The organism is Streptomyces sp. RKND-216 (assembly GCF_004795255.1).
Taxonomy (GTDB): Bacteria; Actinomycetota; Actinomycetes; order Streptomycetales; family Streptomycetaceae; genus Streptomyces; species Streptomyces hazeniae.
This window is the reverse complement of the sequence record NZ_SSBQ01000002.1, coordinates 2266680-2380860: the sequence shown is the minus strand read 5'-3', so window position 1 is coordinate 2380860 and position 114181 is coordinate 2266680. Positions and strand designations below refer to the sequence as shown.

The window sequence follows — 114181 nt, the reverse complement described above, 5'->3', positions numbered from 1 at the left end:
ACGCGGGACCAGACCCTCCCGCCCGACCAGCAGCTGTGGAACGGGCTCTGCGCGTTCTTCGCGCACACCGCGGCACACCCGGACGGGTGGACGGTGCTGCACCAGCAGGCGCCGGGGGAGGGGGAGACCTTCGCCGGTGTGGTCGCCGGGATGCGGGCCGAGATCGTCGCACTGGTGACCGCTCTGCTGGGCCGGGTGGCTCAGGACGCTGGCTGCGACGAGGGCCTGATGGACCGCGAGGTGTCCGGGCTGGCCCACGCGCTGGTCGGCTCCGCCGAGTCCCTCGCCGTCTGGGCCAACTCCCGTGAGGAGGACCGTCCGTCGGCGAAGGAGACCGCCGCGACTCTGATGAACTTCTGCTGGGCGGGTCTGGAGGGCCTCATGAAGGGGGCCCGCTGGACACCTTCCCGCTGACGTGCAGCCGGGCACGGTCCCGGCTGTCCCGCAGTGCGAAGGGGCCCTCCGCTCCGTCCCCGGCGAGCAGCACCACCTCGCCAGGCAGCAGCACGGGCGCGGCGAAGCGTGCGTGCGCCGTGAGGCGTTCCCGGTGACCGGTGCCGGTGGTCGCGCCCGTGCCCGTGCCTGCGCCCGTTCCGGACGTCTCGGCGAGGCAGCGGGCGAACGTCCACATGCCGTGGGCGAGCGCGCGCGGGAAGCCGAACGCCCGCGCGGTGAGCGGGTGCAGGTGGATGGGGTTGCGGTCGCCGGAGACGGCGCCGTAGCGCCGTCCCAGGTCGCCGGGCAGGCGCCACTCGGCGCGCACCGGCAGTGGTGCGGTGTCCCCGGCCCGGTCCGTGCGGTCGGCCGTGTCCGTGCGGTCCGTGCGGGCCGCCCCGCCCGTCCCCGGCGCGGCGTCCGGTCGCCGGTGCCGGCACAGATAGGTGCTGCGCGAGAACCAGACCTCCGCGCCGTCCAGCCGCGCCGAGGTGACGACGCGGAAGGCGGTGCCGCGTCGGTGCGGCGCGAGACCCTCGGTGTGCACGCGGATCTCCGGCCGGTCGTCCGGCCGCAGCGCCCGCCGCTGGGCGACCTCGATGCCGGTGTGGACCAGCCCGAGCACCGGGAACGGGAAGTCGGCGCCGGCCAGCAGCCGCATCGCCAGCGGGAACCCGAGCAGGTGCGGGTAGGTGGGCGGCAGCGGCCCGGTGCCGCCGGTGGGCGGGAAGCCGCACACCTCGGCGTACGCGGCCACGTGCCGGACGTCGATTCGCACCGAGGGCGCCGTCAGGACGCGGGCGGGCAGCGCAGCGCCTTCGTACGGCGGTCGCTTGCGCAGCGACCCGAGCGCGCCCCGGAGCAGGGTGGGGGTCAGCGCCATCGTCATGCCCCCAGCAGACTCTGGCCGCAGACCCGGACGACCTGTCCGTTGACCGCGCCGGACTCCGGGTGGGCGAGCCAGGCGGTGGTCTCCGCGACGTCGTCCGGAAGGCCGCCCTGCGCCAGGGAGTTCATCCGCCGCCCGGCCTCCCGGATCAGGAGTGGCACGGCGGCCGTCATCCGCGTCTCGATGAAGCCGGGCGCGACGGCGTTCACCGTGACGCCGTGCCGTTCGGCGGCGGTCGGCGCGAGGGTGCGGACCAGCCCGACGATGCCCGCCTTGCTCGCCGCGTAGTTGGTCTGCCCGGCGTTCCCGGCGAGGCCCGCGATGGACGCGGTGGCAACGATCCGGCCGCCGTCGGGCAGGGCCTTCGCCTGCAGCAGGTGGTCGGTGGTGCGCAGCACGCTGGCCAGGTTGACCTCCAGGACGGCGTCCCAGCGGTCGGCGGCCATGTTGGCGAGGCGGTGGTCGCGCGTGATGCCCGCGTTGTGCACCAGCACGTCCAGGCCGCCGGGAGGCAGGGACTCCTCGATGCGGGCGCCCGCGTCCTCGGCGGTGATGTCGAGGGGAAGCGGTGTGCCGCCCAGACGTTCGGCGACGGCGGCCAGATCCTGTTCGGCCTGTGGAACGTCGAGGCACAGCACGTGCGCGCCGTCCCGGGCCAGGGTGGCGGCCACCGCCTCCCCGATGCCGCGTCCCGCTCCGGTCACCAGCGCCGTACGGCCGGCCAGCGGACGCCCTGGGTCGCCGGGAGCGGTCCCGGGGAGCCCGGCCGCGACCTCCACCACCTGGCCGCTGACGTACGCCGACTTCGGGGAGAGCAGGAAGCGCAGCGTGGACGCGGCGCCCGCCGCCGACGCCCCCGGCGCGAGGCGCAGGAGCTGCGCCGTACGGCCGCCCCCGACCTCCTTGCCCAGGGACCGTACGAACCCCTCCAGCGCCTGCTGTGCGGCGGCCTGGTGGTGGTCGGCGGGGTCCACAGCGGCGCCCAGGACGACGACGCGGCCGCCGTCGGCGATGCGCCGGGCGACCGGGTGGAGCGCCCGGTACACCTCCCGGAGTTCCGCAACCGCGCGGATACCCGTAGCGTCCAGGACGACGGCGGAGAACCGGTCGCCCCCACCGGCTCCGGTTCGCGGCTCCACGCCGGAGGGGGTGCCGGCCTCGGCACCCGTTCCGGTACGCACCTCGAGTCCGCATCCGCCGAGCGCCGCTGCCAGTTCCGTCCCGTCGCACGCCGTGCGTCCGGCGGTGAGGTGCAGCAGCGGGCCGCCCTCGAGCACCGGCCGCCGCTCCGACCAGCGGTGCAGCGGCGCGGGCCGGGGGAGGCCGAGGCGACGGGAGAGGAAGCGGCCGGGGCCGGAACGGGTCCACTGCAGGTAACGGTCCGCCATTCCGCTTCTCCTCGCCTCCGCGTGAATTTACTTTGGAGTAAGGTTACTCAATGGTCAGGAGTTTGGTCGAGTATGAGTTCCAGCGGCCTCATCAGTTCCTCGGTCCGCCGGGTGGCGGTCGTCGGCGGCAGCCGCATCCCGTTTGCCCGCTCCGACGGCCCGTACGCCACCTGCTCGAACCAGGACATGCTCACCGCCGCGCTCGGCGGACTCGTCGAGCGCTTCTCCCTGCACGACGAGCTGATCGGTGAGTTTGTCGCCGGGGCCGTGCTCAAGCACAGCCGCGACTTCAACCTCGCCCGCGAGACCGTGCTCGGCTCCGGACTCGACCCGCGCACCCCGGCGTACGACGTCCAGCAGGCGTGCGGCACCGGCATGCAGGCCGTCATGGCCGTCGCCAACAAGATCGCCCTCGGCCAGATCGACGTGGGCGTGGCGGGCGGCGCCGACACCGCCAGCGACGCCCCGCTCGGCGTCAACGACCGGCTCCGCCGCATCCTGCTCGCCACCCGCCGCGCCAAGACCCTGCCCGACCGGCTCAAGGAACTCGCCCGCATACGCCCGGGCCACCTGGTGCCCGAGATCCCCCGCAACGCCGAACCCCGCACCGGCCTCTCCATGGGCGACCACGCCGCCCGCACCGCCCGCGAATGGGGCATCAGCCGCGAGGCCCAGGACGAACTCGCCGCCCGCAGCCACCACCGCCTCGCCACCGCCTACGACGACGGCTTCCTGCACGACCTCGTCGTGCCCTACCAGGGCCTGGCCCGCGACCAGAACCTGCGGCCCGGCACCTCCCCGCACAAACTCGCCGAACTCGCCCCGGTCTTCGGTCTCTCCGAAGCCGTCGGCGGCCCCGACGGCGCCACCATGACCGCCGGCAACTCCACGCCCCTCACCGACGGCGCCGCCACCGTGCTGCTCGCCTCCGAGGGGTGGGCCGAGGACCGCGGCCTCCGGCCGCTCGCCTACCTCACCGCCTACGAGACCGGCGCCGTCGACTTCACCGAAGAGGTCGGCGAGGGCCTGCTGATGGCCCCCGCGTTCGCTGTGCCGCGCATGCTGCGCCGACTCGGCCTGGACACCGGCGACTTCGCACTCGTCGAGATCCACGAGGCGTTCGCCTCCCAGGTGCTCGCCACCCTCGCCGCCTGGGAGAAGCAGGGCCTGGCCCCCGTCGACCGGGACCGCCTCAACGTCGCCGGCTCCTCGCTCGCCACCGGCCACCCGTTCGCCGCCACCGGCGCCCGCATCGTCGCCACCCTCGCCAAGCTGCTCGCCGAACGGGGCGCCGAGCCCGGCACCCGCGGCCTGATCTCGATCTGCGCGGCCGGCGGCCAGGGCGTCACCGCCGTTCTCGAACGCGCCTGAACCTCTTCGCGTACACACCCGGGCCGCCCCCCAGGGGCGGCCCGGGCGGCCCGACCCCGCACCGCCGCCCGTACCGGCAGCCCTCCACGTGTGACCGCAGCACGCCCGGACCCCAGGAGCCGCGAGATGCCGCAGCAGATCCCCCCGGCCGGACGCCCCGCACCGCCGCCGCTCGTCGAACCCACCACCGAGACCGTCGACGGCGTGGTCCGTGAGGCGCACGTCCCCCCGCTCGTCCCGCCGCTCACGCGCGGGTCGCTCGCCGACCTGCCCTTCCACAACGCCGCGGAGGACCCCGACGCCGTCGTCCTCGCCCGCGAACAGCCGGACGGCACCTGGACGGACGTCACCGCACGGCAGTTCGCCGACGAGGTGCACGCCGTCGCCAAGGGGCTCGTCGCCCACGGCCTGGAGGTCGGCGACCGGTTCGCCATCATGGCCCGCACCACCTACGAGTGGACCCTGCTGGACTTCGCCGGCTGGGCCGCCGGCCTGATCACCGTCCCCGTCTACCCCACCTCCTCCCCCGCACAGGCCCGCGTCGTCCTCCAGGACGCGGGCGTGCGCGCCTGCGCCGTCGAGAACGTCGACCACGCCCGCCTCGTCACCTCCGTCCGCGGCGGCCTGCCCGACCTCGACCACCTCTGGCAGATCGACGCCGGTGCGGTTCCCCAACTCGTCGCCGCCGGACGCGACGTGCCCGACGAACACGTCACCACCCGCCGCGCCCGCCTCGGCCCGCAGACCGTCGCCACCGTCATCCACACCTCCGGAACCACCGGGCGCCCCAAGGGCTGCGTCCTCACCCACGGCAACTTCTTCGCCGAGGTCGACAACTGCGTCGAACTGCTGCACCCCGTCTTCACGTCCCTGAACCGCCACCCCCCGTCGACCGTGCTCTTCCTCCCCCTGGCGCACGTCTTCGGCCGCATGGTCGCCGTCGGCTGCCTCCGCGCCCGCGTCCGCCTCGGCCACGCGCCCAGCATCCAGACCGACGAACTCCTCGCCGACTTCGCCGGCTTCAAGCCGTCCTTCCTCCTCGCCATCCCCTACGTGCTGGAGAAGGTCCACAACAGCGCCCGCGCCACGGCCGAGAAGATGCGCCGCGGCTCCTCCTTCGACCGTGCCTCACGCGTCGCCGTGGCGTGGGGCGGCGCCTCCTGGGCCGACCGCCACGGCAGCGGCCCCGGCCCGGGCTTCCTGGTCCGCGCGGCCCGCGGCCTCTACGACCCGCTGGTCTACCGCCGCATCCGCGACGCCCTCGGCGGCCACGTCCGCCACGTCATCTGCGGCGGCTCCCCCCTCGGCGAACGCCTCTGCGCGTTCTTCGCGGGCGCGGGCATCGAGGTCTACGAGGGCTACGGCCTCACCGAGACCACCGCCGCCGTCACCGTCACCCCGCCGCTCCGCCCACGCCTGGGCACCGTGGGCTGGCCCGTGCCCGGCACCACCGTCCGCATCGCCGACGACGGCGAGGTGCTGCTGCGCGGCGACCAGGTCTTCGCCGGCTACTGGGACGCGTCCGCCCAGGCCGTCATCCCCGCCGTCTACGCCGACGGCTGGCTGCCCACCGGCGACCTCGGCGCCCTCGACGACCAGGGCTACCTCCGCATCACCGGCCGCAAGAAGGACCTGCTCATCACCTCCAGCGGCAAGAACATCGCCCCCGCCCCCCTGGAGGACTGGATCCGCGCCCACCCCCTCGTCGACCAGTGCCTCGTCGTCGGCGACAACCGGCCCCACCTCACCGCACTGATCACCCTCGAGCCCGAAGGGCTCGCCCACTGGCAGCACATGCACCACAAGCGGCACCTCTCCCGCGCCGAACTCGTCCACGACGAGCACCTGCGCCGCAACCTCCAGCAGGCGGTCGACGACGCCAACCGCCTCGTCTCCCAGGCCGAGTCCATCCGCGCCTTCACCGTCCTCCCCACGTCCTTCACCGAGGACTCCGGCCACCTCACCCCCTCCCTCAAACTCCGCCGCGCCGCCATCACCCACGACTTCGCCCCCGACATCGACGCCCTCTACGACGACCAGCGGTGACGCACCTCACGCCAGGTCAAGCCGCTCCGTGTGCAACCATTCGGCGTTTACCGATTCGTGACACCTGAAGTCTGACTTGTCGGACTGATATCACTGGCATATCTGTGGTGCTTCGGTGAAGATCGGCGGTCGAGTGTTCGCGTACAGAGGGTGGGGGCATGGCTGCAGGCAGTGGGTTCCGGGGAATCCTGAGACGGTCGATCGCAGTGGGAGCGGTTCTGTTCGCGGGGCTGTTGGCGACCCCGGCCGCTACAGGCAGCGCGACGGGCGCGCCACAGGCGGGTTGTGAAGGGGGGACCGAGTCGGACTTCAACGGTGACGGACTGCGCGACCTGGCAGTCGGCGATCCGGAGGCGACGGTCGACGGCGAGTCGAAAGCCGGGCTGGTGCGCGTCTTCTTCGGCGGCGGCAAGGGCGTCGCCGAGATCAGCCAGGAACTGACGAACGATCGGGCGGCACCGGAAGCGAATGACGGGTACGGCCACGCCATCGCCACCTACGACGCAGACCAGGACGGGTGCTCCGACCTGGTCGTCGGAGTGCCCTACGAGGACGTCACCAAAGACGGAGCAGCCCTTCCCGATGCCGGGGCGATCTACATCGTGCACGGCTCGCCGTCGGGATTCAGCGCCGACTCGGCCGTGGAGACCTACACGCAGAAGAGCCTCGCCTCCTGGGTGTCCACCGAGGCCGGCGACCTCTTCGGGTACGCGCTGGCGGCCGGTGAAACCGATGCGGGCGAGCCGTTCCTGACGGTCGGTGTCCCCGGCGAGGCCGTGGGCGCGCTCGACGACGCCGGATGCATCCACTACGTGCTGGGCGGCACCAGTGCGACCGCGAATCAGGACGATCCCGGCGTGCCGGGGGTCGCCGAGGCCAACGACCGCTTCGGCGCCTCGCTCGCCGCGACACCCGACTACTTCGCTGCCGGATCGCCCGGAGAGGCACTCGGTAACGAGTCCTTCGCCGGAAGCGTCGCGGTCTTCGGTCAGGAGGTCGACGGTCGTACGCCGGTCGCGATGACGGGTGTGTCCGAGGACCATCCGGCGCTGACCTCGGGAACCGCCGAAGGCCAGGACCGCTTCGGCACCGCCCTCTCCATGCTGCCCTACCGGCCCGAGGGCGCTGCTTCCGAGACCGACGCGCTGCTCGCGGTCGGAACGCCGGGTGAGGACGTCGGTACGGTCGCCGACGCCGGAGCCGTGACCGTCATCCGCATTCAGCCTTCTGCCGCGGTCACCGAAAAGGGACTCGTCGACCGCTTCTCGCCGGGGGTGGAAGGGGATCCGGTCGTCGGCGACTTCTTCGGCCACTCCGTTGCGCTGGCCAACACCGCCCCTGGCGCGGTCGGTTCCTCCTCGACCGTCAAGCTGGCCGTGGGCGTCCCGCACCAGGAGGTAGGGCCCGCCGAGATGGCGGGAGCCGTGCACGTCATGCCGGGTTTGGGCGACCCGGGGCAGGGCGACCGTGTCCTGACGCGCGGCGACGGTCTGCTGCCCGGAGTGGCCGGCGCGCGTGAGCGCACCGGCTGGGGCCTGCACGCCGACGCCGGGAGTCTGTACGTCGGCATCCCCTACAGCAGGGGTGACGAGGCGCCCCACGGAGTGGTCTACGGGCTGCCCTGGGAGGCCGTGGCCGCCGGATCCGGCGGTGTCGCGACCTACCGTCCTGGAGCAGGCGGTGCTCCGGACGAGGGCGCGGCCTTCGGCTGGGTGATCCGATGACCCGCAGGACCCGCCCGTGCCTTCGCGCGGTGACGATCGGGACGCTCACCGCGCTGCTTGCCGCCGGGCTGACCGGCACGTCGACGGCCGCCGCGCACCACAGCCCGGATGCCGGCCGCGCCGCGCAGACCGGAAAGGACGGGGAAGCCTCCACCGCCCCGACCGAGGCAATCGCCCGGGCGGCCGCCGCACGCAGCGAGGAACCGGTAGAGGTGCTGTCCCTGCGAGGGCCGCGCAGCGAGACCTACGCGAACCCGAACGGCACGTTCACCCTCAAGGAGTACGTACGGCCGATCCGCGTCCGTCAGGACGGGGCCTGGAAGTCTGTCGACCCCGCACTGCGGGAACGACCGAACGGCCGCCTCACGCCGGAGGCGACGCTCGCCGACATGTCCTTCTCCGGCGGCGGGGACCAGACCTTCGCCACTCTTGCGAAGAACGGCAAGGTGCTGTCCTACGAGTGGCCGGCCGAGCTTCCCGCCCCCGTCGTGGAGGGGGGCGACGGCGACCTACCCGGCGGTATTCGACGGCGTCGATCTCGTCGTCACGGCGGAGAGCGACGGTTTCTCGCACGTGCTGGTCGTCAAGTCGGCGGAAGCGGCGTCCAACCCGCAGCTGGCTTCCATAGACCTCGGGGTGACGACCGAAGGGCTCGACCTCGGCATCGACGCGAGCGGAGGTCTGGCCGCCACGGACGCGTCTGTCGGCGGAAAGGTGTTCGAAGCCCCGCAGCCGGTCATGTGGGACTCGTCCGGTGCCGCACAACCCGCAGCGCGCAAGTCGGCGGCCGCAGCCGCCGTCAACGGGCCGGGAGAGGGGTCCAACGTCGGCGACGTCGATCTGGATCTCGCCGACGGAAAGCTGACCCTGACGCCGGACGCCGACCTGCTCAAGGGCCCGGACACCACCTATCCCGTGGTGATCGACCCGGTCAACAAGACGTACACGCGGACAGGCTGGACCTGGGTCTCCTCCCATCACTCCGGGCTGGAGGGCTGGAAGTTCTCGAACGACGAGTCCGAGGGGCTGCCCGGCAAAGGGCTGGGGCGTTGTCCGGCCGACGTGTCCGCCCGGTGCGCGAGCAGTAACGACGTGCAGCGCCAGTTTTACGCCCTCCCGACGGGCGCGCTCGAGGGCAAGAACATCGTCAAGGCGGAGTTCACGATCACCCTCGTGCACACCTACAACTCCACCGCTCGGGGCGTGCAGTTGCACCGCGTGAACAGCTCGGGCGGCAGCGCGATCAGTTCGCGCACCAACTGGTCGAACCAGCCCTCCAGCAAAGACTACCTCACGACGAAGGAACCGACGAACACGACCGGTTCCTGCACGTCGAAGAACCAGAACGTCCGCTTCGGCGTGACGGGAACGATCCGCACGGCGGCCTCCAAGGGGTGGGACCGCACCACGTTCGGGCTACGGGCGTCCTCCGAGGGCTCGTACGCCTCCTGGAAGCGCTTCTGCAACAACGCCGCACTGGAGGTGGAGTACAACCGGCCGCCCTACCAGCCCAAGATGTCGGAGCTGACCATGTCGCCGGGCGGCGAATGCACCTACGGCGAGGCCGAGGAGCACTACGCCGACGAGGTGCCGACCCTGAGCGCGGTCGTGTGGGACCCCGACCACGGGGACGCGGGCGGCAGCACGGAGCAACTGCGCGCACAGTTCGAAGTCTTCTGGACGAACACGGACGGCACCGAGGAGAGCCACACGGTCACCACCGACTACAAGCAGTCGAACTCCTCCTCCGACCGCCCCCACAGCGGCTACGAGCGCTTCCGCTGGACCGTCGGAGACGACATACCGGGCGACGGCACTGGCAGCTTCACCATCCCCGAGAACGTGGTCATCGGCTGGTGGGTGCGAGGCGGGGACAAGAACGCGTGGGGACCGTGGAGTCATGCCGGCAGCGCCACCCGCTGCCAGTTCCTCTACGACGCAACGGCCCCCGAGGCGCCGGCGGTCACTTCGACCGAGTACCCCGACGACGACACCTGGCATCGCGGGGTGGGCGACTACGGCACCTTCTCGTTCCACACGCCGGGCACAGACATCGCCTCGTACCGCTACCAGTTCACGGGTGAGTCCTGGAAGACGGCGACACCGCCGGAGCCCGGCCGCCCGGCCACCGTCCGCTGGATGCCGCGGACGGACGCCGCCTACCACCTGATCGTGCAGGCGGTGGACACCGCCGGTAACACCCGCCAGACGCCGAACGCCCACACCTTCCTCGTCGATGCGGGGCGCCCCCCGGTGGGTTCGTGGGCCCTCGCCGACGCTGAAGGCTCCACCCAGGCTGCGGGGGAGGACGGTGCCGAGCCGGCGGAAGCCGGGACCGGAGTGACGTTCGGCGTGGACGGCCCGCACGGCAGCGTGCGTACGGCTGCCCGACTGGACGGAACCGCTGAGGGATACCTGGACACCGGCCAGCACCTGGTCGACACGGACCAGACCTTCAGCGTCGGCGCCTGGGTCAAGCTGCCCGAAGTGCCCACGTCCTCCATGGCGCTGGTCAGCCAGGACGGGTCTGCCTACTCGGGCTTCACCCTCGGCTTCGACGGCGACTCCGGCCGCTGGTCCTTCCTGGCACCCGACCTCGAGATCGGCACCATGATCTCCTGGGAGGTTCTCGGGCCTCGCCCGGTGGCCGGCGAGTGGACGCACCTGGTCGGCGTCTACGACCGGGACGACGGCGCAGACCCGGGCAGCATGCGGATGTACGTCAACGGTCATCTCGTCGAGGGCGACATCCAGGAGCGGGCCACCACCTGGAACGCCACCGGCGATCTGCAGATCGGCCGGGCGCTCGAACCCCGCGGGTACACCGACCACCTCAAGGGCACCGTCGCGGACGTCGCCGTCTTCGACCGGGTCCTGACCGAGGCCGAGACGGCCGGCCTCGGCGGCCTGCCCCCGGGGCAGCTGGCCTACTGGAACATGGACCAGGCGGCGGACACGGTGATCCCCGAACTCGGCGGCGGCACCGGCCTCGACCTGCACGGTGACGCGTCGGTGTACCTTCCTGATGAAACCTGCGACCCGGGAACCGACCCCACTTGCCAACCGGTGGCCCAGCCGCTCTGGGGCGATGGCCACCTGGACCTGTCCGGGGCGGACGGTTACGTCAGCCGGGGACCTGGGCTCCTGGCGAGCAAGGCCAGTTTCACGATCACGGCACGAGCGCGTCTGACCTCTCCCGATGCGACAGAGGACCAGACGGTGCTGGCACTCCCCGGCAGCAGCCGGGCAGCCGCCCTGGTCCGCTACGACGCGGACCGTGCGATCTGGGAACTCGAAGTCACGGAAAGCGACACGGCTGGGGCACCGAGCGCCTCGGTACCGGCGACCGGATCCGAGCCCAGCGCAGTGGAAGCGGGCGATCACCTCGCACTCGTTCACGACGCCCTCTTCGCGCGCGTACAGCTGTACGTCAACGGTGAGCTCGCCGCTGAAGTCAGCGATTGGCGCTATGACTGGGACTTCTCGGCCGCGGCCCTCCACATCGGACGCGCGGGGGTAGGGCCGACGGGAACCGAGCACTTCTCGGGAGCCCTCGACGAAGTACGGGTCTTCGAAGGGGCGTTCGACCAGCACTTGGCCGCTGCCGTCTCGATGCTGCAGTCCGGGGAGAACCTCGGCACCGAGGTGACGTAGGCGCTACCCGCCGACTGCGTCGGAGAAGTCTCACCCTTCAGGCTCACCCCCACGAACATGATGGAGAGAATCGTGGCCAGACCTGCCTGGCTCAGGTCCCGCACCATCCGGAACACCCACCGCTTCCGCCGACACACGATCGTCGGGCTCGGGCTCGCCCTGTCGGTCGGCCTGCTGCCCGGTTTCGTGCCGCAGGCTGCCGCATCGGGACCGCCGAAGCCCGAGATCCAGGACCTCGACGATCCGGTCCCCGGCAAGCCGGCGCGAAACCAGCCTCATCCGGCCAATCCGGTCCTGAAGGCCAAGGTCAAGGCGCCGCCGCGCGTCGTCTGGCCTGAGGCGGGTACCGAGACCCTGCGCCCGGTCAGCAAGTCGGACAAGGGGAAGGGCGGCCCGCTGAGGCTCGCCGGCCCCAGCCAGGCTTCGCGCTCAGGGGCGGCCTCTCCCGCCGCGGTGGATGTCACGGTGCTCAGCCGCAAGAAGACGCTGAAGGCCGGAGTGGACGGCGTCCTGCTGGACGTCCGCCGCAGTGACGGCGCGAAACGCGCGGCTCCTGTGGACATCTCGCTCGACTATTCCGGCTTCGCCGAAGCCTATGGCGGTGACTACGGAGCCCGCCTGCGCCTGGTGCAGTACCCGGCCTGCCTGGTGGACAGCCCGCAGAAGCCCGAATGCCGAGAGGCAGAGGAACTCGGCAGCGTCAACGACACCGCCCAGCAGCGGCTGACGGCGCGTGTCGAAGCGGCCGGTGACGGATCCGACGGTGCGGCACCCCTGGTGGCAGCCCTCGCCGGCGAGGGGTCCGACCAGGGGAGCTACGGTGCGACGCCGCTCCAGCCCTCGGCGCAGTGGAGCGTCTCCAACTCCTCCGGAGCCTTCAACTGGTCCTACCCGCTGCGCACCCCACCCGTGCCGGGCGGGCTTTCGCCGGCTATCGGCCTGGGATACGGATCCCAGTCCATCGACGGCCAGACGGCGGTGACGAACAACCAGGGCTCCTGGGTGGGCCTCGGCTTCTCCTACGAACCGGGGTTCATCGAACGCCGCTACAAGGGTTGTGCCAAGGACGGCCACAAGGAGACCAACGGCGACCTGTGCTGGGCGTACGACAACGCCACCGTGCAGATCGCAGGAGGTACCGCGGGTCGCCTCGTCAAGGACGACGACACGGGACAGTGGCGCGTCAGCGCGGACGACAACACCAGAGTCGAGAAGAAGACCGGCGCTCCCAACGGCGACGACAACGGTGAGTACTGGGTCCTGACGTCCGCTGACGGCACGGAGTACTACTTCGGCCTGGACAACCTTCCCGGCTGGTCGAGCGGCGACGAACAGACCGAGTCCACCTGGACCGTTCCCGTGTACGGCGACGACACCGGAGAACCCTGCTACGACGCGACCCTCGCCGACGCACACTGCCGGCAGGCGTGGCGCTGGAACCTGGACTACGTCAAGGACACCCACGGCAACGTGATGTCGTTCTTCTACGACAAGGAGACGAATCACTACACGCAGGGCCTCAGGACGGAGGAGGACGGCAAGCCTTACACCCGCGGCGGATACCTCGCCCGCATCGAGTACGGGCAGCGCCACAACGAGGTCTACGAGCAGCCTGCCGCGGCGCGTGTGGTGCTCGACGTGACCGAGCGCTGCATCGGAGAATCCTCCGAGTGCGAGCCCGGCGATCTCACCGATGCCACGGCGTCCCGGTGGCCGGACGTTCCGTGGGACCGCCACTGCAAGGCGGCCACCAAGTGCGAGGGGCAGAACTCGCCCACCTTCTGGACGCGCAAGAAGCTGTCGAAGATCACGACGCAGATCCGTTCCGGCAGTGACTACTCCGACGTCGAGTCGTGGAAGCTGCGGCACATCTTCACCGACAACGGCGACTCGTCCAAGTCGCTGTGGCTCAAGAACATCGACCACACCGGTCACGTGGGCGGCACGGCCACCATGCCGTCGGTGGAACTCCTCGGGGAGCAACTGCCCAACCGCGTGGATGTGCCGGGGGACGACATCCAGGCCATGCACCGCCACCGGCTGTCCGGAGTGGACAACGACACCGGTGGCCTCCTCGACATCGTCTACGAGGCCGCCGATTGCGCCTCCGATGATCTGCCTGCCCCCGATTCGTCCACCGAGCGCTGCTTCCCCGTGAAGTGGAACCCGCCGGGTGCCGAGGACCCGATCACTGACTGGTTCCACAAGTACGTCGTCCGCAAGACGGTCGAGGACGACCTCTCCGGCGGCGCCCCCAGCATGGTCACCGAGTACGACTACGTCGGTGGCGCGGGCTGGAAGGAGCCCAAGCCCGACGGCATCTCCGACGCGGCGTACCGGACGAAGAGTGACTGGCGGGGTTACGCGAAGGTCCGGGTGACGAAGTCCGACGGCACAGCCGCGCCGGAGAACACCCGGACCGAGCACACCTTCCTCCGCGGCATGGGCGGCGAGGTCACGGACTCCGAGGGGGCGAAGCACCAGGACAGCGACCACCTGTCCGGCCACGAACTCGAGACCGCCACGTACAACGGCGGATTCGCTGCGAACGCCCTCGTCCGCAAATCCATCAACACCGTGTGGACCCACCGCACCGCGCAACGCGCGGAGAGCTGGGGCACGCAGAAGGCGTGGTACACCGCGCCGCAGACGACCACCACCTTCACCCCTCTGGAGGGTGGCGGGCGCCGGGTCACGAAGGCGACCACCCGCTACGACGACAAGACCGGACGCCCGGTACAGACGGACGACTACGGGCAGACCGGCGACGCCTCCGACAACACCTGCACGAAAACGTCGTACGCCGACAACCCGGACGCCCACATCCTCTCGATGGTCTCCCGTGTCGAGAAGCTCGCGGTCTCCTGCGGCGACCCGTACAACCACGAGACGCAGGTCCTTGCGGACACCCTCACCCACTACGACGGCAAGGCCCACGGTGAAGGCCCCACGAAGGGCGACACCACCAAGGTGCGGCGCCTCGCCTTCTACGAGGGGTCCACGCCGACGTATCAGACGGTGACCTCGGCGGCACCGGCGGACTTCGACCGCTTCGGGCGCCCGCTCAAGGTCACGGACGCCGCCGGTGAGTCCACCTCCATCGCCTACACCGACAGCGACGGACTGGCGACGAAGAAGACCGAGACGAATCCGCTCGGCTGGGTGACCTCCACCGAGTACGAGCCCGCGTGGGGGCAGCCCGCCGCACAGGTGGACCCCAACGGGTACCGCACCGAACTCGGCCACGACCCGCTGGGCCGGCTCACCGGCGTGTGGCTGGAGGGGCGCGGCAAGGACACCCACTCGCCCTCGATCAGATACACCTACCTCATCCGCAAGGGCGAGCCCACCGCCGTCAAAACGGAGAAGCTCGGAAAGGACCTCAACACCTACAGCACGGAGTACACGCTGTACGACGGTCTCCTCAGGCCGCGGCAGGTGCAGACCGAGGGTGAGGACGGTGACCGTCTCGTCGCCGACACCTATTACAACGGGCTCGGCGAGATCCGCAGGACGCACGCCACCTATGCTGCGACCGGTGCCCCGCAGGACCAGCTCTTCCTTCCCGAAGTGGACAGTGTCGACAGCGCCACCGTCACCGCGTACGACGGGGCCGGGCGGAAGACGGCCGACATCCTCGAGGTCGAGGGCAGCGAGAAGTGGCGCACGACCTACGCCTACGGCGGCGACAGGACCCATGTCGACCCGCCCGTCGGCACGGCCCCCGTCACCACGATCACGGACGCGCAGGGGCGCACCACGGAGATCCGTCGCTACAAGGGCGAGGAGCCGCAGCCGTCCGGGACGTCCGCCGACTACGAGGCGATGCGCTACGACTACGACGCGGCGGGACGGCTGACCGAGGTCACCGACCAGGCGGCCAACTCGTGGACGTACGGCTACGACCAGCGCGGACGCAAGATCTGGTCCGACGACCCGGACGCCGGACGCACGACCTACGCGTACGACTCCATGGACCGTGCGGTCGCCACGACCGACGCCCGCGGTGTGAAGGTCTCCACGGAGTACGACGAGATCGGACGAACACTCGGCACGTGGGAGGGTGAGCCCGGCACAGGTGAACGGCTCACGCTCAACCTGTACGACGGGCTGAAGAAGAACACGCTGTTCGGCGCCTACCGTTACCAGGACGGCGAGGTCCTCACCAGCACTCTCACCACGAGAGTCGACGACTTCTACCGGCCGGTGGAAAAAAGGTACTCGGTAGGCCCCGCAGCACCCCACGCGCTCCAGGGTGCCTACGAGTTCACGACTCTCTACAACAAAGACGGCACGATCGCAGGGACGACCCTCCCCAAGGCAGCGGGGCTTCCGTCGGAGTCCCTGCTGTACGAGTACGACGAACTGCAGCGTCCCACGGTGCTGCGCACCACCAGCACGGGCTCCTACGTCGGCGCCGCGCGCTACTCGCCCACCAGTCTGCTCCAGAGCCTGGAGCTCACCCGAGGCGGAGACTCCAAGCGCACGACCCTGTCCTACACGTACGAACGGGGCACCGACCGTCTGACGGGCTCGCAGGTCTACGTCTCCGGAACCGACGTTCCGTACGACGCCCACTACTCCTACGACCAGTCCGGCAACGTCCAGTCGATCACCGACACCCCGAACGGCGGTTCCGCGGACGTCCAGTGCTTCACGCACGACTGGCAGAGCCGCCTCACCGAGGCATGGACGAGCTCGAAGCCTTCGGACGGCGCCCTGGGCACGGGTGCCCCTGACGCCGCGTGCTCCGCCGGCCCGTCGTCCTCGGCCATCGGCGGACCGGCACCGTACTGGCAGTCGTTCGCCTACGACGCCTCGGGCAACCGTTCCGAGCAGGTCCGGCACGGAGTGGGTTCGGCGCCGGACGTCACCCGTACCTACACCTACGGGGAAGGCGACGCCGGCCCGCACCAGCTCACCAAGGTGGTCCAGCAGACGCCCGCGCACGGCGGCGACCCCGCGGTGACGTCCCAGGACACCTTCACCTACGACGCCGCAGGCAACACCGAGCAGCGCGTTCTGTCGGGAAACACGCAGACGCTGGAGTGGAACGCGGAGGGCAGGCTCGCCGCCTCCACCGACGCGGCGGGACAGAAGTCGACGTTCGGTTACGACGCGGGCGGCAGCCGCCTGCTGCGCGACGAGCCGGACGCCACGACCCTCTACCTGCCCGGTATGGAGCTGCGCCTGGACAAGAGCACGGGAGAGATCGAGGGCACGCGGTACTACTCATTCGCGGGGCAGACCGTTGCGCTCCGCACCTCCGAAGGTGTCACCTTCCTGGCGGGTGACCGCCACGGCACGGCTCAGGTCGCCGTCGACCCGCAGAGCGGTGAGGTCACGCGCCGCCGGATGGACCCGTTCGGCATGCAGCGGGGCACTCCGGAGAAGGACTGGGTCGACGACAAGGGGTTCCTCGGCAAGCCGATGGACTCCTCCACCGGTCTGACGCACGTGGGGGCACGGGAGTACGAACCGGAGAACGGCCGCTTCGTCTCCGCCGACCCGGTGATCGATTTCACCGACCCGCAGCAGATCAACGGCTACGCCTACGCCAACAACAGCCCGGTCACCTCCAGCGATCCGTCCGGCCTGATGCTGCACGATTCGGTGACCGGTCTGGGCTTCGGCAACCAACAGGTGCTGCACAACTACATCCACAACCACATCGGCGTGGAGCGGTACCGCTGGATGGCGCAGCGGAACACGGTTGCCGCGAACCAGGCCGCAGCGGCGTCGGCGGAGGCGAACGCTGCGAAGCAGCAGGCGATCGCGGCGGCGAAGGAACTGGCCGCGGTCGTCGCGGACGAGCTGGGAATCACGGCGGCGTTGGACTGCTTCACGACCGGCAGTCTGGGGTCGTGCGGTGAGACGGCGGTGAACATCGCGACGAGCTTCGCCGGAGGCGTGGTCGGGAAACTCGCGGCCAAGTACGGCTTGCCGTGGAAGTGGAAGAAGGCTGTCGCGCTCGGGAAGAGAATCGCCGGGCTGGTCGGCAAGCTCGTCTCCGGCTTCAAGACCTACTGGAAGCAGTCCAAGGCTGCGGCGAAATGGTCGAAGATCGCGGCGAAGGTGGCCAAGAAGCAGGGCGACGACGCCATGCCGGCGGCGTGTCCGGTGAGCAACAGCTTCACTCCGGACACCAGAGTGCTGATGGCGGACGGGTCGACGAAACCGATCAGCGAGGTCCGGATCGGGGACGAGGTCCGTGCCACCGACCCGGAGACGGGCGAGACCACGGTGGAGACGGTCACCGCCGAGATCCTCGGCAAGGGGCTGAAGCGCCTGGTCCGTGTCACCGTTGACGTGGACGGCGACAAGGGTGACGAGACCGCCTCGGTCACGGCCACCGACGGCCACCCGTTCTGGGTTCCGGAACTCGACGCCTGGATCGACGCCACCGACCTGAAGGCCGGCCAGTGGCTCCGCACCAGCGTCGGCACCCACGTCCAGATCACCGCCGTCGCCCGCTACACCCAACCCACCACCGTCCACAACCTCACCGTCACCGACACCCACACGTACTATGTGCTGGCGGGGGCCACGCCGGTCCTCGTTCACAACTGCGACGGCGACGTTCATTGGGCTAACGAGAACGCCAATATGAGTTCCACGGCGCGGGCTTATGATGCGGGAGCGGCGGGTTCCAGAGCTGGTGTGGCTCCGGCGCTGCAGTACTACAAGGCTGGCGGGAAGAGCTTGTCGCAAATCAAGTTCGATGGGTTCGATGCGGCCAATGGAGTGATGATCGACCGAAAGGTGAGCGTCACGACTTTCAATAAGACATACCGGCAGGCTATGAATCAATCTCTAGCGCTTGAGCAGAACGGTTACAGCGGTCGGTGGGAAGTTCCCACTGCGGCTGAGGCCGCGCGGGCTCGAAAAGTCCTCGGCGGCCTTCTGATCACCAACATTCGAGTGAGAGTCGCACCCTGATGGATGTCAATAAAGTCCTAGTTCGCGCATTCGTAAGCGTCGTCGTCTCGATCGACTTGACGGACGATGAAGATATTGACCCGGATGTTGCAACGGACATTCTTGAACCTGCTGCCGCCCTGTTTCGTGATCTCTCGGAAGAGGGGCGTAGGGAAGCTACTTCCCTGATTCTGGAGTGCGCTGAACTGGAAGAGAATCCGGAGCGCAGGGCGGCAATTCTGGAGTTTCCGCAAGCTATTGGCCTTCTCGGCGATGACTGATAATTGGGTGGTGAGGCGTAACCTCTTCACGCGGTCGCGCAACCCTCCCGCTCGATTTCGGTAGCAAAAATTGTAGCCCCGTCAGGCGAGTCCTGGCGGGGCTACTGGGCGTTTGACGGCAACGCTGACGGCAACGTCAGCTGACGACGGCTGCGGTGGGAGGGTCGTCGGGGTCGTCGTCGTTCGGGCTGAGGGCCTTGCCGATGGTGTCGATGGCGTCTCGTTGGAGGCGGAGTCGTACGTGGGCGTAGACGCCGGCGGTGACGCCGATGTGGGCGTGGCCGAGGAGTTCCTTGATGACGACGAGGTCGACGCCTTGTTCCAGGAGCAGGGTCGCGGTGGAGTGGCGGAGGTCGTGGAAGCGGATTCGCCGTAGCTCGGCTCGGTCGAGGAAGCTCTGGAAGCGTCGGGTGAGGTTGGCGGGGTCGAGGGGACGACCGGTCGGTGTTGCGAAGACGAGGCCGTTCTCTTCCCAGTGTGGCCCCGCCGTCTCGCGCTCTCGGTGCTGTCGGTCCTTGTGCTCCTTGAGTGAGTGGATGCAGCCGGAGGGGAGCGCGATGCGGCGTTCGGACGCCCGGGTCTTGGTGGGCAGGGGTGTGAGGCCGCCTGTGCGGGTGCGCTGGAGTGACCGCCGGATGGTGGCAGTGCCGCTGTCGAGGTCGAGGTCTTCCCAGCGCAGTCCGAGAAGTTCGCCTTTGCGGAGGCCGGTGCGCAGGGCGAGTTCGTACAGCGCATGCAGCCGGTCGTTGCGGGCTGCGGTGAGGAACTGGCGGGCCTCGGTCGTGGTGAGGGGCCGGAAGCGTGTCGGCCGGGGTGCGGTGGTCTTGACGTTCCGGGCCACGTTGCGGGGCAGTTCGTCTTCGCGGACGGCGTGCTCCAGTGCGGCCTTGAGGACGGAGTGCACGTAGGTCACGGTCAGTGGCGAGAGCGTCTTGCGGCAGCATTGTCCGATGGCGCAGCAGTGCTTCCGTTCAGCGTCCAGCCCGTGACTGCAGCATTGGCATGTGGAGCGGAGCCGGTCGAGGAAGGTACGCACGTCCCGTGCGGTGAGCCGGGCGAGCTTCTTCGTGCCGAGCCCAGGTGCGAGGTGGAGCCGGATGCATGCGGCGTAGCGGGTGTGGGTGGTCTCGCGGAGTCGGTGGATGGCGACGTTGTCGAGCCAGTACGCGAGGTATGTGCCCACGGTGCTGTCGGCGGAGGCGTGGGGAAGCCCGCGGTTGCTGTCGGCGAGCTTCTCCGTGAGCTTGTCGGTCGCCTTCTTGCGGGTGTTGCCGTAGACGCGGACTCGTTTGCGGGTGCCGTCGGCGGTGAGGACGTACCCGGCAGCTTCCCAGCGCCCGTCCTTGCGCTGATAGACGGTGCCCTCACCGTTCGCACGGTTCTTCCTCGGGGTGGGCATCAGGCGGCTTCCTCCCGTTCGTGTGCGATGAAGTCGCGGACGGCTGAGTCCGGGATGCGGCGGGAGCGGCCGATGGTGATGGAGACCAGGCGGCGGGAGCGGATGAGGTCGTAGACGGTGGAGCGGCCGAGCTTGAGCCGTCGCATGACCTCGGGCACGGTCAGTAGTTCCTCAGTTGCGGTGGTCACTGGTGGTCTCCTTCCTGTGCGCGGAGGTCTTGCAGGGCTTCGCGGGCTGTCTCGCGGTGGGTTCGGATGTCGTTGGCGATGCCGGCGGCGAGTACGGATTCGCCGGGGGTGTGGCCGTGTCCGGCGTATTGCCAGTCGGCGAGGACGAGGACGGTGCCCGGCTCCTGGTCCTCGATGCCGAGGGCGGCGGCTTGCTCGGCGGCGCGGTAGTCGGCGCGTGTCTGGCGGAGTGCGCCGAGGGTGGTGGAGTAGCGGCGGGATTTGGTGGAGAAGTGGCCGCGGAAGCCGAGCATGTGCGCCCAGGCCCACAGCCGCCGGTCCGGGTACACGGGGTCGAGGTCTTTGCAGGCCTGGATGAGGCGGCGGGTGTGCTCGGGCACCTGGTGGTGTTCGATTTCGGCGAGTTCGCCGATGCGGCGGTCGAGGGTGCCGGTGGTCTCGGCGGCTTTGGTGGCGTACTTGGCGACGTAGGAGGCGACCGCCTGCTCGGTCAGTTCCGAGCCGTCCCCGAACGCCTTGACGGGCCGTACGTCGAGCTGGGTCCCCCAGCGCAGGTTGCGGGCGGGCTGACCGTTGGCAGACGGGACGGTGACCGAGGTGTAGCCGTGCCGCACGGCGGCGCGGATGGCGTCGGTCAGCAGCGCGACCGTGGCCCAGGACGGCGGCGGGTCTTCCGGGCCGTCGGGTCCGTCGAGGCGGATCACGGCGTGGAAGTGGATCGCGCCGCGCTTCTGGAACTCTGCGACCTTGCCGAAGGACACCCGCGCCGTGTTGGACAGTTCCCGCTGCGTGATCCCGGCGCGGCGGGCGATCTCGCGGCGGAGCCGGGTGGTGAAGCGCTGCCAGAGCTGTCCGGCGTGGTTGTTGAAGAGCACGGCCCCGGCGTAGTCGTACGACTCGCGGTCGAGCGGCGTGCCCAGCTCCTCAGCGTTTGATGCGTGGCGGGTGCCGCAGCGACAGCGGCCGGAGTCGGGCCGGTTGTGCACCGGGCCGAAGCTCGGTGCGGTCAGGGTGGCGAAGACGCGCGGGTGGTCCCGCACAGCGGCGGGGATGTCGCGGCGGTCGTCTCCGGCGAGTCCGGCACGGATCAGGTGCCAGGTGTCTCCGGCGTAGGTGTGGGCGCAGGACGGGCAGCGCGAAGCGCGACGGTTGCCGCAAGCGACGCGGAGACGCCCGCCGGGCTCGTCCTCGGTCGAGTACCGGTGCAGCGTCTCCCCGGTCGTCCGGTCCTTGGTGAGGGTCCAGCCGGTGAGGTGGACGGGGTTGGCGCAGCCGCCTGTGCGGCGGATCTGGTCTTGCCAGCGGTCGAAGCCGGGGGACCCGGCCACCCTCAGCGCGTCGGCGAGGGCGACCGAATCCAGGGCTGCCGCCTCGGTGGCGGTCTTGGTCATGCGCGCACCTCAGCGGCGACGCGGAGCGGGGTGAGGCCGGTGCCGTGGCAGGTCTTGCAGACCACGCGGAGGGTGCGGCGGGTGCCGTCCGGGTGGAGCTGACCGGTGTCGATGGCGACGACGGGGAAGCCGTCGCAGTCGCGGCAGTGCCGCATCCGGCGGGCGGGGATGGTGTGGGCCATGATGGGTGTCCCTTCTGGTTGGTTGGGGGCTGGAGTCCTGCCGGGGCGGCGGATGCTTGGCGGTATCGGTGCCGCCCCGGAGGGCCGGTCAGCGCTGGTGCTGGCCGTGAAGCAGGGAGCGGATGACCAGCGCGGTGACCGCGAGCGAGGCGGCGGTGATGGCGACGGCCAGCAGCATGGAGACCAGGACCGTGCCGACGACGAGGACGGCCGCGGTTCCACCGGCCACGAGTGCGGCGGCCGTGCCCGGGGTGATCCGGGCCGGAGCAGCGGGGGCCGGGTTGGCCGGCGGATTGGTCGGAGCCGGGGAGTCGCAGCCGGTCGGCTCGATGGGGGCGCCGGGTCGGACGGTGGTCGGGGCGACGACGCGGGTGGCGTTGCCGGTCGGGGCCGGGGTGGTGGGGTACTTGGGTCGGAACATGGCAGGTCCCTTCGTTCAGTCGTTGGTGTTGTTGACGATCTGTGTGCCGGTCTCGGCGCCGCCCTCGATGACGGGGGCGATGAATGTGTCGGCCAGGAGGAAGCCGCCGAGAAGGAGGGTCACGACGAGCCAGGTCGGCGGGCGGAAGAGCTTGATGCCGAAGTAGCCGAAGACGGCCAGGAGGGCGACGAGCGGGATCTCTACGGACATGGGTCGGTCTCCCCTTCTCAGCGGATGCGGCAGCGGTGGGTGCGGGCGGCGAGCTGTGCGGCGGAGCGTGTGCCGTAGTCGGCGGACCAGCCGCAGCGCTCGGCGCCGCAGACGGCGGCGTGGCGGGTCTGTCCGGTGCGGCGGTCGCGGTGGGTGCCGATCTGCACCGGGCCGATGCGCTCGACGGAGTGGAAGAAGTCACGGGCAGGCACGATCAGTTCTCCTTATCGGTGTCGCGGGCTTCGCGTTCGTCGGCTTCCGCGCGCAGTTCGCGGGCGAGGAAGTGGTGCCCGGTGGCGTCCATCTCGTCGGCGGCGTCGCGGAACTCAGCGGAGGTCGGCTCTCGTCCGGCCATGGCGTTTCCTCCTCTTGGTCAGGTGAGTTGGGCGGCGATGGCGTCGGCCATCGGCGCGGGGACGCCCAGGCGGGCGCGAAGGGTGTCGGTGTCCATGGGCGAGCCGGTACGAGCGCGGTGGGCGTCGGCGAGCTTCCGGGCGTGGTCGACCAGCGCGGAGGGGACCGACGCCGCTGCCGGAGCCTGTCGGGGCTTCTCGACCGGCTGGACGGGAGCGGGTTCGGGCTCGGGCTCGGGTCGGGTGGCCGGGGGTGCCGGCGCTTCGGTCGGCTCCAGCGCGGCCGGGGCCGGGTCGGTTGCGGGTACGGGCTCGGTCGATTCGACGCGGTCGACGTAGAGCGCCTGGTCCTCGGTCTCGTCGGCTGTGTGCTCGGCCGTGTTGTTCGGGGAGTGGACGAGGAGGGTTCCGCCGAGGAAGGCCAGTGCGGGCCATCCGGCGACGAGGATGCGCAGCCAGTCGGGCACGTCGCCCAGGTCGAGCAGTCCGGCGGTGGCCACGTTGGCGCCGAGGGATGCGGCCAGGGCGATGAGGAACCAGGTCCACGCGGCCGCGGCCGGGGAGCCGTCGGCTTGCAGGGCCCGCAGTCGGCGCCAGGCGGCGACGAGCAGAAGGTCCACGGAGATGGGGTACGCCCAGGCTTTCCAGCCGTCTTGTCCGGCGGCTTCGGCGATGTCGTGGAGGTGAGCGAAGGACAGGGCACCGGCAATCACGGCTTGCACGAGCACGGCGTCCACGCGAAGCGAGCGCATCGGGGTCCTCCTTCCGGTCTTCGGGCATGGGTGGGGTAGGGACGTGGCGCGAGGCGGTCACGCCAACCGGTGTGCGGGGAGCGTTTAGGCAGCCTTGGTCAGGTCCACGCCGGGCCGAGCGTCGGCGTCATCGAGGGCGGGGCGCCAGGCGGCCAGTTCGGTGACCTCGGGGGTGAGGTCGGCGTGGCGGTTGCAGGCGTTGACGGCCTGCCGCAGCGTCGTGAACGGCGTACGGGTCAGCACCCAGCCGCCGGAGGAGTCACCGACCACGGCCGTGCCGGGACGCTCGTTCGGGATCTGCACGGCCGCGAGTACGGCGTCGGGGGCGATGTCGGCGAACGCCATCTTCGCCGAGGCCTCGTCGTTGACCCGGTGCGCGGTGCGGCCGGTGAGCTGGGAGCGCAGGAGGGTGATGCCGCCTCCGAGGTCGGAGCCGAAGCGCTGCCCGCAGATCTCGACGTAGATCCCGGCGGCGCGGCCGAGCTGGGCCAGCCGGACCAGGGCGGTGATGATGGCGTCGCGGCGCTTCTCTTCCGCCTTGCTGGCGAACAGGGCGAGTTCGGCGACCTCGTCCACCAGCAGCACCACCGGGGTCGGCCGCAGCGTCTCGGGCAGGCCCCAGATGTCGGCGGTGATCTCCTCGTCCGGGGTGTCGGCGCTGATGCGCTGCTCACGCCGGATCACCTCATATGTGGCCTCCATCCGGTCGAGGAGGGCTTCCAGTAGGCCGAGGGCATCGTCGGGGTTGTCGGCCAGGGCGGAGAACCGGCGGGCGAGCGGGCCGAGTTCCACGCCGTTCTTGCAGTCGATGCCGACCAGGGCGACCTGCTGCGGGGCGAGGGCGGCGACCAGGCGCCGCTGGTAGACGGACTTGCCCGACTGCGTGGCGCCGATGTTCAGCGCGTGCGGGGTGGTGCGGTAGTCGCGGTAGTGCACGCTGCCGTCTTCCCGCAGCGCGACCGGAACCCGCAACGTGCCCGCGTCGGCCTTGGCTGGCATCTGCACGCGCTTGAGCACGTCGTAGCCGGTCATCCGCAGCTCGACCACTCCGGCCTTGACCTCCCGTGAGGTGACGCCCTGCATGCCGAAGGAGTGCCGCAAACGGTCCGAGGCGGCGGCGAAGTCGAAGGCGTCCTGACCCGGCCGCATCTTGAGCCGCAGCACGAGCCCGGTGCGGGTGACCTTGAGTGAGCGGATGCGGGGGACCCGAGAGGCCGGCACCTCGCTCCGGGTGGCCTTGGCCAGCAGCAGCCGCAACCGGGACGGTGGGACCGTCAGGCCGCAGGCTTCCATGACCGAGGCGTACCGGATGCGGAGCCAGAGCACGGCGACCAGGGCGCCGAAGGTGAGCCAGTACCAGGCCGGGCGGCGCCACCGCAGCAGCGCCGCCGTGCCCAGGATGACCACCGCAGCGGCGATCGTCAGCGCGTCCATGGTCAGGCCGCCTCAGCGTTCGCACCGGTCAGCGGGGTGACGGCGACGGCGCGGAAGGCGATGCCGTGCCGCTTCTGGCCGTTGAACTCGTTCTCCCACGGCCGGGCGATCAGGCCGGTCAGCGCCAGCGGCGTGCCCATGGTCAGCTCACCGGAGATGCCGGTCTCGGGAACGGTGACGGTCAGGATCTCGGCGTTGCCGTCCATGACGAACATGACATCGACGGTCATCAGCTTGGCGCCGGTCTCGCGGTCGGTGGCGATCTCGCCGGTCTGCCGGTTGATGACCTTGGCCTGTGCGGGCTGGGCGGCCATGACCGAGGCGGTGGAGGTGTCGACGGGGATCTGACGCATGAGGAGGCTCCTCTAGATGTGATCGACTCAGTCACTCATGTATATGAGTGACGGTTAGAAGAGTCGCGCACTCATGTGTATGAGTCAAGTCCCTTCGGAAAGTCTCTTGTTCGCGACGCTCTGACCTGCCGGAGCGTCAGTCCCCGGCGGTGATCCGGTAGTCGAGGACGAACTTGTCGGCGGCCATCACGGTGTCGCACACCTCGACCACGCGACCGGTGTCCGTGATCGCTTCGCGCACCAGGTGGATGACGGGCGAGCCGGGGCTCAGGCTGAGGCCGGACGTCTCCTGCTTGGTCGCCAGCCGGGCCCGGACGGTCTCGACGTACTCGGCCAGGGTGTTGCCGTGCTCCTCCAGGCGGGCGTAGATGCCACCGCCACCGGGGTTCTCAGCGAACATCTCCGGGATGTCCTTGACCACGTCCCACGGCAGGTACGAGGTGGCCTCCTCGGTCGGGATGCCGTCACTGAAGTACAGCCGCCGCCGAGCGAGCACCTTCGTGCCAGGCTCGACGGCCAGGCGCTCGGCGATCTCCTCGGGCGCATCCATCGGCCCGACGTAGAGCACGTTCACCGACGGAGTGGACCCCGCCTGCTCGCTCTCGGCCAGGTACGCGGCCTTCCCGGCCTTACGGTGCGAGCGGCGGAACCGGTCGGAGGACTTCCGGCGCACCGGAGGCCGGCGCTTCACGAAGGAACCGCGACCGTGGTGGGTCTCGACCAGTCCGGCCGTGCGCAGCTCGGCGATGGCCTTCCGGACGGTGCCGACAGAGCCGCCGTACTGCTTGATCACCTCGGACTCGCTGGGCACCTGCTCCCCAGGGGTGAGCACTCCCTCGCGGATCTGCTGGGCCAGGCCGTCAGCGATCTGGAGATACTTCGGGGCGGCCGAGTCGCGTGCCGCAGGTGTACCCATGTCCTTGCTTCCTCCTATGCTCCTATACATGAGTATCGGTACTTCTCCAGCCCGGTCAACGCCGCTGCACTCCGTGTCAGTGGCAGGAGCGGTCATCCGCGAGGACGGCAGGTTCCTCGCGATCCAGCGCGCGGACAACGGCAAGTGGGAGCTTCCCGGAGGCGTACTCGAACTCGACGAGTCCCCGGAGGAGGGTGTCCGGCGCGAGGTCTACGAGGAGACCGGCATCCGGGTCGAGGTGGACCAGCTCAGCGGCATCTACAAGAACCTGGCGCGCGGCATCGTCGCCCTCGTCTTCCGCTGCAAGCCGTCCGGCGGAGCCGAGCGAACCTCTGACGAGTCGACTGCCGTCGCATGGCTCACGCCCGAAGAGGTGACGGAGCGGATGAGCGAGGTCTACGCAGTACGCCTACTGGACGCAACTGCCAGCGATGGCCCGCATGTTCGGAACCATGATGGCCGCCAGCTCATCGAGACGCGGTAAGAGTTTCTCTACTTCATCAAGGGCTCGCTCCGCTCGCCGCGCGGCCCGGCTCGCCGCCGGGCCGACGCTCCTGTCTCCGCCCCGCTCCGGCCCGGCCGCCGGCCCGCGCGCGGAGGCGAGCACCGAAGAGGGCGCCATCGTGGCTGGGGCGGTCGGCTCCACGGCTTTAGGCAGCCACCTTGGGGCGAGCCTCCAAGATCGGGGCCCACATCGGGCTATTGCGGGCAGGCTAGGAGCTGCCCGAGTCGCGGCAAGCTTACGGGCCCCGATCTCTCGCCCCAAGGCAGCTCCCGCCCAAAGCCGCTCCACCGACCTTCGTCGACGACTGTGCCGAGTCGGAGGGTTCTGACGGCAACGCTGACGGCAACCGAGGCGGACGCCAGCGCACTTCCACGAACACCAGCGGACCGGCAAAGCAGCCCTGTCCTGCGAATATGCAGGTGACGCCCTTCCGGCGCGCACACGTACTATGTGCTGGCGGGGGCCACGCCGGTACTGGTGCATAACTGTGGTGAAGGGGATGGGTACCTTTATCGCGGAGTTCCGAACGGGCATCCTAAGTATGGCGATGCATTGGAGGGGCGTGCTGTCCCGCACGGTGGGCATAGCGATCCGGGACGTCACGCAGGCGGCAATACGGATAGTGAATTCACTTCCTGGACTCACGACTATGAAGACGTGGCTCTTGATGCTGCCGACGAGCTTGGTCCAGGAGGGATCGTGATGCGAATTCCGCATTCAAGTGTTCCGGCCGGGAGGGACGTGCAGATTCACGGAACTGCGCATGAGGTGTATGAGGAATCCGAGCACGCATTGCGTGGCGTGATTGAGGGTGCGGAGATCAGTATAGATAGGGGGCCGTGGCGCAGGCCTGGTGGCTGACGGGCGGCGCGGGGTCAGGGTATTGCGAGGGCGTCGGCTCGCAGGCAGGAAAGTCTACGATTCAGTGGAGGGCATCGTGGAAAGAAGTCGTCTCATTCAACTCCTAGCGGGAGAGGGTGAAGTACGTCTTCTTTCGCGATCAGCTCTAAGCTCTGGCGCTCCGTACGAGGTCTGGCCTGAAGCTGTTGCGACTCAGCGCCTACTCGCCGTGTACGAGAGGAGGCAGCGTGGCACCCGACGCTCCGGACAATCTTCCATCGGATTCACTGATGCTCTTGATGCTCTCCGCTCATACGGTGGCGCTGATCTATTCATAGGGTTCATCGATGATCGAAACCGGGACGGATACTACTTCCAGCTCTTTATGGATCCCGATCTGAATACCGTTGTTGCCTGTCTGGGAGTTGAGTCCCCTGGTGGCGGATCAACTTCGTGAGGTATCTCAAGGTCGCCTGGATTCACGACTCTGTCGACGATCCCATGGTGTATCTCGGCGAACTCGGCGACGACGGATATGAGACTCGGAAGGTGCAGCTCTATCGGGACGGTCGATCCGAATGGGCGGACGAGAGTTTCGAAACTGCAACTGTCGGCCTCTCGGAAATCCCCTTCCCGCCTCTGGAGGAAATCTCCAGTCAGCCAGAATTCACTGCTCAAGTGATTACGTCGGAAGAGTTCGAGCGTGAATGGAACGAGGTGCACATGAACTTCTGGCGTGCCGCTGAATTCGTCTTGCGGTGTGCCAGAGCGCAAGGATCGCTTCTATCCTGGCGGTGAAAGAAGCTCGAGTCCCTGCTGACTTACAGCAGGGGTTCGAGTCGTTTGACGGCAACGTTTGACAGCAAACGAGGCGTACGCCAGCGCACTTCCGCGAACACCAACGGACCTGCAAAGCCGCACTCTCCCGCGAATACGCAGGTGACGCCCTTCTGGCGAGCACACGTACTATGTGCTGGCGGGGGCTACCCCGGTCCTCGTTCACAACTGTAATGGTGTCTCTATTTATAGGACGCCGAAGGTTGATGACATGGCGCATGAGTTGGAGCGTGGCCCCAACGCGGCATCGCATCAAGATGGCGATGCTTCGGTCTATCTCGGAGAGAAGAGCGTGGCGAAAGAATACCAGAATCGCGGCTCATATGCGAATGGGTCAATTCGCTACGACATGCACGAGGATTTTCTCAAGGAATTCTCGGACGCCGCATTCCGGTATGACCGTAAGGGGCCTGGAGGTGCCGCGAGAATCGAGTTCGTGATCCCAGTTGGGCGACTTGATCGATTCAACGAGCTCACTCTGCGCAGAGTGTGGGAGCCTGGGAATGGGTGACGGCATGGTGCGGGTTGACGAAGAGCTGGAAGTGGTCGTGTCTGCTACTACGGCATGGGGGGTCAAAGTGACCACTCGGGATGGAGTGGAGGGGTTCATCGACAACTTTAAAATTCCGTCATGGCTAGCTCGGGAGCAACTGCCAGTGAGCGGCACATCTCTGCTCGTTGTGGTTCTTGATGATGTCCGTAGCCCGTTTAGGGGCAGCTTGCTCGATGAGGACATCGAACTCGCTCGCAACGCGCGCAGGCGAACGTAAGCGGCTTTGGTTGCAAATTCCTAGCGCAAACCTGAACCCCCGTTGGATGGGTCCCGACGGGGGTTCAGGGCGCTGTGGCGGCGGTAGTTGACGGACGGTGGTGCGGTACGACGCCGAAAGGTGCGTATGGTCCTTCGAGGTCAGAGATGCGGACGAGGACGCAAGTCCGTCCACGCGTGTCGTTGCTGCCGGCAGCGTCCCCGCAAAGGAGGGTTTCGGCGATCACCTGGCTCTCGCCTACGACCCCGTCCTCGGGGAGGTCGCCTTGTATCTGAACGGTGAGAAGGCGACGGAATCCGTGGAATGGCACCCGGAATGGGACTTCTCGACGGTCGGAGTGGACGTCGGAAGGACCGGTGGTGCGTCGACGGCCGCCGACTTCTTCTCCGGCGAAGTCGACGAAGTACGTGTCTTCGACGGAGCCCTGGACCAGGACGCGATCTCCTTCCTCCCCATCCTGCATTCGGGTGCCGAGCTCGACCCTGACGGCCCCGACATCGGCTGACCTTCGTCAGTAACGAGTTCAACTCCGACAGGGCGTGCTGCTCCGCCGGGCGACGCCCGGCGGGGCAGCACGCGCCAGGAGGCCGTGGCGCGTGGACGGCGTGCAGATCGTGGAGGGCCGACGACGGCGTGACGAGCACGCTGCGTGCATTGGTAACTTTGCTGCGCTTGCCAGTCACCGTCGCCGGGGGGACCCATGAACCAGCCACCGCAGCCGCCGTCTCAGCCGCCGCAGCCCGCACGCGGGTACGGCTACCCGCAGCAGCCGCCCGCCCCACCGCAGCCGCAGGCCGGCGTCGGGGGGCCGCAGCCCGTGCCGGGCCACGTTCCTCCGGGGCAGCCGCCGATGGGCGGCCAGCCCATGTACCCCGGCGGTGGCTGGCAGGGCGCGCCCGGCCAGATGCCCTTTCCGGGCGGCCCGATGCAGCAGTCGCAGAGGGGCAGTTCGGCCGGGGCCTTCTTCCTCGGCCTCCTGACCTCCTTCGTCGTCGCGACGCTCTACACGCTGCTCTTCGCGTTCACGCACGCCGACGCGTCCCGAGCGGTGGTCAACGGCTTCTTCTTCGCCCACGCCGTGGTGAACGGTGCGGTCGTCGGCTGGCTCGTCGGCCTGGTCGGCCGTCGCCGTACGGCTGCCCACGTGTGCGGCGCCGTCGTGGCGGCCCTCGGTTCCTTCTTCGGCTTCGCCAACGCCATGCCGGTCATCATCTGGAAGGTGGCCGGGTTCGAGGCGGTCTTCGACATGCTGAAGATGAACCCGAACTACCCGCTCGAGGCATGGTGGGGGCCGGACGGCACCGGCCACTTCGTGGCGTTGCTCGGCCTCGTCGTCGCGGCCGCCGCCGCGTGGGGCGTCGCCTTCGCGGTCGGCCGCAAGCGCGGCTGACCGCCGGCGGCGGGCCGTCACACGTAGCGCGGCAGATCCTCCGTGGAGATCGTCCACTCGGCGATCGTGACGTCCTCGCCGTACACGAATTCCTTGCGCGTCGCGTAACGCGGACCCGCCGGGGTGGGATGGATGTCCGAGAGCACGGCACCCTCCCCGGTCCTCGGATCGAAGATCACATACACCGGGATACCGAGCATCGGGTAGTCACGCATCTTGCCCGACCAGTCGTTGCCCGGGTTGGAACGGGAGACGATCTCGATCGCTGCGAGAAGGCTCTGCGGGGCGAACGGCCCTTCCACTTCCATGTCCGCTTCGGCGATGACCATCACGTCCGGATGCCGGAGTACGCCCTCGTGCACATCCTCGACATCCGGCGTGCCGGTATGAGCCAGCAGGCCCTCTGGCATCACCTTCTCCAGTCGACGGCTGACCCGCGCTGCGGTCAGCTCGTGCGGTCCCCCGGGCGACATCATGTCGTGGACGATCCCTTCCTTGGTGATCTCGAGCTTGCCGGGAACGGAGTCCTGCATGCGCTCCACGATGTCTCGCATCGCTTGGTACTGCAGAGCGTCATGTGCGGCGTGGTCCGGGGCGATCGTCACGGCGCTCGCTCCTTCCTCTGGGACCCTGCGACGGCTGGAGACCTCGTCGCCATGCTAGCTGTGTTGTTCGGTGAGGTTGGTGACGCGGCTGGCTGGCACGTTGCCGCTGATGCCGGTGTGGGGTCGGTGGTAGTTGTACCAGTCGAGCCAGTGGGGGAAGGCGGCTTGGCGTTCGGCTTCTGAGGTGTAGGGCTGGTGGTAGGCCCATTCTTCCAGCAGGGTGCGGTGGAAGCGTTCGACCTTTCCGTTGGTCTGGGGTCGCCAGGGCCGCGTCCAGCGGGGGCTGATGCCCAGGTCACGGCAGGTGTCGCGCCAGGTGTTCTTGGTGTAGGACCAGGCGTTGTCGGTCAGCACCCGCTCAACGGTGATGCCCCGCGCTGCGAACCAGGCCGTAGCGCGGGTGAGGAAGCCGGCGCAGGTGTTGGCCCTCTCATCGGGCAGGTCCTCGGTGTAGGCGAGTCGTGTGTGGTCGTCCAGCGCCGTGTGCAGGAAGGCGTAGCCGGTCTGGGTGCGGTTCTTGCGTCCGGCTGCCCGGCCCAGGACCTTGTGGCCGCCGCCGTCGGGGATACGGCCGAGTTTCTTGACATCGATGTGGATCAGTTCACCGGGTCGCTCGTGTTCGTAGCGGCGTATCGGCTCGCCGGTGGCGCGGTCCAGCGTCGCGAGTGCGGGCATGTGGTGGCGGTGCAGGATGCGGTGGCAGGTGGAAGGCGCCAGGCCCGTGCGGACGGCCAGTCGCAGAGGGCCGATGCGGTGCTCGCGCCGCAGTTGCAGCACGCGGTTCTCCAGCTCGGGAACGGTCTGCCGTGGGCAGTGGTGGGGGCGGCTGGAGCGGTCACACATTCCGGCTTCGCCGTGCCGGCGGTAGCGGCCTGCCCAGCGGGCGGCGGTGGTGTGAGCGACCTGGAACCGCTCGGCTGCCCGCCGCAGCGGCCACCCGTCGTCCACGACACAACGGGCCAGACGCAGGCGACCGGTCGGAGTCAACGGGGCGTTACGGTGGGACACGAGGGCCTCCTGGCGTTCGGCGTAGATGTCGCAATCCACACCGGAACCAGAAGGCCCTCACCTCATGCAAGGACCACAAGCAGCGTGTCGCCTGTCACCAACGTGCCGGGACAACACAGCTAGCGCCGATGGTCGCCTCACCGCGGGAACGTGAACTCCGCCCAGACGGTCTTGCGGGGGAGGGGTCCGGTCTCGACGCCCCAGGTGTCGGCGAGGGCTTGGACGATCAGCATGCCGCGGCCCGTCTCGGAGTCGTCGTCGGGCGCCCGGCGTCCGCCGGTGGGCAGGCGCTCGCCCCGGGTGTCGGCCACCTCGACGCGAAGTCGGCCGTCGGCTCCCGCGGTGAGGGTGAGGCGGAAGTCACGGCCGGGCACGCGTCCGTGGAGAGCTGCGTTGGCGGCCAGTTCGGCGACGACGTGCGCGGCCGCGTCCGACGGCAGCCCCCACGAGGCGAGGTGCGCGACGGTGAGCAGTCGTGCGAGCCGTGCGCCGCGGCGAGTGGGGGAGAGCAGCACGGAGAACTGCCGCTCGGGGTGGGTCTTCTCTGCGCTCACGTCACCGAGCGTGGCCGAGTGCATGCGTGTTGAACAGGGCTGGCGGTCGGACGGCGAGGTGTGTCCGGCTCCCCGTCCGGGCCGGTACGGGGTCGTCCGGGAGCCGGAGTCGGGCGCTCCGGTTCGTTACTTCGTTCGAGGGACTTCGGGGGCGATTCTCACCGAGAGTGCCCGTTCTGCGTCACGCTGAGGAATGTCAGAGCCCGTACGCGGCGTCCCTGTACGGATGCCGTCGGGTTCTGTACGGGGGCTGTGCCGTGACGCGCGAGCGCGGGGACGGTTGGCCACGGCACGACGGAGGTGGGGCGTATGGACGTGGAGCACGGTCAGGGCGAAGAACTGGACGACGAGTCGGCGGCGGTGCTGAAAGTCGTGGGCCGGCAGATCAAGTTGTGGCGCAGGGAAGCGGGTCTCACGCAGGCGGAGTTGGGTGCGGAGATCGGGTACGGCGAGGAGATGGTCTCCAGTGTCGAGCGGGGCATCCGCGCCCCGAAGCCGGAGTTCCTGGACGGAGCGGACCGCGTACTGGAGGCCGACGGCAAGCTGTCCGCGTTTCGCGGAGACGTGGCCGAGGCCCGCTACCCGAGAAAGGTCCGCGATCTGGCCAAGCTGGAGGCCGAGGCCGTGGAGATCGGCGCCTACGGCACGCACAACATCCACGGCCTGCTCCAGACCGAGGAGTACGCGAGAGCGCTGTTCGACGTGCGTCGGCCTGCCTACTCGCGCGAGGAAGTCGACCGCAACGTGGAAGCCCGCATGGCTCGACGGACGATCTTCGAGAGAGTACCGGCGCCGACACTGATGTTCGTGCAGGAGGAAGTGACGCTGCGGCGCCCCATCGGGGGGCGTGAGGTGATGCGTGGGCAGCTCGAACACCTGCTGAAAATCGGCCGTTTGCGGCACGTGGAACTGCAAGTGATGCCGACCGACCGGCAGGAGCACGCGGGAATGGCCGGGCAGCTCCAAGTGATGAAGTTTGCGGACGGCGCCGCGCTCGGCTACTTGGAGGCTCAGTTGATGACTCGCTTGGTCTCGCGGCCGAAGGACGTCCAGGTGATGGAGCTCCGGTGTGGCATCATCCGCGCGCAGGCTCTCAGTCCGCGGGAGTCGCTGGCGTTCATCGAAAAGCTATTGGGGGAGACATGACACGAAGGTTGGTTAGTGACGACGCCGCTCTGAGCTGGTTCAAGAGCAGCTACAGCGCAAGCGACAGCAACGACTGCGTCGAGGTAGCTGCAGCCCAAGAGGCGGTCCGGGTGCGGGACTCCAAGCGGAGGGGAGGGCCACAGCTCGCCGTAGGCGAAGCCGCGTGGCGGGGGTTCGTCGCGTACGTGACGGGTGAAGGGGCGCGCCCGTAGAACGCGCGGGTTCGCCGGGAATGTCGGCTCGCCCCGCGCGAGCGGACCCGCGCTACGCGGGTTGACTGTCACGGGATGGACTTGTCATGTTCACATGATCTCCTGATCTGGCGGGGACACTGCTCTCAACGAGACGTCGATGGGAGAGGACAGCCCCACATGCCCGCCCCACACTTCACCCACCGCCGCAAGGCGGTCATGCTCGCCGCAGCAGGTGCGCTGCTCGCCGGGATGACCGTGCAGAGCGCGGCCATCGCCGCGCCCGCCCCCGCCCCAGGAGCACCGGCGGCCGACTACTACCAGGACGCGCTGGGCAAGGAGGGCGACGCCCTCAAGTCCGCGCTGCACACCATCATCAGCGACCAGCAGGTCCTCAGCTACGACGACGTGTGGGACGCGCTCCAGGTCACCGACGCCGCGCCGTCCGACTCCGGGAGCGTCGTCCTGCTCTACAGCGGCCAGACCCGCAGCGGCTCCCAGCACGGCGGCGACCAGGACGACTGGAACCGTGAGCACGTCTGGGCCAAGTCGCACGGTGACTTCGGCACCAGCCCGGGCCCGGGCACGGACATCCACCACCTGCGTCCCACCGACGTGTCGGTGAACGGCGTCCGGGGCAACAAGGACTTCGACAACGGCGGTTCGCCCGTCGACGAGGCGCCGGACAGCTCCACGGACTCCGACTCCTTCGAGCCCCGCGACGCGGTCAAGGGCGACGTGGCCCGCATGATCTTCTACATGGCCACCCGCTACGAGGGCTCGGACGGCCCGGACCTGGAGCTCAACGACCAGGTCGACAACGGCTCCGCGCCCTACATGGGCCGCCTGTCGGTGCTGAAGCAGTGGCACGCCCAGGACCCCGTGGACTCCTTCGAGGAGAACCGCAACCAGGCGATATTCGACCAGTTCCAGGGCAACCGGAACCCGTTCATCGACCACCCGGAGTGGGTCGAGTCCATCTGGTGACGGCACGCCGTTCTTGCTCCGGTGCCGTCGCGAGGGCGGTACCGGAGCACGCGTCGTGTCCGCTCAGCCGGTGACCAGGGCCCGCAGGTCGATCTCGACGGGGAACGGCCTCTCCGTCACCAGCTTGCCCGTGTGTACCGGACGCTCCGGAGCGGGCACGTACATGCCCATGTCGTGGTGGAACCAGAGCTCGTGGACGACGGGGAAGTCGTCGTCCCCCCGCTCGACCCGCCAGAAGTACGGCACCCGTGCGTCCGCGAACATCGCCGGTTTCCGCACGCGGTCCTCCCGGCGTGAGCCGGGCGAGACGACCTCCAGCACGACGGTCGCCTTCTCCACCGGAATGCACTCCAGGGCGAAGACGTCGAGATCCCGCTCGTCGTAGACGAGCACATCCGGCTTCGGGGGGTTGAAGTCGTCCACCAGCACGCACTGCTCGGAAGCCACCGCGTACGGCGTCCGGCGTGCGCTCTCCAGCGCGAAGTAGAGGCGATCGCGCACGCGGTTGTGCCAGACGTTCGTCATCCCGCGTACCACGATCGCTCCGTCCACCAGCTCCCAGTCGAACGGGAGATCCAGGTCCTTCACCTGGTCGTACGTCCACCCGGCGGGGGGCGGGTACATCCACGTGTCCGGGGTGGCCTGGTCCAGCCGGTCCCTGGTCATCGGTACTCCCATACGTCCGAGCGCGGAGGAGAGCGTGGCGTGCGGTCCCATATATGACCGTACCTTCGCCCGAAGGGAGGGCGGGCCGCCACGCCGTTGACGGCGCGGCGGCCGGAACCGGGACGGTGTCAGAACGGGCGGTCGCCGGCGATGGCGACGCGTTCGGCGAGGCGGCGGTGCGGGAAGTAGTCGTCGACCGCGTAGTGCTGGGTGGACCGGTTGTCCCAGAACGCGACGTCGCCCGGCTGCCAGCGGTACCGCACCTGGTACTCCGGCACGTGCGCCTGCCGCACGAGAAACGCGAGCAGCCGGTCGCTCTCCTCCCGCGGCATGCCGGTGAGGTGCGTGGTGAAGGAGGTGTTGACGAACAGCATCCTCCGTCCGGTCTCCGGATGGGTGCGCACCACCGGGTGCTCGACGGGCGGGAACGCGTCCTGGAGCGGGGCGAGGCGTTCCGGTCCGTAGAAGCGGGCGAAGCCCGGGAGGAAGTCGTGCACGGCCGTCGCGCCGTCGATGCGCGCCTTCACCTCGTCCGGAAGGTTGTCGTACGCGGCGGCCATGTCGGCCCACATCGTGTCGCCGCCGACCGGCGGCACCTCGCGGAGCTGGAGGACGGCGCCCAGCGCGGGCCGTTCGCGGAAGGTGACGTCCGCGTGCCAGACGTTCTCGAAGGTGGGGACGGCGCTGTCGCCCTTGTCGAAGCGGACCACCTCGTCGGAGGAGCCGCGGGCGAGCAGCGGGTTGGTCTCCAGCTCGCCCCAGTGGCGGGCGAAGGCGGCCTGCTGCCCGGGGGTGAGGTGGGCGCCGCGGAAGAACAGCACCTTCCACTCCAGCAGCGCACGGTTCAGCTCCTCGCGCAGGGCGGGGGCGAGGGGGCGGGTCAGGTCCACGTCGCGTATCTCGGCGCCGATCAGGCGGCCTTGCGGGACGAGGGTGAACAGCTCGTACGGGCGGTCCTGCCACCCGTCGGGCACGCGGCGCAGGGTGCGCCGGCCCTCGTACAAGCCGTCGGCGGGCACGCGGGCCTCGCGCAGGGCGGGGGCGGCGGGGGTGGTCGCGGGTGCGGTGGATGCGGTGACGGTCACGGTCGGTTCTCCTCCGGGAGCGGTGCGGAGCGGATCACGGGCGTGCGTGCGCTGGGGTCGCCCTCGCACCGTGCCGGGGGGCGCGGTGGGAGAAGAAGGAACGCGGTGACGCGTGGCTCGACCGGCCGTGTAGGCCGGACGGTGGCGCCGCGGGGCGGTGCGGGGCGGCTTCGGGTGGCCGCCGTGCTATCGGCCGGAGCGCTCGCACCCGTCGCGCTCGGGGATGCGGAGAGCTCCCGTGGCGCCGGACGTGTGCGTGAAGGTCATGCAGCGCATCGTAGCGCTCCCCTGCCGTGAAGGGGCGTGGGGGCGGGCTGCCCCCGGCAGGGGCATGCGGGGAAAGGGCAGGGAGGCTGTCGTGCCCCGCGGGCGACGCGAGAACGCGAGACGCCCGCGCGTGCAAAGGCAGGAGCCCCCCGCCCGGAGAGGGCGAGGGGCTCCTTGGGTACTGCGAAACAGGGCGATCAGCCGGCGACGACGTTCTCCGCCTGCGGGCCCTTCGGGCCCTGGGTGACGTCGAAGGTCACGGCCTGGTTCTCCTCGAGGGAGCGGAAGCCCGTGGCGTTGATCGCGGAGTAGTGGACGAAGACATCGGGACCGCCGCCGTCCTGGGCGATGAAGCCGAAGCCCTTTTCAGCGTTGAACCACTTGACGGTTCCGGTAGCCATAAGCCCTCCTTGGGCCTATAAGGGTCGCCCTGTTCCAGAACCTCGAGAAGCCTGAAAACGACGAGAGCCCGCGGTCACATGCTCCGCAGGCTCTGGTACTGCAAGGGAAACCTAACTGCAACTTGCTTGGAGCCTAGCACGCTGTCGGTCCCCCGGGGAAGTGACTTCTGCCGCGTTCACCCGAGCAGGTCCGCCGGGGGTGCGTCACGGCGTCCGTGCAGGTCGACGCCCGGCCCGGCGGGCGACGGGGGAGGGGTGACGGAGCGCCGTCGGGCCGGGCGTACCCTCCGGAGGGTGACAGCACAGCCGACGTCCCGCCCGCGCGTGGGGCACATCCAGTTCCTCAACTGCCTGCCGCTCTATTGGGGTCTGGCCCGGACGGGCACGCTGCTGGATCTCGAGCTCACCAAGGACACCCCCGAAAAGCTGAGCGAACAGCTGGTGAACGGGGATCTCGATATCGGCCCGGTCACCCTCGTGGAATTCCTCCGCAATGCGGAGGACCTCGTCGCCCTCCCGGATATCGCCGTGGGGTGCGACGGCAGTGTCATGTCCTGCGAGATCGTGTCGCGGGTCCCGCTCGAGGAGCTGGACGGCCGGCCGGTCGCCCTCGGCTCCACGTCGCGGACGTCCGTACGGCTGGCGCAGCTGCTGCTCGCCGAGCGGTACGGGGTGCGGCCGGAGTACTTCACCTGCCCGCCCGACCTCCCGGCGATGCTGCGGGAGGCGGACGCGGCCGTCGTGATCGGCGATGTCGGCCTGCGTGCCTTCCTCCGCGCGATGCCCGAACCGGAGCTGGACGTGCACGACCTCGGCACGCTGTGGAAGGACTGGACCGGGCTGCCGTTCGTGTTCGCCCTGTGGGCCGTGCGGCGCGACTACCTGGCCCGCGAACCGGAGATCGTGCACGCCGTGCACGAGGCGTTCCTCGCCTCGCGCGACCTGTCGCTGGAGGAGGTCGGCAAGGTCGCCGAACAGGCCGCGCGCTGGGAGCCGTTCGACGCCCCGGTGCTGGAACGCTACTTCACCACCCTCGACTTCCGGCTGGGTACCGAACAGCTCGCCGGAATCGCCGAGTTCGCCCGCCGCACCGGAGACACCACCGGGTTCCCCGCCGATGTGAAGGTGGATCTGCTGACCCGGTGAAGCCCGAGGTCGTCCACCCGCACTGCGCTGCCGACCCCGAATTCCGCGTCCGCTTCCGCCGCGAGGTCGCCTCCGCCCGGCGCGTGGGGGACACCTGGACGGCGCCCGTGCTGGACGCCGACCCGGACGCCCCGGTGCCCTGGGTGGCCACCGGATACGTCGCCGGACCCTCCCTCCAGCAGGCGGTGACCGCACACGGCACGCTGCCGGAGACCGCCGTGCGGGCGCTGGGCGCCGGACGGGCGGAGGCGCTCGGCGCGGTACACGCCCTGGGGCTGGTGCACCGGGACGTGAAGCCGTCGAACGTGCTGCTCACCCTGGACGGACCGCGGCTCATCGACTGCGGCATCGCACGGGCCACCGACGGCACCTCCGCGCTGACCTCCACGGGCGCCCCCATCGGCTCGCCCGGCTACATGGCGCCCGAGCAGGTGCTCGGACGCGGCGGCGTCGGACCGGCCTCGGACGTGTTCTCGCTGGGCGCGGTCCTGGCGTACGCGGCGACGGGCAGCGCCGCCGTTCCCCGGGGACAGTTCTGCGGCGCTGCTCTACCACGTGGTGCACGAGGACCCGGATCTCGACGGACTGCCGGACGGTGCGCTGCGGCACCCGATCGCGGCGCGTCTGGCGAAGGCGCCCGCGGACCGGCCGGAGCCGGCGGCGGTGGCCCATGCACTCGCGGGCGAGGAGGGTGCCGCCGCGCTCACGGCCGACGGGTGGCTCCCCGCCCCGCTGGTGGAGGCCGTCGCCCTCCTCGACCTGGACGCGGAACCTGGCGTTCCGGCTCCGCGCCGACGGGCGGCTGCGCTACGAGTCGCACGACGAGGCGGGCGGCAACGCGGCCGGGACGCTGGAGGAGCGCCGCTGACGGCCCGGGGGCGGCCTCGGGGCGGCCTCGGGGCGGCCCCCGGGAGGCCGGGAGCGCTGACGTACGCTGGAGCGGCCGTATCCGCGTGAGGTGAAGGGATGCCCCGGTGCCCGAGAACGCCGACCTCCAGTCCGTACTCGACCGCGCCGCCGAGGGCGGTCGCGTCACGCCCGAGGAGGCGCTCGACCTCTACCGGCACGCCCCGCTGCACGCGCTCGGGCAGGCCGCCGACGCGGTGCGCCGCCGCCGGTACGCGGGCACGGAGCACATCGCCACGTACATCATCGAGCGGAACATCAACTACACCAACGCCTGCGTGACGGCGTGCAAGTTCTGCGCGTTCTACGCCGCGCCGAAGAGTGACAAGGTGTGGACCCGCGACCTCGACGACATCCTGCGGCGCTGCGCCGAGACCGTCGAGCTGGGCGGCACGCAGATCATGTTCCAGGGCGGCCACCACCCGGACTACGGCGTGGAGTACTACGAGAAGCACTTCGCCGCCATCAAGGAGGCGTTCCCGCAGCTCGTCATCCACTCGCTCGGCGCGTCCGAGGTGGAGCACATGGCCCGCATCTCCGGCGTCACGCCCGAGGAGGCCATCCGCCGCATCCACGAGGCGGGTCTGGACTCGTTCGCGGGGGCGGGCGCGGAGCTGCTGCCGGAACGGCCGCGGAAGGCGATCGCGCCGCTGAAGGAGTCCGGCGAACGCTGGCTGGAGATCATGGAGATCGCGCACGGCCTCGGCGTCGAGTCCACCTCCACCATGCTGATGGGCACGGGCGAGACGAACGCGGAGCGGATCGAGCACCTGCGCATGATCCGCGACGTGCAGGACCGCACCGGCGGCTTCCGCGCGTTCATCCCGTACACCTACCAGCCGGAGAACAACACGCTGAAGGGGCAGACGCAGGCCACCCTCTTCGAGTACCTGCGGCTCATCGCCCTCGCGCGGATCTTCCTTGACAACGTCGCCCACATCCAGGGCTCCTGGCTGACCACCGGCAAGGACGTCGGCCAGCTCACCCTGCACTACGGCGCCGACGACCTCGGCTCGGTGATGCTGGAGGAGAACGTCGTCTCCTCCGCGGGAGCCAAGCACCGCTCCAACCTGCACGAGATCATCGGTCTCATCCGCGGGGCCGGGCGCGTACCGGCGCAGCGCGCCACGACCTACGAGCACCTGCGCGTGCACGACGACCCGGCGAACGACCCGGTCGACGACAAGGTCGTGTCGCACCTCTCCTCCACTGCGATCGCGGGCGGCAGCGCGCACCCCGAGCTGACGCTCGTGCAGGCCGACTGAGCGCCGGTCCGCCGTTGCTCACGCTGCACTCCGCGGACCTCGTCGTGCCCGGCGCGGGCACGGAGCCGATCGCGGACGGGGCCGTCGCCGTCGAGGGCGGGACGGTCGCGGCCGTCGGGCCGTACGACGAGGTGTCCGCCGCGTACCCGGGGGCGCGTACCCGGCGCTGGGCGTGCGTGCTCACGCCGGGGCTCGTGCACCGGGGCGCGGGCCCGCTGCTGGATCGCGCCTACCACCCCGATCCGCGCGAGGCGGACGAACTGGGCACCGAGCCGCTGACCGGCGCCGCCCTCGACGCCCTCGCGATGGACGACGCCCGCTGGGGCGGCAGTGCCCGGCGCGGGCTGCAACGCCTGCTGCGGCACGGCGTGACGGCGGTGGCCGGGCCGTTCCCGCGCCCCGCGGTCCGTACGGCGGTCGCCCGCGCGGGCCTGGCCACGGTCGCCGGCGGCGACCCGGACGCGCCGGTTCCGCCGCTGGACCCGCTCGACCCGCCGGCCGGCACCGATCCGCAGCGCGCCTTCGCGGGTGCGCTCGTCCCGGGCGCGCGCGCCGACCTTGCCGCATTCGCCGTCCCGGACCTCGCCGCCCTCGCCGCGACGGGCGCCGCCGCCTGCCGCGCCACCGTCCTCGCAGGCCGCCTGGCCTACCGCGGCCGCTGACCGTCAACGGCGTGGCGGCCGTGCCTCACTTCGGGTGACGGTAACGTCGGTCCCAGGACACCGGCACGTTTCCCGTTCACTCTGGCGCGCATGGGAGCAACGATGACCGCCCACCGGCTCGCCCGGGCCACACCGGACAACTGGATGTTCCCGCCCGACGGCGGCTGGACCTACGACCAGGTCAAGGACCTCGAGCTGCCGTACGACTGGGAGCTGGTGGACGGAGCGATCGTGGTTCGGGGCATGACCCACTTCTGGCACGACCAGGTGCGCGACGGGCTGCTCGTCGCGCTGCGCCAGGCCAGGCCGCAGGCGTTCGGCGTCAATGTCGAGCGCTGTGTGCTGGTCGACGAGCATGCGGTGCTCAAGCCTGACCTCGTCGTCTATGAGCGGACCGGCCTCGATCTTCTCTCTCTCGAGTGCCTGCCTGCCAGTGCGGTGAGACTCGCGGTGGAGGTGGTCTCCCCCGGCTCTCGCGGCGACGACCGCTTCCGTAAACCGGGGCTGCTTGCGGAACGGGGTGTTCCGCACTACTGGCGCATCGAGCGATCCGTGGGCGACGCACCCGTCGTGCACGAGTTCTGGCGCCACCACGAGATGCGGACCTTTGCCCCTTCCCCGAACCGGCCGGTTCACGAGGGAAAGCTGACGACGGACGTTCCGTTTCCCGTGGACATCGATCTCCTGACGTTGCTCGAGTCCTGACGGCCGGGTGTCCGCGAGCCCCCGCCGCCCGTCCGTCGAGGGCGCGGTGAACAATGGGGGCGTGACTCGCGCATCCCTGGAGAAGCAGCCGCACGAAGTCGCCGCGATGTTCGACGACGTCGCCGCGCGCTACGACCTGACCAACGACGTGCTGTCCCTGGGGCAGACCCGGCTGTGGCGGCGTGCCGTCGCCCGTGCCGTGGACGCGCAGCCGGGCGACCGGGTGCTCGACCTGGCCGCCGGTACGGGCACCTCGTCGCTGCCGTTCGCCGACGCGGGCGCGTACACCGTGCCGTGCGACTTCTCGACGGGGATGCTCGGCGAGGGACGGCGACGGCACCCCTGGATGCCGTTCACCGCGGGGGACGCGACGAGACTGCCGTTCCGGGACGGCGCCTTCGACGCCGTCACCATCTCCTTCGGGCTGCGGAACGTGCAGGACACGGACGCCGCGCTGCGCGAGATGCTGCGCGTGACCCGGCCCGGCGGCAAGGTCGTGATCTGCGAGTTCAGCCATCCGACGTGGGCGCCGTTCCGCACGGTCTACACCGAGTACCTGATGCGTGCGCTGCCTCCGGTCGCCGAGGCGGTCTCCAGCAACCCGGACGCCTACGTGTACCTGGCCGAGTCCATCCGCTCCTGGCCGGACCAGCCGGGGCTGGCCGCCCGGCTCCAGGGCGCGGGCTGGAAGCGGGTCGCCTGGCGCAACCTCTCCGGCGGGATCGTCGCGCTGCACCGCGGGTTCCGCACCGAGGCCGGCTGACCGCACTCCGCAGCGGGCAGGCCCCCGCCCCCGGCCCGCCGCTCGCGGGCCGAGGGCGCGTACCCGCCCAGGGCGGAGCGGGAGCGCCTCCTAGACTGGTCGCGATCCGCGCCCGGCACGCATGGCCGGCCCAACGCGCGGCCAACCGAACTCGCGGGAGACCGTCGTGACCGAGCCCCTGACGAAGGCCGCGCCAGCGCAGGCCCCTTCCGAGCACCGTGCCGACGTGATCGTGGTGGGTGCCGGACCGGCCGGTTCCGCCACCGCCTACCACCTGGCCCGCAGCGGCCTCGACGTCCTCCTCCTGGAGAAGACCGCCTTCCCGCGCGAGAAGGTGTGCGGCGACGGGCTGACGCCGCGCGCGACCAAGCAGCTCGTCGCGATGGGCATCGACATCTCCGAGGAGGCCGGCTGGCTGCGCAACAAGGGGCTGCGCATCATCGGCGGCGGCCAGCGCCTCCAGCTCGACTGGCCCGAGCTGGCCAGCTACCCGGACTACGGACTGGTCCGCAAGCGCGACGACTTCGACGACCAGCTCGCCCGCCAGGCCCAGAAGGCCGGCGCCCGGCTGTACGAGCGGTGCAACGTGGGCGAGCCGATCCTCGACGCCCGCACCGGACGCATCACCGGCGTGCACGCCAAGCTGGGCGAGGAGAAGAAGCCGGTCACCTTCCACGCGCCGATCGTGGTCGCCGCGGACGGCAACTCCACGCGGCTGTCGCTGAAGATGGGTCTGCACCGCCGCGAGGACCGTCCGATGGGCGTCGCCGTGCGCACGTACTTCACCTCGCCCCGCCACGACGACGACTACCTGGAGTCGTGGCTGGAGCTGTGGGACCGGCGCGGCGAACAGGACCGGCTGCTGCCCGGCTACGGCTGGATCTTCGGCATGGGCGACGGCACCTCCAACGTGGGCCTCGGCGTGCTCAACACCTCGGAGTCCTTCCAGGACCTGGACTGGCGTGAGGTGCTCAAGGCCTGGTGCGCGTCGATGCCCCAGGAGTGGGGCTACACCCCGGACAACATGACCGGCCCCATCCGTGGCGCCGCGCTGCCGATGGCGTTCAACCGGCAGCCGCACTACACCAAGGGCCTGCTGCTCGTGGGCGACGCCGGCGGCCTGGTGAACCCGTTCAACGGCGAGGGCATCGCCTACGCGATGGAGTCCGGCGCGATCGCCGCCGAGGTCATCGTGCAGGCGCAGGCACGCGCCACCGAACGGCAGCGGGAGCTGGCGCTGCGGTCGTACCCGAAGGTGCTCAAGGACACCTACGGAGGCTACTACACGCTGGGCCGTGCCTTCGTGAAGCTCATCGGCAACCCGAAGGTCATGAAGCTGGCCACCGAACGCGGCCTGAGCCACCCGCTGCTGATGCGCTTCACCCTCAAGATGCTGGCCAACCTCACCGACCCCAACGGCGGCGACGCCATGGACCGGATCATCAACGGCCTCTCCAAGGTCGCGCCGAAGGCGTGACGGCCACCGAGCCCCGGCCGGGCACGGCTCAGGGGCCGATCGTCCGGCGGTGCAGGAGCGTCGAGTAGACGACGTTCGTGGTGAGGGAGCCGAGCCGGGCCAGTGCGTCGACGACCTCCTCGAGATGCTGCATGTCGCGGGTCGCCAGCCGGATGACGTAGCACTCCTCCCCGGTGACCCGGTCGCACTGCAGGATCTCGGGACGGTCGGCGATCAGCCGGCGCAGCGGCTGATGCGCCGTGCCCGGGTACTTCAGGCGGACGACCGCCTGCACGCCCCGCCCGACACGGGCCGGATCGACCACGGCGTGGTAGCCGGTGATCACCCCCAGGCTCTCCAGCCGCCTCACCCGCTCGGTGACGGCGGACGGGCTGAGCGCGACCCGGCGGGCGAGTTCGGCGTACGAGATGCGGGCGTCGTTCTGCAGCTCGGCGAGGACGGCCCAGTCCTGGTCGTCCAGGGACGCCGTGGATCGGTCGGTCATCGTGGCAACCTACCGCCCGATCCACGGTGATCGGGGCTCGCAGCGGCAGGTTTCCGCTGGGAGGCGGGGGTGCGCGGATCGTAGCCTCGGGGTCGTTCCAGCCCGGCGCCCACTCGACAAGGAGTCGACCATGGCCGTTCGACGCCGCGTGCCCTTCGTCCTCGTGGACGTCTTCACCGACCGTCCACTCGACGGCAATCCGCTCGCCCTCCTCCCCGACGCCGATGACATCCCCGAGGCGCTGCTGCCACGCATCGCGCGGGAGTTCAACCAGGCGGAGACGACGTTCCTGCTGCGGCCGACCCTGCCGGGGGCGGACCACCGGCTGCGTTCCTTCACGCCCGAGGGCACCGAGGTCTTCGGCGCCGGCCACAACGCGCTCGGCGCGTGGTGGTGGCTGGCGGCCTGCACGGACCGGCTGCACGGTCGCGGGGGACGCACCGGCGCGGCGGGTCGTCGCCACCAGCAGCTCGGGGACGAGGTCCTGCCCGTCACCCTGGGCACGGACGCCGACGACCGGAGCGAGGTCACGATGCGGCAGCAGGCGCCCCGCTTCGGCGCCGAGCCCGCCCGCCCGGCCGAACTCGCGGGCGCACTGGGCGTGGACCCGTCCCAGCTGGGGGCGGGCTCCGGACTGCCCGTCGCACAGGTGGTGTTCACCGGTGCGGCCCACCTGATGGTGGGGCTGCGGGACCGTGCCGCGGTCGACGCCGCCCGGCCGGACGCCGCCCTTTTGCGGGCCGTGCTGCCCGGACTCGGCGGCGAGGGCGTCTACCTCTACGCCCTCGACCCCCGGGAGGCGGACGCCGACGCGCACGCCCGGTTCTTCAACCCCGTCGCGGGCATCACCGAGGATCCGGCCACCGGAACGGCCGCCGGGCCGCTGGCCTGTCTGCTGAGGCGCCACGGGCTGCTGCGCACAGACCGGGCGGTCGTCGCTCAGGGGCACGCGCTCGGCCGTCCTTCGCGGCTGCGTCTCGACTTCGACGGCGACACCCCGCAGCTCACCGGTCGCGCCGCACTCGCCGCCTCCGGCGAGCTCACGCTTCCGGAGTGAGCACACCGCGAGGGAGAGAACGAGAGAAGGGGCCCCACCGCGAGCGCAGTGTCGCGGTGGGGCCCCTTCCGCAGGGTGCCCGGTGGCCGGGAGGCCGCGGGGGCGGGTGCCGGAGCCCGCGGGGCGCGGTCAGAGCACGCGGGTCGCGCCGTCCGGCGGCCAGTCGGAGACGTTCTGCACGACGACGCCCTTCTCCGGGTTCGCCGCGTCGATGTACTGCCCGCCGCCGACGTACACGGCGACGTGGTGGGCGCTGCCCGCGCCGCCCCAGTACAGGATGTCGCCCGGCTGGAGGGCGCTCACCGACACCTGGGTGCCGGCGGTGGACTGGGACTGCGAGACGCGCGGCAGGCTGACGCCGATCTGCCCGAACGCGGTCTGCACCAGGCCGGAGCAGTCGTACGAGCTGGGGCCGGACGCGCCCATCACGTACGCCTTGCCGACCTGCCCGCGCAGGAACGAGACCAGCTCCCCGACCGTGCCGGAGGCCGGAGCCGCGGCAAGAGCGGTGCGTTCGGACGAGCGGGAGGCACGCTCCTCGGCGGCCTGGGCGGCGGCCGCACGGCGGGCCTCCTCGGCCCGGCGGCGCTCCTCGGCCTTCGCCTTCTTCTCCGCCTCGTCGGCGGCGTGTTCGGCCGCCTTCTTCGCGGCGGCCTGCTGTGCGGCTTCCAGCTCGTACTGGGCGGCGGAGTTCTCCAGGGACGTCGCGGTCCGCTCGCTCGTCGTGGCGATGTCGCCGGTGATGACGGGGAGCTGGGCGGTGGTGGTGCCGGCAGCCGAGTCTGCCGCCTCCTCGCCGACGGCGGAGGCGGAGCCCGCGGTCAGGGCGAGGGTGCCGAGGACGCCACCGGCCACACCGGCGCGCACAGCCAGGTTTCTGGCGCGCGACCGGGGCTTCCGGTGGCTGGGTATGTGAGCGTTCGAGGCCATGGCGCCAGTGGAGCAGGGCCGCCGGGTTGCCTTCAAATGCGGTGGGATGCGCCACACTCGCCTTCTTCGGGGCCTGTTGGGCACCTTCCGTCGCTTGCGGGGCGGTGCCCCGGAGCGTCGGATTCGCTCTAATAGCCGTCTCTGTCCTGCGAGTTGGCCGTCGCGGAGGAGTCGCCGCCGGTGCATATCACGCGCCCGCAACGAGGCGCAAAGGTGGCAGTCCCTGTTGGATGCGGTGCGTGGCGCACTTCACGTGCGAGAGGTGAACTACCCTCGCCAAACGGACAATTCGCAGGTAAGGCTGCCGATACCGCCCCAAGCCGTCGCTCCGTCGCCCGGCGGAACCCGTGCGCTCCTATACTGGGAACCGGCGCCGCCTGTGCGCCGGACCTCCAGACCGGGTGCTCACGCCGCCCGGCCCCGCGGGGGCGAAGGTGACCGCTGTCGTCACAGGACGGCAGGATCTGTCGCGTCGCAGCCCGTACGTCCTCGCGGGTGACCGCGCCGCTTCGCGTGAGGAACGGCGTCGGGCATCCGGAAGAGACGGATCATGACGGAGCACCGACGACTGAAGCAGCGCGTGCGCGCCCGCATGGCGCGCACCGGCGAGTCGTACACCACCGCCCGCCGGCACGTCCTGGCCCGGTCCGCACGGGAAGACGCCCCGGCACCGCCCCCCGGGCTGCTGTACGACCGGTTCGGCACCGACCAGCACCACGACGCGTCCCTGATCCGCAACGCCCTCGGCGCCGAGGCGCCGGACGAGGCGGTCGTCGCGGGGCTGGCCGGCGGCATCGGCTTCATGTACTTCGTGTTCGCGTACGAGGGCACCCCGCCGCTCCTCACCCTCGTCGCCCAGCACCACCCGGAGCCGTGGGCGCCCGCCGCGCTGACCCGGCTCGGCGTCCCCTTCACCGAGGAGCACTCCGCGCGGCCGCGCTGGGACCGGGTGCGGGCCGCCCTGGACGCCGGGTATCCGGTGCTGTGCACGGTGGACCGGTCGCGCCTGCCGTGGCACGGGCTGGAGCCGGGGCCCGGCGCGGACCCGTACACGGTCGCCGTGGCCGGGTACGACAAAGACACCCTCTACGTCGACGACGAGTCGGCGGTACCGCACCGCATCGGCACGGAGGAGTTCGGCGCGGCATGGTCCGCGCACCGCAAGGGCCGGCACGCCATGCTCGTGCCCACCGGGCCGCCCGCGGGTGTGCCCGACGTGGACGGCGCGCTCGCCACGACCGCCGCGCACCTGACCGGGCCGGTGCTGGGCAACCGGTTCGACGTCAACTTCGGCCTGTCCGGCATGGCGAGGCTCGCGGCACAGCTCCGCGACACCCGCACGAAGACGGGCTGGGAGCGCCGGTTCGGTGCACCGGTGCCGTTCTTCCACGGCATGCGCCGGCTGTACGAGTGCCTGGAGGTGGAGTACACCGCGCCGGGTGCGACGCGTCCGCTGTACGCCGACTTCCTGGCCGCGCAGGGCCGTTCCGAGGCCGCGGAGCTGGTCGCGGAGTCGGGTCGCGGCTGGGAACGCCTGGCGGCGCTGGCCGCACGGACGGCTGCGGGTCTGGGGGAGTACACCGAGGTGTGCGAGCGGCGGATGGCGCTGCTCATGGTGGGCGGAGACGCCGCCGGGGAAGAGATCCGGGCGCTGGGCGCGGAGGCCGAGCGGCTGGCGGCGGGGTCCGAGGTGCCCGGCCGGGAGGGGCGCAGGGCGTTGTTCGACGAGATGGCGGCGCTCGTGGAGGAGTGCGCGGATCGGGAACGGCGGGCCGTGGCCGCGTTCTGACCTTCGTGGGAACGCGACGGGTCGCCCCCGCCGTGCGGGAGGGCGGCCCGTCGCCGCGGTGTCATCGCCCGGCCTGCAGGGCACGCCGCGGTGCTCGGCCGGAAGATGCCGTCCGCGTCGGAGTTGCGGCCCAGGGCCCCGGGCGGGGACGGGAGCGAACGATCGGTGACGAGCCCGTGACCAAGGGGTCCGGTCGTGATGCCCGTGGACGACCGGCGCGGAGCAGATGCGCGCCCCGGGCTTGTGCCGGTTTTCACGACCGCGCGCTCGCGCCGCACGGCGGCCCGCGGAGTGCGGCCCTCGCGCGGCCGGAGCCGTGTAGCAGCCATCGATGTCCCGCGCGAATTTGCTTTCGCACTATCGTGGCGTTAAGGGAACCCTAAGTTCAGCAGGTCGGAATCCGGTCGAGGCTCACGAAACGTGAACAGTCGGAAGCTTCGCGTATGAAGATCGTCGAGCCTGCGATTCCATGATCACTCGTCAGGTGGTGAAGATCACAAAGTAGCTTGCGTACCCCGTGTCGCAGATCACAGAGCGGCGGGCATAGGATGCCTCCCACTAGGGCTTGTGAACTGCCTCACATAGAAGTGATCTTCGACTGTGGGGGCGACCGAAAGGAGCGAGGAGCGGTGAACGCGTACGCGCCCATCCTTGTGCTAGCGGGCCTGGGAGCGGCCTTTGCGATCTTCTCCGTGGTCATGGCCTCGATCATCGGTCCCAAGCGCTACAACCGGGCCAAGCTCGAGGCGTACGAGTGCGGGATCGAGCCGACTCCGCAGGCGGCGGGCGGCGGACGCTTCCCGATCAAGTACTACCTGACGGCGATGCTGTTCATCGTCTTCGACATCGAAATCGTCTTCCTCTACCCCTGGGCGGTCTCCTTCGACGCCCTCGGGATTTTCGGGCTCGTGGAGATGCTGCTCTTCGTGCTGACGGTCTTCGTCGCCTACGCCTACGTGTGGCGTCGTGGCGGCCTGGAATGGGACTAGGGGCATAGGTAAATGGGACTCGAAGAGAAACTGCCGAGCGGCTTCCTGCTCTCCACCGTCGAGCAGGCCGCCGGGTGGGTCCGCAAGTCGTCGATGTTCCCGGCGACGTTCGGACTCGCCTGCTGCGCCATCGAGATGATGACAACGGGTGCGGGCCGCTACGACCTCGCCCGGTTCGGCATGGAGGTCTTCCGCGGCTCACCGCGCCAGGCGGACCTCATGATCGTGGCCGGACGGGTCAGTCAGAAGATGGCCCCGGTGCTGCGGCAGGTGTACGACCAGATGCCCAACCCCAAGTGGGTCATCTCCATGGGCGTCTGCGCCTCCTCCGGCGGCATGTTCAACAACTACGCGATCGTGCAGGGCGTGGACCACGTCGTCCCGGTCGACATCTACCTGCCCGGCTGCCCGCCGCGGCCCGAGATGCTGATGGACGCGATCCTCAAGCTCCACGAGCACGTGCAGAACGAGAAGCTCGGCGTCAATCGCGAGCAGGCGGCCCGTGAGGCCGAGGAAGCGGCGCGCAAGGCCCTGCCGACGATCGAGATGAAGGGGCTCCTGCGATGACCGCCAACGGCAACTCGGCCAACGGCACGCCCGCCGGCGACCATGGCCCGAACCCGGACCAGGACGTGAACGCGCACAACCTGCCCGGACACCGCGGCGACTCCGGCGAGGTCATCGGCGTCCGCCGCGGCATGTTCGGCCCCCGCCAGGGCGGCGACACCTCCGGCTACGGCGGCCTGGTGCGCACCGTGCGGCTCCCCGGCGCGAGCGCGCGCCCCTACGGCGGCTGGTTCGACGAGGTCGCCGACGAACTCGAAGGCGCCCTGGAGGAGCAGGACCTGCTCCCCGAGAACGCCATCGAGAAGACCGTCGTAGACCGCGGCGAGATCACCTTCCACATCGCACGCGAGCATCTGCTGCGCGTCGCCCGCACCCTGCGGGACGACCCCGCGCTGCGCTTCGAGTACTGCACCGGCGTCTCCGGCGTGCACTTCCCCGAGGACAAGGGCCGCGAGCTGCACGCCGTGTACCACCTGCGTTCGCTGACGCACAACCGGATCATCCGGCTGGAGGTCACCGCACCCGACGCCGATCCGCACGTCCCCTCGATCGTCGAGGTCTACCCGACGAACGACTGGCACGAGCGCGAGACGTACGACTTCTTCGGCCTGGTCTTCGACGGCCACCCGGCGCTGACGCGGATCATGATGCCCGACGACTGGCAGGGCTTCCCGCAGCGCAAGGACTACCCCCTGGGCGGCATCCCCGTGGAGTACAAGGGCGCCCAGATTCCCGCTCCCGACCAGCGGAGGTCGTACAGCTGATGAGCACCACACATTCCACGGCGGGAATCCGCGAGACCACCGAGGGCACCGTCTACGACGTCACCGGCGGCGACTGGGACGAGCTCGCCGCCGCCGCGGCAGCGAGCGACGACGAGCGGATCATCGTCAACATGGGCCCGCAGCACCCCTCCACGCACGGCGTGCTCCGGCTCATCCTGGAGATCGACGGCGAGACCGTGACCGAGGCCCGCTGCGGCATCGGCTACCTGCACACCGGCATCGAGAAGAACCTCGAGTACCGGACCTGGACGCAGGGCACCACGTTCGTGACGCGCATGGACTACCTGACGCCGTTCTTCAACGAGACGGCGTACTGCATGGCGGTCGAGAGGCTGCTCGGCATCACCGACGACATCCCGGACCGCGCCAACGTCATCCGCGTGCTGATGATGGAGCTGAACCGTCTCTCCTCCCACCTGGTGTGCATCGCCACCGGCGGCATGGAGCTCGGCGCCACCACCGTCATGATCTTCGGCTTCCGCGACCGCGAACTGGTCCTGGACCTCTACGAGCTGATCACCGGCCTGCGCATGAACCACGCGTACATCCGGCCCGGCGGGCTCTCCCAGGACCTGCCCCCTGGCAGCATCGACGCGCTGCGCGAGTTCGTGAAGAAGATGAAGAAGAACCTGCCGGAGTACGACAAGCTCTGCACCGGCAACCCGGTCTTCAAGGGTCGTCTGAAGGACATCGGCTACCTGGACCTCGCCGGCTGCATGGCGCTCGGCGCCACCGGCCCGATCCTCCGCTCCGCCGGCCTCCCGCACGACCTGCGCAAGACCGACCCCTACTGCGGCTACGAGACTTACGACTTCGACGTCCCGACCGTCGACACCTGCGACTCCTACGGCCGCTTCCTGCTGCGCGTCGAGGAGATGCGGCAGTCGCTGCGCATCATCGAGCAGTGCATCGACCGGCTGGAGCCCGGCCCGGTCATGGTCGGCGACAAGAAGATCGCCTGGCCCGCGCAGCTGGCGCTCGGCCCCGACGGCCTGGGCAACAGCCTGGACCACATCCGGAACATCATGGGCACCTCCATGGAGGCCCTCATCCACCACTTCAAGCTGGTGACCGAGGGATTCCGGGTACCGCCCGGCCAGGCGTACGCGGCAGTCGAGTCCCCCAAGGGCGAACTCGGAGTGCACGCGGTGAGCGACGGCGGAACCCGGCCCTACCGGGTGCACTTCCGCGACCCGTCCTTCACCAACCTCCAGTCGATGGCGGCGATGTGCGAGGGCGGCCAGGTCGCCGACGTCATCGTGGCCGTCGCGTCCCTCGACCCCGTGATGGGAGGCGTCGACCGATGACCGACGTGCAACTGGGCATCCCCGCGATGCCCGCCCCCGACTACCCGGCGGACGTCCGGGCACGGCTGGAGAAGGACGCGAAGGACGTCATCGCCCGCTACCCCGACAGCCGGTCCGCGCTGCTGCCGCTGCTGCACCTGGTGCAGTCCGAAGAGGGCCACGTCACCCGCACCGGACAGCGCTTCTGCGCCGAGATGCTCGACCTCACCACCGCCGAGGTCGCCGCGGTCGCGACCTTCTACAGCATGTACCGGCGCAAGCCCAGCGGCGACTACCAGGTCGGCGTCTGCACCAACACGCTGTGCGCGGTGATGGGCGGCGACGCCATCTTCGAGGAGCTCCAGGAGCACCTGGAGATCGGCAACAACGAGACCACCGACGACGGCAAGGTCACCCTCGAACACATCGAGTGCAACGCGGCCTGCGACTTCGCGCCCGTGGTGATGGTCAACTGGGAGTTCTTCGACGACCAGACGCCCGAGTCCGCCAAGCGCCTGGTCGACGACCTGCGCGCCGGCCGCGACGTGCACCCCACCCGCGGCGCGAAGCTGTGCACCTTCAAGGAGACCGCGCGCATCCTGGCGGGCTTCCCCGACGAGCGCGAGGGCGCCGTCGCGGAGTCCGGCGGCGCCGGCCCCGCCTCGCTCGCCGGTCTCCGGCTCGCCAAGGGCGAGTCCGAGGCCCCAGCCCGCGTCGTCTCCCCGCGGAACGGCGGCGGCAAGGCGGCCGGCCGCGACGCAGGCACCGAGGCATCCGGTCCCGGCGGCACCAGGCCGCGCAGCGCCGAACCTCCCGCCGGCCACGAAAGCTCGCACGACGCCCCGCAGCCGAGTGCCGAGTCCGACCCCGACAACCCGACCGGGCCGGTCGCCGAGGAGGGCAAGTGATGACCACCGAGTCCCCCGAGAAGCTCCTCTCCCCGGTGCTCTCGGCCTTCTGGGACCAGCCCGACGCCTGGACGCTGGAGACCTACAAGCGGCACGACGGGTACGAGGGTCTGCGCAAGGCGCTGGCCATGGACCCCGACGACCTCATCGCCTTCGTCAAGGACTCCGGCCTCCGCGGCCGCGGCGGCGCGGGCTTCCCCACGGGCATGAAGTGGCAGTTCATCCCGCAGGGCGACGACAAGCCGCACTACCTGGTCGTCAACGCCGACGAGTCGGAGCCGGGCACCTGCAAGGACATCCCGCTGCTCTTCGCCAACCCGCACTCCCTCATCGAGGGCATGATCATCGCCTGCCACGCGATCCGGTCCCACCACGCCTTCATCTACCTGCGCGGTGAGGTCGTCCCCGTCCTCCGCCGCCTGCACGAGGCGGTACGCGAGGCGTACGCGGCTGGCTACCTCGGCAAGGACGCCCTCGGCAAGGGCAAGCCGCTGGACATCACCGTCCACGCCGGCGCCGGCGCGTACATCTGCGGCGAGGAGACCGCGCTGCTCGACTCGCTGGAGGGGCGCCGCGGCCAGCCCCGGCTGCGCCCGCCCTTCCCCGCGGTCGCCGGCCTGTACGCCTGCCCCACCGTGGTGAACAACGTGGAGTCCATCGCCTCCGTTCCCGCCCTGCTGCACAAGGGCAAGGAGTGGTTCCGCTCGATGGGCAGCGAGAAGTCCCCCGGCTTCACGCTCTACTCGCTCAGCGGCCACGTCGCCCGCCCCGGCCAGTACGAGGCGCCGCTCGGCATCACACTGCGGCAGCTCCTCGACATGAGCGGCGGCATGCGGCCCGGTCACCGGCTGAAGTTCTGGACGCCCGGCGGGTCCTCCACCCCGATCCTCACCGACGAGCACCTGGACGTGCCGCTGGACTACGAGGGCGTCGGAGCGGCCGGATCGATGCTGGGCACCAAGGCGCTCCAGTGCTTCGACGAGACCACCTGCGTCGTACGGGCGGTCACCCGCTGGACCGAGTTCTACGCCCACGAGTCGTGCGGCAAGTGCACGCCCTGCCGCGAGGGCACCTACTGGCTCGTCCAGCTGCTCCGCGACTTCGAGGCCGGCAAGGCGTCGATGGGCGACATCGACAAGATCGACGACATCGCCGACAACATCAACGGCAAGTCGTTCTGCGCCCTCGGCGACGGCGCCGCCTCGCCGATCTTCTCCTCGCTGCAGTACTTCCGCGAGGAGTACGAGCAGCACGTCACCGGTGGCGGCTGCCCCTTCGACCCGGCCAAGTCGACCCTCTGGGCCGACGGCTCCACCGGCAAGACCGCTCACCTGGAGGTGAACGCGTGACCGTCACCAGCAACGCTCCCGCCTCCGGGGGCGGCCAGGCCCCTCCCCCCGAGGACCTGATCTCGCTGACCATCGACGGCGTCGAGATCAGCGTGCCCAAGGGCACCCTGGTCATCCGCGCCGCCGAACAGCTCGGCATCGAGATCCCCCGCTTCTGCGACCACCCGCTGCTCGACCCGGTCGGCGCCTGCCGGCAGTGCATCGTCGAGGTGGAGGGCCAGCGCAAGCCGATGGCGTCCTGCACCATCACGTGCACCGACGGCATGGTGGTGAAGACGCAGCTCACCTCCCCGGTCGCCGACAAGGCGCAGCGCGGGGTGATGGAGCTGCTGCTCATCAACCACCCGCTGGACTGCCCGGTCTGCGACAAGGGCGGCGAGTGCCCCCTGCAGAACCAGGCGATGTCCGCGGGCTCCGCCGAGTCCCGCTTCGAGGGCAGGAAGCGCACCTTCGAGAAGCCGGTGCCGATCTCGAAGCAGGTCCTGCTGGACCGCGAGCGCTGCGTGCTGTGCGCCCGCTGCACCCGCTTCTCCAACCAGGTCGCCGGCGACCCGATGATCGAGCTGCTGGAACGCGGCGCGCTCCAGCAGGTGGGCACCGGCGAGGGCGACCCCTTCGAGTCGTACTTCTCCGGCAACACCATCCAGATCTGCCCGGTCGGCGCCCTCACCTCGGCCGCCTACCGGTTCCGCTCCCGCCCGTTCGACCTGGTCTCCACCCCCAGCGTCTGCGAACACTGCGCTGGCGGCTGCGCCACCCGCACCGACCACCGGCGCGGCAAGGTCATGCGCCGGATGGCCGCGGAGGACGCCGAGGTCAACGAGGAGTGGATCTGCGACAAGGGCCGGTTCGGCTTCCGCTACGGCCAGCGCCACGACCGGCTCACCGCGCCGCTGGTGCGCGACGCCGAGACCGGTGAACTGGAGGCCACCAGCTGGCCCGAGGCACTGGAGGCGGCGGCGAAGGGCCTGGCCGCGGCGCAGGGCCGGGTCGGCGTGCTGACCGGCGGACGCGTCACCGTCGAGGACGCCTACGCGTACGCCAAGTTCGCCCGCGCCGTGCTCGGCACCAACGACGTGGACTTCCGGGCCCGCGTCCACTCCGCCGAGGAGGCCGACTTCCTCGCCGCCCACGTCGCCGGCCACGGCCGCGACCTGGACGGCCTCGGGGTCACCTACACCGCGCTGGAGAAGGCCCCCGTCGTCCTGCTGGCCGGGCTGGAGGCCGAGGAGGAGGCGCCCGGCGTCTTCCTCCGGCTGCGCAAGGCCCACCGCAAGCACGGCCAGCGCACCTTCGCGCTCGCCACCCACGCCACCCGCGGCCTGGAGAAGGCGGGCGGCACGCTGCTGGCCGCCGCGCCCGGCACCGAGACCGAGTGGCTGGACGGCCTGGCCGGCGGAGTCGGACTGGAGAGCGCCGGCAAGCAGGCCGCCGAGGCGCTCCGCACCGAGGGCGCGGTCATCCTGGTCGGCGAACGGCTCGCCGCCGTGCCCGGCGCCCTGACCGCCGCCCTGCGTACCGCCACGGCCACCGGCGCCGCCCTGATGTGGATCCCGCGCCGGGCCGGTGAACGCGGCGCGGTCGAGGCCGGCGCCATCCCGTCGCTGCTGCCCGGCGGCCGCCCCGCCACCGACCCGCGCGCCCGCCAGGAGGTCGCCCGCGCCTGGGGCGTGGACGACCTGCCCAGCGCGTACGGGCGGGACACCGGGGCCATCGTGGAGGCCGCCGCGTCCGGCGAACTGTCCGCGCTGGTCGTGGGCGGCGTCGAGGTCGCCGACCTGCCCGACCCGTCCCGTGCCGCCGACGCGCTGCACGAGGTCGGCTTCCTGGTCAGTCTGGAGCTGCGGCCGTCGCACGTCACCGCGCACGCCGACGTGGTGCTGCCGGTGGCGGCGGTCGTCGAGAAGTCCGGCACCTTCCTCAACTGGGAGGGCCGGGCCCGGATGTTCGAGGCGGCCATCAAGCCCGACCAGATGACCCGCCGCCACGTGACGCCGGACGGCCGGGTGCTGCACATGCTCGCCGACGCGCTCGGCAAGCCGCTCGGCCTGCCCGACGTACGGGCCGCGCGCCGCGAACTCGACCGCCTCGGCGGTGCGTCGGGCGACGCGCAGGCCACCGCGCCGAACGAACGGTCCGCATCCGCGCCGCAGCCCGGCAAGGGCGAGGCGGTGCTCGCCGGCCACCGGCTGCTGCTCGACCAGGGCCGGCTCCAGGAGGGCGACGAGGCGCTGGCCGGTACCCGGCACGCGGCGCTCGCCCGGCTCTCGGCCCCCACGGCCGAGGCCACCGGCGTGAAGGACGGCGACGTCCTCGCCGTCACCGGGCCGACCGGAACGGTGGAGTTCCCGCTCCGGGTCACCCCGGACATGCCGGACCACGTGGTGTGGCTCCCGATGAACTCCGCCGGCCGCGGCGTGACGCCCGACACCGGCGCCCGCCCGGGCGACCTCGTCAAGATCGGTGCCGCCGGCGGCACCGGCCGCCAGGAGGTGGACGCGTGAACACCCTCGCCCACATCGCGTCGGGCCCGGAGGGGAGCGTCGTGCTCGCCGCCGAGGACCTGTCGACCTTCGGCACGGACCCGTGGTGGCTGATCGGCCTCAAGGCGGTCTTCTGCTTCGCCTTCCTGATGCTGACCGTGCTGATCTCCATCGTCATGGAGCGCAAGGTCGTCGCCTGGATGCAGCTGCGCATCGGCCCCAACCGGCACGGCCCCTGGGGCATGCTCCAGTCGCTGGCCGACGGCATCAAGCTGATGCTCAAGGAAGACGTCGTCGTCAAGCGCGCCGACAAGGCCGTCTTCATCCTGGCCCCGATCATCGGCGCGATCCCGGCCTTCATGGCCATCGCCGTCATCCCGTTCGGCCCGCCCGGCAACGAGGTGTCGATCTTCGGCACGCGCACCGCGATGCAGCTCACCGACATGCCGGTGGCCGTGCTCTACATCCTGGCCACCGCCTCCATCGCGGCCTACGGAACGGTGCTGGCCGGCTGGTCCTCCGGCTCGACCTACCCCCTGCTCGGCGGCGTCCGCGCCACCGCCCAGGTGATCTCCTACGAGGTCGCCATGGGCCTGAGCTTCGCCGCCGTCTTCCTGCACTCCGGCTCGATGTCCACCTCGGCCATCGTGGACGCGCAGGACGACCGCTGGTTCGCGGTGCTGCTGCCCGTGTCGTTCCTCATCTACATGGTGGCGATGGTCGGCGAGGCGCACCGTGCGCCGTTCGACATGCCGGAGTCCGAGGGCGACCTGGTCGGCGGCTTCAACACCGAGTACTCGTCGATCAAGTTCGCGATGTTCATGCTCGGCGAGTACATCCACATGGTCACCGTCTCCGCTCTCGCGGTCACCCTCTTCCTGGGCGGCTGGCGGGCCCCGGCGCCGATCTCCACGGTGTGGGAGGGCGCCAACCACGGCTGGTGGCCGCTGCTCTGGTTCACCGGGAAGCTCGTACTGATGCTGTTCGGCTTCGTGTGGCTCCGCGGCACCCTGCCGCGCGTCCGCTACGACCAGTTCATGAAGCTGGGCTGGAAGGTCCTCATCCCGGTCTCCATGGCCTGGCTGATGCTGGTCGCCGCGGTCCGCGCGATGCGGAACGAGAACTACGCCTTCACCGACATCGTGTACTGGGTCGGCGGCGGCGTCCTGGTCCTGCTGCTGCTCTCCTTCGTCGTCGACGTCTTCCGCGACCGCGCCGACAAGCAGGCGGAGGAGCAGGAGGAACTCGCTGCCGAGGAGGCCGGCTTCGACCCGATGGCCGGCGGCTACCCCGTGCCGCCGCTGCCCGGCCAGACCCTCCCGCCCGTGCCCCGGCGCAGGTCCCGCGCGGACCGCGAACTGGTCGGCACGGCTGCGGAGTCCGGCGACGCCCAGGACGGGAATCACGATGGAAGGGAGGCCGACGGTGCCTGAGAACCCCGTGGCCGGCTTCGGCGTGACCTTCAAGGCCATGTTCAAGAAGCGGCTGACCGAGCAGTACCCCGAGTACAAGAAGCCCACGGCGCCCCGCTTCCACGGCCGGCACCAGCTCAACCGCCACCCGGACGGGCTGGAGAAGTGCGTCGGCTGCGAGCTCTGCGCCTGGGCCTGCCCGGCCGACGCGATCTACGTGGAGGGCGCGGACAACACCGACGAGGAGCGCTACTCCCCGGGCGAGCGGTACGGCCGCGTCTACCAGATCAACTACCTGCGCTGCATCCTGTGCGGCCTGTGCGTCGAGGCGTGCCCCACCCGCGCGCTGACCATGACCAACGACTACGAACTCGCCGACTCCTCCCGCGAATCGCTCATCTACACCAAGGAGGAGCTGCTCGCCGGACTCCAGGAGGGCATGGTCGACTCGCCGCACGCGATCTACCCCGGCATGACGGAGAAGGACTACTACAGCGGCCTCGTCACCGAGGCCGCCCCGGGCACCGTGCCGCAGGAGGTGCACGCGGGCGACGCACCCCAGGCGTCCGCCGACACCTTCGGGCCGATGGAGCCCGCCGCCTCCGCCCCCGTCTCCGACGCGGACCGCCCCGAGGGCGACCCGACGGACACGGCGCCGGCGCAGACGGCCTCCACCTCCGGCGGTCAGGCAGCCGGCCCGCAGGGCGCGGAGGGCGCGCGATGAACGAGCTGGCACTCACCACCACCTCCACCGGCGAGGCCGCGCAGTTCTGGGTGCTCGGCACGGTCGCGGTACTCGGCGCGCTGGGCACCGTGCTGATGAAGCGCGCGGTGCACTCCGCGCTGTGCCTCGCCGGCACGATGATCGTCCTCGCGGTGTTCTACCTGTCCAACGGCGCGTACTTCCTGGGCGTCGTGCAGGTCGTCGTCTACACCGGCGCCGTGATGATGCTCTTCCTCTTCGTGCTGATGCTCGTCGGCGTCACCGCCGCCGACTCGCTGAAGGAGACCATCAAGGGCCAGCGCTGGATGGCCGCGCTCTGCGGCCTCGGCTTCGGCGTCCTGCTGATCGGGGGACTCGGCAACGCGTCGGTCACCAGCTTCAACGGCCTGGCGCAGGCCAACGAGGGCGGCAACGTGCAGGGCCTGGCCGCCCTGCTCTTCACCAAGTACGTGTTCGCCTTCGAGATCACCGGTGCCTTGCTGGTCACCGCCGCCGTCGCCGCGATGGTGCTCACACACCGGGAGCGCACCGAGCGCCGCCTGACGCAGCGCGAACTCGCCGAGAAGCGCGTGCGGGAGAACAAGCACGTGCCGCCGCTGCCGGCCCCGGGCGTGTACGCACGGCACAACGCAGTGGACATCCCCGGCCTGCTGCCCGACGGCACCCCGTCCGCGCTCACGGTCAGCGACACCCTGCACAGCCGCGGCCAGGTCCGCGACGTGTCCGGCGAGGCGCTCCGCGACCTGGCGGAGCTGGAACAGCGCACCGACGCGTACCTGGGCCGGGACAACGACGCCTCCCGCGAGGCGGGCCGCCAGGCCCGGCGCGCGGACGACGGCGACGGCGACCGAGACAGCGAGCGTGACGGCGACCGCGACGGCGAGAAGGAGGAGGCGAAGTGAACCCGGTCAACTACCTCTACCTCGCCGCGCTGCTGTTCACCATCGGCGCGTCGGGCGTACTCATCCGGCGCAACGCCATCGTGGTGTTCATGTGCGTGGAGCTGATGCTCAACGCCGCGAACCTCGCGCTGATCGCGTTCTCCCGGATCCACGGCAACCTCGACGGTCAGATCATCGCCTTCTTCACCATGGTCGTCGCCGCCGCGGAGGTGGTCGTCGGCCTGGCGATCATCGTCACGCTCTACCGCTCCCGCCACTCGGCCTCGGTCGACGACGCCAGCCTGATGAAGCTGTAAGGAGTTCAGTAAGTGGAATCACTCATCGGGCTGCTCGTCGGAGCTCCGCTCCTCGGCGCGGCCGTCCTGCTCTGCGGAGGACGCAGGCTCGACCGGACGGGACACTGGCTGGGCACCGCCCTGGCCGGTGCCTCGTTCATGCTCGGGCTGGTGCTCTTCGCCGACATGCTCGGCCGGGACGCCGAGGACCGCACCCTGACCTCGCACCTGTTCAGCTGGATTCCGGTGAACGGCTTCCAGGCCGACGTCGCCTTCCAGCTCGACCAGCTGTCCATGACGTTCGTCCTTCTCATCACCGGCGTCGGCTCGCTGATCCACCTGTACTCGGTGGGCTACATGGAGCACGACGAGCGCAGGCGCCGGTTCTTCGGCTACCTGAACCTGTTCCTCGCGGCGATGCTGCTGCTGGTGCTCGCCGACAACTACCTGCTGCTGTACGTCGGCTGGGAGGGCGTGGGCCTGGCCTCGTACCTGCTGATCGGCTTCTGGCAGCACAAGCCCAGCGCGGCGACCGCGGCGAAGAAGGCGTTCCTCGTCAACCGCGTCGGTGACGTCGGCCTGTCCATCGCGATCATGCTGATGTTCACCACCTTCGGCACCTTCGCCTTCGGGCCGGTGCTGGGCAGCGTGGACGGGGCGAGCGAGGGCACGCTCACGGCCATCGGCCTGATGCTGCTGCTCGCGGCCTGCGGCAAGTCCGCGCAGGTGCCGCTGCAGTCCTGGCTCGGCGACGCGATGGAGGGCCCGACCCCGGTCTCGGCCCTCATCCACGCCGCCACCATGGTCACCGCCGGCGTGTACCTGATCGCCCGCTCCGGGGTGCTCTTCGACGCCACTCCCTCGGCGCAGACCGCCGTGGTGACCGTCGGCGCGGTGACGCTGCTGTTCGGTGCGATCGTCGGGTGCGCCAAGGACGACATCAAGAAGGCCCTGGCCGGGTCGACCATGTCGCAGATCGGCTACATGATGCTGGCGGTCGGGCTCGGCCCGATCGGCTACGCGTTCGCCATCATGCACCTGGTGACGCACGGCTTCTTCAAGGCCGGGCTGTTCCTCGGCGCCGGCTCGGTGATGCACGGCATGAACGACGAGGTCGACATGCGGCGTTACGGCGGCCTGCGGACGTACATGCCGATCACCTTCATCACCTTCGGTCTCGGCTACCTGGCCATCATCGGCTTCCCCGGCCTGTCCGGCTTCTTCTCGAAGGACCTCATCATCGAGGCGGCCTTCGGCAAGGGCGGCGCGCAGGGCTGGATCCTCGGCTCGGTGACCTTGCTGGGCGCGGCCCTCACGGCGTACTACATGACCCGCGTCATGCTGCTCACCTTCTTCGGCGAGAAGCGCTGGAGCGAGGAGGGCGAGAACGCCGTCCACCCGCACGAGTCGCCGAAGACGATGACCATCCCGATGATCGTGCTGGCCGTCGGGTCGGTGTTCGGCGGCGCGTTCTTCGCCATCGGCGAGCGCTTCGTGCACTGGCTGGAGCCGGTGACCGGCTTCGAGCACCCGCACCCGCCGATCCCGATCTGGTCGATCACCGCGGCCACCGTCGCCTGCATGGTGATCGGAGTCGCCGTGGCGTGGTTCCAGTACGGTCGCCGCCCGGTGCCCGTCACGGCGCCGCGCGGCAGCCTGCTCACCCGCGCGGCCCGCCGGGACCTGCTCCAGGACGACTTCAACCACGTCGCCCTGGTCAAGCCCGGCGAGTACCTGACGCGCGGCCTGGTCTACCTCGACCACTCGGTGGTCGACGGGGCCGTCAACGGCACCGCCGCCACGTTCGGCGGTCTCTCCGGCCGGCTGCGCCGCGTCCAGAACGGGTTCGCGCGCAGCTACGCGGTCTCGATGTTCGGCGGTGCGGCGGTGCTCGTCGCCGCCACCCTGCTGATGAGGGCGGTCTGAGATGTCATTTCCCCTGCTGACGGCCACGGCCGCGGTCCCGGCGATCGGTGCGATCGCCACCGCCGCCGTGCCCGCCGCGAAGAGGACGGCCGCCAAGTGGCTGGCGCTGCTGTTCTCGCTCGCCACGGTCGTGCTCGCAGCCGTGGTCCTGGTCCGCTTCGACCCCGGCGGCGACCGGTACCAGCTCACGGAGAGCCACGCCTGGATCGCCGACTTCGGCGTCCGCTACGAGCTGGGCGTGGACGGCATCGGCGCCGTGCTGGTCGCCCTGACCGCCCTGCTGATCCCGTTCGTGATCCTCGCCGGCTGGCACGACGCGGACGCTCTGGAGGGCGAGCAGGCAAACCGCCGCTGGCGGCCCACCCAGGGCTTCTTCGCGCTGATCCTGGCCGTCGAGGCGATGGTGATCGTCTCCTTCCTGGCCACGGACGTCTTCCTCTTCTACCTGTTCTTCGAAGCCATGCTGATCCCGATGTACTTCCTCATCGGCGGCTTCGGCGACCGTGCCCACGCGGCGGGCGAGGAGGAGGCGTCACGGCAGCGGTCGTACGCCGCGGTCAAGTTCCTGCTCTACAACCTGGCCGGCGGTCTGATCATGCTGGCCGCGGTGATCGGCCTGTACGCGGTCACCGCCGACCAGCTCGGCGAGGGCACCTTCTCACTCCAGGCGATCATCGAGGCCCGGGCGAACGGCAAGCTGGAGATGTCGGCCGGCACCGAACGGCTGCTGTTCCTCGGCTTCTTCTTCGCCTTCGCGGTGAAGGCACCGCTGTGGCCGCTGCACACCTGGCTCCCCAACGCGATGGGGGAGTCCACCGCACCGGTGGCCGTCCTCATCACCGCCGTGGTCGACAAGGTCGGCACTTTCGCGATGCTCCGCTTCTGCCTCGGGCTGTTCCCCAACGCCAGCGAGTGGGCCACGCCGGTGGTGCTGGTGCTGGCCCTGGTCAGCATCATCTACGGCGCGCTGCTCGCCGTCGGCCAGCGCGACATGAAGCGGCTGATCGCGTACGCGTCCATCTCGCACTTCGGGTTCATCATCATGGGCGTCTTCGCCATGACGACCCAGGGGCAGAGCGGCGCGACGCTGTACATGGTCAACCACGGCATCTCCACGGCCGCGCTGCTGCTGGTCGCCGGCTTCCTCATCACCCGCCGCGGCTCGCGCCTGATCGCGGACTACGGCGGTGTGCAGAAGGTCGCGCCCGTACTGGCGGGCACGTTCCTGATCGGCGGTCTGGCGACGTTGTCGCTCCCCGGACTGGCCCCGTTCGTCAGCGAGTTCCTGGTGCTGGTCGGCACCTTCAGCCGCTACCCGGTCATCGGGATCATCGCGACCGCAGGCATCGTGCTCGCCGCGCTGTACGTGCTGGTGCTGTATCAGCGCACCATGACCGGGCCGGTGAAGCCGGAGGTCAGCGGCATGAAGGACCTCAAGGTCCGGGAACTCGTGGTCGCCGCGCCGCTGATCGCGCTGCTGGTCTTCCTCGGTGTCTTCCCGAAGCCGCTGACCGAGATCGTCAACCCCGCGGTCGAGCACACCATGTCCGACGTGCAGAAGAAGGACCCTGCTCCTGAGGTGGAGGCCGCCAAGTGAGCGCTCTGAGTACGACGCACGCCGTCCACAGCCTGTGGACACAGGCGGCCGAACCCGGGAGCATCCCGACACCGAAGATCGAGTACGCCCAGCTCTCCCCGACGCTGATCGTGCTCGGCGCGGCAATCGTCGGCATCCTCATCGAGGCGTTCCTGCCCCGCAGGTTCCGGTACGGCGCACAGGCGCTGCTGACCGTGGCCGCGCTGGCCTCCGCCTTCGCGGCGGTGCTGGCGCTGGGGCTGAACGGCTTCGCCACCGACCAGGCCCAGCTCGCCGCGATGGGCGCCATCGCGGTGGACGGCCCGGCGCTGTTCCTCCAGGGCACGGTGCTGCTTGTCGGTCTGGTCGCGGTCTTCACCTTCGCCGAACGGCGGCTGGATCCGTCCGCCCACGGTCGGCCGGTGGACTCGTTCGCCGCGCAGGCCGCCGCCGTTCCGGGCGGGCAGGGCGAACGGGACGCGGTGAAGGCCGGGTTCACCACCACCGAGGTGTTCCCGATCGCGCTGTTCGCGATCGGCGGCATGCTGGTCTTCCCGGCCGCCAACGATCTGCTGACGCTCTTCATCGCGCTGGAGGTCTTCTCCCTCCCGCTGTACATCCTTTGCGCGCTGGCCCGCCGCAACCGCCTGATGTCGCAGGAGGCGGCGGTGAAGTACTTCCTGCTGGGAGCCTTCTCGTCCGCCTTCATGCTCTTCGGCATCGCGCTGCTGTACGGCTACGCGGGCGCCGTGGACTACGCGAGCATCGCGCGGGTCGTCGGCAACGCGAACCCGACCACCGACCCCGCGCTGGCGGGCACCATGGGCAACGACGTGCTGCTGCTGATCGGCGGGGCGATGGTGCTGATGGGCCTGCTCTTCAAGGTCGGCGCGGTGCCGTTCCACATGTGGACCCCGGACGTCTACCAGGGCGCCCCGACCCCGGTCACCGGCTTCATGGCCGCCGCCACCAAGGTCGCCGCCTTCGGCGCCCTGCTGCGGCTGCTGTACGTGGTGCTGCCGGGTCTGCGCTGGGACTGGGAGCCGGTGCTGTGGGGCGTGGCCGTCGTCACCATGCTGGGCGGCGCGGTCGTCGCCATCACCCAGACCGACATCAAGCGGCTGCTGGCGTACTCCTCCATCGCGCACGCGGGCTTCATCCTCGCCGGTGTGATCGCCACCTCGGAGGACGGCGTCTCCTCGGTGCTCTTCTACCTGCTGGCGTACTCCTTCGTCACGCTCGGCGCGTTCGCCGTCGTGACGCTGGTGCGCGACGCGGGCGGCGAGGCCACGCACCTGTCCAAGTGGGCCGGGCTGGGCCGCCGTTCGCCGCTGGTTGCGGCCGTGTTCGCGGTGTTCCTGCTGGCGTTCGCGGGCATTCCGTTGACCTCCGGCTTCACCGGCAAGTTCGCAGTGTTCAAGGCCGCGGCGGAGAGCGGCGCGGGCGCGCTCGTGGTGGTCGGCGTCATCTCCTCGGCCATCGCGGCGTTCTTCTACATCCGCGTGATCGTGCTGATGTTCTTCCAGGAGCCCAAGGCGGACGGGCCGAGCGTCGCCGTTCCGAGCCCGCTGACGATGTCGGCCATCGGCCTCGGGGTCGCGGTGACCGTGGTGCTCGGTGTGGCGCCGCAGTACTTCCTGGACCTGGCCGGTCAGGCGAGCGTCTTCGTCCGGTAGTGCCGGTAGCCCCAGGAGCCCCGTAGCGCTCTTGCGACGTGAACGCCGGACGGCCCGCCACCCCCGAAGGGTGGCGGGCCGTCCGGCGTTCACGCGGGTCGACCGCTACTCCGGCAGGCCGCTGGGCAGGTCCGACGGGAGGTCCGGGATCTCCGCCGTGGGGAGGTCCGACGGCATCCCGGTCGGCAGGTCCTCCAGGGAACTCTCCGCGCGGGTGAAGGTGTCGCTCCCGCCGGACTCCCAGGCGAGGGTGAGGGTGTCGCCGTCGACACTCTCGACGGTGCCCTCCTCGAAGCCGGAGCCCTTCGCGCACACCATCTCCAGCGTCACCGGGTCGGCGTCCGCGGCGTAGGTGCCCGTGCAGTTGGCGTCCTCGGTGGAGATGTTGACGTTGCCGCCCTTCTCGACGAACACGAGGATCTTGTGGTCCCGGTCGGTGAGTTCGCCGGAGAGCCAGGCGCCCTTCAGCGCGGACGCGCCGCCCTCGCCGGATGACTGCTCCGCGCCGCCCTTGTCGCTGTTCTCCCCGCCGCCGTCGCTGCCGCAGCCGGTCATCAACAGGGCGGCCGCGACGACCGCGGCCGCCCCCGACACGCGTGCCGTTGTGCGCACGTGGTTCCCCTCCGTAGTGATCAGGTGACGGATCAACCTAACAGGCGGGGGTGACGGATCGGCGCCGCGTCGTCACTCGGGGGGACCGACCGGTGCGGCGCCCTTCACGAACTCCGCGGTCCTGCCCGACGCCCACTTCACGGAGAGGCCCTTGTCGTCGATCTCGGTGACGGTGCCCGAGGCGTAGCCGTCGTTCGCGTCGCGGCACTTCAGGTCCAGCTTCGCCGGGCCGTCGCCGGCCTTCAGCGTGCCCTGACAGGCCACGTCGGGCCCTGCCAGCGAGACCTCGGTGCCGTTGAAGATGAGGACCAGCAGTTCGCCCTCGGCGCCCTTCATGCCGGAGGCCCAGGGGCCCTGGAAGGGCGTTGCCGCGTCGTCGCCGCCCCCGGAGCCGCCGCCCCCGGAGCCGCCGTCCTCGGAGCCGCCGTCCCCGCCGGTGTCGGCACCGCCACCCGAGGATTCGCCCTGGGTGGTGCCGCCGTCGGAGCCGCCGTCGTCCTTGCCGCCGTCGCCGCCCCCGGAGCCGCCGCCGGTGGACGTGGAGCCCTGGTCCTTGTCCTTGCCGCCGTCGGAGCTGTCGCCGCCGTCGCTGCCGCAGCCGCCGATCAGCAGTGCCAGCGCCGCGGTGCCCGTGGCCGCGCCGAGGCCGAGCCGTGTTCTGCGCACGCGCGCCCCTCCCATTCGAATGCCGTACCCCGGTGTGCAGGGTCACGACAAACTAGCAGGGGCGCGCGTCCGCAGTTGTGACGACGAACGCTCTCCCGGGGGCTGGACAGCGGGCCGGACGGGCTACTCCGCGGGGGCCGCAGCGATCGTTCCGGAGACCTCGCCCAGGCCGATGCGGGTGCCGTTCGGTCCCGGCGCCCAGGCCGTGAGGACGACCTCGTCACCGTCGGAGAGGAAGGGGCCCTTGCCGGCGGTGAGCTCCAGCAGGCAGCCGAGCTGGTCCGGCTCCGGGCCGCTGACCGTGCCGGAGGCGAAGAGGTCCCCGGTGCGCAGCGAGGCGCCGTTCACCGTCATGTGCGCGAGCTGCTGCGCGGCCGTCCAGTACATCGCGGAGAACGGCGGCTCGGAGACCTGCTCGCCGTTCAGCGTCACGGTGATCCGGATGTCCAGGCCGTCCTTCTCCCCGCTGTCGTCCAGGTAGGGGAGCGGCGGGACGTCGCGGGCCGGCGGCTCGGTGCGGGCCTGCTCCAGCGCCTCCAGCGGCGTGATCCAGGCGGAGACGGAGGTGGCGAAGGACTTGCCGAGGAACGGCCCCAGCGGCACGTACTCCCACGCCTGCAGGTCGCGCGCGGACCAGTCGTTGAGCAGGCACACGCCGAAGACGTGCTCGCGGAAGTCCTCCCGGCCCACGCGCGTCGTCATCGCCGAGGGGGTGCCGACGACGAAACCGACCTCGGCCTCGATGTCCAGCCGCTGCGAAGGGCCGAAGGAGGGTGCGGGCGCGTCCTTGGGCTTGCGCTGCCCCAGCGGTCGCACCACAGGCGTACCGGACACCACGACGGTGCCGGACCGGCCGTGGTACCCGATCGGCAGGTGCTTCCAGTTCGGGGTGAGCGGGTCGCCGTCGGGCCGGAAGATCCTCCCGACGTTGGTGGCGTGGTGCTCGCTGGCGTAGAAGTCGACGTAGTCGGCGACCTCGAACGGCAGGTGCAGTGTGACGTCGGCCAGCGGAACGAGGTGGCCGCCGACCGTGGCGCGGTGCCCGGGGTCGCCCAGCCAGTTCTGCAGGTCCGCGCGGACCGCCTGCCAGGTCGGCCGTCCGGCCGCCATCAGCGGGTTCAGGGTGGGCCGCTTCAGCAGCTCGGCGTGCGCCGAGCCGATCGCCTCGGCGGCGGCGCCGGCGTCCAGCACGTGCGAGCCGAAGCGCACCCCGATGCGGCGCCGGTCCGGGGCGTCGGAGGTGGTGAAGACGCCGTACGGCAGGTTGTCGAGGCCGAAGAGGTCGTCTCCGGGCAGGTCGAACGGGATGGCTTCGGTCATCGTCTCAGGTGCCTCGCCTTCGAGGTTCGTCGCCGGTCAGGGCTCGGGCACGTCCGGGGAGGCGCCCACCGGCAGCGTATCGACCGGGCGGGCGCAGCCGTCCGCCCGGCCGGGTGCGCGGGGGGTACGCGCCGGTCGTGATCGTTCCGCGACCGGCTACGCTGCCCGTGACGGCGGCAACTGCCGCCGCGCCGGTGCGGATGATGCGAACAAGCCGCGTAGACAGGAGTAGCCCTCGTGACCGTCGTCGGGCCCTTCGGGCTGAGCGTGCGGGACACGGCCCTCGAAGCCGATGTCCAGGCGGGGTTGGCGGCCGTCGAAGAGGGCCTCTTCGAGGCCACCAAGAGCGACGTGCCGTTCATAACGGGTGCTGCCCAGCACCTCGTGCGGGCCGGCGGCAAGCGGTTCCGGCCGCTGCTGGTGATGCTCGGGGCGCAGTTCGGCGACCCGCACGCGCCGGGCGTGGTCCCGTCCGCGGTGGTGGTCGAGCTGACCCACCTCGCGACCCTCTACCACGACGACGTGATGGATGAGGCCGCCGTGCGCCGCGGCGTGGCCAGCGCCAACGCGAACTGGGACAACTCCGTCGCCGTGCTCACCGGCGACTTCCTCTTCGCCCGCGCCTCCCAGGTCCTCGCCGACCTCGGCCCGGAGGCCGTACGCATCCAGGCCCAGGCGTTCGAGCGGCTGGTCACCGGCCAGATCCTGGAGACCGCCGGCCCGTCTGCCGGCCAGAACGCCATCGACCACTACCTCGACGTCCTCTCCGGGAAGACGGGTTCGCTGATCGCCGTGGCCTGCCGGTTCGGCGCCATGATGGCCGGGGCCGACGAGCGGACGATCTCCGTCCTCACCCAGTACGGCGAGCGCATCGGCACCGCGTTCCAGCTGGCGGACGACGTGCTGGACATCGCCAGCGACTCCCACGAGTCCGGCAAGACGCCCGGGACGGACCTGCGCGAGGGCATCGCCACGCTGCCCGTGCTGCATCTGCGGGCACTCGCCGAGGGGGGCGGCTCGCCGGAGGACCGTGCCCTGCTGGCGCTGCTCGAGGGCGACCTCGATGACGACGCCCGTCTCGCGGACGCCCTGGCGGGGCTGCGGTCGCACCCGGCGATGGTGCAGGCCCGGCGGGACACCGTGCGGTACGCGGACGAGGCGCGGGCCATGCTGGAGCCCCTGGCGGAGGGACCGGCCAAGGCGGCCCTGTCCGACCTCTGCGCCGCGGTCGTCCACCGCGCGGGCTGAGCGCATCCGCCTGGGGGCCCGCCGTCTCCAAAGCCCTCGCCCTCCGTCGCACGGTCGTGACCGGGACCGGGGTCGGCCCCACCTCCCGCCCGGCGGGGTCGGCGGGACGGCGACCTTCACCACCCCCGGCTGCTCCCTACGCCTCCGCAGCCCTCCTCCGGGCGCGGACGCCCCTGGCGCGGGAGGACCGGTGCCCGTGCTCAGGCCGGAAGGGCGGGGCCCCGGAAACCCGTGGCCCGCACACGCACACGGGACAAGCCGCCCCGTGGGGGTACCCGTCTCCTCCCGTGGGCGTACGGGAACTTGCTCCCCTCGGCGGACGTCCCACCCTCAGTGGATCTGGTCGTATGGAGTGACCATCCCGCACCGACTCGGGTGACAATGGCGGCTGGGATGGACCCGTGCGACCGGGCGCGACCCGCATGACCCGCACGACCGCCGCCGACGACGGAGGTAGGGCTCACATGGCACAGATCCAACCGCACAACCCGGCCGACGACGGCAATGGGGAGGACTCCGTACCGGGCGTCCCGGGCACGCGGGGACCACGCCGCAAGGCCGTCCGCTACGGCGTACCGGTCGCCGTCGCGGGCCTCGCCGCGGCGACGATCGGCCTGGTGCCGGCCCTCGCGGACAGCGGCGCCCCCGACCTGCCGAAGATCACCGCCGAGGAGCTGGTGGCCAAGATGGCCGCCTCCGACGTGGACCAGCTGTCCGGGACCGTACGGGTCCAGACCGACCTCGGCCTGCCGGAGCTGCCGGGCGGTCTCGGCGGCGGTGGCGGCGACCAGGGCGGGAGCCCGTTCGGCGGCGGTGACCGCTCCTCGGAGGGCGGCGCCGGACCGCAGCAGGGCGAGGGGGCGGAGGAGAGCCCCGCGGCGCCGACCGCCAAGCTGATGGAGCTGGCCTCCGGCGAGCACACGCTGCGGGTGGCCGCCGACGGCCCCGAGAAGCAGCGCGTCTCCCTCGTGGAGGACGCCGCCGAGTACAGCCTGATCCGCAACGGCGACCAACTGTGGGCCTACGACAGTGCGTCGAACTCCGCGTTCCACGCCGTCGCCCCCGAGGGCGCCGGCGACCACGGAAAGGCCGGCGGGAAGCACGAGCTGCCCGACGGTCTCGCCGACCTCACCCCGAAGGAGGCCGCACAGAAGGCCCTCGACCTCGCGGACGAGTCGACGTCGGTGACCGTGGACGGCACCGCCAAGGTGGCCGGCCGGGACGCGTACCAGCTGGTCGTCGCGCCGAAGGACGCCGCACACTCCACGGTCGGCTCGCTGCGCATCGGCGTGGACGCCGACAACGGCGCGCCGCTCAGCGTCCGGCTGATGCCGGACGAGGGCGGCAAGGCGATCGTCGACGTCGCCTACACCGAGGTCGACTTCGCCCGGCCGGACGCCGGCACCTTCACGTTCGAACCCCCGAAGGGCGCGGACGTCACGGAGGAGAAACTCGACCACGGCGCGAAGGGTTCGCAGAAGCCGAAGGACCTCGACGGGCCGATGAACGGCGCCCGGCCCGAGTTCGGAGGCGGCCTGGAGATGCTGGGCGACGGCTGGGGCACGGTGGCCCGCATCGAAGCGCCCGAGGTGAAGGGCGAGGGCAAGGGCGGCAAGGCTCTGTCCGGCCTCGACGACTTGGGCGACCCGCGCGCGCAGCGGATGCTGGACGGCTTCACCGACAAGGTGAACGGCGACTTCGGGACCGGCCGGGTCTTCGAGACGCGCCTGTTGAACGTCCTGATCACGGACGACGGCACGGTCTACGCCGGTGCCGTCACCAAGGAGGGCCTCGTCGAGGCCGCGAACGAGGCGAAGTAGCACCGGCCCGCGTGCCGCCGCCGGCCCGGCACTCCACGGCCGGCCGGCGGCGGCACGCGGGGCCGACTCACCACACCACTCTCGGGGAAGCGGGCGGAGGCGGGATGGCAGACGCGGCGGGAGCGGCGGAAGCCGCCACGGTCGTCGAGACGACCGGGCTGACCAAGCGTTACCGCGGTGGTCAGCTCGCCGTCGACGGCCTGGACCTCGCCGTGCCGCGCGGGAGCGTCTTCGGCTTCCTGGGGCCGAACGGCTCGGGCAAGACCACGACCATCCGCATGCTGCTCGGCCTCATCGAGCCGACGCGCGGCACCGCACGGCTGCTGGGCGAGCCGATGCCGTCGGCCGCCCGCCGGGTGCTGCCGCGTGTCGGCGCCCTGATCGAGGGCCCGGCGCTGTACGGGTTCCTCTCCGGCCGGGACAACCTGCTGCGGTACGACGCCGCCGACCCGGACGCCGACCCCCGTACGCGGTCCGTGCGGGTGGGGGAGGCGCTGGAGCGCGTCGGTCTCGCCGCGGCGGCCGGCAAGAAGGCGCGGGCGTACTCGTTGGGGATGAAGCAGCGGCTCGGCCTCGCCGCCGCCCTGCTCCAGCCGCGCGAGCTGCTGGTGCTGGACGAGCCGACCAACGGCCTGGACCCGCAGGGCATGCGGGAGATCCGTGCCCTGGTCCGCGAACTGGCCGCCGACGGCATCACCGTCTTCCTCTCCTCCCATCTGCTGGACGAGATCGAGCAGGTGTGCACGCACACCGCCGTGATGCACCGGGGCCGGCTCGTCACGCAGGGCACGGTCGCCGAGATGTCGGCAGGCGTACGCGGCCGGCTGGCCGTCGGCACCCCGGACACCGCGGAGGCCGCCCGTCTCCTGAAGGAGCACGGGGTCACGGACGTCACGGTCGAGGAGAACCGGGTCACCGGTGAACTGCCGGTATCGGCACCGGCGCACGGCGACGCCGGAGCCGACGGGGCCGCGCCCGGCGCGGGCGCGGGAGCCCGGGAAGGGGACCCGCTCGACCTCGCCGCCCTCAACGCGGCACTGGTCCGTGCGGGCGTACGCGTCCGGGCCTTCGGTCAGGAGAACGCCTCGCTGGAGGACGCGTTCGTCGCACTCACCGGGGAGGGCTTCGATGTCGCAGACTGAACTCACCCGGGGAGGCGGGCCGAGGTCGGCCGCCCCGACGCCCGGCCGGCGGCTGCTGCGGCCGTCCGGTCTGCTCCGCAGCGAGATCGTCCTCACCTTCCGCCGCTGGCGGACCCTGGCCCTGCTCGGCGTGCTCGTCGCCGTACCCGCGCTGGTGGGTATCGCGGTGAAGATCGAGACGGGCGACGACGGTTCGGGCGGCGGAAGCGGCGGGGGCGGACCGGCGTTCATCACCCAGGTCACCAACAACGGCCTCTTCCTGGTCTTCACGGCGCTGGCAGCCACCCTGCCGTTCTTCCTGCCGATGGCGGTCGGCGTGATCGCCGGCGACTCCGTCGCGGGTGAGGCCGGCGCGGGGACGCTGCGGTACCTGCTCGTCGCCCCGGCGGGCCGTACCCGTTTGCTGCTGGCCAAGTTCGTCTCGGTGGCGGTGTTCTGCATCGCGGCGACACTCGTGGTGGCGCTCTCCGCGCTGGCGGTGGGCGCGCTGCTGTTCCCGCTCGGCGATGTGACGCTGCTGTCCGGCACCTCCGTACCGCTGGCCCAGGGACTGCTGCGGGCGCTGGCCATCGCGCTCGTGGTCGCGGCGTCGCTGCTCGGCCTGGCGGCGATCGGCCTGTTCGTCTCGACCCTGACCAACAGCGGCATCGCGGCGATGGCGACGACCGTGGGTCTGCTGATCACCGTGCAGATCCTGGACCAGATCCCGCAGTTGGACGCCGTGCACCCCTACCTCTTCCCGCACCACTGGCTGTCCTTCGCGGACCTCCTGCGCGACCCCGTCCTGTGGGAGCCGGTGTGGCGGAACCTCGGCCTCCAGGCCCTGTACGTCGCGGTGTTCGGCTCCGCGGCGTGGGCCCGTTTCACCGCGCGCGACGTCACCGCCTGAGCTCCCGGCGGAACGCGGCGGATCGCGGGGGAGTGGCCTGCGTCACCCATCCGACCTGCGGTGTCAGTGTGTTGACGGCGATGTGACAGTGCGGCCGTGGACACTGGCCGGGCTTCTCCGCACACCGGGAGAAGCGTGACTCCCTTCGTCCGCGGTCTCATCGGGCCGCCTTCCCCCCTCGGAGGAACGGATGCGTCGTCGGTCCATCTTTGGCATGTCCGTGGCAACGAGTGCTGCCGCCGTGCTCGCTCTCGCCGCGCCCGCCAATGCGGCCACCAAGCTCCAGCTCATGTCGGACTGGAGCCAGACCAGCTCGTCCAGCTCGTCCGCGTTCCACAGCGCCCGGGCGAACCAGGGCTCGTACGCCCAGTACGGCTTCGACTGGGGCACCGACAAGTGCAGCAGCTCGCCGGACAACCCGTTCGGCTTCCCGTTCGAGAACTCGTGCATCCGTCATGACTTCGGCTACCGCAACTACAAGGCCGAGGGCCAGTTCGACGCCAACAAGTCGCGTATCGACAGCGCCTTCTACGAGGACCTGAAGCGCGTCTGCAACGGCTACTCCGGGGCTACGAAGGCTTCCTGCAACGCCACCGCGTGGACCTACTACCAGGCCGTGTCGATCTTCGGCATCTCCGCCGCCGACGCCCCGCAGTACGCCGACAAGGTGCCCGCCGCGGTCGCCGAGGCCCACTGACGCCGCACGCGTCCCGAAGCCCGGCCCGCCGCACCCCCACACGGCGCGCCGGGCTTCGGCGTGCCCCGGCCGCATCCGGCCCGCCGCCACCGTCCGCGCCACCTTTCGTCTCCGACCGTCTGCCGAATCGCCTGTCGGACCCGCCTGACAAACAGAGCGGCATTCGCCACGGGGTACGAATGGAGACACGAGCGCGCCCACTGGCGCTCCGTGATGGATGCCGTCACCGGCGCCCTCACTGGCTGAACCGTTCCCCGGAACGGCGACGGCCCGCCGCGCGGATGCACGCGGGCGGGCCGTTCAGGAGCCGTGCGGTGTCACTCGTACTGCCACAGCGGCCCGTACGAGGTACCGGACAGCCGCAGGCCGAGCCCCGCCTCCGGCACCGAGCCGCCGAGCACCGCCGGGCCGAACGACCGCACCCCGTCGGTCGTCACACCCGCCGGGCTGCCGGGGAAGGACCAGACGGCGCCGCTGCCGTCGTTCTCGTCCGGCGCGGTGACGGCCAGGTCCGCGAAGCCGTCGCCGTCGAAGTCCCGCAGCCGCACCGCACCCCCGAACCGGTCGTCGGCCTCCGCCGCGCCGGGCACACCGGCGAAGCTCTGGCTCATCGCCTGTGCCCCTTTGCCGCTCAAACCCTCCGGTCCGCCCTTGAGCACAACGAACGAGCCTGCGGAGCCCAGGTTGCCGATGTCCTCGTAGGGCACCCCCGCCGCGAGGTCGGCGAAGCCGTCGCCGTCCACGTCGCCGGCGGTCAGGGTGCCGCCGAACTGGTCCCCCTCCTCGTCCGCGCCGGGCACGCCCGGGGTCGCCTGGGTGAAGGACGCGGTGCGCGCGCCCGGCCCGTCGGGGCCGCCGTACATCACCTTCACGGTGCCGGCGTCCCAGGGCAGGTTCTCCACCACACCGCCCGGCACCTCGCGGTAGGCCAGGTCGCCGTAGCCGTCACCGTCGAAGTCGGCGACGTCGCCGGTCGCTCCCTTGGGGAGCCGACGCTCGTACGTCAGCCCGTCCGGGCCGCCCGAAAAGAGCTCGCCCGGTTCGGCCATCTCCTCGAACGAACGGAAGGCTGCCACGTCGTCGGCGCCGTCGCCGTTCATGTCCCCCGCGACGATGCTGAGCGCGCCCTCCAGCTCCACCTGCTGCTCGCGCGCCCACCGCCCGTCCCGGCCGAACGGCCCGTGCAGCACGCTGTAGCCGTCCCCGGCGCGGTAGGTCAGCAGGTCGGCGTGGCCGTCGCCGTCGAAGTCGCCGCCCGTCAGGTGGGTGCCGACGCCCCAGTCGCCCTCCTCCGCGGCGATCAGCACCGCGCCCTCGCCGGTGACACCGTCCGAAGACCCCCAGAGCAGGGTCACGGAGCCGCCCCCGCGCGGGTCCACGCTGGTCTCCCCCGTGCTCGAAACGGCGAGGTCGGTGTACCCGTCGCCGTCCAGGTCGCGCGCTTTGAGGGCCGCGCCGAACCAGTCACCCGTCTCCGGTTCGCCGGGGACACCGGGCGTGGCCTGGTCGATCACCGTCGCCGTGGCCGGGTCCGGGCCCGTGGCCGACCCGTACACCACGGCGACGTACCCGGTGTTCTCCGCGTGACGAAGGGCCGCCACGGCGAGGTCCTCGAAGCCGTCCCCGTTGAAGTCCTCGCGCACGTCCCGGGACGGTGCGGACCCCGTCGCGGGAACCGAGGGGCCCGGATCGGCCGCAGGACCCCCGGGCCGGGCGGGCGCGGCCTGCACCGGCTGGAAGCCGGCTGTGGCGGCCAGTACCGCGACGGCGCACGCGAGGCCGCGCGCGGCGGTGTGACGACGGGACATGCGTTCTCCTCGGAGTCGGGGCCCGGCTGGTCAGTCCGGGCGTGTGCCCATCCGTAACCACCTGGACCCACGGCGGCCCGCCCCGGTTGTACGCCGCCCGCCCCGCCCGAAGCGTCATACCCCCTTCGCGCCTCCACCCCTGGGGTGGCCGCACGCTAGTGGTGCCAAGCGTGTCCGCCCGTGTTGCGGATGAACCGCTGCAACACCTTGAGGGTGGTCAGGTACTCCTCGTCGGAGATCCCCGCGTGCCGTTCCGCCCAGAGTTCGCCCTGCAGGGCGGCGGCCTCGTCGAAGAACGTCCGGCCCTCAGCCGTGATGCCCAGCCGCCCCTCCGCATCCTCCGTGATCCAGCCCTGGGTGATGATCGTGTCGATCTCCGAGTCCATGGCCTCCCGGCCGGTGTCGAGGTACCCCCGGAGGAGGCTGGACACCTCGTCACGAGTCTTTGCGGCTTCGGCGTTCGCCACCTGCGCGAGGGCCCACCACTGCGGCTGGGTGATACCGATCCCGGCCAGAGCGGCCCGGGTGCGCGCGATGACGGCCTTGTGGGCCGCCCAACTCCAGTAGCCGATGGGCTGCTTGATCAGGTCGGTGTCGCTGTGTGAGTACTCCATGAGATCGACCGTAGAAGTTCAATATGACTTCAAGTCAAGCCTCACTTCCCCACCCTTCCCAGCGACGAGGTCGGGGCCTGGCCACGCCCAGCCCCCCGTCCCCTCCCTCTCAAGGGCGCGGGGTGGGCGGGGAGCCGTGACGGACATGAGGGGGCGTGGGCGGAGGGCAGGGCCGATGCGCCCGGAAACACTTGCCCGTGATGTGTGGGCCGCGAAGTAAGAGTCGTGCCCAACGTTCGCCGAGAACGCGGCCCGTAAATCATGGGTTTCCGGGTCGTCGGCCCGGACCGCAGCCCACGCCCCCGACCCACACCCACACACACCAGCCACCGGGAACAACCCCACCCGGCCCCGGCGTCAGCCCCGCCCCGGGCCCCGCCCCTCGCCGCAGGCCGCAAGCGGCTCCGCCCCCGCCGCCTGCCGCGCGGCCCTCGCACCCGCACCCGCACCCGCACCCGCGCCGCGCACCTCGCGCAGCGCCCGCCGCCCCCGGCGGGCGGCCCGCAGCGCGTCCCAGGTGAGCAGGGCGAGCGCGGCCCACACCAGCAGGAAGCCGGTCAGCCGCTCCGGCGGCATCGGCTCGTGGAACAGGGTCACCCCGAGCACGAACATGAACGCCGGCGCCATGTACTGCAGCAGCCCGATCGTGGACAGCGGCAGGCGAACGGCCGCGTTGCCGAAGAGGATCAGGGGCACGGCGGTGGCCAGTCCGGAGAGCGCGAGGAGCGCGGCGTGGCCGGGGCCCTCCGTGGTGAAGCTGGCCTGGCCCTGGGCGGCGAGGTAGATCAGGAAGCCGAGGGCGGGCAGGAACTGCAGGGCCGTCTCGGCGCTGAAGCTCTCCACTCCCTCCAGTTTCACGTGCTTCTTGACCAGCCCGTAGGTGGCGAAGCTGAATGCCATGGCGATGGACAGCCACGGCACCTGGCCGTAGCCGACGGAGAGCGCGCCCACGGCGATCGCGCCGATGCCGACGGCCGTCCACTGGGCGGGACGCAGGCGTTCACGGAGCAGGAGGACGCCGAAGGCGATGGAGACCAGCGGGTTGATGAAGTAGCCCAGCGAGGCCTCCAGGACGCGCTCCTGGGTGACCGACCAGATGAACATGCCCCAGTTCAGGGAGATGAAGATCGCGGCGAGCAGCAGCAGTCCCAGCGTGCGGGGCTGCCGCACCAGGGCGCGTATCCACGTCCAGCGGCGCAGCGCGGCGAGCAGCAGCAGCGCGGTGGGCAGCGACCACACCATGCGGTGCGCGAGCACTTCCGTCGCGCCGGTGGACTTGAGGAGGTGCCAGTAGAGCGGAAGGAGCCCCCACAGGCCGTACGCGGCGATTCCGTAGACCAGACCGCCGCGGGTCTCGCTCGACGACGACATGGGCACACCTCCGGAAGAAACGATTCGTCGAAGGTAACGCCGAGGGACCCCGCCTGTCATTCCCGTTTTCGCTTAACGGTCATGACGTGCGAGGTCCCGTCGAGACTGCGGAACCGTGCGGCCCGTCGGCCCGTTCAGCCGACGACCGTCCAGGTGTCCCTGCCGGCGAGCAGTGCACCGAGGTCGCCCTTGCCGTTCTGTTCCACGGCGGCCTCCAACTGCTCCTCCATCTCCTGTTCGTAGACCGGCCGGCGCACGTTGCGGAGCACGCCGATCGGCGTGTGGTGCAGCGTGTCCGGGTCGGCCAGCCGGGAGAGGGCGAAGGCCGTGGTGGGCGATTCGGCGTGTGCGTCGTGCACCAGCACGCCGTCGGTGCCCGCCTCGGTGACGTCCACGATCTGCAGGTCGCCGGTCGCAGGGTCGCGCACGACGCCCTTCGCGCCCAGGCCGTCCTCCGCCGGGGCGCCGAACCGGATCGGCTGTCCGTGCTCGAGCCGGATCACCGCCTCCAGCGCCTGCTTCTTGTCCTTCAGCACCTCGAAGGCGCCGTCGTTGAAGATGTTGCAGTTCTGGTAGATCTCCACCAGGGCGGTGCCCGGGTGGTCGGCGGCCTGCCGCAGCACCTCGGTGAGGTGCTTGCGGTCGGAGTCGACCGTGCGGGCCACGAACGACGCCTCGGCGCCGATCGCCAGCGACACCGGGTTGAACGGCGCCTCCAGCGAGCCCATCGGGGTCGACTTGGTGATCTTCCCGGCCTCGGAGGTCGGGCTGTACTGCCCCTTGGTCAGACCGTAGATGCGGTTGTTGAACAGCAGGATCTTGAGGTTCACGTTGCGGCGCAGCGCGTGGATGAGGTGGTTGCCGCCGATGGACAGCGCGTCGCCGTCACCGGTGACGACCCATACCGACAGGTCGCGCCGCGCGGCCGCGAGACCCGTGGCGATGGCCGGAGCGCGGCCGTGGATGGAGTGCATCCCGTAGGTGTTCATGTAGTACGGGAAGCGCGAGGAGCAGCCGATGCCGGAGACGAAGCAGATGTTCTCCTTCGCCAGCCCCAGCTCCGGCATGAATCCCTGCACGGCGGCGAGCACGGCGTAGTCACCGCAGCCGGGGCACCAGCGGACCTCCTGGTCGGACTTGAAGTCCTTCATGGACTGCTTGCCCTCGGCCTTCGGCACCAGGGAGAGCAGGGGGTTACCGGGGTGGCTCCCCTGGTGGTTCTCCCCCGCCTCCGGGACCGCGGTGAGCTGCTGCTCAGGCATTTCCGATGGCCTCCTTGAAGAAGTCCGCCAGCTGTTCGGCCTTGAACGGCAGGCCGCGGACCTGGGTGTAGGACTGCGCGTCGACCAGGTACTTCGCGCGGAGCAGGGCGGTGAGCTGTCCGAGGTTCATCTCGGGGACGATCACCTTGTCGTACCGCCGCAAGACCTCGCCGAGGTTCTTCGGGAAGGGGTTGAGGTACCGCAGGTGGGCCTGCGCGATCCGGCCCTCGTCCCGCCGCACGCGCCGCACGCCGGCGGTGATGGGGCCGTACGTCGAGCCCCAGCCGAGCACCAGCACGCGCGCCGGACCGTCGGTGGCGTCGGTCGTCGGGTCGTCCACGACCAGGTCGGGGACCTCGACGCCGTCCACCTTGGCCTGGCGGGTGCGCACCATGCGGTCGTGGTTCTCGGGGTCGTAGGAGATGTTGCCGGAGCCGTCGGCCTTCTCGATGCCGCCGATCCGGTGCTCCAGACCGGGCGTTCCGGGCACCGCCCACGGGCGGGCGAGCGTGTGCGGGTCGCGCTTGTATGGCCAGAACACCTCAGTGCCGTCCGCCAGCTCGTGGTTCGGCGTGGTGGCGAACTGGGTGCGCAGGTCCGGGAGCTCGTCCGGCTCCGGCACCCGCCACGGCTCGGAGCCGTTGGCGAGGTAGCCGTCGGACAGCAGGAAGACCGGGGTCCGGTAGGTCAGCGCGATGCGCGCCGCGTCCAGCGCCGCGGTGAAGCAGTCGGCCGGCGTCGCGGGGGCGACGATCGGCACCGGCGCCTCGCCGTTCCGCCCGTACATGGCCTGGAGCAGGTCGGCCTGCTCGGTCTTGGTCGGCAGACCCGTCGAGGGCCCGCCACGCTGCACGTCCACGATCAGCAGCGGCAGCTCCAGCGACACCGCGAGGCCGATCGTCTCGGACTTCAGTGCCACACCGGGGCCGGAGGTGGTGGTCACGCCCAGCGAACCGCCGAACGCCGCACCCAGGGCCGCGCCGATCGCGGCGATCTCGTCCTCGGCCTGGAAGGTGCGCACGCCGAAGTTCTTGTGCTTGGACAGCTCGTGCAGAAGGTCCGAGGCCGGGGTGATCGGGTATGAGCCCAGGAACAGCGGAAGGTCCGCCTGCTGAGACGCGGCGACCAGTCCGTAGGACAGTGCCAGGTTCCCGGAGATGTTCCGGTAGGTGCCCGCCGGGAACGCCGAGGTCGCCGGGGCCACCTCGTAGGAGACCGCGAAGTCCTCGGTGGTCTCGCCGAAGTTCCAGCCCGCGCGGAACGCGGCGACGTTCGCCTCTGCCAGATCCGGCCGCTTGGCGAACTTGGTGCGCAGGAACTTCTCGGTCGACTCCGTCGGCCGGTGGTACATCCAGGACAGCAGCCCGAGCGCGAACATGTTCTTCGAGCGACCGGCGTCCTTGCGCGACAGGTCGTAGCTCTTCAGCGCCTCGACGGTGAGCGTGGTCAGCGGCACCGGGTGCACGCTGTACCCGTCCATCGAGCCGTCCTCCAGCGGCGAGGCCTCGTAGCCGACCTTCGCCATCGCGCGCTTGGTGAACTCGTCGGTGTTGACGATCACCTCCGCACCGCGCGGCACGTCGCCGAGGTTTGCCTTCAGTGCCGCCGGGTTCATCGCGACCAGCACGTTCGGCGCATCGCCCGGGGTGAGGATGTCGTGGTCCGCGAAGTGCAGCTGGAAGCTGGAGACGCCCGGCAGGGTGCCGGCGGGGGCGCGGATCTCGGCGGGGAAGTTCGGGAGCGTGGAGAGGTCGTTGCCGAACGAGGCGGTCTCCGAGGTGAACCGGTCACCCGTGAGCTGCATGCCGTCGCCGGAGTCACCCGCGAACCGGATGATCACCCGGTCCAGTCGGCGGACCTCCTTCACGGTCTCCGCCCCGGCCGGGGACGGCTGTCCGGCGCCGGTCTCTGCGCCGGCTGGACTGTTGACCTGACTGGTCACGGATTCGGACCTCCCTCGAGGCTGCGGCTCGTCGACATCGTACGTGGGTAAGGTTCGCCTTCCTTGCCCCGGCCACATAGTGGAACGGATTCTGAGACAAACAACAGATTTACCGGGAACGGGATTCCCCAGCGCCCTTTCTGACCTAGGAATTCAGGTAACGGAGAACCGCCAGCACCCTCCGGTGATCTCCGTCACTCGGGGAGAGCCCGAGCTTCATGAAGATGTTGCTGACGTGCTTCTCCACCGCGCCGTGGCTGACGACGAGCTGCGCGGCGACCGCCGAGTTCGTCCGCCCCTCCGCCATCAGGCCCAGCACCTCGCGCTCCCGCGGCGTCAGCCCGGCAAGCGCGTCCTGCTTGCGGCTGCGGCCCAGGAGCTGCGCCACCACCTCCGGGTCCAGCGCCGTGCCGCCCCGCGCCACCCGCACGACCGCGTCGACGAACTCGCGGACGTCCGCCACCCGGTCCTTCAGGAGATAGCCCACCCCGTGACTGGAGCCGGCCAGCAGCTCGGTCGCGTACTGCTCCTCCACGTACTGCGACAGCACCAGCACCCCCAGATCCGGGTACGCCCGGCGCAGCGCCACCGCCGCCCGCACACCCTCGTCGGTATGCGTCGGCGGCATCCGCACGTCCGCCACCACCACGTCCGGCAGCCCGCCGGACCCGCTCCCGCCCCCGGAACCGTCGGAGGCCAGCTCGTCGATCGTCTTGACCAGCGCTTCCGCGTCGCCGACGCCCGCGACCACCTCGTGGCCACGGTCGGTGAGCAGTCGGGTCAGCCCCTCCCGCAGCAGCACCGAGTCCTCGGCGATGACGACACGCACCCTGTCCTCCATGTGGCTCCCCGGCCCCCACCCGCGCCGGGCGCATCCCGGCGCTCCCAGTATCCCAGCGGGCCTCCTCGCCGGGGGGACGCCGCCGTGCTCCGGAAGGGTTGCGCGGCGGCGCACGCGGCGCACGAGGGAGCGGGCCGCGCGCTACGGCACCACACGTGGCCGCACGGGGCGCGGGCAACGTGCCCCGCAGAGCGCCTCAGCGGGGCGCCGGGTCCGGGTCCCGCCACGGCAGCTCGGCGGTGATGGTGGTCGGTCCGCCCGTGGGGGAGTCGACGACGAGCAGTCCGTCGACGGCGTCCAGCCGTTCCGCCAGCCCCGCCAGCCCGGACCCGGGGGACGCCTGTGCGCCGCCCCTGCCGTCGTCGGTCACCTGGAGCAGCAGCCGGTCCGCCGTGCACCACACGTCGACGACCGCGTGCTCGGCGCCAGCGTGCTTTCCGATGTTCTGCAGGAGTTCCGACACTGTGAAGTAGGTGATCCCCTCGATCGCCGGTGCGGGGCGGGCCGCACCGAGGTCCACCGTGAGGGTGACGGGGACGGTGCAGCGTCGGGAGAGGGTGGTGAGGGCGGGGCCGAGGCCGCGGTCGGTGAGGATGGCGGGGTGGATGCCGCGGGCGAGGTCGCGGAGTTCGGTGAGGGCGAGTTTCACCTCTCCGTGGGCGTCGTCGACCATGCGGGCGGCGGCTTCGGGGTCTTCGAGGAGTTTCTCCTTGGCGAGGCCGAGTTCCATGGCGAGGGAGACCAGGCGGGCCTGGGCGCCGTCGTGCAGGTCGCGTTCGATGCGGCGCAGGTCGGCGGCGGCGGTGTCGACCACCACCCCCCGGTCCGACTCCAGCTCCCGCACCCGGGTCGTCAGCCGGGAGGGTCCCAGGAGCCCGTGCACGGCGAGCCGGTCGACCGTCGTCAGCCCCCGGACCAGCCACGGCGTGGCCAGTACCACGAGCAGACCGGCCGTGCATGCCATCACCAGATCGGTCGGCGTCTCCACGTACCCGTTCTCGCCGGGGCGGGCCTCCCACATCTGGAGGCCCGGCTGGTCGGTGAAGGTGGGGAACACCCAGTGCCAGGCCGGATAGAGGAACGCCGTCCAGCCGGTGGCGAGGAGACTCACCGTCAGGGAGAAGGTGAACACCGCCCACGGGAAGTGCAGCAGTGCGTACAGCATGCTCCGCCACGACACCCCGCTCCGCAGCACCGCACCCATCAGCGCCACCGCGCCCGGTTTGCGCTGCGCAGTCCGCACGGGTTCCGGCTCGTCGACCCTTATGCCCAGCAGCGCCCGGGCGCGGGCCCGCTCCAGCCGCCCCAGCGCCCGGCAGCCGGCCAGGCCCGCGGCCAGCACCGGCACACCGAGGAACGTGACCAGCAGCCCCGCGCCGGCGGACAGCATCGCCACGGCGAACGCGAAGGCGAACGGCGCCACGACCATGCCGGTCGCGACGTACCCGTACTCCCGCCATGCACGGCCGGAGACCGGTGCGAGCAGCAGCCGGGCCAGCGGCCCGCGACGGGCTGCGGCGGCGCCGCGGCCGGCGGCCGACGGAACAGCGGTGTACGTCATGGTCGTCGCCCTCTCCTCGGACTCCTCGGACCGGGTCGTCATCGACCCGCGCGCTCCCGTGCGCGCCACGGCAGCTCGGCGGTGACGGTGGTCGGCCCGCCCGTGGGGGAGTCGACGACGAGCAGTCCGTCGACGGCGTTCAGCCGTTCCGCCAGCCCGTCCAGCCCGGACCCGGGCCGGGCGCCCGCGCCGCCCTTCCCGTCGTCGGTGACCTGGAGCATCAGCCGCCCGGCCGACCGCCACACCTCCACCGCGGCCTTCCGGGCGCCGCTGTGCTTGCTGACGTTCTGGAGCAGCTCGGAGACGGTGAAGTACGCGATGCCCTCGATCGCGGGCGCGGGCCGTTCGCTCAGGTCGGCGGTCACGGTGACAGGGACGGTGCAGCGTCGGGAGAGGGTGGTGAGGGCGGGGCCGAGGCCGCGGTCGGTGAGGATGGCGGGGTGGATGCCGCGGGCGAGGTCGCGCAGCTCCTGGAGGGCCAGCTTCACCTCGCCGTGAGCCTCGCCGACCATTTTCGCTGCCGCCTCGGGGTCCTCCAGAAGCTTCTCCCTGGCGAGGCCGAGTTCCATGGCGAGGGAGACCAGGCGGGCCTGGGCGCCGTCGTGCAGGTCGCGTTCGATGCGGCGCAGGTCGGCGGCGGCGGTGTCGACCACCACCCCCCGGTCCGACTCGAGTTCGGCGATCCGCCGCTCCAGCTCGTCCGACGGCGACAGCAGTGCCCGCGCCATCGCCCGGTCCACGTTCGTCAGCCCCCGCGCCACCCACGGCAGCGCAGGCCACGCCACGAACAGGCTCACCAACGCCACCGTGAAGGTGAGAATCCCCCACGGCAGACGGATCAGGCCGTACAGCGAACCGCGCCACGCCACCGGGTCCTTGAGCCGTGCCCACAGCCACGCGAAGAAGCCCTTCTCGCGGGTGCGCAACGGACTCGGCTCGTCGATCCGCACGCGCAGCAGCGCGCGCACCCTCCGCCGCTCGATCCTTCCCAGCCCCCGGCACCCCAGCAGCCCCAGAGCCAGCAGTGGCAGGCCGACGACGGTGAACGACAGCACGGCGCTGACGTACAGCGCGGCCGCCACGTACACGAAGCCGACGACGTCCACCGGCATGTTGCTCAGCAGGTGGGCGATCTCCCGCCACGTCTGCGCGCTCAGCGGCGCGCGCGGTGCGGGCAGGGGCGCGTCGGCCGCTCTGGCCGGCTGCTCGCCCGGCTGCGGATCCCTCACGGTCATGCGCCCAGCCTGCCCGGCGCCGGACCCGACCGCCATGGGGCTCCTCGGCGCCCCGGGGTGGGGTTTCCCCCACCCCGGGGCCCGCGGGCGGGGGTATGGGTGGCATGCAGAACGCGTTCTGAGGAAGCGCCGAGCGGCGCGCTCCGGCGGCTGAGTCGAGCCCCGTCGGAGCACAAAGCAGTCCCCGGGGGTCCGCTGCTGGCACCCTCCGCCTCAGTCGTCGCCGAGGTTCCGGTGTCCACGGGCTCCCGGGGCCCTGAGCCAGAGCCTGCCGAGTGTCTCCTGCCGACGGACGTCTCCGCCGACGGTGCGGCTCTCCGACTTCCTGACCTGTGTCCAGTTTCCTCCTGATTCGTTCCCTCGGTCAAGGGTGATGCCGGACCGACCTGCGGCAGGATGCGGTTCATGCCCTCCCTCGTTCCGCCCGTCCTTCCGCCCGGCACCCTCGCGAAGACCGCGCAGCCCGTGCTCCCCGCTGACGGCGGGCTGACGCTCCGCCCCTGGCAGCCCTCCGATGCCCCCGCGGTGGTGGCGGCGTTCCGGGACCCGGCGATCCAGCAGTGGCACCGCCGCCGTGCCGACTCCGAGGACGAGGCCCGCGACTGGATCGCTCGCTGGCGCGCCACCTGGCATGCGGAGACCGACGCCCACTGGGCCGTCGTCGACACCGCGACCGACGCCCTCGTCGGCCGTGCCGCCCTGCGCTGCCTCGCGCTGAGCGAGGGGCAGGCCGACGCCGGCTACTGGACGCTCCCCGCCGCCCGTGGCCGGGGCGTCGCAGCCCACGCGGTCGCCGCGATGGCCGCCTGGGCCCTCCACGCGGTGGGCTTCCACCGCCTCGAACTCCAGCACTCCGTCGCCAACCTTGCCTCCTGCCGTGTCGCGGCGAAGACGGGCTTCGCCCTCGAAGGCACCCGCCGCTCCGCCCTCCGCCACCCCGACGCCTGGCACGACATGCACCTCCACGCCCGCCTCGCCCCCAACGCCTGAACGCGATGCCGACCGCCGTGCCCGCGCCCGTCCGGATGCGTGCCCGAGCGAGGGGTCACAGCGAGAGCCGGTAGGCGCGCCACCGGCCCCTGGCCGGCGGGCAGTCGAAGGGCAGTTCGTCGTGGACCTCGGGTCCGCCGGCGGAACCCCAGGGGCTAGACTCCCCGCCACGGAACGCCGGACGGAGCGGGCAGAACGAGCAGCAGAGGACGGGCAGCGGACGTGCCGGACTACTTCCACGGCTACGCGGTCGTCGGGCTGGTCGCGGTCGTCGGCGTGCTGTTCGTCGCCGTCGCCTTCACCGCCGGCCGGCTGCTGCGGCCCGTCGTGCCCACGCCGGAGAAGCTGCTGACCTACGAGTGCGGCGTCGACCCGGTCGGCGAGGGCTGGGCGCACACTCAGGTCCGGTACTACGTGTACGCGTTCCTGTACGTGATCTTCGCGGTCGACTCGATCTTCCTCTTCCCCTGGGCGACGGTCTTCGCCGATCCCGGGTACGGGGGAGTCACACTGGTGGAGATGTTCGTCTTCCTCGGGTTCCTGACCGTGGGCCTGCTCTACGCGTGGAAGAAGGGCGTCCTGGAATGGACGTGACGCCATGGACGTGACGCCGACGACGACCGACCTGCCCGAGCCGCGCCGGCTCGGCGCGCTGGCGCGGCTGGCACCGGAGCCGATGAAGGTGGTCCTCAACTGGGGCCGCCGCTACAGCCTCTGGGTCTTCAACTTCGGCCTCGCCTGCTGCGCGATCGAGTTCATCGCCGCGTCGATGGCCCGGCACGACTTCATCCGGCTCGGCGTCATCCCGTTCGCGCCGGGCCCGCGACAGGCCGACCTCATGGTCGTGTCCGGCACGGTCACGGACAAGATGGCGCCCGCGGTGAAGCGGCTCTACGAGCAGATGCCGGAGCCGAAGTACGTGATCTCCTTCGGCGCCTGCTCCAATTGCGGCGGGCCGTACTGGGACTCGTACTCGGTGACGAAGGGCGTCGACCAGATCATCCCGGTCGACGTGTACGTGCCCGGCTGCCCACCGCGCCCCGAGGCGCTCCTCCAGGGCATCCTCAAGCTCCAGGAGAAGATCGCGAACGAGTCGGTGGCCGAACGGTACGCCGCCCCGGCAGCCGGGGCGGTGCAGCAGCCGACGCCCGGCGAGCTGACCAGCGGCCTGGTGGAACCCCCGCGCCGCGAGGGGGAGCGGTGAGCACGCCCGACGGGTCCCCCGAGCCGACCGACCGTCCCGAATCCACGGGACCGGCCGAGCCGTCGGCGTCCGCAGGGCCCGGCGAGCCGGCCGAGCCTTCGGGCGCACAGGGGACCGGCGGCTCCGGGCAGCCGGTGTCCGAGGTCCCCGGCGAGGCGATGCCCAAGCCGACGGAGGACCCCGGTGCCGTGCGCCGCGCCGAAGTGGAGGACGAGCCGGTGGCCGAGGCGCCGGCCGAGTCCGACGAGGCGCCGGTGGGGTGGCTGCCGCGCGGAGCCGCGGCACTTTTCGGCGAGGGCGCGAGCGCCGAGGAGGCGTACTCCCTGCTCACCGTCGACGTCCCGGCGGAGCGCTGGATCGCTTCCCTCGAAACCGCCCGCGACGCACTGGGGTGCACGTACTTCGACTGGCTGAGCGCCGTCGACGAGCCGGGCACCGGATTCCGCGTCTGCGCCCACCTCGTCGCCCTGCCGCACGAGCCGGGCAGTGACCACCGCGGGGGACCGGGCGACGGTGTGCGACGGCTCGTGCTGCGGACCACCGTGCCGCACGAGGCGCCCGTCCTGCCGACGGCGACCCCCGTGTACGCGGGCGCCGCGTGGCACGAACGGGAGACCCACGAGATGTTCGGCGTCGACTTCACGGGCCATCCGCATCTCGCGCCGCTGTTGCTGCCCGACGAATTCGAGGGGCACCCACTGCGCAAGGACTTCGTCCTGGCGGCACGGGTGGCCAAGGCGTGGCCGGGGGCGAAGGAGCCCGGCGAGTCGGAGCACGGCGGGCCCAAGCGGCGGCAGATGTTGCCACCGGGCGTGCCGGACCCGAACGAGTGGGGCCCGCTGAAGGGACAGCTTCCGCCCGCGCCGGCCCGTCCGGCGCGCGGCCGTGCGGGGGCGGGCGGCGACCGGCCGCCCCGGCGCACCCGCTCCGCGTCGGCGGGCTCCGCGAGCCAGAACCCTGCGAGCCAGAGCCCCGCGACCGGCGGGGCCACGGGGACGCCTGAGGTGTCCCGCCCGCCGTCCCGCCCGCCGCGCCGCTCGCGGAGCGCGAGCGAGGGCTCGGCGACTCAGCGCGCGGCACGCCCCGCAGACGAAACGGGCGAGACCCCCGGTGAGACGCCGAGCCCCGCGGACGCGCCGTGGCACCACGCCCGCCCCGCCTTCGAGGAGCCGGAGCGGGAACCGGACCCGGGCGCCGACCGACGTGAGGACGAAGCGGCCGGCCCCACCACCGGCGAACCGCGCGACGAGCGTGGAGCGCAGGACGACGAGAAGGGCGGTGAGCGGTAGATGGACGTGCTGGACGTGACCCTGCGGCTGCTCGCCGTGCTCGCCGTCTTCCTCACCTTCCCCCTGCTGATCGGGCAGACGGAGCACAAGGTCATGGCCCACATGCAGGGCCGCGTCGGCCCGATGCATGCCGGCGGTTTCCACGGCTGGGCCCAACTCGTCGCCGACGGCGTCAAGTTCGCGCAGAAGGAGGACGTCGTCCCGGCGGGCGCCGACCGACGGGTGTTCCAGCTCGCACCCGCCGTCGCGCTGCTGCCCTACCTCCTGGTCCTCATCGCCATCCCCTTCGCTCCGGACGGGGGCGTGGGGCAGGTGATCGACGCCGGGGTGTTCTTCGTCCTCGCCGTGATGGGGGTCGGCGTGCTCGGCTCGGTCATGGGCGGCTGGGCGTCGGCCAACAAGTTCTCCCTGCTCGGCGGCCTGAGGACGGCCGCGCAGCTGATGGCGTACGAGCTGCCGATGCTGCTGGCCGCGGCGTCCGTCGCGATGGCTGCGGGCAGCGTCTCGCTGACCGGCATCCTGGACGGCTTCCAGTGGTGGTGGGTGCCGTGGCAGCTGATCGGCGCCTTCGTGTTCTTCACGGCCGGGCTCGCCGAGCTGCAGCGGCCGCCGTTCGACGCGCCGGTCGCCGACTCGGAGATCATCTTCGGCGCCTACACCGAGTACACGGGCCTGCGCTTCGCGTTGTTCCTGCTCGCCGAGTACGCCGGGATCGTCGTGCTGTGCGGGCTGACCACGGTGCTCTTCCTCGGCGGCTGGCACGGTCCCGCGTCGGGGGACCTCGGCTGGGTGTGGACGCTGCTCAAGACCGCCGTCCTCGCCTTCCTCGTCATCTGGCTGCGGGTCAGCTATCCGCGGCTGCGGGAGGACCAGCTGCAACGGTTCGCCTGGACGATGCTGGTGCCGCTCGCCCTGTTCCAGATCGCCCTCACCGGCGTCGTCAAAGTGGTGATCAACTGATGCCCGTGCCCGGCTCCGGCCTCGCCAAGGGGCTCGCCGTCACCCTGCGCACGATGACCCGGCGCGCGGTCACCGCGCACTACCCGGACACGCAGCCCGAACTCGCCCCCCGCACCCGGGGCGTGATCGGGCTGTTCGAGGAGAACTGCACGGTCTGCATGCTGTGCGCCCGCGAGTGCCCCGACTGGTGCATCTACATCGACTCGCACAAGGAGACCGTGCCGGCCGCCGCTCCGGGAGGGCGCGAGCGCAGCCGCAACGTGCTGGACCGGTTCGCCATCGACTTCGCCCTGTGCATGTACTGCGGCATCTGCATCGAGGTCTGCCCGTTCGACGCCCTTTTCTGGTCCCCGGAGTTCGAGTACGCGGAGACCGATATCCATGAGCTGACGCACGAGCGGGACAAGCTGCGCGAGTGGATGTGGACGGTGCCCGAACCGCCCCCGCTCGACCCGGCGGCCGAGGAGCCGAAGGAGATCGCCGCTGCACGCAAGGCCGCCGAGAAGGCCGCCCAGAAGGCCGAGGCACGCCGCGCGCAGGCCGAGGCCGAAGGAGGCGACGCCGAGTGAGCCCGTTGGCGTCCGCCACCGCCGCGCTCGCGGCGGACCACCCCGGATTCCTCTCGCCCACCGGCGTGGAGATCGTCTTCCTCCTCGTCGGCGTCGTCACCCTCGCCGCTGCGATCGTCACCGTCACCACCCGGCAGCTCGTGCACGCCGCGCTCTGGCTGGTCGTCGCGCTCGGCGGCATCGCCGTCGAGTACCTGCTGCTCACCGCCGAGTTCATCGCCTGGGTGCAGGTACTGATCTACGTGGGATCGGTTGTCGTGCTGGTGCTCTTCGGGCTGATGCTCACACGGGCGCCGATCGGACGCTCTCCCGACGCGGACTCCCGCAACCGGCCGGTCGCCCTGCTGGTGGCCGTCACCGCGGCCGCGCTGCTGGTCACCCTCGTTGTCGACGCGTTCCGCACCACACGGATCGACCTCGACGGCCCCGTGCAGGGCTCCACCCGGGTCGCGGGCGCGATGCTCTTCCGGCACTGGGTCCTGCCGTTCGAGGCCCTCTCGGTGCTGCTGCTGGCGGCGCTCGTCGGCGCCATCGTGCTCTCCCGCCGCCGCGGGGACACGGCCGCGGCGCGAGGGGGCAAGCGCTGATGCACCTCGCCTATCCGGCGGTTCTCGCCGCCCTCCTCTTCTGCACCGGCCTGTACGGCGTCCTCGCCCGGCGCAACGCGATCCTCGTACTGATGTCGGTCGAGCTGATGCTCAACGCCGTCAACCTCAACCTCGTCGCCTTCGACGTGTGGCTGCGCGATGCCCTGCACGCAGGACAGGCGCTCACCCTCTTCACCATCGCCATCGCCGCCGCCGAGATCGGCATCGGCCTCGCCATCGTGCTGCTGGTGTACCGCAACCGGGGCAGCGCGGACATCGACCGCCTGCGCGCCCTGCGCGAGGACGACGGCGACGAGCCCGACGAACGGCAGGGCGGCGCACCGGAGGGCGCACCACCCGACCTCGCGCCCGACGGGCCAGCCCACGACGCCGTTCCAGGGAAGACCGCCGCCGGGAGGCAGACCGCGTGACCACCACGACCCTGGCCGTTCTCGTCCCCCTCCTGCCGTTCCTCGGCGCCGTCTCCGGCCTGCTGCTGGGCCGCCGCGCACCCGGCTTCGTCCGCCCCCTCGCACTGCTGCCCACCCTGGCCTCGGCGGTGCTCGCCGTCATGGTCGCGGCGCGGCAGGCTGGCGGCACCCCGCTCAGCGCCGCCACCGAACTGACCCCGACCGGCGCCCCGGATCTCCCCGTACAGCTCGCCCTGCACATCGACGGCTACGCCGCGCTCGTCGCCGTCCTGGTCGGTGTCGTCGCCACCTGTGTGCAGCTGTACTCCACCGGCTACCTGCGCGACGACCCGCGCTACTCCTCCTACGCCGCGCTGGTCTCCCTCTTCACCGCCGCGATGCTGCTCGTCGTCTACAGCGACGACCTCATCGTGCTCCTCGTCGGCTGGGAGGTGATGGGCATCTGCTCCTACTTCCTCGTCGGCCACTACTGGGAGACGCGCGCCGCCCGCGACGCCTCCCTCAAGGCGTTCCTGGTCACCAAGCTCGGCGACGTGCCGTTCCTCGTCGGCATCTTCGCCCTCGCCACCGACCTGGACACCTTCCGCATCAGCACCCTGGTCATACGGGTCAGCTCCACCCTCTCCGACTACGAACTGCAGCACCCCACCCTCGTCGCCCTGCTCCTGCTGGCCGGCGTCGCGGGCAAGTCCGCACAGTTCCCCCTGCACACCTGGCTGCCCGACGCCATGGCCGGCCCCACCCCCGTCTCGGCGCTCATCCACGCGGCCACCATGGTCGCCGCGGGCGTGTACGTCGTCGGACGGCTGCTGCCGGTCTTCGCCGCCTCCACCGCGGCGCTCGCCGTGCTCGCAGCCATGGCCGCCGTCACCATGGTCGGCTCGGCGCTCGCCGCGCTCGCACAGGACGACGTCAAACGCGTCCTCGCCTGGTCGACCGTCGGCCAGCTCGCCTACATGGCCGGAGCCCTCGCCGTCCTCGACCGCGGTGCGGCCGTCTTCCACCTCCTCACGCACGGCGCCTTCAAGGCGCTGCTCTTCCTCGGCGCCGGCGTGCTCATCCACGCCGCCGGCACCAACTCCCTCGCAGCCATGTCCCGGATGCGCGGCATCGCCAAGCGCGCCCCGGACGCGGCCTGGACCATGGCCGTCGCACTCCTCGCCCTCGCCGCCATCCCGCCGTTCTCCGGCTTCTTCTCCAAGGAGGCCGTGCTCGGCGCCGCGGAGCACGCCGCGTTCGGCGACACCGACGGCGTGCCCGCCGCGGTCGGCTGGATCGTCCTCGCCGCCGGGCTGCTCACCGCGCTCCTCACCGCCGCCTACGCCGGCCGCCTGTGGCTGCTGGCCCTGCGCGGCGACGGCCCCGAGGAGGCCCCCGACCACGGCCGCGAGCCCGTCGTCATGAACGCTGTGCTGTGGGTGCTGGCCGTCCCCTCCCTCGCGCTCGGCCTCGCCTACGGCGTGCTGCCCGAATGGTTCGACGGCACCTCCCTCGCGCCGACCCTCGTCACCTCCGTCCTCGCCACCGGCCTCGCCCTCGTCGGCGGCATCACCGTCTACGCCGCCTGGCGGCACACCGCCGCCCGCCGCCGCGTCCCGCTCGGCGCCGTCGCCGCACACCCCAGGGACGACGCGGCCACCTCCGAGGCCGAGGCCATCGCGACCCACGAGCCCGCCTACGGCGACATCGCCACCGCCCCGGACCCCGCCGACCCCGGCCGCGTACTCCTCGGGCCGCTTCACCGGCATGCCGCCCACGGCTTCCACCTCGACGCCGTGTACGCCGCCCTGTTCGTCCGCCCCACCCGCGCCGCAGCCCGACTGGTCCGTTTCCTCGACCACGCCGTCGTCGACACCTACGTCCGCGGCGCCGGTCTCGGCCCGCGCATGCTCGGCGGCGCCGTCCGCCGCGCCCAGACCGGCAACGTGCAGACCTACCTCAGCGCACTGCTCGCCGGCTCCCTCGTGCTCGCCGTGGCAGCCGTGGTAGCCGCCACCAGAAACGGAGGCTCTTGAGCCGTGCTGCCGCTGAACGACACCGCCATGCGACTGCTGCTCGCCTCCGCCGTCGTGCTGCCCCTACTCGGGGCGGGCGCCGCCCTGCTGCCCGCACCGCCAGGCCTGCGCGGGCGCAGCCCCGAACAGGCCGTCCTGCGGCACGGCGTGACCGTCACCGGCGCCGTCCTCGCCGTCACGCTCGTGCTCACCGCCGGCTTCGACCACGACCAGCCGGCCGCCGTCCAGGCCGAGACCGACCTCAGCTGGATCCCCGCCCTCGGCGTACGGCTCCACCTGGGCATCGACGGAATCTCGCTCCCCCTCCTCGTCCTGACCGCGCTGCTGACCTTCCTCTGCGCGGTCTACTCCTACTTCCGCATGCCGGCGGGCCCGTCTCCCACCGGCTTCGTCGCGCTCCTCCTCGTCCTCGAGGCCGGCACCCTCGCCACCTTCGCCGTCCTCGACCTCGTGCTCTTCTTCCTCGCCTTCGAGATGGTCCTCATCCCGATGTACTTCCTCATCAACCGCTGGGGTGGCGACGGACGCGGCCCCGCCGCCTGGAAGTTCATCCTCTACACGCTGCTCGGCTCCGTCGTGATGCTGCTCGGCCTCCTCCTCGTCGGCATCCAGGGCGGCACGTTCGACATGCTCGCACTCGCCACTGACAACGGCTCGGAACTCAGCCGCGCCACGCAGATCACCGCCGTCCTCGCCATCGGCGTCGGCCTCGCCGTGAAGACCCCGATGTGGCCGCTGCACACCTGGCTCCCCGACGCGCACACCGCCGCCCCGACGATCGGGTCCGTCCTCCTCGCGGGTGTCCTGCTGAAGATGGGCACCTACGGGTTCGTCCGGATCGTGCTGCCCGTCGCCCCGGACGGCTTCCGGACCTTCGCCCCCTACCTGGCCGCGTTCGCCGCCGCCGGCATCGTCTACGGCTCCCTCGCCTGCCTCGCGCTCGCCCGTCGCGGCGCCGGGGGCGACCTCAAGCGGCTGATCGCCTACTCCTCCGTCGGCCACATGGGCTTCGTGCTGCTCGGCATCGCCACCATGACGCCGACCGGCGTCAACGGCGCCCTGTTCGCCAACGTCGCCCACGGCCTCATCACGGGCCTGCTGTTCTTCCTCGTCGGCGCGCTCAAGGACCGCACCGGCACCACCGACCTCGACGCCCTGGCCGGCCGCAGCGGAGCCGCCCTCTACGGCCGGATGCCGCGTTTCGGCGGCCTCCTCGCGTTCGGGGCCGTCGCCTCTCTCGGCCTGCCCGGCCTGGCCGGCTTCTGGGGCGAGATGCTGGCCCTCCTCGGGGCCTTCGACCCGGCCCCCGGCCTCGACCGCGCTGCGTTCCTGGTCTGCTTGGCAGTCGGCGCCTTCGGCACCCTGCTCACCGCCGCCTACCTGCTGATCGTCGTCCGCCGGGTGTGCATGGGCGACCCCGCGGAACGGCGCGCCCCCACGCCCGGGGCCGCCCCCACGCCCGGGGCCGAACCCGTACCCGACGACCGCACCGGCACCGGCACCCACGGGGGCACCACGACCCTCCCCGCCACCCGCGAGGCCGCGGCACCGCTGCCCGACGTGCACGGCCACGAGTACGCGGCCTGGGCCCCGCTCGTCGCCCTCACCGTCCTCGCCGGACTCTGGCCCGCGCTCCTCCTCGGCCTGACCGACCCCGCCGTCCAGCACCTCCTGCCGGGAGCCACCCCATGACCCCGCTCGCCGGAGCCGCAGCGGCACCGAGCCTCGTGCAGTCCGTCGACTGGCTCGCCATCGCGCCGCCCACCGTCGCCGCCCTGGCCGCCCTCGCCGTCCTCGTCGCCGACCTCTTCCTCCCCGAGCACCGCAAGCACCTGCTCGGCGCCCTGGCTCTCGGCGGACTGGCCGCCGCGGCGCTCACGATCGTCCCGCTCGTCGGCGCCGACCTCAGCACCTTCTGCCTCACCACCGCCGCCGCCGAGCCCACCGCCGCCGCCTGCAGCTACGTCGCGGACCCCTTCACCCTGGTCACCCAGTTCCTGGTGCTCGGCGGCGCGCTCCTCGCCGCGCTGCTCTCCGTTCCCGCCGTACGCGACGAACGCCTTCCCGCCGGCGAGTACTGGTTCCTCCTGCTGACCTCCGCAGCCGGAGCCGCCCTGCTCCCCGCCTCCCGCGACCTGGCCACCCTGGTCATCGCCCTGGAGGTCGCCTCCCTGCCCGCGTTCGCGCTGGTCGGCCTGCGCCGCGGCGAACGCCGCTCCTCCGAAGCCGCGCTCACCTTCTTCCTCTCGTCCGTCACCGCCACCGCCGTGATGCTGCTCGGCGTCAGCTTCGTGTACGCCGCCACCGGCTCCCTCCACCTCACCGTCGTTGCCGAAGAGCTCACCTCCGTCGACCCCCGCCTCGGCACGCTGGCCGCTGCGGGCGTGGCCCTCACCCTGGTCGGCTTCGCCTTCAAGACCGCCGCCGCGCCCTTCCACTTCTGGGTCCCGGACGCCTACGCCGGCGCCCCGCTCCCCGTCGCCGCATACCTCTCGGTGATCGGCAAGGTGGTGGGCTTCTCCGGTATCGCCCTGGTCACCCTGGTCGGGTTCCCGTCCTACGCCGACGTCTGGGGCCCGGCCCTCGCCGTACTCGCCGGCCTCACCATGACCGTCGGAAACCTGGGGGCGCTGCGCCAGCGCGCCGACCGCTCGCGCGGCGCCGTACGGCTGCTCGCCTGGTCCTCTGTCGGGCAGGCCGGCTACCTGCTCGTTCCCCTCGCGGCCGCCGGCCGCACCTCGGAGTCCGGCACCGCCGACGCCCTCGGCTCCACCGTCGCCTACGCGCTCATGTACGCCGTGGTGAACCTCGGCGCCTTCGCCGTCGCCGCACACGTCGGCGGCAAAGGCCGGCTCCGGGACTACCGCGGCCTGTACGCCCGCAACCCGCTCGCCGCGCTCGCCCTCGGCTTCTTCCTGCTGTGCCTGGCCGGCCTGCCGCCCGGTGTGATCGGCCTCTTCGCCAAGGTCGTCGTCTTCCGCTCCGCCGTCGACGCCGGCCTGGGCTGGCTCGCCGTGATCATGGCAGTGAACGTCGTGCTCGCCCTCTACTACTACCTGCGCTGGACGGCGCTCCTCTTCCGCCGCCCGGAGCCCGCCGAGGCGGCCACCGCCCCCGCGGGCCGGCGGCCGGAGCTGGGCGCTCCCCTCGCCGCCACCCTCGCCGTCACCGGGCTCGTCGGCGTCACCCTGTCGGGCGCCCCGCAGCTCGTCCTCCGCTTCGCAGCGACGACCCTGCTCTGACCCGCCCGCCCCTCCACCCTGCCGAAGCTACCGGCCGGGAACCGGCGTCCCCCGTCTCGCGTTGACCCGTACGTGAGGGTCCACTGGGAGGTGGAACGACCACCTGCCTCAAGGGTTCTCCTGCGGCACCATCTGGAGGGCGTACCGTGCACCGCCGGCACAACGGGCTGAGGACAGCTCTGCTCCTCGGAGGGCTGTCCGCCCTGATCATCCTGATCGGCAGCTTCTTCGGCCGTACCGGCCTGGTCGTCGCACTCGTCGTCGCGCTGGGCACCAACGCCTACGCGTACTGGAACAGCGACAAGCTGGCGCTGCGCGCCATGCGAGCCCGTCCGGTGAGCGAGTTCGAGGCCCCGCAGCTCTACCGCATCGTGCGGGACCTCTCGACCGCCGCCCGGCAGCCCATGCCCCGCCTCTACATCTCCCCGACCCGCGCCCCCAACGCCTTCGCCACCGGACGCAACCCGCGCAACGCCGCCGTCTGCTGCACCGACGGCATCCTCCGCCTCCTCGACGAACGCGAGTTGCGCGGTGTCCTCGGGCACGAGCTGAGCCACGTCCACAACCGCGACATCCTCATCTCGTCCGTCGCGGGGGCCATGGCCTCCGTGGTGCTCTTCCTGGTCAACTTCGCCTGGCTCATCCCCCTCGGCCGCTCCGACGACGACGAGGGCCCCGGCCTGGCCGGAATGCTGCTGATCATCATCCTCGGTCCGCTCGCCGCGACCCTCATCCAGCTTGCCGTCAGCCGCTCCCGCGAGTACGAGGCCGACGCAGCCGGCGCCCAGCTCACCGGCGACCCGCTGGCGCTCGCCTCGGCTCTGCGCAAACTGGAAGCAGGAACGAAACAGCTGCCGCTCCCGCCCGAACCACGGCTCGAGACGGCGAGCCACATGATGATCGCCAACCCGTTCCGCGGCGGCGGGATGTCCCGGCTGTTCTCCACCCACCCGCCGATGGCGGAACGCATCGCCCGGCTCGAAAAGATGGGAGGCGGGCCCCGATGAGGACCTTCCTGAACGTCGTCTGGCTGATCCTCTCCGGTCTCTGGATGGCCCTCGGCTACCTCGTGGCAGGTGTCATCTGCTGCATCCTGATCATCACGATCCCCTTCGGCATCGCGTGCTTCCGCATCGCGGTCTACGCGCTGTGGCCCTTCGGCTACCGCGCGGTCGAACGCGGCGGCGGCGCGAGCCTCGCCTCCGGCGTCGGGAACGTGATCTGGCTGGTCGTCGCCGGTATCTGGCTCACCATCGGCCACATCACCGCCGGGATCGCCTTCTTCGTCACGATCATCGGCATCCCGTTCGGCATCGCCCACTTCAAGATGGTGCCGATCTCCCTGATGCCTCTGGGCCGCGAGATCGTCCCCACGACCGCGCGCGACGCCTACCCCGGCTACCGCTGGTAGCCGGGACAGGCGTCACCGGCACGGGACGCCGTGCCCTGCCTCAGCGGTAGTTCACGAACTGCAGCGCGAAGTCGAAGTCCTTGCCCTTCAGCAGGCCGATGACCTCCTGCAGGTGGTCACGGCTCTTCGACGACACCCGCAGCTCGTCGCCCTGCACCTGCGCCTTCACGCCCTTCGGGCCCTCGTCGCGGATGATCTTCGCGACCTTCTTCGCGTTGTCCTGGGAGATGCCTTCCTGGATGGACGCGAACAGTTTGTACTCCTTGCCGGACGCCTGCGGCTCACCCGCATCCAGCGACTTCAGCGAGATCCCCCGCTTGACCAGCTTGCCCTGGAAGATGTCGAGGACGGCCTTCACGCGCTCCTCGGAGTTGGCGCGCATCTCGATCCGCTCGCCGGACCACGCGATCGACGCGTCCACGCCCTTGAAGTCGTAGCGTTGCGAAATCTCCTTGGCGGCCTGGTTGAGCGCGTTGTCGACCTCCTGCCGCTCGACCTTCGAGACGATGTCGAAACTGGAGTCGGCCATGGTGTCTGTGGCTCCTCGTAGGTAGGAAACGGTCCAACACGTCACGCGTCCGGCCCGCCCGTTCGCGGGCCCGTCGCGCCCGCCAGCCTAGCCATCCGCGCCGCCTCCGGCCGCCGGTCAACCAGGTGGCGGACCACCCCCGCCCATCAGGTATGGTTTACCCCGTTGCCACGGAGCACCGCCGAGAAGCGGTGTCCCCGGGCGGCAATCCCAGGCGGTGTGCCCGAGCGGCCAAAGGGAGCAGACTGTAAATCTGCCGGCTCAGCCTTCCCAGGTTCGAATCCTGGCGCCGCCACAGCGGAAAAGGGCCCGGTGACCAGCGAAAACGCTGATCACCGGGCCCTTTCGCATGCCACCTCTGCGGGGCAACTCGATTGTCGGGAACGTCCCACTCTGTCCCATTCCGTTTCGCGTGCTGACCAGCGCGTGTGGGGCACGCGTGAGACACGTCCCCTCGGGCCTACCTGCGGGAACGTCGGCGGGGCAGGGCACGCTCTGTGCTGCACCACCTGCTCAACTCAGAGGGACAAGTCGGGCAGGCCCCTCATGTTGGTGGCATGAGCAAGCAGCCAAAGTACCGGCAGGTCGCGGACGCGCTGCGGCGCGAGATCGACGACGGCACCTACCCGCCCGGGTCTCGACTGCCCTCGGAAAGCGAGCTGTCGGCCCGCTTCGACGCGTCGCGGAACTCGGTGCGCTCCGGTCTGGGCCTATTCGTGACGCAGGGACTCGTGACCTCCAGTCAAGGCCTGGGGTACGAGGTCGCGAAGCACGAGGTCTTCGAGCTGAACGCGTCACGCTTCGAGGACCTGAGCTTCCCGCAGAACGGGAGCGCGTACAGCATGGACGGGACCAACGCGGGCCGTCGCCCGCACCAGACCTTCCGGGTGGAGATCCGCCCGGCTCCTGACGAGGTGGCGGCTCGCCTCAAGGTCGAACCAGGCTCGCGGGCCGTCCTGCGGTTCTGTCACCGCTTCGTGGACGACGTGCCGTGGTCGACGCAGGCGACGTACTACCCGGCGTGGCTGGCGGACGAAGCGCCCCGCCTCGCGGAGCCAGGGGACATGGAGGGAGGGACGACCAGGCATCTCGCTGAGCGAGGAACCGAGCAGCTGGGCTACCTCGATGAGATCTCCACCCGCATGCCGACGCCCGAAGAGGCTCGCGCGTTGGAGGTGGGGGCGGGTGTGCCGGTGCTCCTCTGGATGCGCACGGGGTAGAGAATCAGCTCGGCTCGCTTGCCGGGAGGAGGCGTCAGCTCGGCAGCGGCGAGTTGGCAGCGTCCCTGCCCTGCGGACCGTCTCCTCGCGACAGTCGAAGCCGGAGCCAGCCCGCTGTAAGTCTGTCGGGTCGTCGCCGAAGTCGGGGTCGCTTCCTGGACTGAGGACCAGTGGGGCCCAACGACCGAGACCCGCGGGGCATCACGGTCTGCCTGGTCACTGCGCGTGGGATGGAGCGACGCCCTGGTTTCTGAAGACGGGCAGGCTGCGCTGACGGCGCTGTGGTGGCAGCGCTGGTCCGACTGTGAGCCTGTTGGACGCAGACTCAAGAGCGCCTGTCAGGACGTGTGGGTGCGCTTCCACTGTCTGCCAGGCTCCAAGCGGTATCCCGAGGGCGACGACACGTACGCCGTTTCCGCCCGCCGCGCGCTACGGGCCGCTGAAGGCGTCCTGCCGCTAGCTGTATTGCTCATGAGCGTTGTTGACACTCACAGGTCTTGATCATGGCGAAGGCCTCCGTGTGTGGTGGAGGTGTCGAATCTTCACCGCACGGAGGCCTTCGTGTCCCACCGTAATGCCCGTCTGACTCCTTTGGGCAGGCGTCTGCTGGTCGATCGTGTCCGTTCCGGCCGCCCGGTGGCCCATGTGGCTGCGGAGATGGGCATATCCCGGGCCACGGCCCACAAGTGGGTCCACCGGTGGCGAGCCGAGGGCGAGCCGGGCCTGTGTGACCGCCCCAGCCGCCCGCACACGACACCGCACCGCACCGATGCCGATACCGAAGCACGGGTCTGCCGGCTGCGGACCGAACGCAAACTCGGACCCGCCCGCATCGGCCCGATCCTGGGCATGCCGCCCTCGACCGTGCACCGGATCCTCACCCGGCACGGCCTGCACCGGCTGGCCTGGATGGACCGGCCAACCGGGCGCATCATTCGCCGCTACGAACGCGAGCGGCCCGGCGAGCTGGTGCACGTGGACGTGAAGAAACTCGGGCGGATTCCCGACGGCGGCGGCTGGCGTGTCCACGGCCGCGCGGAAAGCCGCCTGACCAAGACCGGAGTCGGCTTCGACTACATCCACTCCGTCGTCGACGACTACACCCGCCTCGCCTACAGCGAGGTCCACCCGACGAGAAGGCCGCCACCTGCGCAGGCTTCCTCCGCCGAGCCGCCGCCCACTTCGCCGCCCTCGGCATCGACCGCATCGAAAGGGTGCTGACCGACAACGCCTGGTCCTACCGCAAGAGCACCCTCTGGAAGCAGTCCCTGACCTACCTCGGCGCCACCAGCAAACGCATTCGCCCTTACCGACCGCAGACCAACGGCAAGGTCGAACGCTTCAACCGCACCCTGCTCGACGAATGGGCCTACCTGCGGCCCTACACCAGCAACGAGCAGCGGACCGCAGCTCTGCAAGACTTCCTGCACACCTACAACCACCACCGCTGCCACACCGCACTCGGCGGCCAGCCACCGATCAGCCGTGTGAACAACGCTCCGGGTCAATACAGCTAGCGGCCCGTAGATCGCCCGGGCCAGAACCAAGCCGGTTCCGGCCACCGCACCCATGGTCCCGGCGGACAGGAAGCCCCGCGAGGAGGCCCAGGACAGCACCGACCACCGCGATCGGGCGGACAGCAGAGATCCCGTGCTCAGCCACGATCCGGCCGAGATCAGCGACAGGGCAGAGCCGATTGAGCCGACCGACAGGGTGCTCCCGACTGAGCCGACGGAGAGGGCGGAGCCGACGGACCCGATCGAAAGGACCGACCCCACCGAACCGACCGACAACACCGAGTCCTTCGACCACACGGACAGCAGCGAGCAGTGAGGCTCGGGACAGGTGGAGGGTGACTCGGCCATGACGTCATTGTGTCCACAGATCGCCCGGACCGGCACGTCTGACGACCGGCGGCGATGCGAGAAGGCGGCGAGAAGCCGTGCCATGCGTCGTGGACCGGCGGCCTTCCCGGGGGCTGCGGGGGCTGCCCCCTACGCTGGGGACGGATGAGCAGACAGTTGCGGCGGCTCGGCCCGAGGCGGGCGGAGGGCGCCGACACGGAGCACGTGTGGTACGCGGCCTACGGGTCGAACCTGCACCACACGCGGCTCGGCTTCTACCTGCGCGGCGGGAAGCCGCCGGGCGGCAGGCGGACGTATCCGGGGTGCCGTGAGCCGCAGGATCCCCCGCGCACGGAACCGATCATGCTGCCGGGCCAGGTGTACTTCGCACTGGAGTCGCCCGCGTGGACCGGAGGTATGGCCTTCTACGACCCGGGCGCCCGCGGTGAGACGCCGGCCCGGGCCTATCTGATCAGCGCGCGGCAGTTCTCCGACATCGCGGCGCAGGAGATGCACCGCCCGCCCGGGGCGGACCTGGACCTCTCCGGGGTGCTGGCGGAGGGCCGGTCCCGGATGGGGTCGGGCTGTTACGAGACGCTGGTCTGCCCCGGATCGCTGGACGGGCGCCCGGTGCTCACCTTCACCGCTCCGTGGGGGATGGGCGACGTGGCGTGGCGGCCGCCGGCGGCCGCGTACCTGCGGTGGCTGGCCTCGGGGCTGCAGGTGTCGCACGCCTGGCCGGCCGCCCGCATCGCCGCGCACCTGGCGCGGCGACCCGGGGCGGCGATGCGGTGGACGGCGGCCGAGATCGCCGCTCTCCTGTAGCGAAAGGGCTGTTCAGCGCCGGGATACGGCGGCGGCGACCGCGTCGGGAACGGTCGTGTCGCCGGAGACCAGCTCCAGGGTGAGACCGGCCGTGCGCGGCTCGTCCAGCAGCGCGGCCAGCACCGCCGCGACGTCCGCGCGCGGCACCTCGGAGCGGCCCGTGTGAGCGGACAGCGCGACCCGGCCCGTCGGGGGGTCGTCGGTGAGGCGGCCGGGCCGCAGGATCGTCCAGTCCAGGTCGCCGCGTGCCCGTACGGCCGCGTCGGCGGCGCCTTTGGCGCGCAGGTAGGCGGCGAAGACCGGGTCCATGTCGGCGGGCGGCTCCTCGTCGACGCCCATCGCGGAGACGACCAGGAACCGTCGTACGCCCGCGCGGGCGGCGGCGTCGGCGAACAGGATCGCCGCGTCGCGGTCCACGGTCTCCTTGCGGGCTGCTCCGCTGCCCGGGCCCGCTCCGGCCGCGAAGACGGCCGCGTCCGCGCCCTCCAGCGCGCGGGCGACCTCGTCCGCGGTCGCCGACTCCAGGTCGCAGACGGCGGGTTCGGCACCCGTGGCCGTCACGTCGTCCGCGTGGGCGGGGTTGCGGATCAGGCCCACGGCCCGGTCGCCGCGGTCGGCGAGGAGCGCCTCCAGGCGCAGTGCGATCTTTCCGTGTCCACCGGCGATGACTGTACGCATGCCCCCGACCGTACGCCCTCCGGTGTCGTGCCGGACGGAGCGTCAGCCCTGCGCCTGCCGCGGCAGGTCGAGCTCCACCGCGGCGGCGGAGTCGCAGTACTCCCGTACCGCGCTGGTGCGTGCCACCACGCGGCCGCGGTGGATGACGATCCGGCTGTACGAGAGGGACAGCGCGCCGGCGACGTCCTGGCCGCGCACTGCGAGGAGTTCGGCCGGGAAACCGGCTTCGACGCGCACTTCCGGCAGCCCCATGGCCGTGCGGGCGTCCGAGCTGACCGCACGGTAGGCGCCGTCGGCGCCGGCCTCGCCGCGCGAGGCGAGCAGGTAGGCGGCCTCCAGCGGGTCGCCGCGGCCGACCGGATTGGCGGCGTCGCGCAGAGCCCCGCTGCCGGCCGCGACGCGGACGCCGGCCGCCCGCAGCAGCCGTACGGGCGCCGAGGTCGCGACGCCGGAGTGTTCCAGGGCGGCGCAGCTGCCCTGGGGGAGCGCGACCACGGTGACCCCGGCGGCGGCGAGCTGCTCGGCGGCGCGGGTGGCGAGGTCGTGCGGCAGCCGGGAGAGGCCGCCGCACGGGCCGAGGGTCACGCCGGGGCGGAGGCCGCCCGCGGCGGCGGCGAGGCGGGCCAGCCGGGCCGGGTCGGCGGCGTCGGTGTGCAGGTCCACGGCGCAGCCGTGTTCGGCGGCGACGGTGAGGACCGCCTCGACGTAGCCGCCCGGGTCGGGGTCGAGGTCGGGGCAGCCGCCGACGACGGTGGCGCCCATCTTCAGGGCGTCGCGCAGCATCGCGAGTTCCTCCTCGCCGGCGCGTCCGGTGAGGAGGCGGGGCACGGCGACGGTGGTGAGGTCGGCGAGGCCGCGCAGGCTGCGGCGGGCCTGGAGCACGGCCTCCAGGGAACGCAGCCCGACCACGTCGCCGATGCGTACATGGCTGCGCAGCGCGGTGGCGCCGTGGCCGAGCTGGAGCAGGGCCGCCTCGGTGGTGCGGCGCTGCACCTCCTCGACGTCGTCGGACGGCGGTCCGCCCGCGCGCGCCCCGCTGCCGGTGGTCCTGCCCTCCGCGGTCCGGGCGTCCGGGGTGCCGCTCGCGGCGGTCAGGGCGGTGTCGTGGTGGGCGTGCGCTTCGGCGGGAGCGGGCAGCAGCAGGTATCCGCTCAGGTCGACGCGGGCGCCGGGCCGGGTTCCGGTGCTGGCGGCGAGGCTGCCCGCGGTGCCGACGGCCTCGATGCGGCCGCCGCCCAGCCGGACGTCCACGGTCCGGCCGTCGGCGAGGCGGGCGCCGCTCAGCAGCAGGCCGGAGCCGTCGGCGGGGGAGCCGGAACCGGCCTCGGGGTCCGGCGTCTGGCTGTCGCCCATCGTCTCCCCAGCGGTCGCGGCGGCGTTAGGGGCCGGCGGCTGATCACGGTGGCCCGGCGTGTGACGAGCGTACGGTGCGCAGCGGGAGACGCAGCGGAGGAGCGGAATAGTCGTACCGGCGTGGTGGCAGGAGGAGCAGTACGACTGTGCGGTACCGCGGCCCCGGATACGGATTTCACGTATCGAGCCGGGACCGTGTAGTGTCTTCACCGCTCGCCCCAATAGCTCAGTCGGCAGAGCGTCTCCATGGTAAGGAGAAGGTCAACGGTTCGATTCCGTTTTGGGGCTCTGATGTGTGAGGTCGCCGTCCGGTTCATCCGGGCGGAGGTCGAAGCGCATCGCGGCGGCGTAGCTCAGTCGGTAGAGCAAACGGCTCATAATCGTTGTGTCACCGGTTCAAGTCCGGTCGCCGCTACTTCACTGACAGTAGCCGATTGCGGGCTCGGTCCTCCGGTCGGCTACTCTTTCTGCGTTCAACCCGTCCCGTCCGTCAAGGAGCACTCACGTGGCTGCCACCGACGTCCGCCCGAAGATCACGCTGGCCTGCGTGGAGTGCAAGGAGCGGAACTACATCACCAAGAAGAACCGGCGTAACAACCCGGACCGCATGGAGATGAAAAAGCACTGCCCGCGCTGCAACGCGCACACCGCGCACCGCGAGACGCGCTGACGTACCCGCGCTGACGCGCAGACGTACTTCGCATGTGAGGCCGCCCCCGCCCGTCGGGGGCGGCCTCACATCGTTCTTCCCGCCCCGGCGGCAGGCAGAGATTCAGGAGACCGAGATCCATGGCGCTCGACCAGTCCTTCGTCGGACGCAGCTACCCGCCCTCCCGGCCCTACGAGGTCGGCCGGGAGAAGATCCGCGAGTTCGCCGAGGCCATCGGTGACGCCAACCCGGCCTACACCGACCGGGACGCGGCCGCGAAGCTGGGCCACCCGGACGTGGTCGCGCCGCCCACCTTCGTGTTCTCCCTCACCTACCGGGCCGCGTTCGAGGTCGTGCAGGACCCCAAACTGGGCCTGGACTACAGCCGGGTGGTGCACGGCGACCAGCGGTTCGCCTACCGCCGGCCCGTACGTGCCGGCGACCTGCTGACCGTCACCTCCACCATCGAGTCGGTGAAGTCCATGGCCGGCAACGACATCCTGGACGTGCGCGGCGAGGTGCACGACGAGGCCGGCGAGCACGTCGTGACCGCCTGGACGAAGCTGGTGGCGCGCGCCGCCGAGGAAGGCTGAGCGAGACGATGACCGCTGCGATCGCCTATACCGACGTCGAGGTCGGCACCGAACTGCCCGCGCAGACCTTCCCGGTGACCCGCGACATGCTCGTCCGCTACGCGGGCGCCTCCGGGGACTTCAACCCGATTCACTGGAACGAGCGGTTCGCCACCGAGGTCGGCCTGCCGAACGTCATCGCGCACGGCATGTTCACCATGGCCGAGGCCGCCCGCGTGGTCACCGACTGGGCCGGCGACCCGGGCGCCGTACGCGAGTACGGGGTGCGCTTCACCAGGCCGGTCGTGGTGCCGGACGACGGCGAGGGCGCGCGAGTGGAGGTCTCCGGCAAGGTCGCCGCGAAGCTGGACGACGCGGCCCGCACTGTCCGCGTCGACCTGACCGTGACGGCCGCCGGGCAGAAGGTGCTGGGCATGTCCCGCGCCGTGGTCGCCCTGGCCTGAGAGACCCCGGTCTCCCCGAGGGGACCGCCCCGCCGCGCGCGGGACGCAGCGCTTCCCGCGTGGAACGTACTCTTGTGCGCGTGCAGGAATTCCACGACGCCCCGCTGGCCCCGCTGACCACCTTCCGGCTCGGCGGCCCCGCCGCACGTCTGCTGACCGCCGCCACCGACGACGAGGTGGTGGCGGCCGTGCGCGAGGCTGACGACTCCGGGACGCCGCTGCTGATCGTCGGCGGCGGCAGCAACCTGGTCGTCGCCGACGCGGGCTTCCCCGGCACGGCCCTGCGCATCGCCACCCGCGGCTTCCACCTGGAGGGCACGCGGCTCGAACTTGCCGCGGGCGAGAACTGGTCGGAGGCCGTGGCCCGCACGGTCGAGGCCGGCCTGGCCGGCGTCGAGTGCCTGGCGGGCATCCCGGGCTCGGCGGGCGCGACGCCCATCCAGAACGTCGGCGCGTACGGCCAGGAGGTCTCCTCCACGGTCACCGAGGTCGTCGCCTACGATCGCCGTGCCCGCGAGACCGTCGTCGTCCCGAACGCCGAGTGCGGCTTCGCCTACCGGCACAGCCGCTTCAAGGCCGACCCGACGCGGTTCGTCGTCCTGCGGGTCCGGTTCGCGCTGGAGGACGCCGACGGCATGTCCGCGCCGCTGAAGTACGCCGAGACGGCCCGTGCGCTGGGCGTCCAGCCCGGCGAACGCGTCGCGGCGGCCACCGCCCGCGAGACCGTGCTCAAACTCCGTGCCGGAAAGGGCATGGTGCTGGACCCGGAGGACCACGACACCTGGTCGGCCGGCTCCTTCTTCACCAACCCGATCCTCGACGACGCCGAGTACGCCGCCTTCCTCGCCCGCGTCGCCGAACGGCTCGGGCCGGACGTCACCCCGCCTGCATTTCCCGCGGACGACGGCCGGACCAAGACCTCGGCCGCGTGGCTGATCGACCGGGCGGGCTTCACCAAGGGCTACGGCGACGGCCCGGCACGCATCTCCAGCAAGCACACCCTCGCCCTCACCAACCGGGGCCGCGCCACGACCGCCGACCTGCTCGCCCTCGCGCGCGAGGTGCGGACGGGCGTCCGTGACGCCTTCGGCGTCACGCTCGTCAACGAACCTGTGACGGTCGGCTGCGCCCTCTGAGGCGCACGTCCGGCAGCGGCACCGGCATCGACGTCAGCCGGCCGGTGCCGCCAGCCACGCGTCGATGTCGGCGAGCATCCCGCGCCGCACGTCCTCCGGGGCGACGGAACCGCGCACCGACTGGCGGGCCAGTTCGGCCAGCTCCTCGTCGGTGAACGCGTGGGCGTCGCGGGCGAGTTCGTACTGGGCTGCGAGCCGGGAGCCGAAGAGCAGCGGGTCATCGGCGCCGAGTGCCATCGGCACGCCCGCGTCCCACAGAGCCCGCAGCGGCACGTCCTCCGGCTTGTCGTACACCCCGAGCGCCACGTTGGACGCCGGGCACACCTCGCAGGTCACCCCGCGATCGGCGAGCCGGCCCAGCAGTCGGGCGTCCTCGGCCGCGCGGACGCCGTGGCCGACGCGGAGGGCGTGCAGGTCGTCCAGGCAGTCCCGGACGCTGGACGGGCCCGACAACTCGCCCCCGTGCGGCGCGGCGATCAGCCCGCCGTCCCGGGCGATGGCGAAGGCACGGTCGAAGTCGCGGGCGAACCCCCGCCGTTCGTCGTTGGAGAGGCCGAAGCCGACGATGCCCCGGTCTCGGTAGCGGACGGCCAGCCGGGCGAGCGTACGGGCGTCCAAGGGGTGCTTCATGCGGTTCGCGGCGACCAGCACGCGGATCTCGAGGCCGGTGTCCCGCATCGCCCGGTCGATGGCGTCGAGGATGACCTCCAGCGCGGGGATCAGTCCTCCCAGCCTGGGCGCGTACGAGGTGGGGTCGACCTGGATCTCCAGCCACCGCGAGCCGTCCCGCACGTCCTCCTCGGCGGCCTCGCGCACCAGCCGCTGGATGTCCTCCGGCGCCCGCAGGCAGGAGCGGGCGGCGTCGTAGAGGCGCTGGAAGCGGAACCAGCCGCGTTCGTCCGTGGCCCGCAGCTTCGGTGGCTCGCCGCTCCGCAGCGCCTCCGGCAGGTGGACGCCGTACTTGTCGGCGAGTTCCAGCAGCGTGGAGGGCCGCATCGAACCGGTGAAGTGCAGGTGCAGATGGGCCTTGGGGAGCGAACGTACCTCTCGTGCCATCCCCTGATCCTGCTACACGCGAGCCCCCGCCCGGAACCGCATTCCCCGGACGGGGGCTTGCCCGAAAGCACGGCCGCATGCCGCGGCCCCGCCTGTCGGCTGGATCAGTCGCGTGCCTCGGCCAGCAGCTTCTGGACGCGCGAGACGCCCTCGACCAGGTCCTCGTCGCCGAGCGCGTACGAAAGCCGCAGGTAGCCGGGGGTGCCGAAGGCCTCGCCCGGCACGACGGCGACCTCGACCTCCTCCAGGATCACCTCCGCCAGTTCCACCGAGGTGGCGGGCCGCCTGCCGCGGATCTCCTTGCCCAGCACGCCCTTGACCGACGGGTAGGCGTAGAACGCCCCCTCCGGCTCGGGGCAGAGCACGCCGTCGATCTCGTTCAGCATCCGCACGATGGTCCGACGCCGGCGGTCGAAGGCCTCGCGCATCATCGCGACGGCGTCCAGGTCGCCGCTGAGCGCGGCGATCGCCGCGACCTGCGCGACGTTGCTCACGTTGCTGGTGGCGTGCGACTGCAGGTTCGTCGCGGCCTTCACGACGTCCTTGGGGCCGATGACCCAGCCGACCCGCCAGCCGGTCATGGCGTACGTCTTGGCGACGCCGTTGACCACGATGCACTTGTCCGCCAGCTCCGGCACCACCACGGGCAGCGAGGTGAACGCGGCGTCGCCGTAGACCAGGTGCTCGTAGATCTCGTCGGTCAGCACCCACAGCCCGTGCTCGGCGGCCCAGCGGCCGATCTCCTCCGTCTGCTCCCGGCTGTAGACCGCGCCGGTCGGGTTCGACGGGGAGACGAAGACCACCATTTTGGTGCGCTCGGTGCGCGCCGCCTCCAGCTGCTCCACGGACACCCGGTAGCCGCTGGACTCGTCCGCGACCACCGGCACCGGCACGCCGCCCGCGAGCTGGATGGACTCCGGGTAGGTCGTCCAGTACGGCGCGGGCACGATGACCTCGTCGCCCGGGTCCAGGGCCGCGGCGAAGGCCTCGTAGATGGCCTGCTTGCCGCCGTTGGTCACCAGGATGTTCGCGGCCTCGATCTGGCGACCGGAGTCGCGCAGCGTCTTGTCGACGATCGCGGCCTTCAGCTCGGGCTGCCCGCCGGCCGGGGAGTAGCGGTGGTTCTTCGGGTCGCGGCAGGCCTCGACCGCCGCCTCGACGATGTAGTCGGGCGTCGGGAAGTCCGGCTCGCCCGCGCCGAAGCCGATCACCGGGCGCCCGGCGGCCTTGAGGGCCTTCGCCTTGGCGTCCACGGCGAGCGTCGCGGACTCGGAGATCGACCCGATGCGGGCCGACACGCGTCGTGCGGTGGGAGACTGTGCGGAAGGGGTAGCAGCGGTCATGCCGTCATCGTTGCAGACCGGGCGGCCCCGCCGCAGCAAGGTGTGGAGCCGGTCACGGCCGCTGCCGCGGACCGTGCGTGGTGGGCGGTGTTCGACGGAGAGCCGCGGAACACGTACACTCCTACGTCGTCGGCCTTCAACGATCGCTCAGCGCTGCGCACTGTGTGCACCGGCGCAGATGCGGTAGGTTGAGGACGGCACAAAGGGTCGTAGCTCAATTGGTAGAGCACTGGTCTCCAAAACCAGCGGTTGGGGGTTCAAGTCCCTCCGGCCCTGCTACACACATCACCACATGGTGTGTGCTTTTTCAGTACGTACTCGAACTGCACCGCCGTGCGGCCGGCCCGTGCGCCGCAGGGCAACGATCCGGATCAAGGTGAGGACTAGTGACGGAGATCACGGACACCACCGAGGTCCCCGAGCCCGGACGGTCCTCGGACGACAAGCCCCGGCGCGGTGGCAAGCGTGGCAAGAAGGGCCCGCTGGCGCGTCTCGCTCTCTTCTACCGGCAGATCATCGCGGAGCTCCGCAAGGTCGTCTGGCCCACGCGGAACCAGCTCTCCACCTACGCCAGCGTGGTGATCGTCTTCGTGGTCATCATGATCGCTCTGGTGACCGTGCTTGACTATGGGTTCACCGAAGCCGTCAAGTTCGTCTTCGGCTGACCCTCGCGGAGGGCCGTGAGTGCCCGCCGAGGGGTACGTTGAGTCGTGAAGGGCGCGTTTGACGCGTGCCCGGCCCCTCGGTCGCCGTGACAGCGGCCACCGCATGTTCGACCCCACGAAGCCAGGAAGAAGCAGCCACCGTGTCTGACCCGAACCTGAACGACGCCGTCGAGCCCGCCACGGGCGACGACTCCGCGCGCGACCTCGTCGAGGCGACGGACGCCACGGCGGACGGCGTCGACCAGGCGGCAGTTGCCGACGCCGCCGAGGAAGCGACCGAGGCTGCCGAGCCGGCTGCGGACGTGGACGCGGACGAGCCAGCCGAGGGCGAGGGCGACACCGACGAGTCCGCCGAGGACGCCTCCGCCGAGGCGGAGGAGGAGCCGTTCGACCCGGTCGCCGCCCTCCGCGACGAACTGCGCTTCCTGCCCGGCGAGTGGTACGTCATCCACACCTACGCCGGCTACGAGAACCGCGTGAAGACCAACCTCGAGCAGCGCGCCGTCTCGCTCAACGTCGAGGACTTCATCTTCCAGGCCGAAGTGCCGCAGGAGGAGGTCGTCCAGATCAAGAACGGCGACCGCCGCACGGTCAAGCAGAACAAGCTCCCCGGCTACGTGCTGGTCCGCATGGACCTGACGAACGAGTCGTGGGGCGTCGTCCGCAACACCCCGGGCGTCACCGGCTTCGTCGGCAACGCGTACGACCCGTACCCGCTGACGCTGGACGAGATCGTGAAGATGCTCGCCCCGGAGGCGGAGGAGAAGGCCGCGAAGGCCGCCGCCACCGACGACGAGGGCAAGCCGGTCGCGGGCGCCGGACGCCGCGTCGAGGTCCAGGTGCTCGACTTCGAAGTCGGCGACTCCGTCACCGTCACCGACGGCCCGTTCGCGACCCTTCAGGCCACGATCAACGAGATCAACGCCGACTCCAAGAAGGTCAAGGGCCTGGTCGAGATCTTCGGCCGCGAGACCCCGGTCGAGCTCAGCTTCGACCAGATCCAGAAGAACTGACCTTCCGGCATTCCATGCCTCGGGTGGGGGCGGGCGGGCCTGCGGGGCCTGCCCGCCCCCACCGATTTCAGAGCTCGCCACGGTAGGCGCTATCGTGGTGCGGTATGCCTCCATCCGGCTGACGGGCTCGTCCGGGCCCGGCCGCGGACGGAGGCGCGAATCACTTCTCACCAGGACCCGGAGAGAACATGCCTCCCAAGAAGAAGAAGGTCGCGGGGCTGATCAAGCTCCAGATCCAGGCCGGTGCCGCCAACCCGGCTCCGCCGGTCGGCCCGGCGCTGGGTCAGCACGGCGTCAACATCATGGAGTTCTGCAAGGCCTACAACGCTGCGACCGAGTCGCAGCGCGGTTGGGTCATCCCGGTGGAGATCACGGTCTACGAGGACCGCTCCTTCACCTTCATCACCAAGACGCCGCCGGCCGCGAAGATGATCCTCAAGGCCGCCGGCATCGAGAAGGGCTCCGGCGAGCCGCACCTCAACAAGGTCGGCAAGGTCACCCGTGACCAGGTGCGCGAGATCGCCACGACCAAGATGCCGGACCTGAACGCGAACGACCTGGACCAGGCGGAGAAGATCATCGCCGGTACCGCTCGTTCCATGGGCGTCACCGTCGAGGGCTGATCCCTCCACCCGATCACCCGTGGAAGGGCCGGCGCGGCCCGCACCACGACTCCGAACCTGAGACAGCAGGAGCAGCAGTGAAGCGCAGCAAGACTCTCCGCAGCGCGGACGCCAAGGTCGACCGGGCGAAGTTCTACGCCCCGCTCGAGGCCGTCCGGCTCGCCAAGGAGACCTCCTCGGTGAAGTTCGACGCGACCGTCGAGGTCGCCATGCGTCTGGGCGTCGACCCGCGCAAGGCCGACCAGATGGTCCGCGGCACCGTGAACCTCCCGCACGGCACCGGTAAGACCGCCCGGGTCCTGGTCTTCGCGACCGGTGACCGTGCTGCGGCCGCGGAAGCCGCCGGCGCCGACATCGTCGGCTCCGACGAGCTGATCGACGAGGTCTCCAAGGGCCGTCTGGACTTCGACGCCGTCGTCGCCACCCCGGACCTGATGGGCAAGGTCGGCCGTCTCGGCCGTGTGCTCGGTCCGCGTGGCCTGATGCCGAACCCGAAGACCGGCACCGTCACCCCGGACGTCGCCAAGGCCGTCACCGACATCAAGGGCGGCAAGATCGAGTTCCGGGTGGACAAGCACTCCAACCTCCACTTCATCATCGGCAAGACGTCGTTCGACGAGGCCAAGCTCGTGGAGAACTACGCCGCGGCGCTGGACGAGATCCACCGCCTCAAGCCGTCGGCCGCCAAGGGCCGTTACGTGAAGAAGACCACCATCAGCACCACGATGGGCCCCGGTGTCCCGGTCGACACCAACCGCACGAAGAACCTCCTCGTCGAGGAGGACCCGGCGGCCGTCTGAGCCGTCGGCCACGCGGGACGCACACGGCGCCGGGCCCCGTTCTCCGTTCGGAGGGCGGGGCCCGGCGCCGTACCATATGTGCCAACCGAACATATGAAGAAACAGTGGGGGTTGGGGATGCGCGCGTTTCGCAAGGCCGTCCTGGCGACCGTGAGCGTGGCCATGGCGGCCACGCTCACCGCCTGCACCAGCGGGGAGAAGTCGGATGATGCAGGCAAGGCGGGAGAGGAGGTCTCGCAGCAGACCGACTCACGCTCCGCGATAGCGGTCATGACCGCGTCCACGCGGAAGACCAGTGAGGCGAAGTCCGCGAAGGTCTCGATGGAAATGACCCTGCCCGGCCAGACCGGCGGCACCATGGAGATGAACGGCGTCATGGGCTGGGACCCGTACGCGATGGACATGACCATGACGGGTGGCGAACTGGCCGGGGCCGGCGGGGCGGGCGGCAGCCGGGTGATCTGGCTGGACGACGCCATGTACATGGACATGGGCGAGGCCGCTGCCGCCGACATGGAGGGCAAGCGGTGGATGAAGATCGACCTGGGCGCGGTCGCGGAGTCCGCGGAGGACCCCGAGATGGCCGAGGCCATGACCTCCGGCCTGGACAACCTGGGCCAGAGCCCGGCCCAGCAGATGGGCATGCTGCTGGACTCGCCGAACGTGAAGTTCGCCGGTGAGGAGAACATCGACGGCGTTGCCACCCGGCACTACACGGGTTCGCTGACGATCGAGGAGTCGCTGGAGGCGAACAAGTCGCTCGAGGTGCTGGAGGAGAAGGAGCGCGAGCAGCTTCTCGACCAGCTGGAGTCCTCCGGGATCGAGGAGTACCGCATCGAGGCATGGGTGAACGAGGAGGACCTTCCGGTACGCATCGATGTCGGGATGGAGACCCCCGAGGGCACCGTCGACATGACGCAGAAGATGAGCGACTTCGGTGCCGACGTCTCGGTGGACGCTCCGCCGGCCTCCGAGACCATCGACCTGATGAAGATGCTGGAGGAGCTCCAGGGTGCGGGGAGCACCGCGGGAGCCGGCACCGGCATGTGACGGACGCCGCCGGAGAGCTCCGGACCCGTCCACGGCGGCTTCGCCGCCCACCGGCGGGAGAGGCGGCCTGTCGGCGGGAGAGGCGCCCTGACGTCTCTCCCGCCGCCTCCGGCCTGCCGCCGAGCCGATTTGCCTGCGCAGGTGTCGCCCGCGTAATCTGACGCGGAAGCCAAAGACCGCTGGTTGCGGTGCGTCCACACGAGGGCGCACGGCCGAAGGATCCGCTAGCTGCGGGCGACCCGCGTAGGTGAACTGGAAGAGCTCCCGGTCGACGTGCGCATCGAGCGCGTGGCATCCGGTCGAGTCTCGCCCCGTGCGCCTGCGCCCGGGGCGTTTCGCATTCCCAGCCCCTTCCGCGCGGTCCTCATCACCCGGAAGGAGGCCGAGGCTCATGGCGAGGGACCAGGTCGCACCCGACAAGGTCGCAGCCGTCGAGGAGATCACGAACCGTTTTCGCGACTCCAACGCGGCGGTCGTGACCGCGTACACCGGTCTCACCGTGGCGCAGCTCAAGGACCTGCGCCGTTCTCTCGGTGAGAACGCTCAGTACCGTGTGGTGAAGAACACGCTGACCAAGATCGCGGCCAACGAGGCCGGGATCAACGAGCTCGACGAGTACTTCACGGGCTCGTCGGCCGTCGCCTTCGTGACCGGTGACCCGGTCGAGGCGGCGAAGGGTCTGCGCGACTTCGCCAAGGACCACCCCGCTCTCGTGATCAAGGGCGGCATCGTCGACGGCGGCGCGATGACCGCCGCCGAGCTCAACAAGCTCGCGGACGTCGAACCCCGCGAGGTGCTGCTCGCCAAGCTGGCCGGTGGCATGAAGGCGTCCATGGCCAAGGCCGCGGCGACCTTCCAGGCCCCGCTCACGAAGATGGTCCGCACCGCGGACGCCCTTCGCAGCAAGGTCGAGCAGGGCGGTGCCGGTACGCCGGCTCCCGCCGAGGCCGACGCGGAGTAAACACCCCCGCACGGTCGCAGCGGGCCCGAGTACGCCCGCCGATATCGCAAGACAACCGGCACCCGCCGAATTAGT

At 71.0% G+C, this 114181-nt stretch carries 106 protein-coding genes, 4 tRNA genes and 3 pseudogenes (1 of these 113 running past the window's edge); 74 read left to right on the top strand and 39 right to left on the bottom strand.

The window, feature by feature from the left end:
• Positions 1-414, top strand: partial view of a TetR/AcrR family transcriptional regulator gene (locus E4198_RS10490; protein ID WP_247597894.1) — the 3' portion only. The gene continues 186 nt to the left of window position 1, outside the view; only the last 414 of its 600 coding nucleotides appear in the window; its start codon lies beyond the left edge, outside the window; the stop codon is at positions 412-414.
• On the opposite strand, the gene E4198_RS10485 is transcribed toward E4198_RS10490, so the two are convergent.
• Both E4198_RS10485 and E4198_RS10480 read right to left on the bottom strand, forming a co-directional pair.
• Entirely contained in the window at positions 380-1318 is a 939-nt protein-coding gene (locus tag E4198_RS10485) for a MaoC/PaaZ C-terminal domain-containing protein (protein ID WP_136185304.1), read from the bottom strand. The genes E4198_RS10490 and E4198_RS10485 overlap by 35 nt on opposite strands.
• A gap of 2 nt (positions 1319-1320) precedes the next feature.
• The gene (locus E4198_RS10480) at positions 1321-2712 is read right to left on the bottom strand and encodes a 3-oxoacyl-ACP reductase (protein ID WP_136182915.1); all 1392 of its coding nucleotides are present in this window, start codon (positions 2710-2712) and stop codon (positions 1321-1323) included.
• Between the two features lie 72 nt (positions 2713-2784).
• Here E4198_RS10480 and E4198_RS10475 point away from each other — a divergent pair, with 72 nt between their 5' ends.
• The 6 genes from E4198_RS10475 (at position 2785) to E4198_RS10450 (ending at position 18706) form a co-directional block, all read left to right on the top strand.
• Positions 2785-4083: an acetyl-CoA C-acetyltransferase gene (locus E4198_RS10475; protein WP_136182914.1), complete on the top strand. Its 1299-nt coding sequence runs from the start codon at positions 2785-2787 to the stop codon at positions 4081-4083.
• Positions 4084-4209: 126 nt separating this feature from the next.
• Positions 4210-6129, top strand: a complete 1920-nt coding sequence (locus E4198_RS10470; protein WP_136182913.1) for an AMP-dependent synthetase/ligase — start codon at positions 4210-4212, stop codon at positions 6127-6129.
• Positions 6130-6335: 206 nt separating this feature from the next.
• Positions 6336-7853 carry a VCBS repeat-containing protein gene (locus E4198_RS10465; protein WP_247597625.1) on the top strand — a complete coding sequence of 506 codons (1518 nt, stop codon included), beginning with the start codon at positions 6336-6338 and terminating at the stop codon, positions 7851-7853.
• A 573-nt stretch (positions 7854-8426) separates the two neighbouring features.
• The gene (locus E4198_RS10460; RefSeq protein ID WP_247597624.1) at positions 8427-11507 is read left to right on the top strand and encodes a LamG domain-containing protein; all 3081 of its coding nucleotides are present in this window, start codon (positions 8427-8429) and stop codon (positions 11505-11507) included.
• A 72-nt stretch (positions 11508-11579) separates the two neighbouring features.
• Positions 11580-18446, top strand: coding sequence for a polymorphic toxin-type HINT domain-containing protein (locus tag E4198_RS10455; RefSeq protein WP_136182911.1), 6867 nt, complete (start codon positions 11580-11582; stop codon positions 18444-18446).
• Positions 18446-18706: a hypothetical protein gene (locus tag E4198_RS10450; protein ID WP_136182910.1), complete on the top strand. Its 261-nt coding sequence runs from the start codon at positions 18446-18448 to the stop codon at positions 18704-18706. Before E4198_RS10455 ends, E4198_RS10450 begins: the two co-directional genes overlap by 1 nt.
• A gap of 136 nt (positions 18707-18842) precedes the next feature.
• Here the strand turns inward: E4198_RS10450 and E4198_RS10445 are convergent, their stop codons facing one another.
• The 12 genes from E4198_RS10445 to E4198_RS10395 all read right to left on the bottom strand — a co-directional run bounded on the left by E4198_RS10445 (position 18843) and on the right by E4198_RS10395 (position 26305).
• Complete coding sequence (locus E4198_RS10445; protein ID WP_136182909.1) at positions 18843-20105, bottom strand: site-specific integrase; 1263 nt, start codon at positions 20103-20105, stop codon at positions 18843-18845.
• A complete protein-coding gene (locus tag E4198_RS10440) occupies positions 20105-20293 on the bottom strand; it encodes a helix-turn-helix domain-containing protein (RefSeq protein ID WP_136182908.1) in 189 nt (62 codons plus the stop codon). The genes E4198_RS10445 and E4198_RS10440 overlap by 1 nt, the downstream gene beginning before the upstream one ends.
• Positions 20290-21684, bottom strand: coding sequence for a replication initiator protein RepSA (gene repSA / locus E4198_RS10435; RefSeq protein ID WP_136182907.1), 1395 nt, complete (start codon positions 21682-21684; stop codon positions 20290-20292). Before repSA ends, E4198_RS10440 begins: the two co-directional genes overlap by 4 nt.
• A complete protein-coding gene (locus tag E4198_RS10430; RefSeq protein WP_136182906.1) occupies positions 21681-21866 on the bottom strand; it encodes a hypothetical protein in 186 nt (61 codons plus the stop codon). The genes repSA and E4198_RS10430 overlap by 4 nt, the downstream gene beginning before the upstream one ends.
• 88 nt (positions 21867-21954) lie before the next feature.
• Positions 21955-22287, bottom strand: a complete 333-nt coding sequence (locus tag E4198_RS10425) for a SpdD-like protein (protein WP_136182905.1) — start codon at positions 22285-22287, stop codon at positions 21955-21957.
• A 15-nt stretch (positions 22288-22302) separates the two neighbouring features.
• A complete protein-coding gene (locus E4198_RS10420) occupies positions 22303-22497 on the bottom strand; it encodes a hypothetical protein (RefSeq protein WP_136182904.1) in 195 nt (64 codons plus the stop codon).
• A 17-nt stretch (positions 22498-22514) separates the two neighbouring features.
• On the bottom strand, positions 22515-22709 hold the full coding sequence (locus tag E4198_RS10415) for a mobile element transfer protein (protein WP_136182903.1): 195 nt from the start codon (positions 22707-22709) through the stop codon (positions 22515-22517).
• 2 nt (positions 22710-22711) lie between these two features.
• Positions 22712-22852: a hypothetical protein gene (locus E4198_RS24850; protein WP_168711411.1), complete on the bottom strand. Its 141-nt coding sequence runs from the start codon at positions 22850-22852 to the stop codon at positions 22712-22714.
• An 18-nt stretch (positions 22853-22870) separates the two neighbouring features.
• Complete coding sequence (locus E4198_RS10410; RefSeq protein ID WP_136182902.1) at positions 22871-23602, bottom strand: DUF2637 domain-containing protein; 732 nt, start codon at positions 23600-23602, stop codon at positions 22871-22873.
• An 84-nt stretch (positions 23603-23686) separates the two neighbouring features.
• Positions 23687-25036 (bottom strand): FtsK/SpoIIIE domain-containing protein, encoded by a 1350-nt coding sequence (locus E4198_RS10405; RefSeq protein WP_136182901.1) that lies wholly within the window; start codon positions 25034-25036, stop codon positions 23687-23689.
• Between the two features lie 2 nt (positions 25037-25038).
• The gene (locus tag E4198_RS10400; RefSeq protein ID WP_136182900.1) at positions 25039-25389 is read right to left on the bottom strand and encodes a hypothetical protein; all 351 of its coding nucleotides are present in this window, start codon (positions 25387-25389) and stop codon (positions 25039-25041) included.
• Between the two features lie 136 nt (positions 25390-25525).
• Positions 25526-26305 (bottom strand): GntR family transcriptional regulator, encoded by a 780-nt coding sequence (locus tag E4198_RS10395; RefSeq protein ID WP_136182899.1) that lies wholly within the window; start codon positions 26303-26305, stop codon positions 25526-25528.
• Positions 26306-26321: 16 nt separating this feature from the next.
• Between E4198_RS10395 and E4198_RS10390 the strand changes: the two genes are divergently transcribed.
• The 5 genes from E4198_RS10390 (at position 26322) to E4198_RS25690 (ending at position 30647) form a co-directional block, all read left to right on the top strand.
• Positions 26322-26789, top strand: a complete 468-nt coding sequence (locus E4198_RS10390; protein WP_136182898.1) for an NUDIX domain-containing protein — start codon at positions 26322-26324, stop codon at positions 26787-26789.
• A 1314-nt stretch (positions 26790-28103) separates the two neighbouring features.
• On the top strand, positions 28104-28448 hold the full coding sequence (locus tag E4198_RS10380) for a hypothetical protein (RefSeq protein WP_210732806.1): 345 nt from the start codon (positions 28104-28106) through the stop codon (positions 28446-28448).
• A gap of 250 nt (positions 28449-28698) precedes the next feature.
• The gene (locus E4198_RS10375; protein WP_136182897.1) at positions 28699-28998 is read left to right on the top strand and encodes a hypothetical protein; all 300 of its coding nucleotides are present in this window, start codon (positions 28699-28701) and stop codon (positions 28996-28998) included.
• A 359-nt stretch (positions 28999-29357) separates the two neighbouring features.
• The gene (locus tag E4198_RS10370) at positions 29358-29762 is read left to right on the top strand and encodes a LamG domain-containing protein (RefSeq protein WP_168711410.1); all 405 of its coding nucleotides are present in this window, start codon (positions 29358-29360) and stop codon (positions 29760-29762) included.
• Positions 29763-29957: 195 nt separating this feature from the next.
• Positions 29958-30647: a hypothetical protein gene (locus E4198_RS25690; protein WP_136182895.1), complete on the top strand. Its 690-nt coding sequence runs from the start codon at positions 29958-29960 to the stop codon at positions 30645-30647.
• A gap of 17 nt (positions 30648-30664) precedes the next feature.
• Here E4198_RS25690 and E4198_RS10360 read toward each other — a convergent pair whose 3' ends face one another.
• From E4198_RS10360 to E4198_RS10350, 3 genes are all read right to left on the bottom strand, one after another.
• Positions 30665-31252 (bottom strand): Uma2 family endonuclease, encoded by a 588-nt coding sequence (locus E4198_RS10360; RefSeq protein ID WP_136182894.1) that lies wholly within the window; start codon positions 31250-31252, stop codon positions 30665-30667.
• Between the two features lie 54 nt (positions 31253-31306).
• On the bottom strand, positions 31307-32260 hold the full coding sequence (locus E4198_RS10355) for an IS481 family transposase (protein WP_136182893.1): 954 nt from the start codon (positions 32258-32260) through the stop codon (positions 31307-31309).
• A 137-nt stretch (positions 32261-32397) separates the two neighbouring features.
• Positions 32398-32838: an ATP-binding protein gene (locus tag E4198_RS10350; RefSeq protein ID WP_136182892.1), complete on the bottom strand. Its 441-nt coding sequence runs from the start codon at positions 32836-32838 to the stop codon at positions 32398-32400.
• 285 nt (positions 32839-33123) lie between these two features.
• Here E4198_RS10350 and E4198_RS10345 point away from each other — a divergent pair, with 285 nt between their 5' ends.
• The 3 genes from E4198_RS10345 (at position 33124) to E4198_RS10335 (ending at position 35138) form a co-directional block, all read left to right on the top strand.
• On the top strand, positions 33124-33960 hold the full coding sequence (locus E4198_RS10345) for a helix-turn-helix transcriptional regulator (RefSeq protein WP_136182891.1): 837 nt from the start codon (positions 33124-33126) through the stop codon (positions 33958-33960).
• Positions 33957-34172, top strand: a complete 216-nt coding sequence (locus tag E4198_RS10340; RefSeq protein ID WP_136182890.1) for a DUF397 domain-containing protein — start codon at positions 33957-33959, stop codon at positions 34170-34172. Before E4198_RS10345 ends, E4198_RS10340 begins: the two co-directional genes overlap by 4 nt.
• Before the next feature lie 159 nt (positions 34173-34331).
• A complete protein-coding gene (locus E4198_RS10335; RefSeq protein WP_136182889.1) occupies positions 34332-35138 on the top strand; it encodes an endonuclease in 807 nt (268 codons plus the stop codon).
• Between the two features lie 63 nt (positions 35139-35201).
• Here E4198_RS10335 and E4198_RS10330 read toward each other — a convergent pair whose 3' ends face one another.
• The 3 genes from E4198_RS10330 to E4198_RS10320 all read right to left on the bottom strand — a co-directional run bounded on the left by E4198_RS10330 (position 35202) and on the right by E4198_RS10320 (position 37557).
• The gene (locus E4198_RS10330; RefSeq protein ID WP_027764567.1) at positions 35202-35804 is read right to left on the bottom strand and encodes a Uma2 family endonuclease; all 603 of its coding nucleotides are present in this window, start codon (positions 35802-35804) and stop codon (positions 35202-35204) included.
• Between the two features lie 128 nt (positions 35805-35932).
• Positions 35933-36889, bottom strand: a complete 957-nt coding sequence (locus E4198_RS10325) for a TauD/TfdA family dioxygenase (RefSeq protein ID WP_247597623.1) — start codon at positions 36887-36889, stop codon at positions 35933-35935.
• Between the two features lie 464 nt (positions 36890-37353).
• On the bottom strand, positions 37354-37557 hold the full coding sequence (locus tag E4198_RS10320; protein ID WP_027764565.1) for a cold-shock protein: 204 nt from the start codon (positions 37555-37557) through the stop codon (positions 37354-37356).
• Between the two features lie 294 nt (positions 37558-37851).
• Here E4198_RS10320 and E4198_RS10315 point away from each other — a divergent pair, with 294 nt between their 5' ends.
• The 8 genes and pseudogenes from E4198_RS10315 (at position 37852) to E4198_RS10285 (ending at position 44481) form a co-directional block, all read left to right on the top strand.
• On the top strand, positions 37852-38703 hold the full coding sequence (locus E4198_RS10315; RefSeq protein WP_136182888.1) for a menaquinone biosynthesis protein: 852 nt from the start codon (positions 37852-37854) through the stop codon (positions 38701-38703).
• A pseudogene (locus E4198_RS10310) lies at positions 38700-39471 on the top strand (serine/threonine-protein kinase); the annotation flags it as partial. The gene E4198_RS10315 and the pseudogene E4198_RS10310, both read left to right, overlap by 4 nt.
• Positions 39395-39571 (top strand): hypothetical protein, encoded by a 177-nt coding sequence (locus E4198_RS25400; RefSeq protein WP_247597985.1) that lies wholly within the window; start codon positions 39395-39397, stop codon positions 39569-39571. The pseudogene E4198_RS10310 and the gene E4198_RS25400, both read left to right, overlap by 77 nt.
• Positions 39572-39677: 106 nt before the next feature.
• Entirely contained in the window at positions 39678-40874 is a 1197-nt protein-coding gene (gene mqnC / locus E4198_RS10305; RefSeq protein WP_136182887.1) for a cyclic dehypoxanthinyl futalosine synthase, read from the top strand.
• A gap of 14 nt (positions 40875-40888) precedes the next feature.
• On the top strand, positions 40889-41536 hold the full coding sequence (locus tag E4198_RS10300) for a hypothetical protein (RefSeq protein WP_136182886.1): 648 nt from the start codon (positions 40889-40891) through the stop codon (positions 41534-41536).
• 90 nt (positions 41537-41626) lie between these two features.
• On the top strand, positions 41627-42241 hold the full coding sequence (locus E4198_RS10295) for a Uma2 family endonuclease (RefSeq protein ID WP_247597622.1): 615 nt from the start codon (positions 41627-41629) through the stop codon (positions 42239-42241).
• 61 nt (positions 42242-42302) lie between these two features.
• Positions 42303-43004, top strand: coding sequence for a demethylmenaquinone methyltransferase (locus tag E4198_RS10290; RefSeq protein WP_136182885.1), 702 nt, complete (start codon positions 42303-42305; stop codon positions 43002-43004).
• A 166-nt stretch (positions 43005-43170) separates the two neighbouring features.
• Entirely contained in the window at positions 43171-44481 is a 1311-nt protein-coding gene (locus E4198_RS10285; protein WP_247597621.1) for a geranylgeranyl reductase family protein, read from the top strand.
• 28 nt (positions 44482-44509) lie between these two features.
• Here the strand turns inward: E4198_RS10285 and E4198_RS10280 are convergent, their stop codons facing one another.
• A complete protein-coding gene (locus tag E4198_RS10280) occupies positions 44510-44965 on the bottom strand; it encodes an Lrp/AsnC family transcriptional regulator (protein WP_136182884.1) in 456 nt (151 codons plus the stop codon).
• Between the two features lie 130 nt (positions 44966-45095).
• On the opposite strand from E4198_RS10280, the gene E4198_RS10275 reads away from it, so the two are divergent.
• Positions 45096-46022, top strand: coding sequence for a PhzF family phenazine biosynthesis protein (locus E4198_RS10275; RefSeq protein ID WP_136182883.1), 927 nt, complete (start codon positions 45096-45098; stop codon positions 46020-46022).
• 129 nt (positions 46023-46151) lie between these two features.
• Here the strand turns inward: E4198_RS10275 and E4198_RS10270 are convergent, their stop codons facing one another.
• On the bottom strand, positions 46152-46889 hold the full coding sequence (locus tag E4198_RS10270; RefSeq protein WP_348771296.1) for a C40 family peptidase: 738 nt from the start codon (positions 46887-46889) through the stop codon (positions 46152-46154).
• A 613-nt stretch (positions 46890-47502) separates the two neighbouring features.
• On the opposite strand from E4198_RS10270, the gene E4198_RS10265 reads away from it, so the two are divergent.
• The 15 genes from E4198_RS10265 to nuoN all read left to right on the top strand — a co-directional run bounded on the left by E4198_RS10265 (position 47503) and on the right by nuoN (position 65599).
• Positions 47503-48741: a BtrH N-terminal domain-containing protein gene (locus E4198_RS10265; protein ID WP_136182881.1), complete on the top strand. Its 1239-nt coding sequence runs from the start codon at positions 47503-47505 to the stop codon at positions 48739-48741.
• A 629-nt stretch (positions 48742-49370) separates the two neighbouring features.
• Positions 49371-49730: an NADH-quinone oxidoreductase subunit A gene (locus tag E4198_RS10260; protein WP_027764553.1), complete on the top strand. Its 360-nt coding sequence runs from the start codon at positions 49371-49373 to the stop codon at positions 49728-49730.
• Between the two features lie 12 nt (positions 49731-49742).
• Complete coding sequence (locus E4198_RS10255; RefSeq protein WP_027764552.1) at positions 49743-50297, top strand: NADH-quinone oxidoreductase subunit B; 555 nt, start codon at positions 49743-49745, stop codon at positions 50295-50297.
• Positions 50294-51061 (top strand): NADH-quinone oxidoreductase subunit C, encoded by a 768-nt coding sequence (locus tag E4198_RS10250; RefSeq protein WP_136182880.1) that lies wholly within the window; start codon positions 50294-50296, stop codon positions 51059-51061. Before E4198_RS10255 ends, E4198_RS10250 begins: the two co-directional genes overlap by 4 nt.
• Positions 51061-52389 carry an NADH-quinone oxidoreductase subunit D gene (locus E4198_RS10245; protein ID WP_027764550.1) on the top strand — a complete coding sequence of 443 codons (1329 nt, stop codon included), beginning with the start codon at positions 51061-51063 and terminating at the stop codon, positions 52387-52389. The genes E4198_RS10250 and E4198_RS10245 overlap by 1 nt, the downstream gene beginning before the upstream one ends.
• Positions 52386-53276: an NADH-quinone oxidoreductase subunit NuoE gene (gene nuoE, locus E4198_RS10240; RefSeq protein ID WP_136182879.1), complete on the top strand. Its 891-nt coding sequence runs from the start codon at positions 52386-52388 to the stop codon at positions 53274-53276. The genes E4198_RS10245 and nuoE overlap by 4 nt, the downstream gene beginning before the upstream one ends.
• Positions 53276-54625 carry an NADH-quinone oxidoreductase subunit NuoF gene (gene nuoF, locus E4198_RS10235; RefSeq protein ID WP_136182878.1) on the top strand — a complete coding sequence of 450 codons (1350 nt, stop codon included), beginning with the start codon at positions 53276-53278 and terminating at the stop codon, positions 54623-54625. The genes nuoE and nuoF overlap by 1 nt, the downstream gene beginning before the upstream one ends.
• Positions 54622-57129: an NADH-quinone oxidoreductase subunit G gene (locus tag E4198_RS10230; protein WP_136182877.1), complete on the top strand. Its 2508-nt coding sequence runs from the start codon at positions 54622-54624 to the stop codon at positions 57127-57129. The genes nuoF and E4198_RS10230 overlap by 4 nt, the downstream gene beginning before the upstream one ends.
• The gene (nuoH, locus tag E4198_RS10225) at positions 57126-58541 is read left to right on the top strand and encodes an NADH-quinone oxidoreductase subunit NuoH (protein WP_136182876.1); all 1416 of its coding nucleotides are present in this window, start codon (positions 57126-57128) and stop codon (positions 58539-58541) included. Before E4198_RS10230 ends, nuoH begins: the two co-directional genes overlap by 4 nt.
• Positions 58516-59244: an NADH-quinone oxidoreductase subunit NuoI gene (gene nuoI, locus E4198_RS10220; RefSeq protein WP_136182875.1), complete on the top strand. Its 729-nt coding sequence runs from the start codon at positions 58516-58518 to the stop codon at positions 59242-59244. The genes nuoH and nuoI overlap by 26 nt, the downstream gene beginning before the upstream one ends.
• Entirely contained in the window at positions 59241-60146 is a 906-nt protein-coding gene (locus E4198_RS10215) for an NADH-quinone oxidoreductase subunit J (protein ID WP_136182874.1), read from the top strand. The genes nuoI and E4198_RS10215 overlap by 4 nt, the downstream gene beginning before the upstream one ends.
• The gene (nuoK, locus tag E4198_RS10210; protein ID WP_027764543.1) at positions 60143-60442 is read left to right on the top strand and encodes an NADH-quinone oxidoreductase subunit NuoK; all 300 of its coding nucleotides are present in this window, start codon (positions 60143-60145) and stop codon (positions 60440-60442) included. Before E4198_RS10215 ends, nuoK (E4198_RS10210) begins: the two co-directional genes overlap by 4 nt.
• Before the next feature lie 12 nt (positions 60443-60454).
• Positions 60455-62347 (top strand): NADH-quinone oxidoreductase subunit L, encoded by a 1893-nt coding sequence (gene nuoL / locus E4198_RS10205; protein ID WP_136182873.1) that lies wholly within the window; start codon positions 60455-60457, stop codon positions 62345-62347.
• Position 62348: 1 nt separating this feature from the next.
• Positions 62349-63944, top strand: a complete 1596-nt coding sequence (locus tag E4198_RS10200; protein WP_136182872.1) for an NADH-quinone oxidoreductase subunit M — start codon at positions 62349-62351, stop codon at positions 63942-63944.
• Between the two features lie 5 nt (positions 63945-63949).
• Positions 63950-65599, top strand: coding sequence for an NADH-quinone oxidoreductase subunit NuoN (gene nuoN, locus E4198_RS10195; protein WP_136185300.1), 1650 nt, complete (start codon positions 63950-63952; stop codon positions 65597-65599).
• A gap of 105 nt (positions 65600-65704) precedes the next feature.
• Here the strand turns inward: nuoN and E4198_RS10190 are convergent, their stop codons facing one another.
• The 3 genes from E4198_RS10190 to fahA all read right to left on the bottom strand — a co-directional run bounded on the left by E4198_RS10190 (position 65705) and on the right by fahA (position 68197).
• A complete protein-coding gene (locus tag E4198_RS10190; protein ID WP_136182871.1) occupies positions 65705-66211 on the bottom strand; it encodes a hypothetical protein in 507 nt (168 codons plus the stop codon).
• Between the two features lie 72 nt (positions 66212-66283).
• Complete coding sequence (locus E4198_RS10185) at positions 66284-66877, bottom strand: hypothetical protein (protein WP_136182870.1); 594 nt, start codon at positions 66875-66877, stop codon at positions 66284-66286.
• Between the two features lie 123 nt (positions 66878-67000).
• On the bottom strand, positions 67001-68197 hold the full coding sequence (gene fahA / locus E4198_RS10180) for a fumarylacetoacetase (RefSeq protein WP_136182869.1): 1197 nt from the start codon (positions 68195-68197) through the stop codon (positions 67001-67003).
• 237 nt (positions 68198-68434) lie between these two features.
• On the opposite strand from fahA, the gene E4198_RS10175 reads away from it, so the two are divergent.
• The 5 genes from E4198_RS10175 (at position 68435) to E4198_RS10155 (ending at position 73993) form a co-directional block, all read left to right on the top strand.
• Positions 68435-69445 (top strand): polyprenyl synthetase family protein, encoded by a 1011-nt coding sequence (locus E4198_RS10175; protein WP_136182868.1) that lies wholly within the window; start codon positions 68435-68437, stop codon positions 69443-69445.
• Positions 69446-69909: 464 nt separating this feature from the next.
• A complete protein-coding gene (locus tag E4198_RS10170; protein ID WP_136182867.1) occupies positions 69910-71265 on the top strand; it encodes a DUF2092 domain-containing protein in 1356 nt (451 codons plus the stop codon).
• A 104-nt stretch (positions 71266-71369) separates the two neighbouring features.
• Complete coding sequence (locus E4198_RS10165) at positions 71370-72407, top strand: ABC transporter ATP-binding protein (protein WP_136182866.1); 1038 nt, start codon at positions 71370-71372, stop codon at positions 72405-72407.
• Positions 72394-73296 carry an ABC transporter permease gene (locus E4198_RS10160; RefSeq protein ID WP_136182865.1) on the top strand — a complete coding sequence of 301 codons (903 nt, stop codon included), beginning with the start codon at positions 72394-72396 and terminating at the stop codon, positions 73294-73296. The genes E4198_RS10165 and E4198_RS10160 overlap by 14 nt, the downstream gene beginning before the upstream one ends.
• A gap of 190 nt (positions 73297-73486) precedes the next feature.
• Positions 73487-73993, top strand: coding sequence for a phospholipase (locus E4198_RS10155; RefSeq protein WP_136182864.1), 507 nt, complete (start codon positions 73487-73489; stop codon positions 73991-73993).
• Positions 73994-74310: 317 nt separating this feature from the next.
• Here the strand turns inward: E4198_RS10155 and E4198_RS10150 are convergent, their stop codons facing one another.
• The 8 genes from E4198_RS10150 to E4198_RS10115 form a co-directional block, all read right to left on the bottom strand.
• Positions 74311-75801, bottom strand: a complete 1491-nt coding sequence (locus E4198_RS10150) for an FG-GAP and VCBS repeat-containing protein (RefSeq protein WP_136182863.1) — start codon at positions 75799-75801, stop codon at positions 74311-74313.
• A 155-nt stretch (positions 75802-75956) separates the two neighbouring features.
• The gene (locus tag E4198_RS10145; protein ID WP_136182862.1) at positions 75957-76415 is read right to left on the bottom strand and encodes a MarR family winged helix-turn-helix transcriptional regulator; all 459 of its coding nucleotides are present in this window, start codon (positions 76413-76415) and stop codon (positions 75957-75959) included.
• A 357-nt stretch (positions 76416-76772) separates the two neighbouring features.
• Positions 76773-77786, bottom strand: a complete 1014-nt coding sequence (rarD, locus tag E4198_RS10140; RefSeq protein WP_136182861.1) for an EamA family transporter RarD — start codon at positions 77784-77786, stop codon at positions 76773-76775.
• A gap of 134 nt (positions 77787-77920) precedes the next feature.
• A complete protein-coding gene (locus tag E4198_RS10135; protein WP_247597893.1) occupies positions 77921-78937 on the bottom strand; it encodes a 2-oxoacid:ferredoxin oxidoreductase subunit beta in 1017 nt (338 codons plus the stop codon).
• Positions 78938-79040: 103 nt separating this feature from the next.
• The gene (locus E4198_RS10130) at positions 79041-80990 is read right to left on the bottom strand and encodes a 2-oxoacid:acceptor oxidoreductase subunit alpha (RefSeq protein ID WP_247597620.1); all 1950 of its coding nucleotides are present in this window, start codon (positions 80988-80990) and stop codon (positions 79041-79043) included.
• Between the two features lie 145 nt (positions 80991-81135).
• Entirely contained in the window at positions 81136-81831 is a 696-nt protein-coding gene (locus E4198_RS10125) for a response regulator transcription factor (RefSeq protein WP_136182859.1), read from the bottom strand.
• Positions 81832-82027: 196 nt separating this feature from the next.
• The gene (locus E4198_RS10120) at positions 82028-83434 is read right to left on the bottom strand and encodes a sensor domain-containing protein (RefSeq protein ID WP_136182858.1); all 1407 of its coding nucleotides are present in this window, start codon (positions 83432-83434) and stop codon (positions 82028-82030) included.
• Positions 83431-84627 (bottom strand): sensor histidine kinase, encoded by a 1197-nt coding sequence (locus E4198_RS10115; protein WP_210732804.1) that lies wholly within the window; start codon positions 84625-84627, stop codon positions 83431-83433. Before E4198_RS10115 ends, E4198_RS10120 begins: the two co-directional genes overlap by 4 nt.
• 405 nt (positions 84628-85032) lie before the next feature.
• On the opposite strand from E4198_RS10115, the gene E4198_RS10110 reads away from it, so the two are divergent.
• The 13 genes from E4198_RS10110 (at position 85033) to E4198_RS10050 (ending at position 97325) form a co-directional block, all read left to right on the top strand.
• The gene (locus tag E4198_RS10110; RefSeq protein WP_136182856.1) at positions 85033-85617 is read left to right on the top strand and encodes a GNAT family N-acetyltransferase; all 585 of its coding nucleotides are present in this window, start codon (positions 85033-85035) and stop codon (positions 85615-85617) included.
• A gap of 222 nt (positions 85618-85839) precedes the next feature.
• Positions 85840-86211 carry an NADH-quinone oxidoreductase subunit A gene (locus tag E4198_RS10105; RefSeq protein ID WP_027765197.1) on the top strand — a complete coding sequence of 124 codons (372 nt, stop codon included), beginning with the start codon at positions 85840-85842 and terminating at the stop codon, positions 86209-86211.
• 4 nt (positions 86212-86215) lie between these two features.
• Positions 86216-86821 (top strand): NADH-quinone oxidoreductase subunit B, encoded by a 606-nt coding sequence (locus tag E4198_RS10100; RefSeq protein WP_027765196.1) that lies wholly within the window; start codon positions 86216-86218, stop codon positions 86819-86821.
• A complete protein-coding gene (locus E4198_RS10095; protein ID WP_247597619.1) occupies positions 86818-88110 on the top strand; it encodes an NADH-quinone oxidoreductase subunit C in 1293 nt (430 codons plus the stop codon). The genes E4198_RS10100 and E4198_RS10095 overlap by 4 nt, the downstream gene beginning before the upstream one ends.
• The gene (locus E4198_RS10090; RefSeq protein WP_136182855.1) at positions 88111-89070 is read left to right on the top strand and encodes a complex I subunit 1 family protein; all 960 of its coding nucleotides are present in this window, start codon (positions 88111-88113) and stop codon (positions 89068-89070) included.
• Positions 89067-89639, top strand: coding sequence for an NADH-quinone oxidoreductase subunit I (locus E4198_RS10085; protein ID WP_136185296.1), 573 nt, complete (start codon positions 89067-89069; stop codon positions 89637-89639). The genes E4198_RS10090 and E4198_RS10085 overlap by 4 nt, the downstream gene beginning before the upstream one ends.
• The gene (locus E4198_RS10080) at positions 89636-90226 is read left to right on the top strand and encodes an NADH-quinone oxidoreductase subunit J (protein WP_210732803.1); all 591 of its coding nucleotides are present in this window, start codon (positions 89636-89638) and stop codon (positions 90224-90226) included. Before E4198_RS10085 ends, E4198_RS10080 begins: the two co-directional genes overlap by 4 nt.
• Positions 90226-90657: an NADH-quinone oxidoreductase subunit NuoK gene (nuoK, locus tag E4198_RS10075; RefSeq protein WP_136182854.1), complete on the top strand. Its 432-nt coding sequence runs from the start codon at positions 90226-90228 to the stop codon at positions 90655-90657. The genes E4198_RS10080 and nuoK (E4198_RS10075) overlap by 1 nt, the downstream gene beginning before the upstream one ends.
• On the top strand, positions 90654-92672 hold the full coding sequence (locus E4198_RS10070) for an NADH-quinone oxidoreductase subunit L (RefSeq protein WP_136182853.1): 2019 nt from the start codon (positions 90654-90656) through the stop codon (positions 92670-92672). Before nuoK (E4198_RS10075) ends, E4198_RS10070 begins: the two co-directional genes overlap by 4 nt.
• 27 nt (positions 92673-92699) lie before the next feature.
• Positions 92700-94364: an NADH-quinone oxidoreductase subunit M gene (locus E4198_RS10065; RefSeq protein WP_136185295.1), complete on the top strand. Its 1665-nt coding sequence runs from the start codon at positions 92700-92702 to the stop codon at positions 94362-94364.
• Complete coding sequence (locus E4198_RS10060; protein WP_136182852.1) at positions 94361-95914, top strand: NADH-quinone oxidoreductase subunit N; 1554 nt, start codon at positions 94361-94363, stop codon at positions 95912-95914. The genes E4198_RS10065 and E4198_RS10060 overlap by 4 nt, the downstream gene beginning before the upstream one ends.
• Positions 95915-96060: 146 nt before the next feature.
• Positions 96061-96921 (top strand): zinc metalloprotease HtpX, encoded by an 861-nt coding sequence (htpX, locus tag E4198_RS10055; protein ID WP_027765187.1) that lies wholly within the window; start codon positions 96061-96063, stop codon positions 96919-96921.
• Positions 96918-97325 carry a YccF domain-containing protein gene (locus tag E4198_RS10050; RefSeq protein WP_136182851.1) on the top strand — a complete coding sequence of 136 codons (408 nt, stop codon included), beginning with the start codon at positions 96918-96920 and terminating at the stop codon, positions 97323-97325. Before htpX ends, E4198_RS10050 begins: the two co-directional genes overlap by 4 nt.
• A gap of 40 nt (positions 97326-97365) precedes the next feature.
• On the opposite strand, the gene E4198_RS10045 is transcribed toward E4198_RS10050, so the two are convergent.
• Positions 97366-97854 carry a YajQ family cyclic di-GMP-binding protein gene (locus E4198_RS10045; RefSeq protein ID WP_027765185.1) on the bottom strand — a complete coding sequence of 163 codons (489 nt, stop codon included), beginning with the start codon at positions 97852-97854 and terminating at the stop codon, positions 97366-97368.
• Positions 97855-98067: 213 nt separating this feature from the next.
• Between E4198_RS10045 and E4198_RS10040 the strand changes: the two genes are divergently transcribed.
• From E4198_RS10040 to E4198_RS10030, 3 genes and pseudogenes are all read left to right on the top strand, one after another.
• Positions 98068-98149: transfer RNA gene (locus E4198_RS10040), tRNA-Tyr, on the top strand.
• Between the two features lie 262 nt (positions 98150-98411).
• Complete coding sequence (locus E4198_RS10035) at positions 98412-99074, top strand: GntR family transcriptional regulator (RefSeq protein ID WP_136182850.1); 663 nt, start codon at positions 98412-98414, stop codon at positions 99072-99074.
• A 561-nt stretch (positions 99075-99635) separates the two neighbouring features.
• Positions 99636-100591, top strand: a pseudogene (locus tag E4198_RS10030) (IS481 family transposase).
• An 18-nt stretch (positions 100592-100609) separates the two neighbouring features.
• Here E4198_RS10030 and E4198_RS25395 read toward each other — a convergent pair.
• Positions 100610-100939: pseudogene (locus E4198_RS25395) on the bottom strand (hypothetical protein); the annotation flags it as partial.
• 144 nt (positions 100940-101083) lie between these two features.
• Between E4198_RS25395 and E4198_RS10020 the strand changes: the two are divergent.
• Complete coding sequence (locus E4198_RS10020) at positions 101084-101743, top strand: histone deacetylase (RefSeq protein WP_136182849.1); 660 nt, start codon at positions 101084-101086, stop codon at positions 101741-101743.
• A 12-nt stretch (positions 101744-101755) separates the two neighbouring features.
• Here E4198_RS10020 and E4198_RS10015 read toward each other — a convergent pair whose 3' ends face one another.
• A complete protein-coding gene (locus E4198_RS10015) occupies positions 101756-102421 on the bottom strand; it encodes an NAD(P)H-binding protein (RefSeq protein WP_136182848.1) in 666 nt (221 codons plus the stop codon).
• Positions 102422-102463: 42 nt separating this feature from the next.
• Positions 102464-103774 carry a hydrolase gene (locus E4198_RS10010; RefSeq protein WP_136182847.1) on the bottom strand — a complete coding sequence of 437 codons (1311 nt, stop codon included), beginning with the start codon at positions 103772-103774 and terminating at the stop codon, positions 102464-102466.
• A gap of 215 nt (positions 103775-103989) precedes the next feature.
• On the opposite strand from E4198_RS10010, the gene E4198_RS10005 reads away from it, so the two are divergent.
• The 6 genes from E4198_RS10005 to E4198_RS09980 all read left to right on the top strand — a co-directional run bounded on the left by E4198_RS10005 (position 103990) and on the right by E4198_RS09980 (position 106595).
• Positions 103990-104062: transfer RNA gene (locus E4198_RS10005), tRNA-Thr, on the top strand.
• 54 nt (positions 104063-104116) lie between these two features.
• Positions 104117-104189: transfer RNA gene (locus E4198_RS10000), tRNA-Met, on the top strand.
• A gap of 90 nt (positions 104190-104279) precedes the next feature.
• On the top strand, positions 104280-104444 hold the full coding sequence (rpmG, locus tag E4198_RS09995) for a 50S ribosomal protein L33 (RefSeq protein WP_018834916.1): 165 nt from the start codon (positions 104280-104282) through the stop codon (positions 104442-104444).
• 119 nt (positions 104445-104563) lie between these two features.
• Positions 104564-105016: a MaoC family dehydratase N-terminal domain-containing protein gene (locus E4198_RS09990; protein ID WP_136182846.1), complete on the top strand. Its 453-nt coding sequence runs from the start codon at positions 104564-104566 to the stop codon at positions 105014-105016.
• 8 nt (positions 105017-105024) lie between these two features.
• A complete protein-coding gene (locus tag E4198_RS09985; RefSeq protein WP_136182845.1) occupies positions 105025-105459 on the top strand; it encodes a MaoC family dehydratase in 435 nt (144 codons plus the stop codon).
• A gap of 59 nt (positions 105460-105518) precedes the next feature.
• Complete coding sequence (locus tag E4198_RS09980; RefSeq protein WP_210732802.1) at positions 105519-106595, top strand: UDP-N-acetylmuramate dehydrogenase; 1077 nt, start codon at positions 105519-105521, stop codon at positions 106593-106595.
• Positions 106596-106628: 33 nt separating this feature from the next.
• Here the strand turns inward: E4198_RS09980 and E4198_RS09975 are convergent, their stop codons facing one another.
• Positions 106629-107651 (bottom strand): adenosine deaminase, encoded by a 1023-nt coding sequence (locus E4198_RS09975; protein ID WP_136182843.1) that lies wholly within the window; start codon positions 107649-107651, stop codon positions 106629-106631.
• A 104-nt stretch (positions 107652-107755) separates the two neighbouring features.
• Entirely contained in the window at positions 107756-108994 is a 1239-nt protein-coding gene (locus E4198_RS09970; protein WP_136182842.1) for a pyridoxal phosphate-dependent aminotransferase, read from the bottom strand.
• 203 nt (positions 108995-109197) lie between these two features.
• Between E4198_RS09970 and E4198_RS09965 the strand changes: the two genes are divergently transcribed.
• From E4198_RS09965 to rplJ, 7 genes are all read left to right on the top strand, one after another.
• Positions 109198-109270: transfer RNA gene (locus E4198_RS09965), tRNA-Trp, on the top strand.
• Between the two features lie 110 nt (positions 109271-109380).
• The gene (gene secE / locus E4198_RS09960; protein ID WP_136182841.1) at positions 109381-109659 is read left to right on the top strand and encodes a preprotein translocase subunit SecE; all 279 of its coding nucleotides are present in this window, start codon (positions 109381-109383) and stop codon (positions 109657-109659) included.
• Between the two features lie 140 nt (positions 109660-109799).
• Positions 109800-110672 (top strand): transcription termination/antitermination protein NusG, encoded by an 873-nt coding sequence (nusG, locus tag E4198_RS09955; RefSeq protein WP_136182840.1) that lies wholly within the window; start codon positions 109800-109802, stop codon positions 110670-110672.
• A gap of 188 nt (positions 110673-110860) precedes the next feature.
• Positions 110861-111295, top strand: coding sequence for a 50S ribosomal protein L11 (gene rplK / locus E4198_RS09950; RefSeq protein WP_136182839.1), 435 nt, complete (start codon positions 110861-110863; stop codon positions 111293-111295).
• A gap of 77 nt (positions 111296-111372) precedes the next feature.
• Entirely contained in the window at positions 111373-112095 is a 723-nt protein-coding gene (rplA, locus tag E4198_RS09945) for a 50S ribosomal protein L1 (RefSeq protein WP_136182838.1), read from the top strand.
• Between the two features lie 117 nt (positions 112096-112212).
• The gene (locus E4198_RS09940; protein ID WP_136182837.1) at positions 112213-113145 is read left to right on the top strand and encodes a hypothetical protein; all 933 of its coding nucleotides are present in this window, start codon (positions 112213-112215) and stop codon (positions 113143-113145) included.
• 391 nt (positions 113146-113536) lie between these two features.
• Positions 113537-114106 (top strand): 50S ribosomal protein L10, encoded by a 570-nt coding sequence (gene rplJ / locus E4198_RS09935; protein WP_136182836.1) that lies wholly within the window; start codon positions 113537-113539, stop codon positions 114104-114106.
• The last annotated feature ends 75 nt before the right edge of the window (positions 114107-114181 follow it).

Bases quoted from the DNA above. Each gene is read 5' to 3' on its own strand.
- E4198_RS10485 (WP_136185304.1), bottom strand. From the start codon at position 1,318: ATGGCGCTGACCCCCACCCTGCTCCGGGGCGCGCTCGGGTCGCTGCGC.
- E4198_RS10480 (WP_136182915.1), bottom strand. From the start codon at position 2,712: ATGGCGGACCGTTACCTGCAGTGGACCCGTTCCGGCCCCGGCCGCTTC.
- E4198_RS10475 (WP_136182914.1), top strand. From the start codon at position 2,785: ATGAGTTCCAGCGGCCTCATCAGTTCCTCGGTCCGCCGGGTGGCGGTC.
- E4198_RS10470 (WP_136182913.1), top strand. From the start codon at position 4,210: ATGCCGCAGCAGATCCCCCCGGCCGGACGCCCCGCACCGCCGCCGCTC.
- E4198_RS10450 (WP_136182910.1), top strand. From the start codon at position 18,446: ATGGATGTCAATAAAGTCCTAGTTCGCGCATTCGTAAGCGTCGTCGTC.
- E4198_RS10445 (WP_136182909.1), bottom strand. From the start codon at position 20,105: ATGCCCACCCCGAGGAAGAACCGTGCGAACGGTGAGGGCACCGTCTAT.
- repSA (WP_136182907.1), bottom strand. From the start codon at position 21,684: ATGACCAAGACCGCCACCGAGGCGGCAGCCCTGGATTCGGTCGCCCTC.
- E4198_RS10430 (WP_136182906.1), bottom strand. From the start codon at position 21,866: ATGGCCCACACCATCCCCGCCCGCCGGATGCGGCACTGCCGCGACTGC.
- E4198_RS10425 (WP_136182905.1), bottom strand. From the start codon at position 22,287: ATGTTCCGACCCAAGTACCCCACCACCCCGGCCCCGACCGGCAACGCC.
- E4198_RS10420 (WP_136182904.1), bottom strand. From the start codon at position 22,497: ATGTCCGTAGAGATCCCGCTCGTCGCCCTCCTGGCCGTCTTCGGCTAC.
- E4198_RS24850 (WP_168711411.1), bottom strand. From the start codon at position 22,852: ATGGCCGGACGAGAGCCGACCTCCGCTGAGTTCCGCGACGCCGCCGAC.
- E4198_RS10410 (WP_136182902.1), bottom strand. From the start codon at position 23,602: ATGCGCTCGCTTCGCGTGGACGCCGTGCTCGTGCAAGCCGTGATTGCC.
- E4198_RS10405 (WP_136182901.1), bottom strand. From the start codon at position 25,036: ATGGACGCGCTGACGATCGCCGCTGCGGTGGTCATCCTGGGCACGGCG.
- E4198_RS10400 (WP_136182900.1), bottom strand. From the start codon at position 25,389: ATGCGTCAGATCCCCGTCGACACCTCCACCGCCTCGGTCATGGCCGCC.
- E4198_RS10395 (WP_136182899.1), bottom strand. From the start codon at position 26,305: ATGGGTACACCTGCGGCACGCGACTCGGCCGCCCCGAAGTATCTCCAG.
- E4198_RS10390 (WP_136182898.1), top strand. From the start codon at position 26,322: ATGCTCCTATACATGAGTATCGGTACTTCTCCAGCCCGGTCAACGCCG.
- E4198_RS10375 (WP_136182897.1), top strand. From the start codon at position 28,699: ATGGCGCATGAGTTGGAGCGTGGCCCCAACGCGGCATCGCATCAAGAT.
- E4198_RS25690 (WP_136182895.1), top strand. From the start codon at position 29,958: ATGAACCAGCCACCGCAGCCGCCGTCTCAGCCGCCGCAGCCCGCACGC.
- E4198_RS10350 (WP_136182892.1), bottom strand. From the start codon at position 32,838: ATGCACTCGGCCACGCTCGGTGACGTGAGCGCAGAGAAGACCCACCCC.
- E4198_RS10345 (WP_136182891.1), top strand. From the start codon at position 33,124: ATGGACGTGGAGCACGGTCAGGGCGAAGAACTGGACGACGAGTCGGCG.
- E4198_RS10340 (WP_136182890.1), top strand. From the start codon at position 33,957: ATGACACGAAGGTTGGTTAGTGACGACGCCGCTCTGAGCTGGTTCAAG.
- E4198_RS10335 (WP_136182889.1), top strand. From the start codon at position 34,332: ATGCCCGCCCCACACTTCACCCACCGCCGCAAGGCGGTCATGCTCGCC.
- E4198_RS10330 (WP_027764567.1), bottom strand. From the start codon at position 35,804: ATGACCAGGGACCGGCTGGACCAGGCCACCCCGGACACGTGGATGTAC.
- E4198_RS10320 (WP_027764565.1), bottom strand. From the start codon at position 37,557: ATGGCTACCGGAACCGTCAAGTGGTTCAACGCTGAAAAGGGCTTCGGC.
- E4198_RS10295 (WP_247597622.1), top strand. From the start codon at position 41,627: ATGGGAGCAACGATGACCGCCCACCGGCTCGCCCGGGCCACACCGGAC.
- E4198_RS10280 (WP_136182884.1), bottom strand. From the start codon at position 44,965: ATGACCGACCGATCCACGGCGTCCCTGGACGACCAGGACTGGGCCGTC.
- E4198_RS10275 (WP_136182883.1), top strand. From the start codon at position 45,096: ATGGCCGTTCGACGCCGCGTGCCCTTCGTCCTCGTGGACGTCTTCACC.
- E4198_RS10265 (WP_136182881.1), top strand. From the start codon at position 47,503: ATGACGGAGCACCGACGACTGAAGCAGCGCGTGCGCGCCCGCATGGCG.
- E4198_RS10255 (WP_027764552.1), top strand. From the start codon at position 49,743: ATGGGACTCGAAGAGAAACTGCCGAGCGGCTTCCTGCTCTCCACCGTC.
- E4198_RS10250 (WP_136182880.1), top strand. From the start codon at position 50,294: ATGACCGCCAACGGCAACTCGGCCAACGGCACGCCCGCCGGCGACCAT.
- E4198_RS10245 (WP_027764550.1), top strand. From the start codon at position 51,061: ATGAGCACCACACATTCCACGGCGGGAATCCGCGAGACCACCGAGGGC.
- nuoE (WP_136182879.1), top strand. From the start codon at position 52,386: ATGACCGACGTGCAACTGGGCATCCCCGCGATGCCCGCCCCCGACTAC.
- nuoF (WP_136182878.1), top strand. From the start codon at position 53,276: ATGACCACCGAGTCCCCCGAGAAGCTCCTCTCCCCGGTGCTCTCGGCC.
- nuoI (WP_136182875.1), top strand. From the start codon at position 58,516: ATGGAAGGGAGGCCGACGGTGCCTGAGAACCCCGTGGCCGGCTTCGGC.
- E4198_RS10215 (WP_136182874.1), top strand. From the start codon at position 59,241: ATGAACGAGCTGGCACTCACCACCACCTCCACCGGCGAGGCCGCGCAG.
- E4198_RS10200 (WP_136182872.1), top strand. From the start codon at position 62,349: ATGTCATTTCCCCTGCTGACGGCCACGGCCGCGGTCCCGGCGATCGGT.
- fahA (WP_136182869.1), bottom strand. From the start codon at position 68,197: ATGACCGAAGCCATCCCGTTCGACCTGCCCGGAGACGACCTCTTCGGC.
- E4198_RS10170 (WP_136182867.1), top strand. From the start codon at position 69,910: ATGGCACAGATCCAACCGCACAACCCGGCCGACGACGGCAATGGGGAG.
- E4198_RS10165 (WP_136182866.1), top strand. From the start codon at position 71,370: ATGGCAGACGCGGCGGGAGCGGCGGAAGCCGCCACGGTCGTCGAGACG.
- E4198_RS10160 (WP_136182865.1), top strand. From the start codon at position 72,394: ATGTCGCAGACTGAACTCACCCGGGGAGGCGGGCCGAGGTCGGCCGCC.
- E4198_RS10155 (WP_136182864.1), top strand. From the start codon at position 73,487: ATGCGTCGTCGGTCCATCTTTGGCATGTCCGTGGCAACGAGTGCTGCC.
- E4198_RS10150 (WP_136182863.1), bottom strand. From the start codon at position 75,801: ATGTCCCGTCGTCACACCGCCGCGCGCGGCCTCGCGTGCGCCGTCGCG.
- E4198_RS10145 (WP_136182862.1), bottom strand. From the start codon at position 76,415: ATGGAGTACTCACACAGCGACACCGACCTGATCAAGCAGCCCATCGGC.
- rarD (WP_136182861.1), bottom strand. From the start codon at position 77,786: ATGTCGTCGTCGAGCGAGACCCGCGGCGGTCTGGTCTACGGAATCGCC.
- E4198_RS10135 (WP_247597893.1), bottom strand. From the start codon at position 78,937: ATGAAGGACTTCAAGTCCGACCAGGAGGTCCGCTGGTGCCCCGGCTGC.
- E4198_RS10125 (WP_136182859.1), bottom strand. From the start codon at position 81,831: ATGGAGGACAGGGTGCGTGTCGTCATCGCCGAGGACTCGGTGCTGCTG.
- E4198_RS10120 (WP_136182858.1), bottom strand. From the start codon at position 83,434: ATGACGACCCGGTCCGAGGAGTCCGAGGAGAGGGCGACGACCATGACG.
- E4198_RS10115 (WP_210732804.1), bottom strand. From the start codon at position 84,627: ATGACCGTGAGGGATCCGCAGCCGGGCGAGCAGCCGGCCAGAGCGGCC.
- E4198_RS10110 (WP_136182856.1), top strand. From the start codon at position 85,033: ATGCCCTCCCTCGTTCCGCCCGTCCTTCCGCCCGGCACCCTCGCGAAG.
- E4198_RS10100 (WP_027765196.1), top strand. From the start codon at position 86,216: ATGGACGTGACGCCGACGACGACCGACCTGCCCGAGCCGCGCCGGCTC.
- E4198_RS10090 (WP_136182855.1), top strand. From the start codon at position 88,111: ATGGACGTGCTGGACGTGACCCTGCGGCTGCTCGCCGTGCTCGCCGTC.
- nuoK (WP_136182854.1), top strand. From the start codon at position 90,226: ATGCACCTCGCCTATCCGGCGGTTCTCGCCGCCCTCCTCTTCTGCACC.
- E4198_RS10065 (WP_136185295.1), top strand. From the start codon at position 92,700: ATGCGACTGCTGCTCGCCTCCGCCGTCGTGCTGCCCCTACTCGGGGCG.
- E4198_RS10060 (WP_136182852.1), top strand. From the start codon at position 94,361: ATGACCCCGCTCGCCGGAGCCGCAGCGGCACCGAGCCTCGTGCAGTCC.
- E4198_RS10050 (WP_136182851.1), top strand. From the start codon at position 96,918: ATGAGGACCTTCCTGAACGTCGTCTGGCTGATCCTCTCCGGTCTCTGG.
- E4198_RS10045 (WP_027765185.1), bottom strand. From the start codon at position 97,854: ATGGCCGACTCCAGTTTCGACATCGTCTCGAAGGTCGAGCGGCAGGAG.
- E4198_RS10035 (WP_136182850.1), top strand. From the start codon at position 98,412: ATGAGCAAGCAGCCAAAGTACCGGCAGGTCGCGGACGCGCTGCGGCGC.
- E4198_RS10020 (WP_136182849.1), top strand. From the start codon at position 101,084: ATGAGCAGACAGTTGCGGCGGCTCGGCCCGAGGCGGGCGGAGGGCGCC.
- E4198_RS10015 (WP_136182848.1), bottom strand. From the start codon at position 102,421: ATGCGTACAGTCATCGCCGGTGGACACGGAAAGATCGCACTGCGCCTG.
- E4198_RS10010 (WP_136182847.1), bottom strand. From the start codon at position 103,774: ATGGGCGACAGCCAGACGCCGGACCCCGAGGCCGGTTCCGGCTCCCCC.
- E4198_RS09990 (WP_136182846.1), top strand. From the start codon at position 104,564: ATGGCGCTCGACCAGTCCTTCGTCGGACGCAGCTACCCGCCCTCCCGG.
- E4198_RS09985 (WP_136182845.1), top strand. From the start codon at position 105,025: ATGACCGCTGCGATCGCCTATACCGACGTCGAGGTCGGCACCGAACTG.
- E4198_RS09975 (WP_136182843.1), bottom strand. From the start codon at position 107,651: ATGGCACGAGAGGTACGTTCGCTCCCCAAGGCCCATCTGCACCTGCAC.
- E4198_RS09970 (WP_136182842.1), bottom strand. From the start codon at position 108,994: ATGACCGCTGCTACCCCTTCCGCACAGTCTCCCACCGCACGACGCGTG.
- rplK (WP_136182839.1), top strand. From the start codon at position 110,861: ATGCCTCCCAAGAAGAAGAAGGTCGCGGGGCTGATCAAGCTCCAGATC.
- E4198_RS09940 (WP_136182837.1), top strand. From the start codon at position 112,213: ATGCGCGCGTTTCGCAAGGCCGTCCTGGCGACCGTGAGCGTGGCCATG.
- rplJ (WP_136182836.1), top strand. From the start codon at position 113,537: ATGGCGAGGGACCAGGTCGCACCCGACAAGGTCGCAGCCGTCGAGGAG.